We start from the raw sequence: 115343 nt of genomic DNA, 5'->3' as shown, positions 1-115343 counted from the left end.
AAAAACCTGGCTACTCATTAACATGAATAGAAGTGTAAGTAGTTTACGATTCGTTGTAAAGTGTATTTTTGAGAAATTCATTGTCTGTTAGTGTTTTTAAAAATGCTTTGATTTGTTCCTTCTCGGATGCATTTAATGGAACGCCGTTTTTCAATCTGCTATCTAAATTTCCAGCGGCTTTTACGCCAGAATTATAGTGCTCTAGAACTTCATCCAGGCTGTAAAAGCGACCATCATGCATGTAAGGACCGGTATATTCTATATTGCGGAGTGTTGGTACACGGAATGTTCCAAAATCCGTATTTACACCTGTGATGGTTGAGCGACCTTCATCGGCGCTTACCACATCCAGGCCATTACTACGGTAAGAAAAATCTGTGAATAGAGGTTCAGCATGGCACGACGCACACTTTTCCTTAAACAAATTATAACCCGCCAGTTCAACCGATGAAAAGTTAAAGCCATTTTCTTTGCGCATTACTTTATCGTATTTTGAATTGCCGGAAACCAGTACTGCCGTGAATTGTGCAATCGACTTCAAAATCTTTTGTGAAGTAATTTCATCTGAACCAAAGGCTTGCTTAAATAAATCAGGGTAGGGTGCTGTGCCTTTCAATGATGTTATAATACGTTCTATGTCCGTTCCCATTTCACAGGCATCCGTAATGGCATTTAGTGGTGAGGTTTCAATGTTCTTCACACCGCCATCCCAAAAGAAGGCTTTTTGCCATGCCAGATTAAAAAGGGGTGGTGCATTACGCTTTCCCTGGCAATTGTTTACGCCGTGACTTACCTTATGGTCGAGATTTGCAAAAGCGGCAAATTGCTGATGGCAGCTTCCGCAGGAAACACTGTTGTCGGCGGATAAGCGGGCATCGTAAAACAATTTTTTACCAAGTGCAAAACCTGCATTAGTTAATTTGTTGTCATCGAAATTATACGTAGGTACGGGGAAATTAGCCGGAATCTCAAAACTTATTGTCGTCGCTTCGGGAGCTATTGCCTTTTCATTTTTACTACAGGCATACATTATTGCCATGCTTATCGTAAGCATTGCATAAATAATTATTTTATTCCGCATTTTAGTTATGAATATGGTCTAAGCGGAATAACCCCTTTGTATAATTATCTGCTACAATTACCGAGTTGGCCCCGCCCATGGTAAAATTTAAAGCCGAAAAGCTAATATCAGTTTTGCCTGTAAAAAGCGAAGCAGCGTTTACAATGAAGTGTACATCTGGCTTTGCATCCGTTCTTACCCTCAATGGATTGGCAGCATTAATTTCAGTAGAAAAGGTTCGGATGGTATTATTCGGGTCGATTACACCACCGATGTGAAACGTTAAGGCATTATTCGCCGCCGTAGATTGTGGCGATGTTCCCTCTAATTTTACAAAGATGTACCCGCTGTTCCAGGTCCAAAACATGCCGTTAATTGGGTCAAGCGCTCCGGTTTGTGCACCTGCAAAATTCAGGGCATAATCCACACCGATGGTATATTCAATTTTTGTGTAATCGCCTGTAGGAACCTTATTTATAGTAATAAACTTTGATTCGCTTTTCGATTCATCGATTAGATAATAACTTTCAGGAACCAAATAAGCTGTTCCATCTGCTTTACTTAATCTAATGTTGCTGACGTAATATTTGAATACATTAATTTTGAAATCTTCGCCTTTTGCATTTTTGTAAGTAGTTGTATTTAATGCTAAAACAGCACCGTTAACCTGGTGTTCGAATTCGATTGTAAAGCTTGATTTTGGATTTGCTGTAATTTCATCATCGCTTTTTTTGCATGACGATAGGAGTATAATAGGGCATAACAATGCCAGTAAGTACTGAGATGTTTTCATCTGTTATATTTTGTTTTAACGGTGATGAAGCTATCATGGCCTATTTTTTTAAGGATAGTTAGCCATGATGTTTTCATTTTTTTGAAAATTTGGATAAATGAAAATTGAGTGGGTTCTAATACGGTCATCATGCTGAATTTATTTCAGCACCTTTCATGCTAAGCCAAATAGCCAAACAAGACCCTGAAGAAAATTCAGGGTGACGAACAATAAAAATGAAATTTACTTAAACCGCTTTCGGTGGATGAAAAATAGAAACAGAAAGGTCTTTAAGAGGTTTTTCGATGTAACCGCTTTCTGATTTAATAATGAAGTATGGGATTTGATGGTTGATTACAATCGACTGAAATTTCGGTTCAGCCTCTGCAACTCTTTTTAAGTTTTCCTGAACTTGTTTATTCTTGCCGTCTAAATCTTTCAATTTTTTGGCTAAAAAACATTGTCCATCGCAATGTAATTCAGGATGTTCTTTATTTATACAGAATACACTTGTGATGTATTCCTTATTCATTTTGTATCCAGAATAAACCACCAGCTGCATCGCCCCGTTAGAAACCGAGCAAATCACTAAAAGGTATATCAGGATTTTTTTGAACATTGTATTTGCTGCAAAAGTATTAAAGAAATTTGTTGCAGCAAAAGAAAAATTGAGAAAGCTGTTTTATATCCGTTGATTGAAATCTACTGCAATGCAATACCTAATAAAAATGGAATCTCTAATGTAGAATCATTCAATTACTAATAGAGTGATTATACAAGATGCTATTCCTTGCCGTCAGTTTCAACTGAGGGTTATAAAAAAATCCAGACGCATCTTATTGCATCTGGATTTTTTACATTATTTAATCTGCAAATCTGCGGTTAAAACCTAAGCCTGCAAATCAGCCATAACAGCTTTAATTTTATCGCCTAATTCTCCATTCACTTTTGCGAAATCTGCTTTATCAGCCAATGGCGCATTAACACTACAATAAAATTTAATTTTTGGTTCAGTACCACTCGGACGAGCAGAAACGATACTTCCATCTTCAGTAATAAATTGCAAAACGTCAGAAGTTGGATAATCTAATTTAGTTACCTTTCCTGTCGCTAAATCCGTTTCCTGGCTCAATTCGTAATCTTTCAATACAGAAACTTTAGAACCGCCTAAACTTGCAGGTGGATTATTTCTAAATTTTTCCATCATGGCTTTAATTTCTTCAGCACCAGATTTACCTTTTTTGGTAAGCGAAACCAAGTCTTCTTTGTACAGGCCATATTCAACATACATATCTAACAATGCATTGTACAAACTTGCGCCTTTATCTTTATAGTAAGCTGTCATTTCAGAAATGAAAGCAGCAGAAACTACAGCATCTTTATCACGAACTAAATCGCCGATTAAGTAACCATAACTTTCTTCGCCACCACCAATAAAATACTTTTTACCCTCTAATTCAGTCATTAACTGACCGATATATTTAAATCCTGTTAAGGTATTATAGTAGGTAACGTTCTTTTTCTTCGCGATTTCTTCAATCAGGTTTGAAGTAACAATTGTTTTTACAATAAACTGGTTACCATCTAGTTTACCACTTTCTTGCCAGGCGGTTAAAAGGTAATTAATTAACAAACTTCCTGTTTGGTTACCATTTAATAATACCCATTCGCCATCGTTATCCTTAACTGCAATACCAACACGGTCAGCATCAGGGTCGGTCGCTAACACTAAATCAGCATCAATTTCTTTAGCCTTATTCATGGCTAAAGTTAAAGCCTCTTTTTCCTCGGGATTAGGATAAACTACCGTAGGGAAATTTCCATCCGGTTTACTTTGCTCTTCAACAACCGTTACGTTTGTGAAGCCAAATTGCGCCAAAGCTTTTGGTACCAAAGTAATTCCCGTTCCGTGGATAGGAGAGTACACAATTTTTAAATCATGTTGTCTTTTAATCGCATCAGGAGAGATTGAAAGCGCTGTAATACCATCTAAATAAAGTTTATCAACAGCCTCGCCGATTAATTCAACATTTGCATCAACTCTATCAAACTTAACTTCATCAATACTTTTGATTTTATTTACCTCATCGATAACCAATTTATCATCAGGAGAAGTAAATTGACCGCCATCTGCACCGTAAGCCTTGTAGCCATTATATTCTTTCGGATTGTGTGATGCTGTTAACATCACACCACTTTTGCAGCCAAAATGACGAACGGCAAAAGATAATTCAGGTGTTGGTCTTAATGCCTCGAAAAAGTAAACATGAATACCGTTTGCCGAGAAAACATCAGCTGTAATTCCTGCAAAATAATCTGAGTTGTTTCTACTATCATGCGCAATTGCCACACTAATTTTTTCGCCCGGATATTTATTATTCAGGTAGTTTGCCAAACCTTGAGTTGCTGTTCCGATGGTATATTTATTAATACGGTTTGAGCCAGCCCCCATAATGCCACGTAAACCACCAGTACCAAACTCTAAGCTTTTATAAAAAGCATCCGTAAGCTCTGTTGTTGAGTTATTATCTACAAGGGCTTGAATTTCTGACTTCGTTTTTTCGTCGTAAGTTCCACTTAACCACTGATTTATCGTGGCTTGGGTTGATTGATCAATTGATTGCATTGAGCTGTATTTTAATTTTATATCTGGTGTTGAACAAATTTCATTCAATGAAGTTTGGTAAGAATCAAAATATTTCAATTCATCCAAATTTTATTTTGTTGAGGATGTTGCTTTTAAGCTCCTTTTGCTTATTTTCACGCCCCGATACAATAATAAAGAAAATCCAGTATTAAAATTGAGAGAATCACATTTTTTATATTCTGGTATACACTATATAAATTGTGTTCCTTTTATTACAGCTAAAAATAATAATTAATTAGATGAAGATTTTAAAATTTGGGGGTACTTCTGTTGGTAGTCCCGAGCGCATGACGAAATTGTTGGATATCATTAATCCAAATGAAGAGCAAATTGTTGTTTTATCAGCGGTGTCTGGTACTACAAATAGCTTAGTGGAAATTTCAAATTATTTTTTAGCTGGAGATAAGAAGAAGGGAAGCGAGTGTGTAGAAAATCTATATCAAAAATATAAAGACTTTGTTGTTGAGCTTTTGCCAGCTGCTGATTTTCAGGAGATGGGTAATGAAGTTATAGATTATCATTTCAGCTTTTTAGCTGTTTTAACCAATGATATTTTTACTTCAATTGAAGAAAAAGTAGTTTTAGCACAAGGCGAATTATTATCTACAACATTGTATCATATTTATTTAAAATCTATCGGCGTAGAATCAGTTTTGCTGCCCGCTTTGGATTTTATGAAAACGGATGAAGATAATGAACCTGATATTCCGTTTACAACCAAGCATTTAATGCCATTGTTAGAGGCGAATAAAGGAAACAAGCTCTTCATTACGCAAGGATTTATTTGCCGCAATAGCTTCGGTGAAGTGGATAATTTGCGTCGTGGTGGAAGTGATTATACCGCATCGTTATTAGGTGCTGCAATTCTAGCTGAAGAAGTTCAAATCTGGACAGATATAGATGGAATGCACAACAATGACCCTCGAATTGTAAAGGGAACTAAGCCAATCGCTCAATTATCTTTTGATGAGGCGGCAGAATTGGCTTATTTTGGCGCAAAAATTTTGCATCCGCAGTCTGTTTTTCCGGCACAAAAATATAAAATCCCTGTTCGTTTATTAAATACAATGGAACCGTCTGCCGCAGGAACGCTGATTACTCATGATAGCGAAAAAGGCAAGATTAAGTCCATTGCAGCTAAAGATGGCATTACGGCGATTCGTATTCAATCGAGCCGAATGTTATTGGCTTACGGATTTTTACGCCGTGTTTTCGAGGTTTTTGAGCGTTATAAAACGCCAATCGATATGATAACGACTTCTGAAGTAGCTGTTTCGTTAACCATTGATGAAACAGGAAATCTTCCAAAAATCATCGAGGAATTAGAAAGTTTCGGAACGGTTGAAGTAGATACCAATCACAGTATTGTTTGTGTTGTCGGCGATTTCGGTTCAGAAAAACATGGTTTTGCAAGCAGGGTTTTAGAAGGATTAAAGCACATCCCAATTCGTATGATTTCTTACGGAGGAAGTAATTATAACGTTTCTCTTTTGATTTTAAGCGAATATAAAACCGAAGCTTTAAGAAGTCTGCACAACAGGTTATTCGAATAGAAGATAGAAAGAGCCTATTACCACAAGCAAGCCTATGAGAAAATGAAAAGCCAGAAAGTTTGTTGGTAATGATCCGTTTTTATGTTTTTTAAAAGAATTAAATAATCCTAAAGAAATCACAAGAGCGATAAATATGGCTGCTATTAGCTTCATTTTTTAATAAATAAAAGGAATAATACAATCAGAAGTAAAACGATAAAAAACCGGATTTTTCCGTTGTATTGTTTGCGGGTAATTCTTCCATGCTTTAAATCGAGGTGGTTACCCCAATAAATTAGCCCAAAAAATAAAATTAAAATTATAATAAGGAATTTGAACATGTTCGCCGATAAAGATATATCAAAGTTTAACAATATAGAAACGCCTTTTTACTATTATGATACGGATTTATTGCAGAAAACTTTAAGCGTTTGTGCCGATGCTGCAAAACCATATCAGTTTCACATCCATTACGCGTTAAAGGCAAACTTCAATTCGGTTTTGCTTGAGCAAATTAAACAAATCGGCTTCGGAGCTGATTGTGTAAGCGCAGGAGAGGTGAGAAGAGCTGTTGAAGTCGGTTTCGATAATAATAAAATCGTTTTTGCTGGTGTTGGTAAATCTGATAAAGAAATCAACGAAGCTTTAGATTTGGATATTTTCTGCTTTAACGTAGAGTCTATACAGGAACTGGAAGTTTTAAATGAGCTTGCAGCTGCAAAGGGTAAAGTTGCAAAAGTGGCTATTCGAATTAATCCGAATGTTGATGCCCACACCCACCACAACATTACTACAGGTTTGGATGAGAATAAATTTGGTATTAATTCATGGGATTTACCTGAATGTGCCGAAACATTGAAGGCATCTAAAAATCTAAAGTTCATTGGAATTCACTTCCACATCGGTTCTCAAATTACCAACCTTGACGTTTATAAAAACCTATGTGTTCGTGTAAATGAATTTTGTTCTTGGTTTGAAGATAAGGGATTTACTGTTGAGATTTTGAATGTAGGTGGTGGTTTAGGTATAGACTACTACAATCCTGATTATCAAATACCTGACTTTGAATCTTACTTCAAAATATTCAATGATTTTTTAGAGGTAAAACCAAATCAGGAAGTTCATTTTGAGTTGGGTAGAGCACTAGTTGGTCAGTCTGCATCGTTAATTACCAGGGCGTTATATATTAAGAATGGCAAGAAAAAAAATTTCGTGGTTTTAGACGCGGGTATGACGGAATTAATGCGTCCTGCTTTGTATCAGGCTTACCATAAAATTGAGAATTTAACTCAATCTAAAATCGTAAATCTGAAATCTGAAATCGTAAAATACGATATTGTTGGGCCAATATGCGAGAGCACTGATTGCTTTGGGAAGGAAGTGGAACAGCCTGAATCTTTCAGGGGGGATGTTTTTGCTATTCGTAGTGCAGGTGCATACGGAGAAGTAATGGCTTCTAAATATAATTTGCGGGATGCAATAAGATCGGTCTATAGTAACGAGATATAAGTCTCAGAACGTCATTGCGAGGTACGAAGCAATCTATCTGCTAATAAGATTGTTTCGTTCCTCGCAATGACGTTTAAATTATTTCCTCTTCGACGCCACAAAAACAAAAACGCCAGCTACTAAAATTATTCCACCAACATAAGGTGGCCAGTTCACAGATTTCTCTTTATCTGCCGATATCTGGATCGGACCAGCGTCAACGATTTTTTCTTTTCTGGTATAGGTAAAGCCGGTCCACACCAACATTGCAATTCCTACGATAATTAATATTAGTCCTACGGTCTTATTCATAATTTTACATTTTGGTTAAAATCTAAACAGCAAGACCAACTTTATGTTTTATTCGTCAAAGAAATCGACTAAGCCACCGATGAAATATTCCTCAATACCTTCCGTAAAATCCTTGTAGTCTTCCTCAGGAATATTGGTTTGTTTAAATTCTAATGATGTTCCTTTTTTATCCTCGTGAAGTTTTATAGTAACAATGGAGGGTTCAGCATCTTCACCGAAATACCATTGTTGCACAATTTTTTTGTTGGGTTCAAATTCCAGATTTTTACCGACGATATCACCTTCCCAAAAAGAAAATTCGGTATCCGGCTTTTCTTCAAACTCAACCTCAGCACCAGTCCAAAGCTTAATGCTGATGTCTTTTGTAAGCGCTAAATAAACTTCTTCAGGTGAAGCGGGAATGTAAGTGTATTTTTTATAGTCCATTCTGTATCATGATTTTCAGGATTTAAGGATTTTCAAAATGATTGTTCAAGAAAACCAACCTATTAATTGCTTTAATTTTTTGTTTGATAATTTTCAGGATTTAAGGATTTTCAAAATAATTGTTCAAGAAAATCAACCTATTAATTGCTTTAATTTTTTGTTTGATAACTTAATTAAGTTCAATGCAAAAGGATTTTCAAGATTATAGTTCGAGAAACAAACCCATTAATTTATATTTTTTTGTGTTATGAATTTTTTTTTCTAATGTGTAATTTGTATTTCTAGAAAATTAAATACTATCTAATTATGATTTGAGCGCATTATCATGTAAACCCTTAAATCTTATTCAATCCTGATCTATACTTATTGATAGCAGGATTGTAAATCTTTTTAAATTGTAAACTTGTCGCACCTAAATTAATCAATAATCCGATATTGAAATTATATGCAACTACGTAATTCTTTGCCTGGGCCAAATGGTGGTTTTCCAGGTTGATGCATGCTTTGAGTTCAACAGTAATCAATTCTTCAACTACAAAATCAGCCCTACGCCTCCCTACAATTAAACCATCGTAAAAAATATCCTGTTCAACCTCTCTTTTAAATCTTATTCCAGCTTTTTCAAGTTCAATTGCGAGGCATCTTTGATAAATCACTTCCTGAAATCCATTTCCCAAAACATTATGCACTTTCATTGCGCATCCATTTACGCGATAAGTTAAATCTTCTATATCCATCATATTTAAATTAATGGAATGAAAAATACAACAACAGGGGGGATCGGGATTTAAAGATTAAAAGATTTTCAAGATAATAGTTTTGGAAAATCTAAACCAAAAGTATTTTATTTCTCCTAAAATGAACAATTTATAACATTACTATTTTAAACTTTTTGATATTACGATTTATCATAAAAATCCTTAACCCCTATAATCCATTTATTATTACTATTTTAAGCTTGGTGACAAACCTCATATCATGAAAATCCGTAAATCCCATAATCCTGCTCCTTACTTAAAAGCGTTCAATCCGGTCACATCCATACCTGTGATTAATAAATGAATATCATGAGTTCCTTCATAAGTTACTACCGATTCCAGGTTCATCATGTGGCGCATAATTGAGTATTCTCCGGTAATGCCCATTCCGCCGAGCATCTGGCGGGCATTTCTGGCAATATCCAAAGCAATTTCTACGCTATTTCTTTTGGCCATCGATATTTGTTCGGCTGTAGCCCTGTTCTCGCTTTTAAGCATACCTAACCGCCAAACCAGAAGCTGGCCTTTCGTTATCTCAGTAACCATCTCTGCTAATTTTTTCTGCTGCAATTGAAAACCTCCAATTGGCTTCCCGAATTGTATTCTTTCTTTTGAATAACGCAAGGCCGTATCATAACAATCCATTGCAGCACCTAAAGCACCCCAGGCAATCCCATAACGGGCTTGGTTTAGGCAACCCAACGGGCCTTTCAATCCACTAATTTCAGGAAAAACATTTTCTTTAGGTATCTGAACATTATCAAATACCAACTCACCTGTTGCCGACGCTCTTAAACTCCATTTGTTATGTGTTTCGGGCGTTGAAAATCCATCCATTCCGCGTTCCACAACCATCCCCCGTATTTTGCCAGCTTCATCTTTTGCCCAAACAACTGCAATATCTGCGAAAGGCGCATTGCTAATCCACATTTTAGCACCATTTAATATGTAGTGGGAGCCGTTGTCTTTTATATTTGTAACCATGCCGCCGGGATTTGAGCCATGGTCGGGTTCTGTTAATCCGAAACAGCCCATCATTTCGCCGCTTGCTAATTTTGGTAGGTATTTTTTACGTTGTTCTTCGCTTCCATAAGCATATATAGGATACATTACCAATGAGCCCTGAACAGATGCTGTTGAACGAATCCCTGAGTCGCCACGTTCGATCTCCTGCATTAAAATGCCATAAGCTGTATAATCCAAACCAGCTCCTCCATATTCCACCGGAATTGTTGGTCCGAAAGCACCAATATCTGCTAATCCTTTAATTAAGTATTTTGGAAATTCAGCCCTCTGAGCGTAATCTTCTATTATCGGACTCACTTCTTTTTTTACCCAATCCCTTGCCGTTGCACGAATTAATTTATGCTCATCGGTTAACAATTCATCTAACAAATAATAATCTGGCGCCTCGTAAAGGTCTTTTCCTGCTCGCTCGGCAGGCGGGTTTGCTGATTTGCTCATTTAAATCATCTATCTGGTTAAGAAATCGCGTTCATTTCAAAGGTAACAATTTACGGCAAGCGGCATTATATTATGAATAAAAATATAATTTTACGCCAGACAAAACAGACATGAGTCAATTCAAACAAACCGTAGCTTTAAAAGACGTAAAGTGCTTTGCCTTACACGGCTATTATCCCGAAGAACAAATACTTGGAAATCATTTTGTTATCGATTTGAAAACGGAATTTACGCCTCAAGGTTTCGATGATGAACTTGCTCAAACCGTAAATTATGAAGATTTGAACACGATTATACGCGAGGAAATGAAAAACACCCAAAAGCTTTTGGAAACGGTTTTGAGCAATATTATTTCGAAAATTATTAAGCTTTATCCTTTCGTTGAGACTGTAAATGTGAGCATGAAAAAGCTAAATCCACCAATGCCGGGACAAATCGGGCATTCGTTCGTCAAATTATCTTATACATCAGCTAAATAAAAATGAATTTCACCAAAATTAATCCGGAGATTTTAGCAGAAATTAAATCTGCTTTAGGCGAAGAAAAAGTGTTTACCGATGCCGATAGTTTGGATAATTATAGTCACGACGAAACTGAAGATTTACGTTACCAGCCTGAGGTGGTGGTGAAACCAACCACACCAGAAGAGGTTTCGGCATTGCTAAAAATATGTAATGCTCATAACATTCCTGTAACGCCTCGTGGTGGAGGAACCGGTCTGAGCGGTGCAGCTTTACCTGTTTATGGAGGGATTTCATTATCGATGGAAAAATTCAAATCGATTATTGACGTTGATACCGATAACCTGCAGGCGACCGTTGAGCCAGGTGTCATAACGGAAGAATTTATGAATGCTGTTGCCGAAAAAGGATTATTTTATCCAGTTGATCCAAGTAGTAAGGGTTCGTGCTTTATTGGCGGCAATGTGGCACATGGTTCCGGTGGACCCAGGGTAGTCAAATATGGTACAATTCGCGAGTATATTTTAAACCTTGAGGTTGTTTTGCCTAATGGTGATATCATTTGGACGGGAGCAAACACCTTGAAATACGCATCAGGATATAATTTAACACAATTGATGATTGGATCTGAGGGAACTCTGGCTGTGGTAACAAAAATCGTAACTAAGCTTTTGCCAAAACCAACACAATCTGTTTTGATGATGGGCTCATTTAGTACAAACGAGGATGCTTGTGCGGCGGTTTCAGCGATTTTCAGAGCTGGTGTAACACCTTCTGCTTTAGAATTTATGGAGCGAAAAGGAGTAGAGTGGGTAATTAAATTTGATGACATTAAATTTGATTTGAAGGATGATGTTGCGGCCTTATTGATGATTGAATTTGATGGTGATGATTTGGATGATATTTTCAAAAACTGCGAAAAAACAAACATCGTTCTAGAAGAACACAATTGTACAGAAGTTTTATTTGCTGATACCGCATCGCAAAAGGAAGAATTGTGGCGAATGCGCAGAACGATGGCCGAATCTGTAAAATCAAATTCGGTTTATAAGGAAGAGGATACAGTTGTTCCCCGAGCTGCCTTGCCGAAATTAATTAATGGTATTAAGGAAATTGGTAGTAGATATGGTTTTGAAAGTGTTTGTTATGGTCACGCAGGTGATGGTAATCTTCATGTTAACATTATTAAGGCAGGAATGAGTGATGAAGACTGGAAGGATAAGCTCAAGTTTGGTATCGCTGAAATATTCGAGCTCACGACTGCGTTGGGTGGAACTTTGTCAGGTGAGCACGGTATCGGCCTGGTGCAAAAAGAATTCATGCCAATTAAATATTCCGAAATACATTTAAACTTAATGCGGGGAATAAAAAATGTTTTTGATCCAAATGGGATTTTAAATCCCGGGAAGATAACCCCCTAGCGCCCTAAAGGGGGAATTGCCTTTCTTTCATTTTACGAGGTTTAAAAAACGCTGTATGAGATTAGTATTGTTTTTTGATGATAAGGAGCGCTTTTCCATCTCGCTTGTATTTCCCCCTTAAGGGGGTTAGGGGGTCAATTGTTCAAACCCTAACATCTTTTGCTTTTCCGCGGTTGGTATAGCTGTTGGCTTGCTCGTTGTATAATCGACAGCGATACAAACCGTTTTTCCTTTACTGCAAATTACTTCTTCATTTCCCTTAATTTTTACAATCTGATATTCCAGATCAAAGCTTGTATTTCCAATTCTTGAAGTTTTTACGTGAACGGCAATCTTATCATTCATCACAATAGGTAGAATATAGTCTAATTCTGCGTGAGCAATCACAATTCCGGTCTTTTTCCAATCCCACTTAATAATCTCTTCCCAATATTTTGTCCTTGCAATTTCCAGGTAAGTGAAGTAGACAGAATTGTTTACATGGCCCATCATATCAAAATCAATAAAACGTAAGTGAATGCTCGTTTTATAGTTAAACTGGTCCGAAAACGCTCTTATATCTGACAGTTTGTCTTTGTTTTTTGAAATAGATTGCCATAATGTCTTAAATATCATAAATATCTGGTTTGGTATATAAGTTGAATAAAGGTTAATATCAAATAAAAAACAAAAAAATTTGGATATGACACTTGTAAATTTTAACAACAGAACTCGTAACACAGCACCTTACTTTAACAATGTTTTTGATTCATTGTTTAGCGATGCAGTGACTAAAAACAAAATGGTTGACAAATCGCCAAATGTAAATATTTACGAAAACGAAACCGCCTACGTTATTGAACTGGCTGCACCGGGTTTAAAAAAAGGAGATTTTCAAATCAACTTAAAAAAAGACACACTTTCTGTGTGGGCAGAAGTTAAAAAGGATGAAACCCAACAAGCTAAAGATTTTACTCGTAAAGAATTTGACTACAGCTCATTTGCAAGGTCATTTAATTTACCTGATTCTGCTGACGGTGACAACATTACCGCTGAATATAAAGACGGTATTTTAACTATCAACATCAGCAAAAAAGATGATGCTAAATTACAACACAAAGAAATTGTAGTATCGTAATAAAAGCGTTTTTCGACAGAGGATTTTTCATAATAGTTTAGTTTTAGGAATAAGGTTATGAAGCTTGCATCAGCTCGGTAGTGTGGTTGATTTAGTTGATGGCTGCTGCAGGTTTCATAATAGTTTAAGTTTAGGTTTATAAGGTTAGCATTGGATGATGCTAACCTTATTTTTTTATATTGTTGCATTTGTCATTAAATCTTGTGTCTAAACAAATCAGTTTACGATGCCAATGAACTAATGATTTTTGTTATTTTTGCGGTATGGCAAGAGAAATTCTGGACACTAAACGTAAAGCACTTAAGATTAACCTCGACCCGAGAATTTACGGTACTTTCGCCGAAATTGGAGCCGGACAGGAAGTTTCCCGAAACTTTTTTAACGCAGGCGCGGCATCAGGAACGGTTGCAAAAACCATGTCTGCCTATGATATGACTTTCAGTGACGCAATTTACGGAGCAGAATCTAACGGACGCTATGTTTCTCAAAACCGACTTTTGCAAATGCTGGATCACGAATTCGGTTTGCTCAATGAGCGCCTATCAGGTGAGAAATATGAAAGCAGAACATTTTTCGCATTTGCTGATACAGTTACAACTTTAAATTACAAACGTACAAATGAACCCCATGGTTGGGTTGGAATTCGTTTCCAGGATGAGCCAGGGGGTTTCCCTAACGAAATATTTTTTCATGTTCGTTTACTAGACACCGATGTGAATATGCAGCAACGTGTGTTAGGGATTATTGGCGTGAATTTACTATATGCTGCTTTTTATCATTATAAAGATCCCAAATTAATGGTAGAATCTCTGGCTGATAACCTGACTATTGGTTCAGTTGAGATCGACCTAATTTCTGTTAAAGGTCCTGCGTTTCCTGAAGTCGATAATATCTTACTTAATCTTTATATGATTATGAAGGACTTTTCAGCAGCAGCGATTTTCGATTCAGATGCACATCCACGCCAGGCGAAAGATTTATTATATAAAAAGGATATCATGATTTTGAGAACCAAATATGGTCAGAAATCATTACCAAACTTCAATTTATTTAATAAAGCAACTGATCAGTTTAAACGCACAAATAGCGTTGAGGACGGAAATCTTGCTGTGATGATTGAAGTTTTATTAACCAACGTTTTGACCGATGATGATGAAACACCTGATGACATTGATTTGGAAACTGTTGCCAAACGTGCACAAGAGATGTGTGATACAGGTAATATCGTAATCGTATCTAATTTTACTCGTCATAACCGCCTGGCAAAATATTTAGCCAGGTGCAAACCAAAAAGTGTAGGTCTGGCAACCAACATTAACAATCTGAAATTTGTATTCAATTCAACAAATTTTAAAGGAGAAAATTATTCAGGTCAATTACTGAGTTACGTAAATGATATGTTTAATACAAACGTTCGATTATTTGCATATCCTTTCTTAGATAAGAAAACGAATGAGGTGGTAACAACCACAAATATGCCAGTCACTCCTGAGGCAAAGCCGCTTTTTGATTTCCTCTTGATAAATGGATACATTACTGATATTGAGGATTATGAGAATGACGAAGTAAAGACAGTTTAGATATTCGTTTTTGATGTGTCACCTTAGTTATTCCATATCCACTCAAAGCTAAGCAGAAGTTGTTAATGACTGCGGAGTTGAGTGCCGCGCTCATTTACTTCTAAGACATGCCTTAATCCACATTTCAAGGCAAAATTATTCCTTTGATGTCCAACTGGAAAATCAAAAGCGATGGGGTAGTCATATGCTGCAACCTTCTCCATAATAATTTCGTAAATGTTTTTTCCGAACTCTTCTCCTGCATCATCAGGCTTAACCTTGAAACCGCCAACAATTAATCCTTTCAGATTTTTTAGCTTCCCACTACGTTTTAAATTCCAAAGCATTCTGTCAATACTGTATAGGTATTCGCCCGTATCTTCAATAAATAGAATTTTGTTGTTAGTATCTAAATCTGAATCACTGCCCGCCAGGGTCTCAATTATGCTCAAATTTCCACCAACCAGAATTCCATCAACCTTTCCATATTTATTATTTGGATTAACAGGAGCTGTATAATTCATTCGCCCACCAATTATCGCATCCCTGATTGATAAAATAGTTTCAATTTGAATGGGTTCTGCTTTCGTCCAATCGTCAGGAAAACTATTGCACATTTTTGAATGAATGGATGCAATACCATAATTTTTTGCTAAATGGCAATGCAGCACGGTAATATCACTAAAACCAATAATCCATTTTGGATTTCTTTTAAATAATGAAAAATCCAGGTTATCTATTATCCTAATAAAACCATAACCACCACGGGCACACATAATGGCTTTTATGTTCGGATCATCAAGCATTTTTTGAAAATCAGCTAATCTTTCCTCATCGGTACCACCATAAGTGAAATCCCGTTTACCAATAGTTTCGCCGATCTTTATGTTGAAACCCCAACTCTGCATCTGCAGAACTGATGGCTGAATTTGCTCCGGTGTGATAAATCCTGCAGGGCTACTTATTCCAATCGTATCGCCTTGTTTTAAATATGGAGGAATTTTAAATAATGAATCTTCATCCTCTTTAGTGCTGGTAGCTAAAGCTTTAAAAGCAGGAAGTACACCTGCAGCAGCAATAAACGAAGAAAGAAAATGTTTTCTATTCATTTAAATAGTAGATGTTTGTTGGGTTAGCTAATATATGATTTAAAATTCTTGCATAAAAGAAAAGGGATTTATATCCATAAATCCCTTTTTTTAAACCAAACAAATTAATCTGTGAAAGATTAGTATAATGTGAATTATATAGTTAACCGATAAGTAAATAAAATGTTTTAAGATTTTTTAGAAAAATGTTCTTTCGCCGCTTTATCTTCATTTCGACTGGTGCCCAGCGGAACAGAGAAATCTTTTAAACATGTAGTATTTTATTACAAAGAGCGCTCCACCTTGAGCGAACGAACTATTTAAGTCCAAATAATACGACAGTTTATAACTGATGTTTATAGTTATTACTCGCATTTAGAATGACAGAAAATTGACGTAAAAAGTAAAGGCTATCCATCGCGAACAGCCCTTGCTAACAACAAAACAAATATAAGATAACCAAATATTACCTAATCGAGCAGAATCAGGTTTAAGTGTTATGAGTTACACTTAGCGGCCTAGTAATGGATTCGAACCATTATATGATAGTTTATGAAACCTCAACTTCCCAATCGGTCAACTGGCCGTGTAAATTAAACTGGCTTTAACGCTAAAAAATCTTTTAGTTCCTTTACCTCATCCTGATTCAGCTTATCTTTGTCTTTTAAAGCCTGTTCGCTTACAACTTCCGTTTTAATTTGATAATTTAAATTTGGATAGTCATGTATTGCTGGATATTGGAAATAGATGGACATGATTTCTGCATTTAACTGTTAACATTCTTTTTTTAATTAAGGACTGCTATTGAGGCAAATATATAAATAAGTATATAATATCTATAGAATTAATAGTATTTAATTTAAAAAACCATTTAACTTTCTTATAATCAGCAACTAATTTTATTTTTGATATTATTATTTAAAATACGGTGTATCTAAATATTAAGAATGTTACCAATTTTAATGAGAATGATGCTTTGGACACCTGAATTACCCATTGATTTGCGGCATTTATTATCAGTCCTTAAATTCAATTTCTCAAAAGCTAATTATTTTAAGGATATTTGCATTTTCAAACATTAAAAAGATAGGCGTGTCATTAGAAAAATTAAAACTGAGTAAACCACTTGTTGCAGCCATGACTGATGCAGGATTTTTAACTCCAAAGGAAATCCAAACCAAAACCATGTCTCGGATTTTAGGTGGCCAGGATGTTATTGCAGTGGGTCCGGAGGGGTCGGGTAAAACAACAACTTATGTTTTAGCTACTTTAATGAAATTAAAATATGCATTTGAAGAAGCACCAAGGGCTTTAATCCTGGTTCCTGATGCAGAACATGTTGATCATGTCCTGGAGCAATTTGCGCTATTAAACCGCAACAGCACATTCAGGATTTTGGGAATCGATAGTCGTGGCACTATTGAAACACAAATGAATGAGATTACTGATGGCTGCGATATTATCGTAGCTGTTCCGGATAGGGCGCGTGCGTTATATTTAAAACTTGCTTTAAATACGAATAAAATCCAGTTGTTTATTGTTGATAATGCGGAGCTTATTGTGAAAAAGGGCTTACAATTGCCGGTTGTAGAATTGGCAAATAGTGCATATAAATCTCAACACGTCGTATTTACGGAAGTAATGCACGAAAAACTTAACCACATGATTTCGCCTTTCATTAAAGATTCTGCTACGACCATCGAAGTTGAAGAAATAGGCGAAAAGCAAGCAGAGGTGTATCCGCAAATGTTATATCAGGTTCCAAATTTCAGAACCAAATTAAATTTATTAACCTTACTGTTAAACGATACTGAATTTTTTGAAAAAGTAGTCGTGTTCGTAAACACGCGGCTAACTGCTCAAACTGTTTTTAAAAATTTTAATAATCCTAAAGAAGGAGAAATAAGTATTTATCGTTCCTTATTTTTTGATGATAAAGGTTATGATGATATTGAGGATTTCAAATCAAATCCTGATGCCAGGGTTTTGATTGTTGCCAATGAAAACCTGGTTGATTTAGATATTCATGGCATACCGTTTATTCTTCATTTTGAATTGCCTGAACAAAAAGAAACTTTGATTCAGCGTATTGTTAAACATGAAGATGAAGAAGTCGTTGCCATTACGTTCTCTACAGATATTGAATTAATTGAGGTAAAGAAAATTGAGCAAGCTATTGGTCAGCGAATGGAAGTAATGGACTTGCCAGAGGATTTGAAAATTGTGGATGCTGCCGCAAAACCTAAGAAAAAGAAAAAAGAGGAAGATGAGGAAACATCTGAACGTGGTGCCGCTTTTCACGAAAAAAAAGCCAGTAATTTAAAGAACTATAATTACAGCGCCGGCACTAAGGCAAAAATGACTTATAAGAATAAAAAAGGTTTGTCTTAATAATAGGTTGTCATTGCAAGGCAGGAAGCACTTAAAACAGATATTTGTAAACGCAAAAGCCCCGATTATAATCGGGGCTTTTGCGTTTCATTATATGATCAATTAATATAATGTAAATTCTACACGACGGTTTGCCTGACGTCCAGATGCACTTTTGTTAGTTGCAATTGGTTGATCTGGTCCGTAACCTGTAGCTTCAATTCTGGATGCATTAGCACCTTGCGAAACTAAATAAGCTTTAACGGATTCTGCTCTATCTTTAGATAAACGTAAGTTTAATTCTCTACCACCAGTATTATCTGTGTGACCGGCTAATTTTAAACTAAAGTTTTTCTCCATTAATAAAGTAGCAACTCTGTTTAAAGTAGTATAAGATTTAGAACGAATAGTTGATTTACCTAAATCGAATTCTAAATTAGAAATCGCATCTCTCACCACTTTACGGTCAGCTTCTGTAATTACAGTTGTTTCTTTAATCACTTTGGTAGTTGGAGCAGCTAAAGGGCATCCTGAACCATCAACAACTGTTCCTGAAGGAGTTCCAGGGCATTTGTCAAATTTGTTTGCTACGCCATCGTTATCGTCATCAGCTAAATCTTTAGCATATTGCTCTCTGTCTCTTGCCGCATTTTGCTCTGCTGTAGATAATGCTCTTCTAAGTTCAGCACTTTCTTCCGCACTTTGTTTACGCAAGTCCGCAATTGCGCTGTAATTTTGCAGCTGAGGGTTTTCCTTATTACCCAAAGCAAATTCTAAACCTGCATGAGCATAAGAGAATCTACTTTCGTTGTAAGCACTTTTAACAGTCGCAGAAGATTTAATGAAATTGATGTCGTAGCCTAAATCAATATTGATGCCTTTAGATACACCCAATTTGAATCCAACACCAGTTGGAATGAACCATCCTTCTCTATCAGTAAAAGCTTGAACCGTCCCAACCTGAGAATCAGAGGACATGTAGCCGGCACCAGCCTTGATATAAGGGATTAAAACTGCATTCTCTGTATTTAAACTGAAGTTCGCAATGTTTAAAACGGCTGTTAATGACCCTGACCAATTAATTTTGTTTATTTGCTCAATGGTGCTCGTTGCATTCAATGTTTTAATTTCACCACGTAAAAAGTCAGCTTGTAAGCCTAAGGCAGGTAAAATCTGTTTTTTAACAAATGCACCATAGCCGATACTTTTAAATTCTTCAGCTTTTACACTTCCGCCTCCTAAAAATGTATTCTGGCTAAGAATACCACCGTGTGCACCAATGCTCCACGTTCTTAATGACTGCTTGCCAAATCTACCAGATGTAGTTGGAGTTTCTTGTGCAAATAGCTGTGATGATAGTCCCAATAAAGCAACCAACATTGTTGATTTTGTAATTCTCGAATTCATATTATTTCTATATTCTAATTTCAACTTAAACAGCTTTTTTGTGATACTGTTTTGAGTCAGTAGAGAAAAAAATCTGTCAAATAAAAAAAATATAAGGCAAAAATTTGTTAATCAATAAATTAGCGGCTTAAAATTTATTTCAAAAAAGTTACACAAATACAGAAAAAATGGATTAAAATGATTGTTGCAAGTAAATTTTAATCCATTTATAGTTGGTATATTAAGCAATTTTTTTAACAGCTTGTATTTTTTAAATGTCCTTCATCTTGAGAAAGGAATTTATAAATGATATTAGCTATTTTAATCAGGTTTATAAGCTTTTAATCACAAAATAATTTAGAACCTAGTTGACGAGATAACTAAAAATCAGACCTTCAGTTTAGCAAAGAAATCCCAAAAAACGATGCCTGCGGCGACCGTGATATTAAATGAATGTTTAGTACCAAACTGCGGAATTTCAATACAATTGTCAATCTTTGCCATCACTTCTTCACTAACGCCGTCAACTTCATTTCCAAAAATTAATGCATATTTTTTTGCTTTCTCCGGTGTGAAAGTATTCAGCATGGTACTATCCCTGGCTTGTTCAATTGCAATAATTTCATATCCTGAAGCGCTTAATTCATCGACAGCATGGACAGTTTCCGGATAATAAACCCAATCAACCGATTGTGTGGCACCTAAAGCTGTTTTTTCTATTTCCCGGTGTGGCGGTTGTGCAGTGATTCCGCATAAAACAATTTTCTCCAATGCAAATCCATCCGCGGTCCTGAAAATTGATCCAATGTTATGCATGCTTCTTACGTTATCTAAAACCACCACAACGGACAATTTTTCCTGTGCCTTAAATTCTTCTATATCCGGTCGATCTAACTCGTCTAATTTTAATTTTTTCATTTCAAGAAAATACGCTCTTCCCAATAAGGGATTCGATTAATGTATTTAACACTATAATTTTACGGGACCGTTACCAATTTCACTAATGTAGATTTCAGCTGGATAGCCGATTCGTTCTACGTAATAATCAGTCAGGTATTTGGCAAAATCTTCTTCAAAGCCTTTTTCTAACAATGCAATTGCACATCCACCAAAACCGGCACCTGTCATCCTTGCACCAATTACGTGTTCGTAGCCTGCACAAAAATCAACAACCGTATCTAATTCTTTGCCACTAACTTCATAAAGCTCTCTTAAAGATTTATGTGAAGCGTACATTAATCGGCCAAACTCATCTAGCTCACCAGCATTCAAAGCCTTTGCTGCTAAATGAACGCGATCATTTTCTTTAACAATATGAGTAGCCCGGTTTAAAATTGTCTCATCTTTGATCAAATGCTTATGTAAGGCAAATTTTTCAGCGCTCAGTTCACAAAGATTATTGAGCTTAACCTCCTCATTTAATAATTTCAAGGCCGTTTGGCATTCTTCAACACGCTCATTGTATTTGGAATCTGCCAATTCGCGAGGTTTTTTAGTATTTATAATGGCAAGCACATAATTACCTAAATTGACATCGACCATTTTATATTTAAGTGATTCACAATCCAAAACAATGGCCTTATCTTTTTCACCAAAGGCTACTGCAAATTGATCCATAATTCCAGAATTAAGTCCTATAAAGTCGTTCTCAACTCTTTTTGCAATTTTCACCAATGCAAGATTATCGTAGCCTAAATTGAAATAATTATTTAAAGCAAATGCAGTTGCAATTTCAATAGAAGCAGAGGAGGAAAGTCCTGAACCGATTGGAATATTTCCGAAATAGAGGAAATCCAGACCTGGGATTTCTTTGCCATCATTCAGAAATTCATTGATAACGCCAATCGGATAATTGGCCCAAAGGCTGCCATTTTTTTGGTGACTTTTATTACTTTCTACTTCAGTTTGCGCTTCAAAATTTAAACTTTTAAATCTGAATTTATTGTCGGAGTTTGGTGCAATCGCGATCCAGGTTCCCAGCGTGATTGCACAAGGCATAACTAAGCCACCATTGTAATCGATGTGCTCACCAATAAGGTTCACCCGGCCCGGTGTAAAATAAACTGCATCGGCATTGTTGTGGTATTGCTCGGCAAATTTTTCCTCAAGTTTGATTTTCATTTGTTAGAAAATATTTAAATATTGGTATGTTTGTTCAGTAAACAAAAGCCCTAAGTTACAATTTATGAGCATTCAGCAAACATCTACCGGAAAATTTATTGATGGAGAGGAAGTTATCGCAATAGAACTTACCAATAGCAAAGGAACCTGCGTTGAGGTACTTAATTACGGTGCAATAATTAATAAATTCACCGTTAAAAATGCCAAAGGCAGTTTGCAGGATATCGTTTTAGGTTTTGACGATCTGGAGCAGTATGTTAATGCCGCATATCTTGAAAACAATCCTCACATCGGAGCGGTGATTGGGAGGTATGCAAATCGCATAAAAGACGGTAAATTTAGTATTGGTAACGAGGATTATCAATTAATTAAAAATACAGGTACAGATTCAATTCATGGAGGAGTTATTGGTTTTGACAGGAAATTCTGGACTATAGTCGACTCAGAAGCGGACAATCAATCCATCGTAACGCTCGAATATGAAAGCGTAGATGGCGAAGAAGGCTTTCCTGGAAATTTGATAGTCGCTTTAACTTTCGAATTAACTGAAAATGACGAACTGATTTTAACTTACGAAGCCGAAACAGATAAAGCTACTGCTGTAAATTTGACACATCATGACTACTTTAACTTAGCACCAGGTGGCGGACGCATTGACAAACATAAACTGCAGATTTTTGCATCCAATTATTTAGAGCAAGATGAAAATTACTGTGTGACTGGAAAAATAATCCCGGTGGAAAACACGCCCTTTGATTTCCGAACAGAAAAAGAGGTTTCAAGAGACTGGAATCCAGAAGAAGGATATGACCAAACTTTTGTCCTGGACAAAATTTACGGGGATCTGACCTTGGCTTCCAAAACATTTGAGGATGAGAGTGGTTTAGTTTTAAGTGTATATACGACTGAGCCCGTTGCTCATGTATATACTTCCAAATATTTAAGAGTAAAAAATGGAAAGGGTGGAAGAGACTATGACGCATTTGATGCAATTTGTATTGAAACCCAGCACCACCCGAATGCTGTCAATATTGAGAAATTTCCGTCTACGGTTTTGCAGCCTGAAGATTTGTATACGCAAACAACGATTTTTAAGATATCAAATTACAAATAAATATGTTTAGCATCGAAGAAATTAAGGCATCGGAATCGAGAATAAAAACGGGAGCCGATTTTCCAAAATTCATCAAAAAGATTAAGGAAATGGGTGTTGTTAGAAATGATGTATATGTTTCGACCGGACTATCAGTTTATTTTGATAATGATGACTATTCAGTTCAAACGAGCCCTGATGAGTATCCACCGTCTTTAGTCATTAATGACGAATCTTCAGCAGATAAATTACAGCATGCTCTACAAGTTCACCAAAGAGGCGAAACGGATTATTATACATTTTGCAAGCAGGCTGCAGATGCCGGTGTAGAAAAATGGATTATTGATTTAATCGAAATGACCTGCACTTATTTAGATACCTCACAAAACGAGTTGGTGAAGGAAAAAATTCAATTAGCCTGATTTAGAAAATTTAAGAAATAACAAATACTAAATCCGTTCGAGAACCAATTTAATTGCATTTTCAACCACTTTATCTGGCTCTTTACTAAATTCGTACTTAACGCGACTGGCTAAAATAGCATTCACCGATAGTGCTTTATGTCCTAAAGCCTTAGCTAGTGCATATATTCCTGCAGTTTCCATTTCTAAATTGGTAATCCGATGTTGATTACTTTTAAAACTGCTAACCAATTCCACGAAATCTGGCACTGCGTTCTTAGCACGAACCCGACGTCCTTGTGGCGCATAAAAGCCTGGTGCAGTAACCGTGATTCCCCGTGGTAGGTCTTTCCCGATTGTATCTAACAAAACTTCAGAAGCGGCAATTAAGTACGGATGTATATTTGTTAAGTGATTGAAATGAGATTCAATATCACCAAGTAAGCTTTGCTCATCATCAGCTAAATCAATTAAATAATAATTCATCAGAGCATCCAGGCCTAAACCATAAGATGAAGCCAAAATAGTTCCGATAGGGATATCGCATTGTACAGCACCCGAAGTTCCGATACGGATAATATTCAAAGAGGTAAGCTGTTTTTTCACTTCCCTTTTTGCAAAATCGATATTTGCAAGCGCATCCAACTCGTTAAAAACAATATCGATGTTGTCCGTTCCGATTCCCGTAGAAAGTACGGTAACTCGTTTTTTTCCGACGAAACCAGTATGGGTTAAGAATTCGCGTTTGCCTTTTTTTAATTCTACATTATCAAAATACTTGCTCACTTCGCCCACACGGTCAGGATCACCAACTGTAATTATTGTTTCGGCTACATCTTCGGGTAAAAGTTTTAAATGATAAATACTTCCATCAGGATTAATGATTAAATCACTTTCCGCTATTTTCATATGTCTGCTAATTTGTATGAAGGTATTTGAGCCGAACACCATCAATTTTATCAAACTTAGTTAAAACTGGATTCAATTGTGCTTTTCTTACTTCAAATTTTAGAATACAGTTCGTATCGAAATGCTGACCAAGTACCTCCAACTGTTCATCTTTCACCAGTTTCATAACATCATTCATGTGCAAATATTCGAAATAAGCTTCGTAGATATCATTTACAGTTTTAGTAATAACATCTGATGTTTTAATAGCTTCCAAACTGGCCGATTTATATGCATTGATTAATCCGGGCACGCCAAGCAGGGTTCCGCCAAAATAGCGCACAACGACTATGAGTATATTTGTTAAATCTTCTGATAACAAACAATTTAAGATTGGCCTGCCGGCTGTTCCTGATGGCTCCCCATCATCACTCACTCTGAAAACGGATCTGTCAGGGGTTAATCGATAAGCATAACAAAAATGATTGGCCTTATTATGTTCATATTTAAGGCTTGTGATAATCGGCTTTACTTCCTCCTCAGAGCGAATTGGGTAGGCATAGGCAATAAACTTGCTACCTTTATCCCGAAAAATTCCTTCTGTCTTTCCAGAAATGGTTTTATAAGAATCGTCAAATAGCATTTAACTGAGATAATGTGATTAAAATAACGGCACAGATGGCAAGTGCTATTCCAAAATAATTGAGTTTAGACAATTTTTCTTTGAAAACGAATATGCCAACTAAAGTACCAACAACAATAACGCCTAAATTCATGGCGGCAAAAACAGTAGACGGGTTCGAGGATAACGCCTTATGAGCTTTTAAATAAAATAGAATATTGCCAAAATTAAACAATCCAAGTATCAGGCCACAGCCAATATTAACAAGCTGGAGTTTTGTTTTCTTTGTAATCACCATTATTGATACTATAATAAGCGAAACCAGGAAAGCAAGACAAAAAACAATAAACAACGATGTTGTATAAGGCAATTCTTTATACAGAGCAACTTGCTTGAAAAGCACATCGATAATGCCGAAACCTAAAAATACCATTATTGGATACAGCCAATCATTCAGGTTTGAACTACCTTCAGTTTTGCGAAAAAATGTTAAAACAATAGCAGTAAACCCCACGCCGAGTCCAATAAATTTCAGCTGGCTAAAATCTTCTTTAAAAATGAAATATGCAGCTAAAATTGGAATAAAAAGCGAAAGTCTTTGGGCGATATCTGTTTTAACAATACCCAGTTTTTTAACTGAAGCTGCGAGGAAAAGAAATATTGTGGGTAATAGCACGGCCAGACCCGAATAAATTGACCATGGCGCCGAATAACCTGCAAGTTTAATATCCGAATTGAAAAAGAGAAAGCAAAGTATTAACGCAGTTAAATAGTTAACTGTTACAGCTTGAATAATACTGATTCGGTATCTTTTGGCAAGCTTGAGCAAAACGGCAACAGTTACACTGCAACAAACACTTAAAATTATGTAAATCATTATGTTGTTTGATTTATATATATGGAAAGTTTATCTGATCCGAGTTGGATTTCTTCAGTTAAATTACCATTTATAACAGGTGAGGGGACGCCATTTATCCAACTGGTTGCAGACGTGAAAATACGTGCCTCGTCCCAGAGATTAGCAACTAAAAACTGCTTTAAAATATTTGCTCCGCCTTCAATAATTACAGACTGAATATCCATTAAATAAAGTTGGAATGCAATTTTCTGTGGTAGATAAAATCGCATGTCCTCCATTTGTATGTAATGTATATTCCCAACCACATCCGTCTTAATTTCGTTAAGGATAATGGTTTTCGCTTCTCCATTAAAAATATGACTGTTGTGAGGAACTTGCAATTCCCTGTCGATTACTAAACGAACTGGATTGTTACCCGGCCATTCGCGTGAAGTAAGCTGGGGGTTATCTATTATTGCGGTTTGCTTGCCAATCAATATGGCATCTTCCTCCGTACGCCACCTGTGTGCAATACGTTTTGCCAAACCGCCACTAATCCATTTCTGGTGACCATCTGCAGTTGCAAAATATCCGTTTGCCGTCTGGGCCCATTTTAAAATGATAAAAGGCCTTTGCTGTTGAATCCTGGTAAAAAAACGTCGGTTAAAAAACTTACATGTTTCATCCAAAACGCCACTTATCACATTAATTCCTGCATTTTTCAATTTCACAATGCCTTTACCATCTACACCTGAAAAAGGGTCCCTGTTGCCAATTACAACTTTTTTAAGTTGGTATTTAACAAACAAATCAGCGCATGGTGGTGTTTTCCCAAAATGGGCACAAGGCTCTAAGTTTACATAGGCTGTCGCTTTTTTGAGTAAAGTTTCGGCCTCTAAGCCATATTTATCAAATACAGATTTAATTGCATTCGGCTCAGCATGTGCTTGGCCAAATTTTTGATGATAACCTTCACCTATGATTTTATCACCAACAACAATAACGCAACCAACCATTGGATTCGGGCTAACACTCCCAATAGCTATAGCCGCCAATTCTAAACAACGCTTAATGTAAAATTCATCATTCATTAACGCAAAAGTAGTTAAATTATGACAAGGATGCCCGACCGAATTATTAGTTTTGTAACCAATGAATATTAAAGAATTAGAAAAAGAGTATATACAGAGTTTAAACCAATTTTACAATACGGAGGAGTCTAAGTCGATATTTTACCTGTCTGCTACCTCCATTTTAAAGGTTACTCAAAGTGAATTATTAATCAAAAAAGACAGGATATTAACCGAAAAAGATTCTGATGATCTTACAAGGGTATTGGACGTTTTAAAAACCGGGAAACCAGTACAACAGGTTCTAGGAGAAACTGTCTTTTATGGTTTACCTTTAAAAATAAATGAACACGTGTTAATTCCCCGTCCCGAAACTGAAGAGCTTGTTGATTGGGTGATTAAGGAAATTAAAGAAAAAAAAGAGACCATTCTAGACATTGGTACCGGTTCTGGATGCATTTCGATTGCAATAAAGAAGTATTTGCCTGCCCTTAGTGTCTCGGCTTTAGATATTTCGGATGAAGCCCTGAAGGTGGCATCAGCGAATGCGATATTAAACGGAACGAACATTGATTTTATTGAAGCAGATATACTTTCTTATTCAAGTGATAAAAGCTATGACGTTGTCGTGAGCAATCCGCCGTATATCCGTCAGCTCGAAAAAGCAGATATGCACAAAAACGTAATCGCATATGAACCTCATTCTGCGTTATTTGTAAGTGATGACGATCCCTTGATTTTCTATAAGACTATTTCTGATTTTGCTTATACTAATCTGAATCCAAACGGTTATTTATTCTTCGAAATAAATGAATTTTTATGGGAAGAAACACTTCAAATTTTAATAGATAAGGGATTCAAAAACATTGAATTAAAAAAAGATATGCAGGGGAAGGACAGGATGATAATGGCTCGTACAAATCCCTAAGAACGTGGGTGGAACTGGGTAACCACTTCTCTTAAATAATCTCTGTCGATATGGGTGTAAATTTCGGTTGTGGTAATACTGGAATGGCCAAGCATTTCTTGAACGGCGCGTAAATCGGCACCGCCTTCGATTAAATGTGTCGCAAAAGAATGTCGCAAAGTGTGAGGACTAATTGTTTTATTTATTCCAGCCTGAACCGCCAGGGTTTTTATCAGGTTAAAAATTGTTATTCTTGATAACTTTGCGCCGAACCTGTTTAAAAAAATAAAATCCTCATTTCCTTTCTTAATTTTCAGATGTACACGAATCTGATTTATATAAATATCTAGTAATTTCAAAGCAATACCTCCAATTGGAACCAAGCGCTCTTTATTTCCTTTTCCAATTACTTTTATGAACTCGATTTGAGGGTAAAGATTTGATAGTCTCAATTCTGTTAGTTCACTAACCCTCAGGCCACAACCATACAGAACTTCAATTATTGCCTTATTTCTCATGCCTTCCGGTTTAGATGCATCAATTGCGTCAATCAGGCTATTAATTTCATCTATATTTAAGGTGTCTGGCAATCTCCGGATTAATTTAGGCGACTCGGTGTGTACCATTGGATTGCTTTGAATGATGTCCTCCAGCATCAGATAAGAAAAAAAAGCCTTCAATCCTGAAATAACCCTCGCTTGCGTACTGCCCAGCATGCCGAGATTGTTCAGCCAGCTAATAAACAGCTTGATATCGTTTGGGCTTATTGCTGTTAATTTCGGCTGATTATCGACCGATTGAAAATACTGTCTCAACTTATCGATATCGTTCAGGTAAGCATCAATAGAATTGCCAGAAAGCGAACGTTCAAGTTTTAGATATGCGGTAAAACCCTTGATATATGATTGCCAAAGCATGTTTTTATTATTTTTTTTTATAACATTGCAACATTAAGGATTTAAACGTCGTAACGCATCACAAAATTAACATGATTTTTAATTATATCAGGCTTAAAAGCCATAACAGTTTCATCAATAACTAAAGTAATTTTATAAAGATGAAAATTCAAATCATAAATGGACCTAACCTCAACCTTCTAGGCATCAGAGAACCATCAATATATGGAAATATAAGCATTGAAGACTATATAAAAGATTTGAGGGAAATTTACTCAATCGTAGACATAGACTATTTTCAAAGTAATGTCGAAGGTGAGTTGATCAATAAACTTCATGAAGTGGGCTTTACTTACGATGGAATTATACTCAATGCTGGTGGTTATACACATACTTCTGTTGCTATTGCAGATGCAATAGCAGCGATAAAAACACCGGTCGTTGAAGTACATATCTCAAACATCTATGCCCGAGAGGACTATCGACATGTTTCATTAACTGGAAAAAACTGCAAGGGTGTTTTAACTGGTTTTGGTGTAAAGGGTTATCGATTGGCTTTAGAAAGTTTATTGATAAATTCATAGAACGACACAAACGCCGAGTTAAAACTAGAATCAACAAGCGGCGTTAATTGAGATTTGAAAAATATTTGATTTTCCTGATAAAAAAAGCCCATACAACACTGCTTTTATAAACCCCAGTGTGTTCGGCATAAGGTTTTAGGGATTGTTGTCTTTTACGGGCAGTTTTTGTTAAATCTCTGATAAAATGCCAGTGCCCTTTACTCACAGCTCGTGTAAATGCAGGTTTTCCTGATAATAAAAAATGTAACCAGGCTACAAAATCAATACACATCCTAATAGCAATACGAAAAACAGCATCACCAAGAGGCAGGTTTTTTTGCATTATTATCAGGTTGTTCCTAAAGTTTAAGTAAGTTTTAAACGGGTTTTCGGATTGTAAGGTACCACCGCCAACATGAAATACTTCAGCATCAGGACAATAAACTACCTTATAATTAAGGTTTTTCAACCTCCAACATAAATCAATTTCTTCCATATGGGCAAATAGGTCAGCATCCAATCCACCCGTTTCTTTCCAACATTTGCTTTTTATAAAAAATGCAGCACCGCTAGCCCAGAAAATTTCTTTCATTTCATTATATTGACCACGGTCTGTTTCATAAACATTGAATAATCGCCCACGGCAGAAAGGGTAGGCATATAGGTCTAAAAATCCTCCTGCGGCGCCAGCATATTCAAATTGATTTTTATCTAATTGCCATTTAATCTTCGGCTGTGCAGCAGCAATTTTATCATCGCTCTGCATTAGATCGATAACAGGTTGTATCCAGTTCGGAGTTACTTCGACGTCAGAATTTAACAATATAAAATAATCGGCCTCCACTCTTTCTAAAACTTTATTGTAGCCACCCGCAAAACCGTAGTTCTGGTCATTTTTCAAAATGTTAACCTTTGGGAAATGTGATTCAATAAACGATATAGAATCATCGGTAGAAGCATTGTCGCCTACAAAAACTTGCAAATTATCATACTCAGAGCGTAAAACCCCCGGCAAAAATTGTTCGAGAAATGCTCTACCATTCCAGTTTAAAATTACGACCGCTACGGATGGGTTCATGTATTGTGTTATTCAGGTTTAAATTTCCAGCGCTTATGGCTCCAAAGCCAATACTGAGGCTTTTCGTTGATTATATTTTCTAAAAAATGAAAATGCAAATTAGTAATTTCTCCATCATGTGTTTCAGCCGGATTTAAACACATTGGCAGGACCTCGACATTGTAATAACCCATTTTAACAGGGCTTACTTTGAAATAATAAATTGGCCGGTTGGTAGATTTGGCAATTTTTTCAACACCGAGTAATGCTGCAGTTGGTTGATGTAGAAAATTAAGAAAATATTTACTCTCCTCACGTGTAGGCGATTGGTCGCTGGCAAAACAAAGTAAACTTGGTTCATTTTTATAAGTTGCCATGCAGCGCAATGTTTGCCTCATTGCTACGAAAACATTACCGAATTTAGTACGCAGTTCGTTAAACCAGGCTTCAAATACCTTGTTATTAATCGGTTTAAAAATAACGAGTGTTTTTGCTGAAATATTTAAACCAAGCGCTAACGTACCTAACTCCCAGTTGCCATAATGCCCGGTACAGGCAAGCACGCTCTCACCTTTTTTGAAATGGCTTTCCAGCTGTTCAAGTCCGGTAAACCTGACCCGTTTTAATGTTTCTGCTTTCGAAATTGTCGTTAATTCAATAATTTCAAAAATGAGTTTAGCGAGGTATTTAAAATATTTTTTTTCAATTGCAATTATATCCTGAGCCGGCTTTTCGGGAAATGAGTTCGTAAGATTGCTTCTCACTACTTTTTTTCTATAACCTATTAAGTAATAAAGCAGATAATATAGTAATCTTGCAAAAAATAACAATACCGGAAGAGGTAGTAACGATATCAGGCATAAAAAAAATACGCCAAGGTGCGCAATCCCTCTTTTAATCATTAATTTTAAAACGTTTGAACTACAAACATATATTTTCAAATGCAGAATACAGCTATACTTCCTTTATTTTATCTACCCCCGGTAGGCTACTTCTCTAAAATACAAGAGCTTAACCCTGATTTTTTACTGGAGCAATTTGAACATTTCCCTAAACAAACCTACAGGAACAGGGCTAGTATATATTCCCCGAATGGAAAATTAGATATAACTGTTCCTGTGGTACGCGGTTCAAAAATGCGTACCCCGCTAAAGGACGTAAAAATCAGTTACGATTTTAACTGGCAACGTTTGCATTGGATGAGCCTGGAAAGTTGCTACCGAAGTTCGGCTTATTTCGAGTTTTACGAAGACGAATTTGTACATTTTTATAAAAAACGCTTTGATTTTCTATTTGATTATAATCTTGAACTTTTGCAATGGCTTACAAAAAAAATGAAGTTCAGCACTGAGTACAAGTTAACGACTGAATATATCGATGATCTAGAGCCATCATTGGATTATCGGGAAATGATGAGTCCGAAGAAAATAAGCGACGATGTAAACAATAAACCATATTATCAGGTTTTTGAAGACAAACATCATTTCATACCCAATTTAAGTATCGTTGACTTACTTTTTAATCAAGGGCCGCAAACCCGGTTATACATTTAATTATGGCTAAAAACAAAACCCGTAGTCGTCATAAACATTATAAAGTTCCTGAGCCTGGTACAAGTCCTGGATTATACGCAATTGATGAAAATGCATTAAAGCCAAAAATAACATTTCATACTTATAACGAAAAAACGTATAAAAAGGAAGAACTGCAGAATATCAATGATATTGACAAACTTACTGAAAACAAAGATTTTTATTACTGGTTTGACATCAAAGGGCTGGGTGATCCCAGTATTTTCGAAACACTTTATTCAAAATTAAATGTAAGCAGGCTGGTGCTTGAAGACATTACCAGTTCTTATCAGAGGCCAAAACTTGATGAGTACGATAATGATAAGTATGTATTTGCCGTAAGCAGACATTTATTTTTAAGTGATGAGGGTGATCTGTGCAATGAGCAGATTTCATTTATACTAACCAATAAATATTTAATTACGTTTCAGGAAGATTACCAGGATTGTTTTAATCCGGTTAGAAAACGATTGGAAGTTGGCAAAGGTAACATCCGAATCGGTGGATCCAGCTACCTGATGTATGCCATAATGGATGTAATTGTCGATAATTATTTTACGTTATTAAATCACTGGGGGGAGGAACTTGACGCCATTGAAGATAGGTTATTTGACAATCCTGACAAGCGTATTATGTACGATACGCAGGCGATAAAACGCTCTTTAATTACCATAAGAAAGGTTGCCTGGCCAGAACGTGATAAACTAAATGACATTCTGAGAAGTGATAGTGACTTAATTAATGATGTAACCAAGACTTATATCAAGGATGCATATGATCATTGCATACAGATCATCGATTTTATAGAAAGTTTAAAGGAGATTGCGTCGGCCAACATTGACATGAATTTGTCCATCATAAGCAACAGGATGAATGAAATTATGAAGGTTTTAACCATTATATCATCAATATTTATTCCCTTGACTTTTATTGCTGGAATTTATGGGATGAATTTCAGTAGGGAAGACCCGGTAACGGGCAAAATCTTAAAAGACAATATGCCTGAGTTATATGCTGAACATGGTTACTTATACACCTGGCTGGTGATGCTCGTAATCGCTGTGATCCAAATCATTTATTTTTGGAGACGGGGTTGGTTTAAATAAAAACCTGAAATTCTTTTCTGTTTGAAGAAAAAATAAAATTTAACATTTAATCAATCTAGATTAACTATTTTAGGGGCTCGAGCCCTATGCAATCATCATTCGAAATAGATAAAAGCGACGTACTCAAGGTTAAAAATGCAATTTTAGCTGGCGATGAAACTTTAAAAATAGTTTTAGAGGAATACCATGCCTCAGAAATCGCAATTTTGTTCGAACGTTTGGACAAATCCGAACAACGGCATATCATAAACCTCCTTCCAGCGGAGATCGCTTCTGAGATTATTTCGGAAATGGATGAAGAATCCCATCCGGAAGATTTACTTTTTGAACTTCACCCCGATAAACGTACCGAGATTGTTGAGGAATTAGACTATGACGATGCAACAGATATCATTTCTCAGCTGGAAGATCATGAGCAGAAAGAGATTCTTGAAGACCTTAATGAAGAAGATGCGTCAGAAATCAGGAACCTTTTAACTTACAACGAAAAAACTGCAGGGGGCTTGATGAACACAGAACTGATCTGTGTAAACATTAACCTTACTAAAAAAGATGCAATTGACGAGATTATCCGTCAAAGTGAGGAAATGGAGGAGTTTTATACCATTTATGTAGTTGATGACGCCGAAATTTTTAAAGGTATTGTTTCGTTAAAAGATATTATTAAAGCCAAACACAATGCAAAAATAACGGAACTGGTTAAAATTGATGCTGTTTTTGTGCATCCCGATACAGACCAGGAAGAAGTTGCAAACCTGATTTCACAATATAATTTGACAAGTATTCCGGTTATTGACCAGCATCAGAAACTACTCGGTCGGGTAACATTCGATGATGTAATTGACGTTATGGAAGCGGAGAGCACCGAAGATATTTTAAAAATATCAGGTGTATCAGAAGATGAGGAACTAAGTGGTAATTGGGTGGAAGCTGTCAAATCACGTTTGCCATGGCTAATTATTAATTTGGGTACGGCATTTCTCGCCTCCTCTGTGGTTCGTTATTTCGACCCCACAATTAAGTTAATTCCTTCCTTGGCAGCGTACATGACCATCATAGCGGGAATGGGAGGGAACGCTGCTACTCAAGCGCTGGCAGTTACGGTACGACGTATATCGCTGTATGATTTAACGGATAAACAGGCTTACCGAACCGTATTAAAAGAGTTTACTGTCGGCTTAATTAATGGTGCTTCAAATGGGCTGATTGTATTTATTTTTGCCTATTTTTTTGACGGAAATCCAATGCTAGGACTGGTTATCTTCCTGGCAATGACTGGTAATCTTGTGATCGCAGGAATTACCGGAGCCGGAATTCCATTGATTCTAAAGCGTGTTGGCATCGATCCAGCCATTGCATCCTCTATAATTATTACTACTTTTACCGACGTTTTTGGCTTCCTGCTGATTTTAGGTCTGGCCAGTAAACTTTTACTATAACAATCAGGATTTGATTGATTTAAGAACTTAAGATAACCAAATTTTGTACGTTATCTCCAAAACTTAAGTTAGCTACCTGTACAAATTAAAATATCATCATGTTAATCCTTAAATCCAAAAAATCCTGATCCCACAATGCAAACAACAAGACACGATTGGAATAAAGACGAAATATCGGCAATTTACAACAAACCATTTTTAGATTTGGTTTATGAAGCGGCTACTATACATAGGGCAAACAAAGATTATAATGAAGTTCAGGTTAGCTCTCTGATCTCCATTAAAACCGGTGGTTGCGCTGAAGATTGTTCTTATTGCCCACAGGCAGCGAGATACCATACTGACTTACAAGTACAACCATTAATGCAGCTTGGGCAGGTTATCAGCGCTGCTGTGAAAGCAAAAGAAGGAGGCGCATCGCGTCTTTGCATGGGTGCTGCCTGGCGTGAGGTTCGTGATAACCGCGACTTTGACCGGGTAATTGACATGGTTAAAGCAGTTAATGATATGGATATGGAAGTTTGCTGTACCCTGGGTATGCTTACTGAAAACCAGGCGCAACGTCTAGCTGATGCCGGCTTATATGCCTACAATCATAATATCGATACATCAGAAGATGACTACAAACGCATCATTTCTACCCGCACATACGATGATCGCTTAAACACGATTAAGAATGTAAGAAAAGCCAAATTAACAGTTTGTAGCGGAGGAATTATTGGCTTAGGAGAAACAGTAGAAGATCGGGTTTCTATGTTGCAAACGTTAGCCAATATGGAAAAACACCCGGAATCTGTTCCGGTTAATGCGCTGGTTCCTGTAAAAGGTACACCACTTGCCGATCAACCTCGTGTACCTATATGGGATATGGTTAGAATGATTGCTACGGCTCGTATTGTAATGCCAAATTCTGTGGTACGTTTATCTGCCGGCAGGAATGAAATGAGCACACTGGAACAGGCGTTTTGCTTTATGGCGGGTGCAAGTTCAATTTTTGCAGGAGACAAACTATTAACAACACCTAATCCCGCTTTTGTCGACGATATGGCGATGTTTGAATTATTAGGCCTAAAAACCCGTGAAGCCTTTAAAAACGGAAGGCCTGCCAATACGATGGCGGAACAGGTAGAAGCTGTCTAGTCTAAAGTTTCATCAATAAAAAATGGGGCGGATAAATAATCCGCCCCATTTTTATTTCAATGATTTTATATTGCTGTAACCCGTACCTCAATATTTCCACGCGTCGCTTTAGAGTAAGGACAAGCTCTATGCGCCTTATCAGCAAGTTGTTGCGCCTCTTCGAGAGAAATACCCGGAATATGTACATCTAAATCTGCTGAGAGTACAAAAGCATTTCCATCTTTATTGAAAGAAATCAGAACATTTACGGTGGCCTCACTGGTATCTACACCATCGCGCTCTGCCACTGAGCCTAAAGCCCCAAGATAACAAGGTCCCCATGCTGCTGCAAACAATTGTTCGGGATTTGTTGCACCGCCTTGCCCGCCTAGTTCTTTTGGCTTTTTTAACTCAAAATCCAATTGCCCATCGCTCGATTTTATATGACCGTCTCTTCCTCCTGTAGCTGTAACTTCAGCTGTATATAACTTTTCCATAATTTTATTAATTGATTATATACCTAACAGCAAGGGATCATCATTGTTTCATATATGCAATTAATTGGGAGATTAGATTTTAACTTTCAACGATAGCTTATACAAATCGTAAGCGACTTTTTGGATCAAATCGAACTGCTCGGGTATTAAGTCCTCACCCGATTTAATATGGATAGCGTCATTGTTCATTCTGATTAAAGGTACATTCTCGACTGTATTCTGACCTTTCTCCAGGTTTTCGATACTGGTATCCAACAAATATGTTGTGTTATTTGCTATTGGTTTTAGGCCTTCGAAATTTTCGAAATGAAAATCGTGCTCTTTATTATAAAGTGAAAGTGTAGCAATATACGATGAAATCAAATGACTTAATGCTGTGAACTGGTGCACTTCTTTGATAAACAGTTGTTTGCTTTTCGGCTCGGAAAACATTCTTTGAAATAAAGAAGCTAAATTGGCGGTGCTTACATAAACTTCTTTCCTTGCCAGCTTATAATCGGTTCTATTGTAATTTTTTTCGAAGTAAAGCTTTACAACCTGTTCAAAATAAGCTTTATTTGCCCGAAGGATATTAACCATTGCTTCTTTAAGTTTTTCGTGCTCCCAGGTTGGGAATAGAGAATAGCTAGCCAGAAGTGCAATTCCAGAACCTATAAATGTGTCATAGATTCTTTCTCTCGCCAATGCCATTGAGCCCATGCCTAAAAAATCAAATAGAATAAGAATATAAGGGGTCATAAAAAGAACACTCACAACATAATTTTTCCTTTGAAAGCTATAACAGCCAATCATACAAATAAGCAGAATTATAAATAAGGCATTTCTATCATGAACATACATTAATACACCCATTCCAACAAAAGCACCTATGGTGGTTCCAATAAGGCGTTGATAATTTCTTTCCTTCGTTAAACTGAACCCCGGTTTTGAAATGACCAGAATGGTTAGTAATATCCAATAGCTATGAGAAAAATTCAACAATTGTGACACTACAAAGCCTAGAACCATTACTACTGTAACCCTTAGCGAATGCTTGAAAGTTGAAGAACTGTAAGTTAGGTTTTCTGTAAATAAGCTATAATCAAATTTTTGTCGCGTAATAAATTTTTCGGTATCCACTTCTGCCTTACGGATATCTTTACTATTTCGAAGCTTGAAATAACTGATGATGGTTTTTACTCTTCCCAGGATATTCTCAATGTTTACCTCAATATTTTTTAAAGCGATAATACCCGAAGTGCTGAATTGCTTTTTATCATTATTTTTTTCAAAATTGTTGATTTTAATCTTTAATCTCTCGATTTCAATAAGTAAACGTTTCGAAACAACAGGCGTTCCACCGCTTTTTAATGCAAAAGCGATGTCGTCCAGGGCATAGGAAATACGCTTAATTGCCATTTCGTAGTCAGATAAAATACCTGCCGTATCGAACTGTTCGTGAAGCTGCTTGTAATTGTAATAAGTAGACATTACCTGCTCAAATAAATCGACCATATCTACAAATACAAGCATCAAAAACCGTCCTTCAGGTGTAGAATCCCTAATGATTTCACGCGTTCTGAATAAAAGCTCTCTTACAGCATCCTGCTTTTCGTGAACTGAAACCTGGAGCTGAAGCAAATCCGCGTAAGTTTTATCGTAATTGTTATTCCTGTGATAGAATTTAGCTTTCTCCCTTAAGAATTCAGCAACTTCAATTATAGAATCGCTTAAGGATTGCTGAACCAGACGAAAGGGGCGTAGCCGGTAAACAAAATAACTCAGCCCCGTATACCATAAACTGCCAGCTAAAATCATTAAAGAATAGATTATTACTTCATCCCACGGACGCACATCATCTATACTTAAAACCATAATTAACAAGGTGGCAGTACCGATAGATGCCGCTCTGATTCCATAAATGTAAAACATGGAAAATACAAAACTAGATGCCGCAAGCAGTACCCCGATGAAATAATGGTTTCTATTGGTGAGTCCGGTTAGTATGGAAAAGACAAATATTAAACCTGTCGTAACCAGCATTGCATTTCTTCTGTGAACCATAGGCCCCGGACTATCCACAACGCTAACGCATAATGCACCCAGGGAAAGCGTCATTCCGTACTTGAGCATTCCGTAATGCGCAAATATTAAAGACGGTAAAAGAACACCAATAGTAATGCGCAAGCCATCTGCAAAGTATGTACTAAGTAAAAAATCCTGAACATTTCTAATCGGTTGTCTGATTTGCATACTTACAAAAATAACATAATAAGCAGGTTTTTGTTGAACGTTTTTATCTAACTTTTCTTAGAAAGCTATGCTTTTAAGGCGAAAATAAAAGAATCATCTTACATTTAAGCGCAAGTAATTGTTTATAAGTAAGATACCTAAAAATGTTAATAACATCTCTAAAGATGCTATAGGCTATTGGAAAAGTAATTTCTAGATAAAATAAATGTTAAAAACCTTGATTTTCAGGTGGATAAATGTGTCAATAAAAATTTTTAATTTTTATTGACACCGCCGTGTTTATGCCGTATATTAGTTTATATCAAATACGGAGTAATTTGAAAGTCTGATAGAAAATTCAAAAGAAATACTGAACTGAAAAGGGATTATTTCGAATTATCTTTAAAAGGATTTGATTATTTCTTGAACGGGTTAAACCAATTAAAGAATATGAATGTAGCGATCGAAAGATGAAACATCAGAAAATCAAAAGACTTAACAGACATTATTGAAAATAGTATTGTTTTACGGAACATTGCTATCGGAAATGAATCTAAACGGGTTACAAAAGTCGCAAGGCTAAGTAAAGACGAAGAAATTCAAATTACAGATTTATTAGATGCCTGTTTAACGACTACGGTTGTTATCAAGGGAAAAACGGGGAACTGAATCGAAAGAAGAAGGACCCCGTTTTTGTTTTGTTATATTAGATCAGCCTTATTTTTTTCATCCCAAACAATTAATTCAAGTTTTATGGATGAAAATCAAATTTCTTATCTCGTAAGAGGATATATTTTTTTAGCGTTTATAAAGCGCTCGGACCGGGTCTTTTAGAATCAGCATATCATGCGGCTCTTTTGCACGTCCTAAGAGAAGAGGGCTTGAAAGTTCAATCAGAAGTTTTCTTACCGGTAATTTATGATGGGATTATTTTTGATACTGGCTACAGACTAGATTTATTGATAGAAAATTTAGTGCTGATAGAAACCAAATCGGTAGAGCATCTCTTGCCTGTCCACCATAAACAGGTACTTACATATTTGAGATTATCGGATTTAAAGTTAGGTTTATTGGTTAATTTTAATTGTTCAGATATTTCAACTGCAATTGTGAGAAAAGTAAATGGGTTTTAATTGTTTCAACAACAGGTATTTTCGTGTTCTCGCTGATTATAATTATTTATTCATAAATGGATATAAAGTTATCCAAAGACTTCGCAAACTTGTAATCAGCAGTAAAATTTTTATCTGGTATTCGCTATTAATCTCCCGCAGAAAACGCTGATCTACGCAGAAACAGAAAAATAGAATATCTGCGTATTCTGTGAGTTCAGTGGGAGAATCTTTTTATCTGCTATTCGCTATTAATCTCCCGCATAAACGCTGATCTACGCTGAAACAGAAAAATAGAATATCTGCGTATTCTGTGAGTTCAGCAGTAAAATTTTTTATCTGCTATTCGCTATTAATCTCCCGCTGAAAACGCCGATCTACGCAGAAAAATTGAAAATAGAATGTCTGCGTATTCTGTGAATGCAGCGGGAGAATCTTTTTATCTGCTATTCGCTATTAATCTCCCGCTGAAAACGCCGATCTACGCAGAAAAATTGAAAATAGAATATCTGCGTATTCTGTGAGTTCAGTGGGAGAATCTTTTTATCTGCTATTCGCTATTAATCTCCCGCATAAACGCTGATCTACGCAGAAACAGAAAAATAGAATATCTGCGTATTCTGTGAGTTCAGTGGGAGAATCTTTTTATCTGCTATTCGCTATTAATCTCCCGCATAAACGCTGATCTACGCAGAAACAGAAAAATAGAATGTCTGCGTATTCTGTGAATGCAGCGGGAGAATCTGTTTATCTGCTATTCGCTATTAATCTCCCGCATAAAACGCTGATCTACACAGAAAGATAAAAATAAATTCTCTTAGTTTAGCGGTAGAAATTTTAAGATGGTGATTTACTAAAGATATCTTAAATTTACAGAATGGCTAAAAAAGGTAAATCAGTCTCAAATCCACCAAAAAAGATTTTTGTTTTAGATACTTCCGTTATTCTATATGACCATGATGCGATTAATAACTTCCATGAGCACGACGTAGCCATTCCAATCCAGGTACTGGAAGAGCTGGATAATTTTAAAAGCGGAAATGAAACCAGGAATTTTGAAGCCAGAAGTTTTATCAGGTTAATTGATTTGGCCTCACAGCATAGATTAGTAAGTGATTGGATTGCGCTAACGCCGCCAAATTCCGGTAAATTTAAAGTTGTTTTGAACGAAGGGTCGTTAAAAACAGATGCCGAAGAAATATATGGAAAAGGTAAAACCGACCATAAGATATTAAATGCAGCTTTAAGTTTAAAGGAAGATAATCCCGATAAAAAAATCGTACTGGTATCAAAGGATATTTGTCTCCGCTTAAAAGCTAAAGCACTTAATTTAAACGCAGAAGATTATGAAACGGGAAAAATAAAAAATGTAGAAGCGCTTTATGCAGGTAAAACCGAGATCCAAAATTTTTCAGAAACCATTATTGATGCTGTTAAGAAAGAAAAATTTTTGGATGTTGAAAATCTTAATCTTCCGGCAAAAGAAGGTAACCATTTTTTTATATTGAGGAATAAGCGAAAGACTGCAAATGTATTTTATAATCACAGCTTAAAAACAATTTCTTCTGTTTCAACAGAGGCAATTTTCAAAATAAAGCCTAAAAACATTGAACAGGCATTTGCTATTAATGCGCTCTTAAATCCTGCTGTTAAATTGGTGAGCATACAAGGTAATGCGGGAACAGGAAAGACACTTTTGGCATTAGCAAGTGCACTGGAGCAAAGAAGAGATTTCAGGCAGATATACATTACCCGGCCCATAGTTTCATTAAGTAATAAAGATATCGGATTTCTGCCAGGGGATGCAAAATCAAAAACCGACCCATTTATGGCACCTATTTGGGATAACCTTCGTTTTATTAAAGAACAGTTTATCGGAGACAATAAAATGTCAGCAAAAATCGATGAGTTAATTACCACCGAAAAAATAGCCATTGCACCTTTAGCATTTATACGCGGTAGAACGCTGACGAAAATTTTCTTCATTATTGATGAAGCACAAAATCTTACACCTCATGAGGTAAAGACCATCATATCCAGGGCAGGAGAGCATACAAAAATTGTGTTTACAGGTGATATCCATCAAATTGACACCCCATATTTGGATTCCGAAAGCAACGGCTTATCTTATCTGATAGCCCATGCTAAAAATCACCCACTTTATGCACACATCACTTTACAAAAAGGTGAAAGAAGCGAGCTGGCTAACCTGGCTAATGCTTTTCTTTAATGGTATTTTCTAAGTGACTTAACTGCAATGAACAAACCTATCAAAGTTAAAAAAGCACTCAAAATAAACGGTGCTCCGGGAAAATAATAGGGAGTACCTTCACGAATAAAGTAAGCAAAGATGTGGCTGGCCGAAAAAGGCCCAATAATAGCAGCTAAACTTTGTAAACTTGTCGTTATACCCTGAATTTCGCCCTGCGCGTTCTCTGGCACCTGATTGGAAATAATGCTTTGCATGGCTGGTCCGCCAATTCCAGCCAGGCAATAAGGAATGATAAATAACATCATCATTAAACCGTTGGCTGCAAAAGCAAAACATATAAAACCAATAACGTAAAGCGTCAATCCCAGGTAGATGGCTTTTCTATTACCAATCTTAGGAATGATTACCCGAATCAGCCCACCTTGCACAATTGCAACTGTTATACCAACAACGGCCAGTGAATAACCAATCATAGTCGGGTCCCATTGAAATTTTTCAATTACATAGTATGACCAGTTTGATTGTACCGAATGACTTGCAACATATAAAAGTAGCAGCGTTACCAGCAAGCCTAAGATGGCAGGATATTTAGTGGCGTTTACAAAAGCGCCAATAGGGTTCGCGCGTTTCCATGAGAAATCCCGCCGTTGGGCCTTTGATAGTGATTCAGGTAATATAAAATAGCCATACAGCCAATTAATCAGCGACAGACCAGCGGCAACCATAAAAGGCACTCGTAATCCGAAATGGCTTAATAAGCCTCCACCAACCGACCCTAATATAAAACCCAACCCAAAAGCGGCACCAACCAATCCGAAGTTCTGGGCTTTTTTTTCTGGCGTTGATACATCAGCAATGTAGGCCATACCTGTTGTGAAACTCGCACCAGAAACACCCGCTATAATTCTTCCAATAAAAAACCAGAAAATGGAAGGCGCAAAAGATAAAAACAGATAATCCATGCCTAAACCGAATAGTGAAAATAGTAAAATAGGACGCCTGCCATATTTATCACTTAAACCGCCCAGAATTGGAGAAAATATAAATTGAGGTAAAGCGAAAGCCACCATTAAATAGCCACCATAATCTGCAGCAACACTGTTATCGCCTCCGGTAAATTCTTTAATTAAATCGGGTAAAACAGGGATGATGATTCCGAAACCAGTACAATCGATCAACAACGTAATCATAATAAAAATCATTGCCGATTGTTTTTGCTTTGCCATATATTTGGATTTACAACAAAAATAGAATTTTAAGTTAGATTATAATTTAACACAAACCTTGAAGTAGTCATTTACAATTTAATTTTTCAGTAACGATAATTGTTTACGTCTATTGATAATAACAATTGAAATTCTGCTTGCATAAAAATTCATTAAAAGGTGTTTAAGCATGTAAAAAAAATGGGATACCAGAAACCATAAGTAAAGGCCAAACTTTTCCACAATGCCTTATTTCGGCATAAATTTGCTAAATTCGCAAGGTTATAATCATACCCTTTTAAATATCGTTTTAATAACGAGAATAATAATTTATGGCAGAAGATTTAGAAAATCAACAAAACGACAAAATCATCCAGATTAACATAGAGGAGCAGATGAAATCGGCCTACATTGACTATTCAATGTCGGTAATTGTATCAAGGGCTTTGCCTGATGTACGCGATGGATTAAAACCCGTTCACCGCCGGGTTTTATACGGAATGCTCGATCTTGGCGTAACAAGTAATAAACCACATAAAAAATCCGCCCGTATTGTGGGTGAGGTTTTAGGTAAATATCACCCTCACGGTGATGCATCAGTATATTTCACCATGGTTCGTATGGCTCAGGATTGGAGTTTGCGTTATCCCATGGTTGATGGCCAGGGAAACTTTGGACACATCGATGGTGACTCACCTGCTGCGATGCGTTATACAGAAGCACGCTTTTCAAAAATTGCCGAAGAAATGCTTGCTGATATCAATAAAGATACAGTAGATTTTCAGTTAAACTTTGATGATACCTTACAGGAGCCAACAGTTTTACCCGCAAAAATTCCCAACCTTTTAGTAAATGGTTCATCTGGTATCGCAGTGGGTATGGCAACTAACATGGCGCCACATAACTTAACTGAATGTATTGACGGTATTGTAAATTACATTGATAATCGTGACATTACCATTGAGGAATTAATGAAGTTTGTAAAAGCTCCGGATTTTCCTACAGGTGGTATTATTTATGGTTATACAGGTGTAAAAGAAGCTTTTGAGACGGGGCGCGGGCGTATCGTAATGCGTGCTAAGGCTGAAATTGAAAACTTAAAGGACCGAGAAGTAATTATTGTAACTGAAATTCCTTATCAGGTTAATAAAGCCCAGATGATTGAGCGTACAGCTGAATTGGTTGGTGAGAAAAAACTGGAAGGCATCTCAAATATCAAAGATGAATCGAATAAAGATGGCATTCGTATCGTTTACGAAATCAAACGTGATGCAAATGCATCTATCGTTTTAAACAACCTATATAAGTATACTGCGTTACAAACGTCTTTCAGTGTAAATAATATTGCATTGGTAAAAGGTCGTCCGCAAATGTTAAATCTTAAGGATTTGATTGTACATTTCGTAGACCACCGTCACGATGTTGTTATTCGCCGTACAAAATATGAATTGGCGGAAGCTGAAAAACGTGCTCATATATTAGAAGGATATTTAATTGCTTTAGATCACTTAGATGAGGTAATTAAGTTAATCCGTGCCTCAGAAACCCCGGAAGAAGCCCGTGTTGGTTTGATGGAAAAATTCGGTTTAAGCGATATTCAGGCACGTGCAATTCTGGATATGACGCTTCGTCGTTTGACAGGACTAGAGCGTGATAAGATTAAAGAAGAATATGCTGAATTGATGAAAACCATCGACTATTTAAAATCTATTTTAGCTGATGAAGGTTTGCGCATGCAGATTATCAAAGATGAGCTGGAAGAGGTTAAGCAGAAATTCGGAGATGAGCGTAAAACGACGATTGTCCACTCTGCTGAAGACATGAGTATGGAAGATTTCATAGACGATGAAGAAGTTGTAATCACCATTTCACATGAAGGTTATGTAAAAAGAACCCCTGCAACGGAATTCAGGGCACAGGGCAGAGGCGGAAAGGGATCGAAAGGAAGTAACTCCAGAAATGAAGATTTTATTGAGCATATGCTGGTTGCAACCAACCACAATTACATGCTGTTCTTCACCGAAGCCGGAAGATGTTTCTGGCTTAGGGTTTACGAAATCCCTGAGGGAACGCGAACCAGTAAAGGAAGGGCAATTCAGAACATTATCAATATCCCTAAAGAGGAAAAAATTAAGGCTTACATCAAAGTTAAGAATCTTAAAGATCAAGAATATTTAGAGAACAACTTCATCATAATGTGTACCAAACAAGGTACAATTAAGAAAACTTCTCTTGAAGCTTATTCTCGTCCAAGGGTTAACGGTATCAATGCAATTAACATTAATGAGGGTGATGTACTTCTTGAAGCCTGCTTAACCAACGGACAAAGTGAAATTGTAATGGCTTTACGTTCAGGAAGGGCAATTCGTTTTAACGAAAATACAGTTCGTCCGATGGGAAGAACGGCAACCGGCGTGCGCGGTGTTCGTCTTGCACATGACAAAGATGAAGTTGTTGGCATGATTGCTGTAAACAATCCTGAGGTTACCGTGTTAGTAGTATCAGAAAAAGGATATGGAAAGCGTACCGATATTGAAGACTATCGTGTAACAAACCGAGGTGGTAAGGGTGTTAAAACTATAAATGTTACAGAGAAAACCGGACAATTAGTTTCAATTAAAGACGTTACTGATAGCGAAGATTTAATGATTATTAATCGTTCTGGCATCGTAATAAGAATTCCAGTATCTGCTTTAAGGGTAATGGGTCGTGCAACGCAAGGTGTACGTTTGATTTCTTTAAAGGGCGATGATGAAATTGCATCTGTAACGAAAATAGATCACGAAGAAGATGAGGTAGAAACTGTAGATTTGGAAAGTGTTGTAGTTGATGGAGAGGAATTAGAAGCCGACCCAGCTGCCGAATCTGACGATGCAGAAACAGAGGATGAATCGAGCGACGATAAGGAAGAGGAAAATTAATCCAATAAATAAGAATAGAATAAAAATTTTATGAAAAGAGTAATTCTAAGTATAATTTTGGCAGGTGTAACAAGCTTTGCATTTGCTCAGAAAGGTGAAGTAGCCGAGGCAAAAAAAGCCTGGGGAATATTCCAGATAACAGGGCAGAGCGCTTCCGTACCATTGGCAAAGAAACTGGAAACATTATCAGGTGCTTTGGCTCATACAGACAAAGCCATTGCAGATGAAAAATCTAAAATTATGCCAGAGGCATGGTCTTACAGAGCATTATTTTCATCGGCCATTGCGCTTGTTGATACCGTAAATGCACAAAATGCAGATGCTAATTTAAAAATCGCAATGGATGCTGTTGAGCAGGCAAAGAAACTGGATACCAAAGGCGCAGAGAAAGACAATATTGCGTTAGCAGAAACAAATATCTCTAATGCTGTTAGAAATGCCGGTGTTTTTGCATATAATAAAAAGGATTTTAAAACTGCCTACAGTAAGTTTGTTCAAGCGACAACAATCAATCCTGGCGACACATCTATGTACCTGAACGCCGGTATTGCCGCAAGAACCCTTGGCGATTACCCTAATACGGTACAGCAGTTTAAGAAAGTAATTTCCTTAAATTCGCCTCAATCTAAAGATCTGTATGCTGAGATTATCGACATCACTTTAAAACAGCAAAAAGATACGACTGCCGGTCTAGCTCTAATCAAAGAAGCAGCAGCAAAGTTTCCTGAAGAACCAAGTTTCATTAAAACTGAAACTCAAATTTATATTGACAGGGGCGATGCATCGAAATCTGAACAGATGTTGAACACCTTAGCAACGAAAGAACCAAATAACGCAACATACCAGGTTCTTTTAGGAAATATTTATTTTTCGCAGGCATTAAAACTTCAGAACGACCGCAATAAAATAGATGCTAAAAAAGTTAAAGAATTTAACGAAGTAACCACAAAAATGACGGGTTTGCTTGATAAAGCTTTGCCTTACTACAAAAAAGCTTTAGATATTGATGCAAAAAATGCTGGCGCATTGGAAACATTGAAAACGATTTATGCTTTCAAAAACGACACAAAAAACTATGATGAGATAAAAAAACGTTTAGACGCATTACCTAAACAATAAATAATCGATTTAAAAAAGAGCCCTGAAATTTTCAGGGCTTTTTTTTTATGTTTATTTTTACGGGATTACATTATATGACCATTATGCAAAGCATTTCAAGACTCCTTTTAACTTTCTTTATTACGCTATCTCTTAATTCATATGCCCAAAAGAGCCAGATATTGATTGCACGCAATGCAGTTGGTAAGTTACAGGCATCATTTGCAGGAAAAGAAGATGCAAAAAAACAATTGGGAATAATAGCTGAGGGCTTAAAATCTATAGAATCTGCAGAAAAAGATAATAAAACCAAAAACTGGCCGGAAACCTGGGCGATTAAATCCTACCTAACCTCTTACGCATCAATTATAGAAGCGGATGCCACAACCTCTTTTAAGTATTTCGACACGGCTGTTGTTGCGATAAAAAAAGCAAAAAGTTTAGATAAATATGAAGATCCGTCTGGGTTAATTAAAGCGTCGGATCACAACATTTTAATAAAGAAGCAGGAGCGGGGCAGTCTTGCTTATTTTAACAATGAGTTTAAGGAAGCGTTTGACGATTTAAAGGAAGTAAGTGACAATTTCCCTGCAGATACTACTTTAGCCCTGAATACCGCAATTTGTGCTCAAAATATTCAGCAATACGAAGAGTCTATGAAGTATTTTAAAAGAGCAAAAGAAGATAGCATCCGAAATCCTGCAGTGTTTCAAAAAATGGCGCAGCTGTACATTGCAAAATCCGATTATGCAGGTGCGATCAAAACATTGGAAGACGGTTTAGCTTTAAATGCTTATAATCATACACTTACGAATGACTACATAAATCTTTTGCTGGATACAGAAAACTATAGTAAAGCTCAAGGTCTTATCGAAAATAATCTAAAAGTAGAAAAAGGAAGTAAATTATTATTCTTTCTCTACGGGTATTTACAACAAATTGGTGGAAATAATGCGACCGCAATATTAGCGTACAACAGGGCTTTATCAACCGATCAAAACTATTTTGATGCACTTTATCAGCTTGGCCTGGCCTATGTTAATACAGCAAATGAAACCTTAAAAAAAACTGATGCAGAAAAGAACAATCAATATAAGTCGTTAATCAACCGGGCACAATTCGCATTATTGCGTGCAAATGAAATTAATCCTAACGACAAGCAAACCGTTCAATTGCTTATCGAAATATATGACCGCAAAAACGAACCGGGTAAAGTTCAGGATCTAAAAAGAAAATTACAGGAACTCTAGATTTAAATAGGAGATAATAAAATTCAACTTAACATAATATTAATTATAAGACATATTACATTTGAGTTATTTTACGGTTCTTAATGGACGACGTGTTGGCACCATTTAATTTCATTCAATATTAGCTAATCATTATATGTATGATACACTTTCTTTTGAGGACGCTACCAACTTACAAATTGAACTTGCGAAACAGTTAAAGTTTTCACCGTTAAAACAAATCGAAACCATCGCTGGCGCAGATATCTCATTCAACAAAGATAGTACAACAATGTATGCCGGAATTGTGCTGCTCACTTACCCGCAAATGGCCTTAAAAGCTTATGCATTAGAAACTTTTGAAACCTCATTTCCGTATAAAGCCGGCTTTTTAGGATTTAAAGAGGTGCCGGCGCTGCTAAAAGTATGGAACTTAATTCCGAGTAAACCCGACGTTCTGATTTTGGATGGAAATGGCATTCTACATCCTCGCCGTATGGGCGTTGCATCTCATTTTGGTATACTGGCTAATCAGCCTACCATCGGATGTGCAAAACGTATTTTATATGGAGAAAACCATGTTCCTGGAAATTTGAAATACAGTACATCAATGATTACCAATGGTGCCGAAACTTTAGGTTACGCCTTAAGAACCAAGGTGAACTGTGCTCCTGTTTATATTTCTGCAGGTCATTTAATTACCCAGGATCAAAGTTTATCCATCATGAAAAAATGTGTGGGGAATTATAGAATTCCGGAGCCTACCCGCTTAATTCATAATCTGGTTAATGATTTTAGAATAGGAAAATTAAAGTCAGGTTATCACGCAGTCAATCAACCCCTAAGCCTGTTTTAAATCCAGTTGATGCCTTTTTTAAGAAATTGCTGTGTTTTAAATTCTTCAGAAGCGGCTTCAGGCTGAACATTATATCCCCAATTTGCCTGTGGAGGCAAGCTCATCAAAATCGATTCAATTCTGCCATTGGTCTCCAAACCAAATTTTGTTCCCGAATCGTAAACCAGGTTAAACTCTACATAACGGCTGCGTCGCTGGTATTGCCATTCTTTTTGAATGTCGTTAAAATCTTTATCACGGTTTCTATCGATTAACTCGGTATAAATGGGGAGAAAGGTTTCACCGACATTGGCCGAAAAATCCAGAATTTCTTCCCATGTCAAGCTTGTATTTTCAGGTTTCAACCTATCGTAGAAAATACCTCCGATACCACGTGTTTCCTCACGATGTTTGATGTAAAAATAATCATCTGCCTGGGCTTTAAATTTCGGATAAAAATCCATATTGAAATCATCACAAGCTTGTTTCAATTTATGATGAAAAAAACGGGCGTCGTTCTCAAAAACATAGTGAGGTGTTAAATCAATTCCGCCGCCAAACCAGCGTGTTTCATCATTTAATTCAAAATAACGAATGTTCATGTGAATGATGGGAACCAGCGGGTGATTCGGATGTATAACGATAGAAACGCCGGTTGCAAAAAAATCATCTTCGGTAACGTTGAATGCTTTTTTTACCGCTTCAGGTAATTTCCCGTGTACTGCTGAAAAGTTTACGCCACCTTTTTCAATTATTGCTCCCTTTTGCATAATCCGGGTACGGCCGCCTCCCCCGCCATGTCGCTCCCAAAGTTCTTCTTCAAATGTTCCTTTGCCGTCAGCAATTTCTAATCCTTTGCAAATTTCATCCTGTATTTGCCTATAACGCTCGGCTACTTCTTCTCTAAACATGGCGGTGTGATTTAATCCATAGCAAATTTAAGGCTATTAAAACAGCTATAATGATTTATGTTTAGATAGTACATTTTATTGACACTGGGGAAAACCTTGAAATTGATTTATTCTTCCAGATAATCCAAATCTTTATTGAAGCTTTCTTTCAATTGGCTTAAGCCGAAAACTGCAATCACGGTTAATAAGCCCATTACAATATATCCGGCAGGAATTAAGCCATATTTTTGGGCAAAAAATTCGAATATAAATGTAATTGGAATCAAAGCACCACGAACAAAATTTGGTGCTGTCGTTGTTACTGTAGCGCGGATGTTGGTGCCAAATTGTTCTGATGCGATAGTAACAAATGTTGCCCAATAGCCAACAGAGAATCCCATAAACAAACAAATCCATATAAATAAATCACTGTTTAGTCCGTAACTGGTCAAATAAACAACAACACTAATTACAGATAGCAAATGGAAAATAAATACGGTTTTCCTTCTTGACTTCAGAAACTGGGCCAAAAGGCCTGTCACCACATCCCCTATGGCAATCCCGAAATAGGTAAACATAATGCCTGTTCCGGCTTTTAAAGGTTCTGTAGCACCCAATGCCTTACCAAATTCAGGTGCTAAGGTGACCAGAATGCCCACAACAAACCAAAGTGGTATGCCGATTAAGATGCAATACAGATATTTTAAAAAGCGTTTTCTGTTATTAAAAAGCATGAAAATATTGCCTTTTGCAACTTCTGTTTGTGCTGCATGCTTAAACATACCCGATTCGAAGGTGCCAACCCTGAGCAGTAGCAAAACCAAGCCCATTCCGCCCCCAACAAAATAGGATGTTTGCCAGGAGTACTTTGACGCAACTGTTGCGGCAACTGCAGCGCCCAACAAGCCAATTGCACCGACAATCATGGTTCCATAGCCACGTTTTTCTTTATCCATCGTTTCCGCAACAAGGGTTATACCAGCACCCAATTCGCCGGCAAGTCCAATACCTGCAATAAACCTGATTATCGCATAACTATGAACTGATGTAACAAAGCCGTTTGCAATATTAGCTAAAGAATATAATAGTATCGAACCAAAGAGGACTTTAATCCTTCCAAGCTTATCGCCCAAAATTCCCCATATAATTCCACCCAACAATAACCCAAACATTTGAGAATTTATGATTAGGAAGCCATCGCTACGCATATTTTCGGCTGAAACACCAATTTCAGTCAAGCTTTGAACCCTCACAACGGAGAATAAGACCAAATCGTAAATATCTACAAAATAGCCTAATGCGGCTACGATAACCAGGAAAATAATGTTGCGTTTGTTTGCTTTTGATTGGGGATCCATTTTAACTATTTGGTTTAATTGTCTGAAAGTACAAATAAGTGCAAATATTTAAAATAGAGAATGAAATTTTAAAACAAAAAAATGCCCCCGGATTTCGAATAAAGCCGGGGGCATTGCATTTAAAACGTCTTTCAATTTTCTACATTGGAGGCATTTTCTTTGCCGTATCAGGTGGCATTGTTGTTTTTGTAGTATCCGGAGGAGTTGTAGTTGTTTTAGTCGTATCCATCGGAGCTGTCGTTGTTGATGTAGAATCCGTCATAGTGCTGTCTGATGAGCCAGCCATGTTTTTAGACGAATTGCATGCTGAGGTGGCAACCATTAATGTGCCAGCGAAAGCAAGACTTAAGATTATTTTTTTCATAGTTTTTTTATTGTTATCTGTAATCTTAACAACTCTTCAGTCATTTGGTTTTAGATTTCTGGTTTTACAGCTAAAAAAAAGAACATAATCATCAGGATTACAGTTTTTTATGAAAATATTTTACTACAAATTTAACATCATTCGAGTTTAGAACCTGTGTTTTTCAAAATTAAAGGCTATAGTTTTCGGGATTTATAAAAATGAGTATACATAATCATACGAAATAATTTATTGTAGACGATTGACTATTTAAATATAAAAATGCACATTTGAGCACTCTAAAATATTTTTCTCCAATGAGGGATTATTACCACAATACCATTGCTACCGCAATAAAATCTCCACATTTTAACACAACAACCACCTGTGGCACAGATTGCAAAAATACAGGTATCCACGAAGTACAAACAGGCAGTTTATGGCAGCAAATCAAAAATTTCTCAGGTGGGATTTTGGACACTACAAACTGGCCGCCGCGCTGGCAATGTGGAAACTGGTCTGATTTTCATGGCTGGCTTTATATTGTATCCGATGTTGTAATATGGGCATCTTATTTCGTTATTCCATTTATATTGATTGTAATGTTACGCAAGCGACCAGATCTTCCTTTTCCCAGGTTGATTTGGCTGTTTGTAGGATTCATCGTGTTATGTGGACTCACACATTTAATTGATGCGGTTATTTTTTGGTGGCCGGCATATCGGTTAAGTGCGGTACTACGTTTTGCGACCGCAATTGTTTCTGCTATAACTGTATTTGCACTTTACAAAATTATACCATCGATACTCAGCCTCCGCTCTGTAAAAGAACTGGAATATGAGATTGAAGCCCGGAAGCAGGCTGAAGAAAAGTTGGCTGCGAGTGAATTTCTCCTATCTGAAGCTGGCCGGTTAGGGAAAGTAGGCGGTTGGGAAATTGATATTAATTCCAGGAAAGTGTACTGGTCAAAGGTGATTTACGATATACATGAACTTCCATATAATCATAAGATTACATTTGAAAATGCATCCGATTATGTTATGCCAACATCCAGGAATAAGATTGTAACAGCTATAAAAGAATGTATCGAAAATGGAACTGGATATGATTTTGAACTACAGATACAAACGGCCAAAGGTGCAATCGTTTGGGTAAGAACATATGGCGAGGCCTTTTACGATGAAGACGGGAATATTACCAAATTAAGAGGTGTTTTAATGGATATTGATAAATATAAGGCAAATGAGATTTCATTGTATAAATCAATGGAAATGGTTAACCAGAATAATAAGCAATTAAAGGGTTTTACGCATATACTTTCACACAACATCCGCAACCATGCCAGCAACCTTTCACTTTTGATAAGTATGTTGGATACGACCACATTAAATAGTCATAATGCGGAGCGCGTGGAAAAATTAAACATTGTATCCGGGGGACTCAACAAAACGCTTGATGATCTTAACGACGCGATTAAAATCAGGGAAAGCAAAGTCCATGCAGAAGTACTTTCCTTAGCCGATATGATGAATGATGTGGTGGCGATAATGCAGCCGGAAATCATGAGCAGCTCTGTATCCATAGAAAAAGACTTTGGCGAAAAAACAATTTTGTTTCCGAAGTTGTATATGGAGAGTATTTTAATGAATTTGTTATCTAACGCAATAAAATATAAGAGAGATGATGAAAATTTACTTGTAAGTCTGAAAACGTACAAAAATGGGAATGGACAAACCGTACTCGAATTTAAAGATAATGGCCTTGGAATTAACCTTGAACTGCACGGACAGAAGATTTTTGGACTTTACAAAACATTTCATAATCATAAAAATGCACATGGCGTAGGATTATTCCTGGTGAAAACTCAAGTTGAATCTCAAGGTGGACTAATTTCTGTTGAAAGCGCAGAAGGGAAAGGTTCCACATTCAGAATCATTTTTGGAAATGGAAATTACAGTTAATTTAAATAATGGGAAAAATAAAAACTGCTTGCGTAATAGATGATGACGACATTTATTCTTATTCAGTAGATTGGATTATACAAACAAATGATATTGCGGAAAAAACATTGTTTTTTTCTAATGGAAGGTTGGCCTTAGATTTTTTTCTAGAAAATCTTCAACAATCTGAAAATTTACCTGACGTGGTTTTACTTGATATAAACATGCCTGTTTTAGATGGATGGCAGTTCATGGATGCTTATGTTAAATTGAAAGCATCCATAAGCAAAAACATAATTTTTTATATGGTAAGTTCCACCATAGACGAAGATGATTATAAAAAATCGCGGATGTATCCGGAAATTGTAGATTTCATAGTGAAACCCATAACCATTTCTGCACTTACAAATATTGCCCTTCAATTTGGATGATTGACTATTCACTAGTAGAGATCTTATCAAGTTGTTTAAATTTGCCTATTTTTGGATATGAACTTTACCAATAATTTTCCTATCCTTGAGAATTATACTTATTTAAATACGGCTTATTCAGGCTTGTTGTCGACTGAAATTGCGAGTTGGCGCAAAAAACATGATGAAGATTTTATTCAGAATGGAAGTGTTTTCAGGGCAGACAGCCTGAAAGTATTGGATGAACTGAGATATAACCTTTCCAGTAGTTTTTCAGTAAATATTGAAAATACATTTTTAAGTCCGAACTTTTCTATAGGTTTTAATGCCATTTTAAATGGAATGAATAAAAATCAACGGTTTTTATTATTGCAGGAAGACTACCCTTCTGTAAGTTATCCAGTTACAAGCATCGGCTTTGAGTATTTAGAGATCCCAATTAATGCAGATTTAGAGCAAAATATTCTTAATGCAATTGAAAAATTTAAACCCACAATTTTTGCGTTTAGCATGGTGCAATACATCAGTGGGCTTCAAATGCAAAGCGATTTTATAAAAAGCCTCAAAGCCAATTTCCCCGACTTGATTTTAATTGCAGATGGCACCCAGTTCTTAGGCACTACCGTTTTCAACTTTGAGCAATCCGGATTGGATGTGTTGATTGGCAGCGGCTATAAGTGGCTTTTAGGTGGCTATGGAAATGGCTATATTTTCCTGTCTGATGCAGTTAAAAACGAGCTATATAAACATCGAAAAAAATTAAATTTGCCAAATGCACCGTTTTTGAGCGGACGCGACCATTTATCCCTTAGCTTAGAACCCGGCCACCTCGATAGTTTAAATTTCGGTACACTAAACCAGGGCATAAACTATTTAAATGAGGTTGGTTTTAGTTATATTGAAAAAGCAAATCAGAATTTGGCACAAAAAGCCAGGGTTGCTCTACATGCTAAGGGCTTGCTTACAGACTGGATGGTCGAGCGGGCAGAACAATCACCCATTTTTAGTTTGCCCTTAGGGAAGGCCGTTGCTGACCGGTTAAATGAAGAAAAAATTCTATGCTCACCACGCGGTACGGGCACCAGGATTTCCTTTAATTTTTACAATACGGAGGAAGATTTATATCGCTTATTAGCTGCAATTGAATAATCTAAGCAAATTTCCATACTGCATCTACAAAGTATTGTCGCCGGTCTGAGAAGTATTGAACGACTTTAAAACCCGATGAATCGGCAAGATCTTCAATTTCAGATAAAGAATATTTCTGCGAAATCTCCATATAGATATATTCATCTTTTGAAAACGACACTTCTGCATCATCTATATGCACAAGTTGATTCTTCAAGCTAATCAGGTAGCTTTTGCAGGACCCAGTTTCAGGATCATAACTTGCATAATGGTCAAAAGCGTCTAAGTCAAAGGTTCCATTAAGTTCACGGTTAATTCTGTTTAACAGGTTTAAGTTGAAAGAGCGGGTGATGCCGGATTTATCATTATAAGCATCTAATATCTGTTTTGGATTTTTCTTTAGGTCGAATCCTATAATCAGGATGTCTTCCGGTGATAAAATATCTTTTAAATTAATACAAAATTGCTGCGCTTCACCAACACTCATATTGCCAATGTTTGCACCCATGAAAAGAACCACTTTTTTTCGGTCTGAAATTTCACAGGCTTTTCTTAACATATCAAAATAATCGCCGTTAAGCCCCTGGAAGTTCAACAAAGGTAATTTTACAGGCAGGCCTGCACTTAACTCTTCAATTACATGTTCCGAAATATCTATAGGATAATATTTAAAATCGTGTTTTTTTTCCAATAGCTTTCGTAACAGATGAATGGATTTTGTGGCATCGCCTGCACCCAGTTCGATTAAATCGAAGCCGGTCCCATCGGTTGAAATTGCATCCGCAATTCCATCTGCCTGGTCCTTCATAATTTCCATTTCAGCATCTGTAAGGTAATATTCCTCCATAGCCATAATCTGCTGAAAAATCTGGTCTCCGGTTTCATCGTAAAAATATTTCGAATACATGCGTTTAGGTTCGGCATGTAATCCTTCCAGAGTTTCCTGAAGAAACTGAGTGCTGCTTATTGCTGTTTTTTCTGTAGAAAGCATCATAAAATACTATCTGGCCAGGCGTATGCCTGTGTATTGCCATCTTAAATGTGGATGAAAGAAATTTCTGTATGTAATGCGGCTATGCCCTTCTGGTGTTGCAACAGATGCGCCACGCAGTACCTTCTGGTTAACCATAAATTTACCATTGTATTCGCCAATGGCACCCGGTGCTTTACTAAAACCAGGATAAGGCAGGTAGGCACTCTCCGTCCACTCCCACCGTTCGCCCCAATTAAACTGTTGCGCGGCTACCTCCCATTCAGATTCTGTAGGCAAACGCATGCCTTTCCAACAGGAAAAAGCGTAAGCCTCGTAATAACTTACATGGGTCAGAGTAGCATTTAAGTCAATTGCTTTTAGTCCCTGAAGCGTATAGTTAAACCATTTGCCGTCAATCTTATGCCAATACATCGGGGAAACGATGTGATTGCTGTTTACCCAATCCCAGCCTTCCGCATGCCAGTAATTAAAATTCTGGTAACCGCCATCATCCATAAAAGCCATAAACTCCTGATTGGTTACCAATGTCTGGCTTATGGAAAACTGATTCAGGTATACCTTATGGCGGTTCAGCTCATTATCAAAGCAAAAATCCGATCCGCTGTAGCCAATTTCATAAATTCCTTCTGAAATGGTTAAAAATCCTTCGTTTTCTGATGACGCAGCGCCACTTTCTGTTTTTTCAGCATGGTAGGCAGGAAATAGCGGGTTATTGCCCAGGATAAATTTAATGTCTGTTAATAGCAGTTCCTGGTGTTGTTGTTCATGGTTGAAGCCGAGTATAATTAATTCATATACCTCTGCGTCCAGTTCCTGCGTTAAAAACTCCGCCATGGCTTCATCTACATATTTTCTGTACTGGTAAACCTCACTTACGCCCGGCCTGCTCAGGTTACCACGATCGGTGCGGATTACCCGGTTGCCAATGGTTTCATAATAGCTGTTGAATACAAAATTGTAGTCTTCATTATAAACCTGGTAACCAGGTGCAAAAGCCTTTAAAATAAAAGTTTCAAAAAACCATGTAGTATGTCCTAAATGCCACTTCGGCGGACTTACGTCAACAACTGGCTGAACCACATAGTCTTCTGTCTGTAAAGGCTCACAAATTTGTTCGGAATATTTTCTGATGCTCAGGTATTTTTCAGCAAGATTCATTAATTATTATCGAGATGGTGCTTAAGATCTGTTATGCTATAAACATTGAGTTCTGCCGATTGTTTTTGCCGCATCATTAAAGCATAAGAATTATTAAAGCCAATTGGCTTCAACCATTTAATCTTATATTTTTTTACAAATTCTGTGCGAACATAGGCATATGTTTTGTCTTTGTTGGTTATAACCGCTGCGACCAAGCGCTTATCAGGCTTTAATATGGCAAGCAGTCCTGTACCGGTATATTCAGGATAAAGATCAATTTGATTATTTAGTAGAGCATCAAAACAAATTTTTGTGCCGCCAAGGCCTGTTTTGGTTTCAACCTGGTAATCAGTATTGCCCCTGATGAGCATGCTGTAGATTTCTGCAAGGATGTATTGTTCACCAAAAATTTTCGAGCCTATCTTAACCGTTCCTGACTGCCCCTTTCCAGGCACTTTATACAGCTTGTTTTTTACCAGGAAATCCTTTGCAACACGTTCGGGCGATTGGTGTAGATAATCCGTTCGATAATTTAAGTCGGTCATGATTGAATCGCTAATCTTCCCGGAAAGTAAATTCAGCGTATTTTCCAGACCAGGGAATTTTGCCAGGGAAGACTGCAACACGATGGGCGCTGCATAATAAGGCGGAAATATGCCCTTGTCATCTTTTAATATCTTCAGGTCAAAAGCTTTTAAGCGGCCATCTGTAGAATAACCGCTAATTACGTCGAGTTCCTTTGTATAAGCCGCCTTATACATCACAGCATCGCTGATAACGACCGTGTTTATTTTTAAGCCATAGGCCGTTTTCAAACCTAAATCCCCATCCTGCCGGCCCATAAATTCGGGGGTAAAACCCGCCTTCAGGCCTGAGCCATAAGCTGATGGTAAAATGTAAAATGCACTTAGCACTATCAAAAGAATGGGCAAAATCGTTAAGGTTTTACGAAGGTTTTTAAAATTCATCTTTTGAACCAGTGCCAGTAAGGCATCCAATACTATGGCCAGCAAGGCCGCCGGAATTGCGCCGGCCAAAATCATGTTGGTATTGTTCAGCGAAATTCCACCAAAAATAAACTCACCTAAACCGCCTGCTGCAATGTACGAAGCCAAAGTTGCCACGCCCACATTTATAACTGTTGCCGTTCGGATACCAGCTAAAATAACCGGCATAGCAAGGCGAAATTCTATTTTAAATAAAATCTGAGCTTTATCCATCCCCAGGGCTTTGGCAGCTTCGATGATGTGTTTATCTATACCTATAATTCCCGTGTAAGTATTTCGGATAATTGGTAGCAAGGCATAGATAAGTAGTGCAACTATGGCCGGTTTGGCGCCGATGCCCAAAACAGGTATCATAAAACCCAGCAAGGCAATGCTCGGTACAGTTTGTAAAATGCCGGCTATACCCAATACCGTACCTGATAAAGCACGTTTTCTGGCAATTAAGATGCCTAATGGCAATCCTATCGCAATTGCAAATAGTAAAGAAATGAAAGTTAGGCCAATATGCTGTAAAGTCTGGTTAAGTAATTTATCCGATTCCATCAACATGAATTGCCATAGCGTTTGTTGTTGCTCATCCATGTTGATTGGTATTTTTGTATTGGTTAAATGCCCTCATTAAAATATCAAAGCTTATCTTTTTAAAAACGCCTTTTTCATCCTCAAAAATCAGCTCACTTAAATTTCCTGAACGTAACTTTTCCATCGCGTCCCAAACACTAAGTTCAGGACTAAACCTGTTCTCGGATACATAGGAGGCTTCATGCAAATTTGCCCAAACATCTGAAATGCGTATCATTTTAAATTCGAGCGCCAACCTCTCCCCGTCTAAAAACTTCCTTGAAAAATCGTTTAAAGGATTAAGCAGCAGTTCTTTTGGCGTGCCAACCTGCATTATTTCCCCTTTGTCCATCAAGCAAATCCGGTCTGCCAGTTCAAAAGCTTCCTGCACATCATGCGTAACCATCACAATGGTTTTCCTTTTTAATTCCTCTAAATCTTTAAATTCTTTGCGAATACTGCCTCTGGTAACGTTGTCTAACGCGCCAAAAGGTTCGTCCATAAGCAATAAAGAGGGGTCTGCAACTAAAGCCCTGGCTAAACCGACACGTTGCTGCTGGCCGCCACTTAGCTCATTAGGGTAAAGTTTTAAACTGTCTTTTGGTAAATGAAGTTTATCGACTAACTCAATAATTCTTCTATCCGTTTTATCTTTTTCCCAGTTTAATAATTTCGGAATGACAGAAATATTTTCTTCGATGGTATAATGCGGAAATAAGCCGATATTTTGCATAACGTAACCAATCCCCCTTCTTAACTTTTCGGGATTTTGTTGCTTAATATCTTTCCCATCTATTAAAACCTGCCCACCATCTGGTTCTATCAGGCGGTTTATCATTTTAAGGGTGGTTGTTTTTCCACAGCCGCTTGTACCGAGCAACACCAGGTTCTCCCCCTCATTAACTTTAAATGAAACCTGGTTTACCGCAATAGTGGCGCCATACTTTTTACTTACACCTATCAGTTCGATCATATTTAATCGTCTAGCTTCATAAAAAGGTTGTTCAGTGATTCTGAATAAGTTGGATGTGCAAAAACACAATACCTGATTCTATCATAAGTAATTTCGCCCTCCATAGCCATTTGTAGAACCGACATAATTTCTCCACCCTCTGACGCCAGAATAGCGGCGCCTAATATTTTTTTTGATTTTACATCTACTATTGCCTTCATCAGGCCTTTTGTTTCTCCGGTTTCAATTCCCCGGGCAACAGAAGACATTGGTAATATGGCAACTTTATAGTTCATTTTCTTTTCTCTTGCTTCAGTTTCCGATATTCCAATCCGCCCCAACTGCGGGTCGGTGAACATGCAATATGGAACCGGACGGTCTGCAATAGTGTAATTTGTTCCCTCAATCAGATTTCGATAAACAATGGTATAATCGTTGTATGCAATGTGGGTAAAGGCGGGTCCGCCTTTTACATCGCCCAATGCAAAAATTCCTTCTACATTCGTTTCCAGCTTTTGGTTAACAAGAATATGACCCCTATCATCCATTTTTACACCACAAAATTCTAAACCCAAATTCTTTGTTTGCGGTGCTCTACCCACGGCAATTAAAATATGGCTTGCCTGTAATATTTGCTTTTCTTTTTTACCAAGCTGAATTTCAACGCTTATTTCATTTTGGCTAATAGACCTTACCTTAGTTACTTGGGAGTCAGTTAGTATTTTTATTTTTTCGTCCTGAAGAATTTCAGTAAGCGATGTCGAAATATCCTCGTCTTCTTTAGCAATAATTGAATTTGACTTCTCTATAATGGTTACTTTGCTGCCGAATCTGCTGAACATTTGGCCAAACTCCAAACCAATATAATTGCCCCCGACAACCACCAAATGTTCGGGAATTTCATCCAAATCTAAAATACTTGTTGAAGTTAAAAAATTTGTTTCGCTTAGTCCTTCAATATCCGGGATTATAGTTTTTGCACCTGTATTTATAAAAACCCAATCAGCGGTTAAGACTTCCACTTTACCATTTTCCAGTGAAATTGTAATTTCTTTTTTGCCGGTAAATTTCGCCTCGCCCATGTACAGTTTTAAACCTTTTGTCGATTCAATGCCTTTTTCGGCAGAACCTCTAAACTGGTCTACAATTTTATTCTTGCGCCCGATTACTTTTTTGAAATCTACTTTTACATGCCCTGTTTCCACACCGAGGCTTTCTGAATTTCTAGCCAGGTAAGCTAACTTTGCAGAAGCAACCATGGCTTTAGTAGGTGTACAGCCATCATTTATACAAGTGCCTCCAACAAATCTTTTTTCGATAATGGCCGTTTTTTTTCCTGCTTTAGCTAGGTTTTTTGCCAGTGGTACTCCTGCCTGGCCGGCACCAATAATGACTGCGTCGTAATGTTTCATTGTTTTATAATTTTGGTCGTAAATAAAAAAGCAAACCGTCAGATGATAACCAAAATCTCAATCCAATGTTTCATCTTATATACAACCAGCTTAATATTAAGCCTAAAATTGACTAGCTTTAATTTTAAATATAATGATATGAGTCAGCAAAAACAAGACCTCAAACACTGCTTCTTGAAAACAATGATGTTTGTTTGTTTTTTATTTACCTCAAGCCTGCTGTTTGCGCAGAACGAATTAAGTCCGAGGGCAACCTACTCTGATTTATTTGAGCGGGTACAATGGGGTAGAATTTATCCTGACAGTAAATCTTTCGCCGATGCGATTCCTAAAATGCAGCCTTCAGAAATAATGGCGGCTTATAAAGCACAAAAAGATTTCAAGGAATTTAGTTTAAAAGCGTTTATTAACAAATATTTCTCTTTGCCCGAAAATCATAACGCTGTTTACCAATCTGATGTCAATGCAGGTATCGAAAAGCATTTGGATACGTTATGGACGGTTCTGAAGCGAAATCCGGATACCGCTACAAAATTTCCAACGTCATTGTTACCTCTGCCAAAACCCTATATTGTTCCTGGCGGTCGTTTCAGAGAAATTTATTATTGGGACTCGTATTTTACCATGTTAGGTTTACAAAAGGCGGGTAAGACAGAAATCATGAAAGATATGATTGATAATTTCGCTTATCTGATAAATAAATATGGCTTTATTCCAAACGGGAACAGAAGTTATTATTTAACTCGATCCCAACCACCGTTTTTTGCAGCAATGGTTCAGCTGCTCACCCAACATAATTCAGCTAATAAAATAAGCGATTATAAAGAAGTGCTGGAAAAGGAATATAATTTCTGGATGAAAGGTGCCTCACAATTAAACAATGGTCAGGCAGCAAATCATGTTGTAAAACTAATTGATGGAACGATTTTAAACCGTTATTATGATGCTGGCGATCAACCTCGTGAAGAATCTTATAGAGAAGATTATGAGGCTGCGAAGTTGACTAAGCAACAACCATCTGTATTTCTTCGTAATGTGCGTTCGGCGGCAGAGTCCGGATGGGATTTCAGCAGCAGGTGGTTTGCCGATGGAAAAAGCTATAGCCGAATTATTACAACAGATATATTGCCAGTGGACTTGAATACCTTACTCTACAACCTTGAAATCGCAATAGCTGAAGCAAATAAACAATCCGGAAATCTGGCTAAAACAGCCTTGTTTAGGGCAAAAGCCAAGGGAAGAAAAGCCGCTATTTTAAAATACTTTTGGAATCCAGAACAAAATTTCTTTACAGATTATAATTGGAAAAGTAGGCGTCTATCCAACCAGATTACCCTAGCGGCTTCTTTTCCACTTTACTTTAAAATTGCAACGCCTCAACAGGCAAAATCTGTTTCAGAAAGAATTGAGAAAGATTTTCTGAAAACCGGTGGTCTGATTACCACGCTAACGACAACTAAAGAGCAATGGGATGCACCAAATGCATGGGCGCCTTTACAATATATAAGTATCCAGGGCTTACACAATTACGGTTTTAATAAGCTTGCCAATACGATAACAAACAGATGGGTAAACCAAAATATTGCTGTTTTTAAAGAAACCGGAAAATTAATGGAAAAATATAATGTGGTCGAACCTTCAAGCAAAGGTGGTGGCGGTGAATACCCCTTACAGGATGGATTCGGGTGGACAAATGGTGTCCTTTTAAAACTCATGAAAAAGTAAAATCCTTACAGTTATCTAATTGAGCTTTGCTGGAAAAAACTATTTTTCGACAAGTTCAACGCGACAATTTTAGAGTTTTTATTCGTCATAAAAAAGGTGTTCTTCTCCATGCCTACACGAATAATTTCAATCGATTTAAAACAAAAACCAGAGGCTGAACTGTTGTGGGATAAAAAATCTTTCATCAATTACAGCCTCCGGCTTCACGTTTAAGAATTAATAACCCGGGTTTTGAACCAGGTTTGGATTACCAAGCTGATTATCAGGAATTGGGAATACCAAATATTTAGCTTCACTGGCTGGTTTTTCCTGCCAGGCCGCAAGGTATTTCCCGAAACGGATTAAATCCTGTCGTCTGAAACTTTCCCAGTAAAGTTCACGACCGCGTTCATCTAATAAAACATCCAAAGTTAAGGCAGTTAAAACGGATGCACCCCTAACCGTTCTTAATGAATTTACCAATGTTAGTGCCTGAGCTGTTTGCGATGTTCTTAGCTGGGCTTCAGCTTTCATTAACAAAACATCCGAGTAACGGAAATAAACCCAGTCGTTATCCGGTTTCCTCGACCCCGTATTGGCATAATCAATCGGATATTTAATTACACGAATACCTGCAACTTCAAGGTGGTTTGGATCGCGCTCGATGATGGCAACCTCTGGTGTAAATGCCAAGGGGTTACCTTTTCTGTCTTTTAAAGCCACGCCATTCTGGTCAAACTGCTGGCCAACAAGAAAACCCACCCTGATGCCCGAAATATTTGTTTGTCCGGTATAAGCCACGCTCCTTCTTTTATCGCCCGCTTCGAATTTGTCATAGAAGTTGGAAAGTGAAGAAAAACCATTATAACCATTAGGATTTTGATTATAGTGCGTGGTGCATTTCCATTGACCATCTAAGTCGCTGCCCGATGCGCCTCCTATATTTTGAGCCGTAAAAATGTTTTCTTTTGAAATCACATCATTTGTAGGCGCAAAATTATCGAAGTAGTTTGCGCTCAACACATAGCCACTGGTCGAAATCTCATCAGCCAAGCTAATTACTTTAGCCATATCTGCAGCATCGAAAGTTGGCGCAGCACGGTTTAAAAAAGCCCCCTTGTTTAGGTAAACTTTCATTAAAAGTGTTTTAGCAGCATTTTTATTCGCCACATTTGCCGGACCAGCAGGTAAATCAGGAATAATTGCCGTCAGTTCAGCGATTAAATAAGCTACTTCATCGGCCGCATTTCTAACACGCGATGGTTTGGTAACGTCTTCTCCAGCATCTCTATAAGGAACCTGTCCCCAACCATCTAAAATTGAAAACTGCGCAAAAGCACGTAAAAATCTGGCCTGGGCAGCCTGAGCTGGCGTCGGGCTAGCGCCTAAAACGCTGGTAGCAACATAAGAAATACTATTTAAATCTCTGAAAACATCAGAAATTCGCGAATGATCAGGCGCCCATTTGTGCAGGTGCAACGAACGCCAGGCTCCGTTATCATCCCAGTCTCCCGCACGTGTCGGAACAATTAATTCATCTGTTGTTACTTCCTGCAACGCCGACCAGTTCCATGGCGCCTGATAAGGGCCTATCATTGCGGCATAAGTTGCGCCTAATAAACTCGAAACATTTCCGCCACTCACACCCGCGCTGCTCACCTGGCCGTTTAGGTCTTCATCCAGCTTGGTACAAGCCGAAAAACTTAAGGCCACCACAGCAAAACCGATAATATATTTATTTTTCATGTTTGTATTTTTTAAATATTAAAGAGAAAAATTAACACCAAAATTGAACGTTCTCGCAGTTGGATAAGCTGTATAATCTATCCCTGCAGACGGTACACCGCTTACCCCTTTGTTTACATTAACCTCAGGATCGAAACCAGTATAATTCGTAATTACAAATAGATTTTGACCGTTAACATAAATGTTTAACGATTTTATTGATTTGCCAATGTTACCGATGTTGTAATTTAATGTTGCATTAGCCAGTTTCAGGTAATCGCCTTTTTCAATGTATCTCGACGAAGCGGCAATCGGGTTTGCCAATGATTCAGCAACAGGCAGATTCATTAAAGCAGAAGAAATATTTCTTGTACCCAGGTTGGAAATTGCCAGAACAGAGTTTGCCGTATTGTTGTAAATGTCTTGCCCGAAAGCACCATTAAAGTTTGCGGTAAATGACAGTTTTTTGTACCTCAAGTTTGTACTCAAGCCCATAATCACTTTTGGATTTGGATTACCAACATAGTAATTTGTAAAGCCATCATCCGTATAAATAGAGAATCCATTCGCATCCAATCCTTTATATTCCCTGGTCACCATAGCGAATAATGGCAATCCGTTTTGAATTACTTCGGTTGTAACACCACTTAAACCCTGCCCATTTAATGAACCTGTTTTAATTATACCAGTAATGTTTTGAACTTTGTTTTTTATAAAAGTTGCATTACCGCCTAAAGACCAGGAAATGTTATCAGTCTCTATAATGTTTCCGTTTATGGTTAATTCCAAACCTTTATTGATGATCTGGCCAGGTAAATTCACCCAGGTTGGCACATTTCCGCCAACTGCCGGTACAAATGAAATTTGTGGAAACAATAAATCATTTGTTTTTTTATGGAAATAATCCACAGAACCTGTAAGTCTGTTTTTAAAGAATCCAAAATCAACACCTACGTTAGTTTGCTCATCCGACTGCCATTTAAGGTTAGGATTTGCATTGTTAATGGCCACTAAAGTAGGTGCACCATTTGAGTTTCCGAAATCATAACGTTGTTGAGCAGAGCCTGATGGAAAATCCTGATTACCTGTTTTTCCATAACCTACCCTTAGTTTCAACTGGTCGATCCATTCCGTGCTTGCCATAAAACCTTCTTTTTTAATATCCCATGCGGCTGCAAATGAAGGGAAATAACCATAACGGCTGGATTTACCAAATTTGGTAGAACCATCCGCTCTGAAAGTTGCGGTTAATATGTACCTGTTATCATAATTAAAAATCGCTCTTGCGAAATAAGACTGCAATTCGGTTGTTGGGTTGTTAAAGGCTGAAAAAGTACGGTTAGCCGGAGCAGTAGTTTGAAAAGCGTCCGTATAATCAGCATCAATATTGCCAAAACCGGTTGCTGTATTCACGGTTCCCTTGTTTATGAAATTTGAATATTCGTAACCAATAATAGCGTTCAAATTTAATTTACCTATAATTTCCTTGTTAAAATTTAAAGTATTAGTAAACTGTTGAGTTATTAATTCCGAGTTCGAATAACTGGCATATCCACCTAAGAAATTACCATCTGGCTGTATGCCCTGAAGATTTAAAGTGCTCCTTGTTGAAGCTCTTCTTATGCCCGTGCTGTAATTAACACTGGCCAGCATACGATATTCTAACCATGGCGTAATTTTATAATAAGGAGAAACGCTTCCCAAAATTGTTGAAACTTTAGTTTTATCGTTATTGGCCGCCAGTGCAGCTAAAGGATTTATGGTGGTTGAACCGTAATCTATAAATAAGCTGCCATCTGGGTTATAGAAGGATTGTGTTGGGTTCCATGATAAAGCCTGGCTAATTAAACTTCCTGTAAAACCCGCATCAGTTGTAATTGGTGCAATTTTTTCAAGATACTGGTTGCTAATCATATTAACATCCAAACCCAGTTTTTTACTTTCCAAAAATTTGAAGTTTCCATTAAAGCCGGCAGAATATTTTTTGAAGTCGGTTGTTTTGATAATACCCTGTTGATCCTGGTAACCCAACGAAGCACGGAACGTATTTCCGTTTGCGCCACCACTTATGCCGACAGAATAATTTTGATTATAGGCTGTTCTCGTTATCGCATCAAGTGCATCCACGCTGGTACCAAAATTTCCGGCGGTTAGGCCATATTTTGATAGGGCCGCACGATACTCATCGCCTGAAAGAACGTCAACTCTCCTGGCAATGTTACTCACACCCGCGGAAGCGCTGAAGTCTATTTTCGTATCGCCGGATTTACCGCGTTTCGTTGTGATTAAAACCACACCATAAGCCGCACGAGAACCATATATAGCCGTTGCAGAGGCATCTTTCAGAATCTCCATCGATTCGATATCTGCAGGATTAATAAAGTTTAACGGATTCCCGTCTGGTGCAGTTCCGATACCAGCACTGGTTGATGGCCTTGCTGAACGACCATCCAAAGCCACTCCATCCACAACATATAGAGGTTGCCCGGTTCCTGTAATGGCCGAATTACCCCTAATTCTAACAGTGGAAGCCCCTCCTGGCTGGCCACTGTTGTTAATCATTTGTACACCGGCAACTTTACCCTGAATTAACTGGTCGGGGGCATTCAACGGACCTTTATTAAAATCTTTTGCCGATACCGTAGTAGCGGCACCGGTTAAATCGTTTTTCCTCACCGAAGCGTACCCCACCACCACCACTGCATCCAGGTCGTTTAGCGAAGCCATTGTTATATTAATCTGGGCTTGATTGTTCACGTTTACCGTTTGTGTTTCAAAACCCACGAAACTTACAATTAACCTTGATGTTGGTGATGGTACCGTAATTTGATATTTACCCTCCGCATCACTTTGCGTTTTAGTATTTGTTCCTGCGACCTGAAGGGTTGCACCGGCCAGGGGTAGTTTATCACTATCGAATATTATACCTTTTACCACGGTTTGCGCAAATGCAGCCGTGCTCAAAAAGACCATAAAGAAACTAAAAAATGCAAGTTTCTTCAGTGCATACAAATTCTGTTTCATAGGCAAAACAGACCAATTGCCTGGTAGAGTCATGTTCATAATGGATTTATTTAATTGGTTAGAAAATTTAGTTTTATTCAGGTGATCGCGCTGAATCTTAAGGTGGCTGGTATTTCATGAATTTCGTTTTAGTTTTTTATGATTATTTTAAAAAGAATATGGTCCATACCGGCGGCTTCCTGCGGTGCATAATTTAATGCAAGGCCTAAAATACAAGCTATAGCAATAAATACCATAGCCGAAGTTCGGCATCAACTTACTACCCATTAATATTTGGTTAAAAGAAGGTGCAAAAGGCAAAAATCATCCGCACAAATACGCCATTCTTAATATGAAGATAAGATATAATTTATTAAAAACATAAATAGGCCTGTTATATAACTACAAATATTTTAGAATGCGATTGTAGTAGGAAACTGATACCTGAGTAATCAGACGTTGAACCTTCGAATAGACAATCATCCTCAAAATGGAGCGCTAATCTTCTTAAAGAAAAAAAATCAGGTAAAGCCGGCCCGCCAGGTCTGTTTTCTTAACCTGACCTCAATTTGAGATGGTGAAATTCTGCCTCTGTTCAACAAATCGCCACACGTGAGGCTGTACTTTAAAAAAGCGGAAGCTAAATAGCTTTAGAAAATGATTTAAGCTTTAATTATCTATCCGTTAAAATAATGTTATTTTAACTTTAAATAACACATTTAAAAGCACTTAAAATTTAGACAGAATATTTTTATAAAAAACATTGTCACGAATAAAATTAATTTCTATATTTGCACCTCCTTAAACAAAAGGAAATGATTCCGTAGCTCAGCTGGTAGAGCATTACACTTTTAATGTAGTGGTCCTGGGTTCGAATCCCAGCGGGATCACAAAAAACCTCACAGAAATGTGAGGTTTTTTTGTTTTTATTCCTGCTGGAAGCTTTAGAAAGCTGGCTAGTTGTGCTGCCGTTCCCATTACGAATTACTGATTCAAAATTGCCTGCTCAGTATTTGCTTTGTCAACCATTCATTTCATTTCTATCCTACCAGCAAACCATATTCTGATGTTCCCCAATTAGCTGTCAGCAGAAACGATTTCAATTTGGGTATATGAATTTCGTAGTGCATTAAACCTGCTGATGGCAGCCATATATTTTTTAGTACTAATTCGAGTGTACAATTACATTTACAACAGGCCGGGCTTTGCCCTTATTTTTTACTTAAATATGGACTGAACCCCTACCATTTTCGAAACAAAAAAGTTCGAAACATTTTTTTGTTTCGGGAAAATTTGTTTCGAAATCTTGAAACGTTTTTCTCTGAAACATTTTTTTGTTTCGAATAAAAATGTTTCAAAATGCGCTTAAAAAAGCCATAAATCCACTTTTTTCTCCAAATCAATTTTGGCCAGTATCAATTAAAACGAAGATTTTTCGCGAGAAAGATTTTTAGAATTTCAATTTGTATTCGTAATCATACGAGCGCAATTAATAATTAAATACACGAAAATATTGGATGCATTGGGCATAATGGTACCAATGACGTTGACTTATCTGTTCGTAGCATTCTGCGGGAACTGTGCAATAGCTATAGAAAACAGCGGCTGTGACTCTTTTATTTAGCTTATAAGTTGTTATATATCTTTATTGACGCTGCGCTAAACTTTACGGCCAGTATAGGAGGACTTTTGATAATTGAGACGGAGAGAGTCGTAGCGAGACGCTACGACTAGTAAGGGTTGTAGCGAGACGCTACGACTAGCAAGTATCCCTACACAGGCCTCTTTAGATTATAAAGCGCCATTATCGACGCTTTTTAACTATAAAAAATGCGAAGACAATAAAAGCAAGAAAAACAGGAAATACCACCATGAGAATCTAAGGGTAAATTCAAATCCCGAATAAGCCAGGAGGCGGGGTATTCTAAGAAATTGATTTTCCATTATCAGTCTTTTTTCACAGCTCCCTTTTCATCCTGCAACACCACAAGTGGTTTCCCCTTTTGTACGATGTAGGTTGCTAGTTCGGATGCTTTTTTATTCCCTGCATTCCTTGCGGAATGATACTTTCCTGCTGGAATGAACAGTACATCGCCGGCTTTAAGGACAAGGGCTTTGCTTCCCTCAATTACATACTCAAATGTCCCTTCCAAAACATTAATGATTTCCTCTCCCGGGTGTTGGTGCATTGCAAAAGCGGCACCAGGTTCAAAATCAACGCGCACCTGCACGACCTCCTGGCCAGAAGTGCTGAGGTTATGCCTTTGAAGTTCGGTTCTTTTTATTCCAACTTGTTGTGCAACTGACTGGTTTGGTACCAGACAAAAAATGACACCTGAAATTGCAATTGTTTTTAATAAGCAGTTTTTAAATGTTTTCATATTCGTTTTTTTTAGAATTCCTATCAATCAACCAGCATCCCCCTGCCCGGCTGCGATTTATTATGGAGCGGTAATAAACTTTAATATATCATTATTTATTGTTTCAGCATTTATGGTAGGCATGCCATGCGATAACCCCGGGTAAATGATCAGCTGTCCGTTTTTCAAAAGATGAATGGCTCTTTGGGCCGTGGTGGCATAGGGCACGATTTGATCATCTTCACCGTGAAGTATCAATACCGGTACATCGACAGCTTTAAGATCATGGGTGAAATCGGTTTCAGAAAACACTTCGATGCAGTCGTACTGTGCTTTTATTCCACCCATCATGCCTTGTCTCCACCAGTTATCCTGAATTCCTTTTTTTATAACGGCATTTTCCCTATTGAACCCGTAAAATGGAATAGTGAGATCCTGATAAAACTGTTGTCTGTTGTGCAGTGTGTTGTAGCGGATCTCATCAAATACCTGTTTCGGAACGCCATCTGGATTATCTTCTTTCATTATCATGCAGGGGGTTATGGCGCTGATCAATACCACCTTAGCTACCCGATCTTTACCGTATTTGGCTGCGTAACGTATGGCTTCGCCCCCACCCGTAGAATGGCCAATGTGAATGGCGTCTTCAAGATTTAAGAAGGCCGATAATTCCGCTACGTCTGCAGCATAAGTGTCCATATTGTTGCCGAGGTAGGTTTGGGTTGATCTTCCGTGCCCACGCCTATCATGAGCAATAACCCTAAATCCCTTCTCTAAAAAATACATCAGTTGCGCATCCCAATCATCAGAAGACAATGGCCAGCCATGATGAAAAAAGATTGGCTGCCCTTTTCCTAAATCCTTAAAATATATTTCTGTTCCGTCTTTTACTTTAAACTTGTTCATCTTTCTTCGTTAAATTGAATTGTTGTTGGCCTTAATTGATGAGGTATGACAGGATTCCCCTTCTTTCCATACGCCCACTATATTCAGCGAATCAGAGATGTTGGTGGTGGGGTCACCTTTAACTAAGATAAGGTCAGCCCGCATGCCTGCCTCAATTATTCCTCTGTCTGATAATCCAAATCTTCTCGCAGTTACGGATGTAGCAGATTTTAATGCATCTATTGGTTTCAAACCAGCCTCCACAAGCAGCTGCATTTCATGATGAACGCTAACACCATGGGCAAGGCCACCTAAATGAGGCATTGGCACAGAGACGTCGGTACCCACAAGTATGTCTACACCAGCATCAAATAATTCTTTAACATTATCGAAATTATCTTGCATATTGCCAGCAGGAAAGGTATTGAAACACGAACACATGGTCATTTTCCAATCTTCATTCAGTTTGGGTGCTACCCTTTTGTCATGTGCTAATTCACATGCCGGATTGCCAATAATAGAAGAATTTAACACCAGACAAGGGGTAACAAAAATCCCTTTTTCTACAATAGAATTGATGAGCTTGCCGGTCCAGGTCGGGCGGTCAATAAATAGATGTGCCAGACCATCGACGCCAATGTTTACCGCAGTTTTTGCAGCTTCGGCCGTTAAAACATGTGCAATTGCTATCTTACCTAGTTTGTGGGCTTCATCTACGGCAACTTTTAGCACCGCCTCATCGATCATCGGTAAACCCGGAGCATTCATCACCGTTCCTTCTTCGATCATGATTTTAATATAATCGGCACCGTTTTCCACCTGCTCACGGACAAATGTGATGGCTCCTGCTGCTGTGGTTACGTCAGGCCCGGTTTCTTCAGCTAACTTTTGTGCTTCATGAGCAGCAAAGAAAGCTGTCCGCTCCTCCTCGCTCATTGTTTCCATTTCCTTAAGCACAAAATCCGGGATTCCATCGCCTTTAGGTATCAACTCATCAGGATGACCGCCTGGTGCAGTTAAGCCCATTCCAGCAGATCGAACATCGGCAATGTCGTTAATGCCAATCAATTGTGCATTCCTGCCTTTTTTAGTGAATCCGCCCATCATCTCAAGCTCTGTAGTTATGCCAAATTTCAGGGCATCCCTTAAAAATTGAACGGATGTATGCACATGGGCATCAATGAGGCCGGGCATTAATGTTGTTCCTGTTCCGTCGGTTATCTCTGCGTCTTTGGGCTGTTGCTTGCAGATTTCTATGATCCTGCCATTTTCGAAAACAACAGTTCCCAATCCTAAGATCTTTCTGCCGTCGAAAATAGTCGTATTTATAATGGCTTTTTTCGTGTGTTTTGTCATTAGTTGTGTTTTGAATTACAACACAAACCTATTGCTTAGCCAACACTGATAATTGTATAAATCGGTCGTTTTTGTTTTTAGAGAGCTCGGTTGGCACCACCCCTGAAAATTTCTTAACATGTTTAATAAAATGTGCCTGGTCAGAAAAATTTTCTTCTGGATATAAATGCCCGTCCTTTAAATGACTGAGCGAGGCTTTGAAGCGAAGAATATTACAATATGTTTTTAAAGGCATACCGAACTGCTGGGTAAAATATCGGTTGATTTGTCGGCTGCTCCAACATACGGCTTCGGATATATCTCTAACAGAAAAGCTTCCACGTGAAGCGTTCAACATCTCAAACAGCTTTCTTTTCCTTTCGTCGATCTTAAGGTTTATATGTTTTTTTATGATGGCAGTAGCTTTGTCACAAAATGAATCAAAATCGTTTAAGTCTTCTTCGGCAATCCCCCAAAAACCAACCGGTAATGGTTTCGACTTGTTTACATAACCGGAAATTGACTCATTAAGCAAATATTCGATAGCCAAAAGATTGAGGCTTATTGCAAAAAACTTCGTTTTCGGCTTCAGGATTCTTATTGCAGGATGTATTTCTAACCCCATTAGAACGACCTGAAATTGCTCAAAAATGGAATGGCAGAAAAAGATATCCACTCTTCCATCGGGAATTACGACAAATTCTTTCTCTTCATCGGAAGTGTTCTCCAAAAGCCAAAAACTTTCCACAAACTCAGCAATTCCCTTGTCAGGCTTTACTGTTTTATATTCTATGGACATAGATTGATTTCATAATGAGTGTACATAACACCTTATACCGATTTATACCGCATTCTTGGGCGCCTTTGTAAATATAAAATTTTCATTTTAATGTTTTAACAAGATGTTAGGGCATCATAAACACCTTTAATTAACGCACATTTAATTGTTTTCAAAAGGGATTGACGGAAACCTAAATGTTGGTTTCAAATTAAAATATAAATGTTGATTGGACGTTTTTCCGACAGCGCATCAATTGCAGATTACAGACAAGCAGTTTCCGACCGATCGGCTGTTCAGATACGGGATGGCTAATGTAAATTCCATTTAGCAAACGGATACCTGTTATTCCTTAAGAAATGCTTATAAAACTCTATATTGTGCGAAATACTAAGTCTCCTCATGAATTATAAAAGAATTGTATCCCTTGTTGCCGTTATATCGAGTGTCATTTTTGATTACGCCCAGGCTCAGCAGCTTAATACCGTCAAACTGGATAGCTTTTTCAATGCAGTTTCTTCTAATAATCAGGTAATGGGCAGCGTAATGATTGCGAAGGATGGTAAATCTATATATCGGAAAGTTATCGGCTATAGCCAGGTAGACGGTGACAAAAAGGTTGCTTCCACGTTACAGACACAATATCGTATTGGTTCTATTACCAAAAGTTTTACTGCGGCGATGATCTTTCAATTGATTGAGGAAAAAAAAATCGCTCTGGAGAGCAAGCTTTCCATGTTTTTTCCACAGATGCCGAATGCAGATAAAATTACCATAGCGCACTTGCTTAGCCATTCAAGTGGCCTATCTGACCATGTAAATGAGAATCGGGAATGGATTATAGCGCCACATACAAAGGCAGAATTGCTGAATAAAATCGCGCAGGTTAAACCGCATTTCGAACCAGGAGCAAAACAGCAATATTCTAACGGCGGTTTTTTGTTGCTTGGATACATAATAGAAATGGTAAGCGGCAAAACCTATCAGGCAGCTTTGAAGCAAAGGATCATTGACAAGATTGGACTGAAAAGTACCATAGCAGCAACGACAAACTCCAGCCAAACCCTTGAGGCCAGACCTTATTCTTTTAATGGAACCTGGGTTCCTGTTGAAGATATTTATTTCCCAAATGTTGTTGGCGTAGGAGATATCTTGTCTACACCACAAGATTTGTCATTGTTTATTAACTCACTGGTTGCAGGTAAGTTAGTTAGCATGCAGAGCTACAATCTCATGAAAACTTTCACTGGTAATAATTTCTTCGGAATGGGCCTCTTAAGATCCCCTTTTTACAAAAAAGTCCTGCTAGGCCATAACGGTGCCTCTTATGGGAGTTACAGCGCAATGTACATCGTTCCTGAAGATGGCACTACATTTATCATCACAACGAACGGCATGAATTACGCGCTAAACGACGTTTTACTCGCCTTACTTAAAGCATATTATAAATATCCTTATCAAATACCTATACAACTTAAAAGTAGTGATTTGGATGAGTTGCTTGGCAATTATCAAAGTGAAGACCATGCTTTAAAGATCCAGATCACAAAGTCGGGTAATGCGTTGATTGCTCAGGCTAGCGGCCAGCCGGCTTTTTCGCTAGACGTCGTAAACAGGAATGATTTTAAACGTGAAAAATACGACGTTTTACTAAAGTTTGATCGTATAAAGCATGAAATGATTTTAGTTCAGGGAGGTAAGAATTTTATATATGAGATGGTGAAATAGTAATTCGCGTGAGCCGATCATCAATAGTAATTATGAGGCTATATTTGAGGCTTAGTGCAAAACTTAATAGCTGAAATATTTCTGGTCTTTAGCAAGCAGGTTAGTCGCTCATTTTAACGTGCAAGCCAAAGGGAACGGGCTGCCATTCGAAAACCATCCCCAATGCCATTTGAAACTAACATTGGCATTGGGGAATGGCGGCTCTTGAATTTCAAAAACGCTATTAATCAATAAATTAATCTGAACGTTAACTATTTTACAGAGGTCAGATTAAATTTTCGGGTATTGTTCCCCTATTTATTTATTCATATGTGTTGACTAATCTAAGCATAGGCTACTGCGTCTCTGGATGCCAGTTTAGTCGTTCCCATTAAATATTCGTCAACTTTACGGGCTGCTTCCCTGCCTTCAGAAATTGCCCAAACCACAAGCGACTGGCCACGACGAACATCTCCTGCTGCAAAAATCTTTGCAATATTGGTTTGATAAGTATGCTCCGAAGCCTTTACATTTCCCCGGTTATCAAGCTCGATGCCTAATTTTTCAATTAAACCCTCTTTTTGCGGATGTAAAAAGCCCATTGCTAAAAGAACGAGTTCACATGGTAAATCTCTTTCAGTTCCGGCAATTTCCTTAAAGTTTACCGGTCTTCCGTTGGCATCAACTTCCCATTCCACATCAACAACTTTCAGTGCCTTTAAATTCCCGTCTTCATCAGAGATAAAGTTTTTCGTATTTACTGACCATGCCCGCTGCGCCCCCTCTTCATGTGAGGAAGTATTCTTTAACAACATCGGGTAATTCGGCCAGGGCATGTGCTCATCACGAACCTGCGGTGGCATAGGCATAATTTCAAACTGAGTCACCGATTTTGCCCCATGGCGGTTCGACGTTCCAATACAATCCGAACCTGTATCACCGCCACCAATTACAATTACATTTTTACCGCTTGCTAAAATATCTTCAACATCAAATTTTCTATCCGCAACACGTTTGTTTTGTTGTTTAAGAAAATCCATTGCGAAATGAACGCCTTTTGATGCCCTTCCTGGAATCGTCAGGTCTCTCGGAATTGTTGAACCGCCGGCTAAAACAATAGCATTAAAATCTCTTAATAAAGTGCTGATTTCAATATTTTCACCAACATTGGCATTGCACCTAAAAATAATTCCTTCTTCTTTCATCAAATCAATCCGCCTGTCGACAACATTTTTTTGAAGTTTAAAATCCGGAATACCATACCTTAACAAGCCACCCGGAGCGTCGTCACGTTCGAAAACTGTAACTTCATGTCCAACCTTATTTAATTGAGCAGCAGCAGCTAAGCCCGCCGGACCTGAACCAATTACAGCAACTTTTTTACCTGTTCTGATTAGCGGTGCTTTCGCTTTAATATAGCCTTTCTCAAAAGCAATTTCGATGATGTGCTTTTCAATTTCCTCAATAGAAACCGGAGGCCGGTTAATGCCCAATACACATGCCGATTCGCATGGCGCCGGACAAATCCTTCCCGTAAATTCCGGGAAGTTATTGGTACTTAATAAAATATTTGCTGCCAGCTCCCATTTGGCCTGGTAAACAGCTTCGTTAAACTCCGGTATTACATTGCCTAAAGGACAACCCGACTGGCAAAATGGAACACCACAGTCCATACAACGTGCAGCTTGTCTGTTTAATTCGTCTGAAGGTAATTCATTTAAGAATTCCCCATAATGTTTTACTCTGGTTGCGGCCGCTTCTCTGGTTGGCGCAACTCTATCATATTCCTGAAAACCTGTTACTTTTCCCATGGCCTAGTGTGTTTTTACTTGTGATGCTCTTCTGCTTAAAACTGCTTTGTATTCTTTAGGGAATACTTTTACGAAATGGTTTGACTGTGTTTTCCAATCGCTTAAGATAAACTCAGCAACTTTACTATCTGTCAAACGAATATGGGTTTTAAGCAGGGCCAGAATCCTTTCCTCATCTTCCACCTGTAAGGGATCCAAATCGACCATTTCTTTATTGCATTTACGCTCAAAAGTTCTGTTCGGATCGTATATCCAGGCTATACCGCCACTCATTCCGGCAGCAAAATTACTTCCCGTATCTCCTAAAATCAAAACCTCCCCACCGGTCATGTACTCACAACCATGGTCACCAACGCCTTCAACAACTGCAGTTGCACCAGAATTGCGTACAGCGAAACGTTCGCCGGCTTTCCCACGTGCAAATAGTTCACCGGATGTTGCACCGTAAAGTGCCACGTTTCCGATTATAATGTTCTGTTCAGGTACAAAAGTTGAATTTGCAAAAGGATATATCGCAAGTCTTGCACCTGATAAGCCTTTTCCAACATAGTCATTGGCTTCCCCCTCAAGTGATAAGGTTACACCACGGGTGTTAAATGCACCGAAGCTTTGACCTGCCGAACCAACAAATTTAAAATTGATCGTATCCGGAGGTAAACCTGCACCCAAATGTACTTTTGATATTTCATTTGATAACATGGTTCCCAAAGCGCGATCAGTGTTCTTAACCTCAAAACTCGCAAAAACGGGTTCGTTATGGTCAATCGCCGGTTGTGCAGCAGCGATAAGCTGGTGGTCCAAAACATGGGCCAAGCCGTGATCCTGATTTTCTGTATTAAATAATGGCAATCCGTTTTCTTCTGCTTTGAATAAGATCGGTGTTAAATCTAAATGCTTTAGCTTCCAGTCTTCAGCAGGCAATTCGCGCACTTTTAAAATATCGGCCTGACCTACCATTTCATGAATCGTCCTGAACCCGAGTTCAGCCATGATTTCGCGTAATTCTTCTGCAAGGAAATGGAACAAATTTACCACATGGTCTGCATTACCTGTAAAAAGTTTTCTCAATTCAGGATCTTGTGTTGCAACACCAACCGGACAGGTATTCAAGTGGCATTTACGCATCATAATACAGCCTGCAGTAACCAACGCCGCGGTAGCCACACCAAATTCTTCTGCGCCTAGTAAAGCCGCTATGGCAATGTCCCTACCCGTTTTTAGCTGGCCATCCGTTTGCAACACTATCCGGTTGCGTAATTTATTTTTAACCAACGTTTGATGAGCTTCCGCTAATCCAAGCTCCCATGGTAAACCTGCGTGTTGAATCGAAGTAAGTGGCGATGCACCTGTTCCACCGTCGAATCCGGAAACCAATATCACATCAGCATGTGCTTTCGCAACCCCTGCTGCAATGGTGCCCACTCCCGCTTTTGAAACCAGTTTGACATTGATTCTGGCCGCACGGTTGGCATTTTTTAAATCAAAAATTAACTGCGCTAAATCCTCAATAGAATAAATATCATGGTGTGGAGGAGGAGAAATTAAGCCAACTCCAGGTGTAGAATGACGAACTTTCGCAATCCAGTCATCCACCTTGTGGCCAGGCAGCTGTCCACCTTCACCAGGTTTTGCACCCTGAGCCATCTTAATCTGCAACTCATCGGCATTCGTTAAATAGTAACTGGTTACACCGAACCGGGCGGATGCAACCTGCTTAATCGCCGATCGCATGCTATCGCCATTTGGCAATTTGGTATAACGCATTTCATCTTCACCACCCTCACCGGTATTGCTTTTCCCGCCAATGCGGTTCATGGCAATGGCTAAAGTGGAATGTGCTTCGTGAGATATTGAACCAAAAGACATGGCGCCTGTAGCAAACCTTTTTAAAATAGCTTCTGTCGATTCAACTTCATGCAATGGAACCGATGGACGGCTATAATTAAACTCAAACAGACCGCGTATGGTATAAGCTTGTTGTGTTTGCTCATTTACCAGTTTGGAATACTGTTTGAAAATATTGTAGTCATTTTTCCGGGTCGCGTTTTGCAACAAATGAATTGTTTGCGGGTTAAACAAGTGTGCTTCCCCCCTGCGCCGGAATTTGTAGGTACCTCCGGCAGGTAATAAATTTTCGGTTTGCGTTGCCGGACCGAAACTGCGGTGGTGCTTAATTAATGTTTCCTTTGCGATTTCATCCAGACCTAATCCACCGATACGGGAAACCGCTCCGGTGAAATAAGTATTAACAACTTGTTTATTCAAACCCAGAATTTCGAAAATCTGTGCACCCTGGTAAGATTGCAGGGTTGAAATACCCATTTTCGAAAATATTTTAAGCAAACCGCTATTTACCGCATATATGTAATTTTTAGTAAGTTGTTCCGCTGATAAGCCAGATTCACTTTGGAAACCATTAATCGTTTCCAGGGCCAGGTAAGGGTTAATAGCAGTAACGCCAAAGCCCAATAAAGTTGCAAAATGATGCACTTCCCAGATGTCGCCGGCTTCGATAACAATACCAACCGCACCACGATAACCTTTACGGATTAAATGGTGGTGTACTGCTGAAACCGCTAACAGCGATGGCATAGCCGCGTGCTCAGAATCGATGGCCCTGTCGGTTAAAACAATCACCTGGAAACCATCTTCAACAGCATCAACCGCATACCTGCATAAACGATCCAAAGCTTTAGCCATAGCACCAGGTTTCCCGTCCGCCCTGAAATAGGTTTGTAAAGTTTTCGCCTGAAAAACACCAGTATCGATACTTCTTAATTTTTCCAGCTCCTGATTCGTTAATATCGGGTGTTTAATGGCTACGCAATGCGATTGTAATGGATTTTCTTCCAATAAATTTCCATTGCTACCCATAAAACTAGCCAGACTCATAACCACTTTTTCCCTTATCGGGTCGATTGGCGGGTTAGTTACCTGTGCAAAAAGCTGTTTGAAGTAATTCGACAGGTGTTGCGGACGTTTCGATAAAATGGCTAATGGCGTATCTGTACCCATCGATCCAATCGGTTCTTTGGCTTCGATGGCCATTGGTTTCAGCAATAAGTCGATGTCTTCCCTGCTGTAGCCAAAAACCTGCTGGTATTTAAAAATAGATTCTTCGGAAAGCCCGGTAAACATTACACGCGGTTCAGGCAATTCTTCAAGGCGAATCTGGTATTGGTTAATCCAGTCTGCATAAGGACTCTTGCCACAAACCTGCGTTTTTATTTCTTCGTCACTAATAATCCGGCCTTGCTCCATATCCACCACAAACATTTTTCCTGGTGTTAAACGGCCTTTCTCAATGATTGTACTTTGGTCTATGGCTAATGCACCTGCTTCAGAACCCATAATCACCCGGTCATCGGAAGTAATGGCATACCTCGAAGGACGAAGTCCGTTGCGATCTAATGTAGCACCAATCAGTTTACCATCCGTAAAGGCAATGGCTGCAGGTCCGTCCCACGGTTCCATCAAGGTGGCATGAAATTCATAGAAAGCCTTTTTAACGGGATCCATATCTTCATTACCATCCCAGGCCTCCGGAACAAGCATCATTAAAACATGCGGGAGTGTTCTTCCAGCATGCAGTAACAATTCAATCACGTTATCTAAACAACCTGAATCTGAATTCGTTTCATCAATTACAGGCAGCAGCATATCAAGTTCTTCAGGCGTAAAATAAGCCGAAGCAAAAGACTTAACGCTCGCCCTGAACCAGTTTAAATTCCCCTGTAGGGTATTAATTTCACCATTGTGGGCGATAAAACGGAAAGGTTGAGCCAGTCTCCATGAAGGGAATGTATTTGTAGCAAAGCGCGAATGCACCAGGCCTAATGCCGAAACCATTCGTTTATCACTTAAATCCGTAAAATAAGTTCGAACCTGGAGCGATGTTAACTGCCCTTTATAGATGATGGTCTGTGCGGAAAGCGAAACGATATAAAAGTCTTTACCCCCGTGAACCGTGTTAACAATTAGTTTTATCAGGTAATTTTTAAAAATGTACAGTTTTCGTTCAAAATCGGCACCCGCATTTACTGCGTAAGGGCGCGCGATAAAAACCTGCTCGATTTCAGGTTCAACTGAAAGCGCCATATTGCCGATGTCGGTGGTGTCGGTAGCCACTTTCCTGAAGCCAAGAATTTCTAGTCCAAGCTTTTCGGCAGCGCGGTAGATAAGTTCCCTGCATTCTTCCCTCGAGCGGATGTCTTTAGGCATAAACAGCATGCCTACCCCATAATTATTCGTAGCGGGTAGACTGAAACCAGCCTTTAAACATTCATCGTAAAAAAATTCGTGGGGAATCTGAATCATGATACCGGCACCATCGCCTGTATTTGGTTCTGCTCCACATGCCCCTCTATGATCTAGATTTTCTAAAATAGTAAGTGCATCGGAGATGATTTGATGCGATTTTCGCCCTTTCACGTGCGCAACAAAACCGATGCCGCAGGCATCGTGTTCAAATTGCGCATCATACAATCCACTGTTTGGTTCCATTCTTTGCTCGTTAGTTGTTAGTGTATAGGAAACACTAAGATAGTAAAAAAAGCTTGAAATTACAGACTTGATACGATTTTTAGAATAATTTTACCTGATAAGTAATTTTAAAGGTTTAAATTAAAAGATTAATAAATAAGCACAATAATAATTAGCAATTCAATAATAACGATTTTAACTAAATATGCCGTTAATTATCGCTCGATAGCTTTTCAAAAGCAAAACGCGTGGTTGGTCGCTTGCGTCAAAACGGCTCATTATCGGTTTATGCCTTAAGCAGCAGCAAAATGATTTTATTAAATTACTAATCAGCTATATAGACACAATGACTAAAAAATTAGAAAAATGAATTTTGTGTAACCACATCTTTTTCTACCTTTGTGCCGGGCAAGTCTTTTACGACCAGCTCCCTTTGAACTCCCCCAGGGCGGGAACGCAGCAAGGGTAGAAGGTTGTAGCGGTGCGATAGAAGGTGCTTGCCCTTTTTTTTCTTTTTTTCCCTTAATCCCCTGAAGGGGGAATTAAATTCTTCAGGGTTCAATTCATAAACTCAAATACTTAAGAATTTATAACCATGAAATTTTTTATTGACACAGCAAATCTCGATCAAATCAGAGAGGCACAGGATCTTGGCGTCTTAGACGGTGTAACCACCAATCCAAGTTTAATGGCCAAAGAGGGCATTACCGGCGAAGAGAATGTAATTAACCATTATAAAGCAATCTGCGATATTGTTGATGATAACGTGAGTGCTGAAGTAATTTCCACCACATTTGATGAGATTGTTAAAGAAGGCGAAGCATTAGCCGCCCTTAATCCAAAGATTGTAGTTAAAGTTCCGATGATTAAAGATGGTGTTAAAGCCATAAAATATTTTTCTTCGAAAGGAATTAAAACCAATTGTACCTTAATTTTCTCTGCAGGACAAGCATTATTAGCCGCTAAAGCGGGTGCAACTTATGTATCTCCGTTTTTAGGCCGTTTGGATGATATTTCCAGCGATGGTTTGGTTTTAATTGAAGACATCAGGACCATATTTGATAACTACGGTTATGAAACTCAAATCCTGGCCGCATCCATCCGTGGGCCCTTACACATTGTAAACTGTGCTAAATTAGGCGCCGATGTAATTACAGCACCATTAGCTGCAATTGTTGGTTTATTGAAACATCCGTTAACGGATAGCGGTTTGGCTACATTCTTAGCTGACCACGCAAAAGCAGCAGGCAAATAACCTGAAGCAATAATTATAATTAAACAGAAAGTCCTGAATGTCGAATCATTTGATTCAATATTCAGGACTTTTTTTTGTGCAAAGATTATCAGTTGCCAGTTGTCGGTTACCCGTTACCGGTTACCTATTCCCTATTACCTATTACCTATTACCAATTACCTATTACCAATTACCAATAAACAATTGCCTAACGACCAATGCTCAATAAACAATTTTCAATAACCAATTGAACAAGGAACAATGAACAAGGAACATTGAACCAATCATCTTTAAACCAACGTTTCCCGGTTCAGAACATCCTTCACGAGATCATATTTGATTTGCTCATCCGGTTCGATTAATATCCCCTTCACACCTGCCCCATTCGCTGCTTCCACATCCCTTGGCTTGTCGCCTATCATCACCGATAAGGCAGGGTCAATATCGTAAAGGTCAATCGCATCCAACAGCATACCCGATTTTGGTTTACGGCATTTACACTCCCCGCCTACCGTTGGGTGGTGCGGGCAATAAAAGAAACCTGCGATATCAGCGCCTTTTGCTAGAAATGCATTCCTCAACAACTGGTGCATAACAGCCAATTCCTGCTCCGTATACCGCTTTAATGCAATACCACCCTGATTGGTAATCACAATTAACAGGTAGCCCTCATCAAAGAACTTTTTCAGCACCGGAATTTGGTAGTCCAGAATTTTAAAATCTTCAACGCGACAGATGTAATCATATATCTCGTGATTCAAAACGCCATCACGATCGAGAAAAATAGCTTTGTTCATTTGAAATTTAAATATTGAAGCTTACCCTTCAGAAGATAAGCCCGGCATAAAAAATAAAACATCAAATTAAGGCAAAATTAATGGCATCAGAAAACATAACAAATGTTACCTTGCTCACTCAGTTATACGCTCCTATCTTATTGAACTGGCAAATTACTTTTTCCCAGGCGGTAGCCACTTACGGCAAAGTATAAGATAAATAAGTAAGCAGGAATCATCATAAGATAGGCCGTTTGCCCATTACCTGTAGTTTCAGAGATGTAACCATAAACCGGTGGCAGAACTGCACCGCCAACAATCGCCATAATTAATAAGGCTGAACCTGTCTTTGTGAATTTCCCGAGTCCATCTATCGCCATCGGGAAGATAGCAGGCCACATTACGGAGTTTGAAAAACCCAAAAGGGCGAAAATCCAAATAGCCGGATGAGTTGGCAAATTCAATTCGATACCCAATAGATGTAGCGTTGTCAAACCTGGATTGGCTTTAATAAATACAACCAAAATGACTAATAACATACTCAACAAACAAGAAACAATTAAGGCATTTCTTTGAGAAATAAAGCGGGGAATGGATATGATGCCAATCGTGTAACCAAGCAATAAACCGTAGCCTGTGTAAGTAGCGAAGCTTTTAGAAATATCCAGTTTATAACCAAGATGCGTACCCAAACCGGCAAATGTATCATAACTGATGACTTCCATGCCCACGTAGAAAAATAGTGCGAACACACCAATGATTAGATGAGGAAAATTAAGTACATTCTTATCAGCGCTGGCTAATTGCGCATTTCCAGGTAAGGCATTAAGTTCTAAAATATCTTGCTCCGCTTCAACTTCAGGCAACTGAACAAAAAATAATAGAACTCCAATAAGTGCGAATGATGTCGCTATAAATACGTATGGCATCACTACTTTACGGGCAAGGGCGTCTAAAGCCGTATTCTTTGCTACTTCATTCATCGTCCTGAGGCTGGCCTCGAAGGCATCGCTGTCTTTAAGAATAATGCCGCCTAAGACATAGACCGCCAGGATGCCGGCAATTTTATTACAAATCCCTAAAATGCTAATGCGTTTTGCAGCGCTTTCTTTCGGTCCTAATGCCGCAGCATAAGGATTAGACGCCGTTTGCAGTAAAGGTAAACCGCTGCCAATCACAAATAATCCAATCAAGAATGTTGGAAAACTTCGTGTATAAGCCGCAGGTATAAAAATTGCAGCCCCTATTGCCATCGCAAATAAACCGATTGACATGCCTTTCTTAAATCCCGTGAATTTCAATACCAATGAAGAAGGAATTGACATTACAAAATAGGCAGCAAAAAATGCAGAAGCAACATAATATGATTCAGTGCTCGAAAGTTGACAAGCAATTTTCAGATATGGAATAAGTTGACTATTTGCCCAGGTAATAAAGCCGAAAATAAAAAAAAGGACACCGATAACGAATAATGCAAAAGAATAATTTTGCGATTTTTGGGGATCTGACATGATATGATTAGGTATTTTGAATGGTTTCGCCAAAATAACCAATAATTTTCCTCAATTAGAAATGATTTATTTGTAAAATCCTTTTACCAGATAGATTTAAAATTTATTTTAAGCAAAAAACCATGACTTCTAAACTATATTACTCAGAAATACGAATAGAAAAGAGCAAAGTAAGTCTTTTCATTCTTAGAAACGGCAATACCGCTATAATCAACTGGCATTACACATCAAAAAAATGCTGTTTAGTTTTCAACGGTATTGGGCAAACGATCAATTTGAATTAAAATAAAAAGAAAAGCTAATTTACTTATAAGTGGTCAACATCGCGTTTGGTTTGCTTAGCTCCTGCTCTTTTGATTGTTACGCTTTGCATTAATGCAATACAGGAGTTTGCAGAAGGTTTAAAATAAAGGTATGGCAGTTGCTGGCCGAATTCAATTAGAATCCAAAAAAATAGTGCTTCATAATTAATCACCTTAGAAATCAATACAGTAGCACTTTTCCATTTATTTTATTTGCATTAAATCTCATTGAATCCTATATTTGCATCACTTTAAAAAAACGGCGACGTTTTAGATTCCGTAGCTCAGCTGGTAGAGCATTACACTTTTAATGTAGTGGTCCTGGGTTCGAATCCCAGCGGGATCACAAGAAACCTCACAGAAATGTGAGGTTTTTTTGTTTAAAAGGGATTCGAACCCGGGTTCGAACTTTTCTCTTGAGCGGGTTTGTGTTCAGCTTGCGGGTGCGAAAAATCCCAGCGGGATCACAGAAATCCTCCAACGAATTTGGGGGATTTTTTATTTATTATCCGCTTGGATTCGAACAGAAGCGCCGGCCTGGGTTCGATTTGTAAAAGGCTCAGAGCCTAATTCGGCGAATTGTGGGGCTGAGCCAATCCCAGCGGGATCACAAAAAACCTCACAGAAATATGAGTTTTTTTTGTTTAAAAGGGGTTCGAACCCGGGTTTGAACTTTTCTCTTGAGCGGGTTTGTGTTCAGGCTTGCGGGTGCGAAAAATCCCAGCGGGATCACACCAAAGACTATCAAAATGTATAAAACCCTGCAATCGCACGATTAGCAGGGTTTTTGCTTTTAGGGAATTGGTAATGCAAGAGTATTATATGTATTCTATTCTAACTGGCATTAAACCCGTTTAACGATCCTGGTAAGCTAAAGGTAAATGTAGTACCTTTGCCTAGTTCACTTTCAACCGCCAGAGTTCCGTTATTGGCATCAACAAATTCCTTACAGATCAATAGCCCCAGACTTGTACCTACCTCTTCGGATGTACCCTTTGTACTAACAGCAGCCAGTTTGAACAGCGTATCGATCCTGTCCTTACTGATACCCACACCATTATCAGATACCTTGAAATCCAGGAAACCTTCCCGCATCATTTGCGCACCCAAACTAATATGGCCATTTTCAGGGGTAAACTTTATAGCGTTAGCCAGAAGGTTTCTTACCAGAAAATCAAAGTGATCTGAATCTGCCCTGACCAACAAATTATCCGGTACCTCAAAGGTTACATTTATGTTTTTGTTATCCGCGGCAGCGCTCAGCAAGGCCATATTGGCAATTATGTTATTTTTTGGATTAAACTCAGTTATGCTTAGCTGCACGCCCTTAATCTGCATCTGACCCCACCTTAATAGCTTATCCAATACCCCCAAACTACTTTCGCAGTGTAAAATCAACTTGTTTACCATTACCTCCTGCACATCCTCTTTTAATCTCTTGTTGGCGATAAACTTTAAAACGGTTACGGAAGAAGCCAAAGGGGATCTGATATCATGTGCCAGAATAGAAAAAAACCTGTCCTTTTGCAGATTACTCCCCTCCAGTTTATAATTGGCCTGCCTGAGTAATTTATTCAGGTGCCTGGATCTGGAATAATAGACCAGCGTGATGATAAAAAGGACGGTAATGGCAACGGCAATCGCTATGATGAAATTTTTAAAGCTGGCCTCTTCGTTAGCCTCTACTTTGAGCTGATTTAGCTGCGCTTTAGATTTTTCAAGCTCGTAGGCCCGTTCCAGACTTAATATCTGTTTATTCATATCCCTGTAATAAACATCTTCTGAAATCTGATAACTCCGTTCTACCAGAGCGAGCGCTTTCTGGAAATCACCTTTCTTCTTGAACAGCGTACCCAGTTTATTCAGGATATAGGTTTCCTGAAGGTATACTTTGTGGCTTCCTGCGATTTTCAGAGCCTCATTCAGATATTTTATGGCGGTATCGGGTTGGTCTTTCTCATAAACATCTGCCAGTTCCTGCAATACGGTCATTTGCCTCATTACATTTTTAATTTTCCTTGATAAACTAAGTGCAAGTTTGAGGGTTTTAACAGCCCTGTCAACTTCGCCCTTTTCAAAATATGCGGTACCCAGCTGCTTTAACAAACTGACTTTTGAACCATTGTATTCAATTTTGTTGCTTTTAGATAGCCCGGTATTTATGTAGTCGATTGCCTTATCATATTGCTTTAGACTCATATAGAGGTATCCATAACTGATATACATGTTAAGGGAAAAGCTTGATGTTGGCAGCTGTCGATCTATCTTCTCGGCAATCACAAGATTTTCGAGACAGCTTTTGAAATCGTTGAGACTGAAATAGTTTTCCGAAATCGCAACGCGCGCCTCCAGAATACCCAATTTATCGCCATTTTTTGTACTCAGCGCCAGGGCCTCCATGAAATAGGCCAGAGACCTGTCGTAATTGGCTTTTCGCTTTTCTACTACGCCTAGCCTGATTAAAGTGGAGGCAAGTCCTTTTTGATTTTTGTTTCTTCTATAGATAGCTTCTGCCTCCAGGTAGCATTGCCTTGAATCCCTGTACATGGCAGCATTATCCAGTATCATTCCATATTGGTGCAACAAACCCGCGTAACCTGATTCATCCTTGTTGCGTAAAGCTTTTTTTAAACCTGCTTTTACAAACAGCGTAGCGGAATCTGGATCCAGGTAGCGATAATGCTTAATAACTTTAATAAACTCACCGGCAGTTTTTAAGTCTTCCGGCCTTTTCTGAGCATGGGTAATACTAACATTGTAAACAAGCCCGATCAGGGTAAATACAAAAAATAAATAAACACTATAAGCTTTTAATCGTATGATCATTTTACTCAGCTTTACTCTTTTCAATCCAATTTTTTTTGCGAAAATAACCTTAATAAATTAACATTTCCCACAATAATAAAAAGCGCTTAAATAAGTGTACGGTTCAGAGTTCCGAATTCCGGTAGATTTTATCACGTTATCAGGCTCACGGTTGGTGTTGTTTGAAGCTTGTAACGATATAACTTGCAATTATATTAGATTCTAACATGTCATTTTTCAGAAAAATTTTATTGCACCCCTCTTCCAATGTTAATTTTTTGCTCTTAAGCCTACTCAGGAGGATTGGCAAAAACTTTAGGATTGAGGTAAGCTATAGCACGACCTGATTCTTACCGCCCGGATTTGATTGGAAGCCGAGCATCGGATTTCGATGTCTTCATAACCAGTTTGGTTTGTACCCGTCCCACCCCTATCGTTGCGAACAACTTTTTCATAAGTACTTCATGGTATTCATGCTGATCTTTAGCAACTATTTTTAGCATGAAGTCGTAATCTCCCGTCATATAATGGCACTCCATCACTTCAGGAATTTTAACAATCTCCCTTTCGAAACTATTAAGTAAATCTTCACTATGGTCTTTTAGTTGGATACTGGTAAATGTCATAAACCCAAAATCGAGCTTATCATAGTCGAGCACAACAGTGTATTTTTTAATGAATCCCTCATCCCGTAAACGCTGTATACGGCTTTGAATGGAACTGTGTGACTTATTTAATTTGAGTCCTATTTCACGGGTGGGTAGGCGAGCATCCTCCTGTAAAATATCAAGAATCGATAAATCAAGCGAATCTAGTTTTTGCATATTTTGATTTGTCCAATAATCAGAAGATAAAAAAGCAAATTTAATACATTTGTTCAAAATTTATGTACTATTTAATCCATTTAACTCGATTTCAATAAATTATTGTTAATCTGTACAAAATAAATGAATTTTGCAGAACATAATAATCATTTCCTTTTTTTAGCTGTTATGATTCTTCTCACTTTCCAATGTAAAATTTGATCGGTAACTGATGTTACAAAAAAGGTGTCCAAAAGTAATTCATGTAACAAAATATGTTTCAACAGATTTTTAATCACCTTTCCCGGTTTGTTTATAATGAACATTTTATTCATTCCCTACGCATAACAATAGCCATTATATTACCAACTTTTTTGGGGTTTTACCTGGGGTTTCCTTCCCAAGCAATATATATAGGACTTGGAACACTTCTTATTGGATTAAGTGATGTCCCCTCTGACATGTTCAAAAAAAATCTATTGATGTTATTCAGTTCATTTATCCTTGCCGCAGTTGCTTTAATTACCGCTTTGTCTTTTGCCAATGAACTACTCTTGTTGATGCTGATTTTATTTTTCTGTTTCAGCTTTACTATGCTGGGGATTTACGGTGGTACAATCAGCGCTATAGGTTCAATGGCGTTGATGATGATGGTATTAACCATTGGCTTCAAACCACCTAACGCCCTCGAATTCAGCGCGTGCATTTTTATAGGTGGGATATGGAACTTTATTATTTCAGCATTCGTTCGCCGCCTTGTTCCCTATCAACAAATAAAGCTGGCGCTGAGCAGTTGTACGATTGAAATATCAGCATTTCTTAGAAAAAAGGCGCTGTTTTATGACGTCAATGTCCCACTCGATGTTTGCTTTAAAAACATCATCGCTGATCATAACAAGGTAAGTGAAAAACAAGAGAAAATGAGGTCGATTCTATTGCATGAAAAAGGCTTTATTAATAGCAAACTAAAGAACGTTAACCGTTACATTCACATCGCCGCCGAAGTTATCGACCTCTATGAAGATGTACTTGCTATTCATGACGACTACCAGAATCTCCGGTTATTGCTAACTGATATGCGGCTACTTCAACCGATCAACCAGCTCATCAATCTTATGGCAGATGACCTGGAAGTGATCGGTCGGTTAATTATTAAAAACCGTTCTGAGGATTATTCCATTAGTGACACCGCATTAAGGTTAGAACAGCTAAAAACGGTGTCAGATAATTCATTTGGTCAAAAAGGAAAATTGCTAAAAAAGATCGTAGATAATTTAGATCGTATTTCCACAAAAATAACGACTATCGGGCTATTGATGAATGCGCCGTTTGTAGAGCGTATTTCAAAAAATGATGCGTTTCTTTTCTCCGCCAATCAATCTATTACCTTCAGGCAGATGTACGAACATCTTAATTTCCGATCGCCAGTTTTCAGGTTTGCGCTCCGCTTGACATTTTGCTGTCTATTCGCACATATAAGCAGTTTGTTCTTTTTATCGGCCAAATATGACTATTGGTTAGTATTAACCGTACTAGTGGTTTCAAGACCTGGCTTCAACAACACTAAACGCCGGAATATTCAACGTGTAAAAGGGACGCTGTTTGGTATCGCGGTTGCTTTTGCAATATTGCTTATAACACCAGATACTAATGTACAGGTAATTTTTATTATACTGTTTCTATGGGCATATATTGGTTTCTTGCATATTGATTACCAGGTAAGCGTTTTTTTTATTACGCTGGTGGCAATACTAGGGATTGAAATTCTTGGAAATTCCCAGCATGACATATTATGGCAACGTGGCCTCGACACCATAATTGGTTGTGCAGCGTCACTGTTATCCACGCTGTTATTTCCATTATGGGAAAGACAGAAAATTAAGAACCTACTAACCAGTATACTCGTTGCTGACTTAGCTTACCTTGACCAGTTGCTTACGTTAATGTCGGGCGAAAAACTAAACGTTATAAATTATAAACTGGCAAGGAAACAGGTTTTTATATCTTCAGCCAATTTTTCAAGCGCATATGAACTGATGCTTGCAGAACCAAATTCCGAAAAGGAAACTGAAGGGATATTTATTCAGGTGCAGATTCTGAACCATCAGTTGTACGCATATGTTGCTTCGCTTTTCCATGAAATGGTTAGGAATTCGCCCGCAACCAACGTTGAGCCATATCGTACATTGATTAAAAAAGCAGTAAAATATTTAAGTGACAGTATAAAGCTGTTAAATATTGAAACATCATTAGATGCTGCGTCAATCCAACGGATTGAAAATGATACCTCCGCAAATTATTCTGATGGTAATGTTCCCAGCGCACAGTCCATGCAGATTGTAGCATTAGCCAGGCGGATGTTTATGGAATTAAACAAACTGCCTGTAAACAACAGCATTAAGAAGTCAAAAAAGCATTGAATTATTTAATAAGGAATTCATGCTACTAGCCTTTTTATTTGGATGAGGCGTCTATTTGAATGACCGACAGAATGTTGCCGGCGGGATCCTTAAACCAGGCAATGCTTGGTCCGCCGTTATCTTTCGAAATTCCTTTTTCATCGGTTTTAAGATATTCTTCATCATATTGTTCAAAAGAGATGCCCTTATTAGTTAAGTCATCAACGGTCGCCTCAATGTCATCAACCGGAAAGTTCAGCACGGTGAAAGTTGCCGGCTCGTGATTAGGTTTTGGATAGACAAGAACGTTCGAAGAACCCGGTATTTCCAGTTCGATTAAGCCCATCGGGTTATCTTTAACGGTTAATCCAAGGCTGTTCTGGTAAAAATCTTTTGCTTTTGGAACGTCGTTTACCGAAAACGAACTAAACCCTTTTGAATTTTTTAACATAGCGATTTACATTTTATGATTTCCAGGCACCGAGCAGACGACGGATGACAACGATTTCTGCAACATGATAAGCATTGTGATCAGCGATTTGCAAAGCTTCACGTAAAATATTTTGTCCGTCGCCATGGGGAATTTTCCCAAACAAATCTTCCGATTCAATAAGTCTAATAAATTCCTGGAGGTTATCATCTATCTGCTTTAATGATTCTAACCATTTTCCCTCCTCTGATGGGGCAAGCGCTTCAACCCAGTATTCATCGGGCCATTTTGGCGATTTATGGTTTCCATCTTTACTAAATTCCAACATATCCCATTGGGCAATTCGGATGTGTTCTACCAATTGCCAGATGCTGTATGGCAAATTTTCGGGTATTTTACCCAGTAATTCGAAAGGTAAACCTTTAACTGCATCTTTAAAACCCACATGCGCGGAACCCCCGTTTAATAACTTTTTAAGTTCGGCAATTAATATTTCTTTGTTTTCCATATTCGATTTTATTATCGCTTAACTACAACAATTAAAAAGAAATTCAGTTTTTATTCAAATCAATAGGCCACCGGACAAAACCCCAGTCTGGTGCGAACTTGTAGCTCGTATCCGAATTAGCTTAAATTATATCATTTCTGACTTATATGTTTAGAAATAAAAATCAGTTGAATAATTCAATCTACATAATCTCGCGCAAGCGACCCGCTTGTGACTAATATGCTTTCCTACCAAAGCAACTTTATATTTTCCATCACTATAGTTTTTGTTTACGGTTTTCCGTAATAAAATGGAAATGCATTAATCTATTTTTAACAAATTATAAAAAAGCTAAGGGCGAATCATGGAAATTGCTTTTAAAACATTTGCAAAAATTAATTAGCCACGGAAACACAGAAATCACGGAGGAGATTAAAGTTTTTCGTGTTTTTTGTGCTTCCGTGGCAAACATAATGCTTAGGCATGCGCAAAAAGAGGAAGAATTATCGGAAAAAAGTTAAAAGCGATTTCGCTGAAGGGAGAATAATAAATAATAGTATTTAATCTACAAATCTTTAATTTATTGCTTATACTTGCTTTGAATTAACCAACTCGATCTCAATGAAATACCAACCATTTAAGCGCTATTTCCCTTAGCATATAATTTAATTTTAACGAAAGATACTCAGTGATATCAGTATCTAACTACCAGCTGTCTTATTTGCGATAGCCATATTTATATTGCCTGAAAATGGAAGAATAAATGCCTGAATCCTTCTTTTAAGAGGAATCATATTTATCTTCTGAAATAAAATTGCCAAATGAAAATCCTCCATACTGCAGACTGGCACATAGGCCAGTTATTTCACGAATACGATCGTAGCTATGAACACCAACAGTTCCTTTACTGGCTGATACAAACGTTACAAACAAAACAAATCGATGTCCTGCTTATCAGCGGCGATGTTTTCGATATATCCAATCCCTCGGCTCAATCGATCCGGATGTTCTATACCTTCCTGAAGCAGGCTACAACCAACAATCCAGCCCTACAGGTTATAATCACGGCAGGCAATCACGATTCAGCTTCCCGTTTAGAAGCTCCAAAGCCTTTACTGGAATCTTCTAATGTGCACATCATTGGCCTGGTTGAAAAGGATGCGGATGGAAATATCGATTATGAAAAACTCACCATTCCGCTCCATGATAAAGATGGCAACATAAAAGTGTGGTGCTTAGCCATACCCTTTTTGCGTATGGGCGACTACCCTACTATTGCTGACTGCGCCAATCCTTATAGTGAAGGCGTTACCGCATTATATAAAGAGGCTTTTGAATATGCAGCGCAGAAAAAGCAAGACGGGCAAAGCATTATTGCGATGGGACATTTACATACACAACATGCCGAAATTACTGAACTGGACAAAACCGAAAGGCTCATTATGGGTGGTGTGGAGTGCGTTTCGGCCGCAGCTTTTCACCCCGACATCAAATACGTAGCACTAGGCCACATCCATAAAGCGCAACGCATTGGCGGAAAAGAGCATATTCGCTATTCGGGCAGTCCATTGCCTATGTCTTTTTCAGAATTAAATTACAAACATCAGGTTATCATTTTTGAACTCGATCAGGAAATCAGCAACCTCGAAGCTATAGAAATTCCGGTATTTGTACCACTTCAAAGAGTTCCATTAAAACATCAGCCACTGCATGAGGTTATAGCCCTGTTAGATCAATTGCCAACGAAGGATTTAGCTGTAGAAACATCCCCTTATCTTGAAGTAAGGGTATTACTAAGGACCCGAACCTGCCCTGCGCTATAAAATAGAAACCGCACTGACAGGCAAAAGAGTAAAACTTGCCAAAATAGATGTGAAATACCCAGCTACCACAAAAGAAGCGCAAGAATTTATCACGCCCGAAAAACTAAACGAATTGCAACCGATCGACGTATTTGGCAAAATATACCAATCCAGATACAATAGTGATGTGCCAACCGAAATCCTGCAACTCTTCCAAAAAGTAGCGCAGGAAGTAAATCAAACAGCCGAATAAGATGAAGATATTAGCAATACGCATCAAAAACCTGACCTCATTAGAAGGAACGACTGAAATCGACTTTACAGCAGAACCCCTATGTTCGGCTGGTATATTTGCCATTACCGGAGCAACCGGAGCCGGAAAATCGACCATATTAGATGCCCTTTGCCTTGCCCTCTATGGCAAAACACCAAGATACCTGCAAGCGAGAGAAACAGGAATTGAAATTAAAGATGTACAGGGCAGCACACTTAGCCAGGGAGATGTACGCAGTATTTTGCGGGACGGAACGGCCGATGGTTTTGCAGAAGTCGATTTTAAAGGTATAGACGGGCAATACTACCGGGCCACCTGGAGTGTGCGACGGGCAAGAAATAAGGCGGAAGGCAGCATGCAATCTGACTCAGTTACGCTGAAAAACATCACTTCCAATGTCAACATTCCAGGCAAAAAGCAAGAAACCTTAAATGAAATTGTACGGCTTGTGGGCTTAAACTTTGAGCAATTTACCCGATCGGTATTATTGGCACAAGGTGATTTTACCGCTTTTATGAAAGCCAATAGAGACGAAAAATCTTCTTTGCTCGAAAAACTGACCGGAACACACATCTATTCTGAAATCTCTAAAAAGATTTATGAAAAATATAAACTGGAAGAACAACTGCTCCGTGAAATCGAACTCAGAAAAGAAGGCATCATAACGCTAACAGCGGAAGAGTTAGAAGCCCTATCAGCCAATCAGGAGACCTTAACCTCGCAGATTACTAAGCTGGAAAAAGATATCGAGCAACTAAATGCAGCAATTGCCTGGCACGAGCAGCTTGCCAGGTTTAAAAGTGCCTACTATGCGGCCGAAACTTCAATACAGGTGGCTACAGCAGCGAAAGAGACGGCTTTGCCACGCCAACAAAAATTGCTACTCACCGAACATGCCCAACAAACCAGAAGCTGGGCAGATGCTTTAAAACACGCTCAAGATCAGCACACCAACAAAACAACTGTTGTTGAAGCACTAAAAGAAACCATTAACAAACTGCTTGCTCAAAAAGAAGCGGTAGTAATCAAACTCCAGGCGGCAGAAAATAACCTCAGCGCAAAAAACAAAACCCTAAGCGATGCGCTGCCCCTGTTGGAACAGGCGAAAAAGTTGGATACACTAATAGGCGAGAAAAAAGAACAGCTTGAACAACTTCAGCAGGAAGCTGAAAAGGCCGCTACAATCAATGCTCAACATTTTACAGCACTGGTTGCAAAGCAAAAAGAACACAAAAATCTTGAAACAAACATTAAAACAATTACCGATTGGCAAAAAGCAAACCTCGACCGCAGCGCAATTGCCGAAAATAAAGACCTGATACTATCGAAACTGCAGGATGCACAAAAGTTTTTAGACACTTTACATGCTGCTGAGTTGGCGCTGACCAAATTAAAGGAAACCGTAAAAACAGCCGAAGATGAAAAGACAGCCATTGAACTTAATTGGAACGAGCAGTTAGCAGGTTTGGAAAAGCTAAAGAAAAACCATGAAGCCCAGGCTAAGGAACTGCTATTGATCCCTATCGAAAAATTAAACCTCGCGAAAATCGAAACCGAACAGCAGGTAGAAAATGTGATAAAAGCACAGGTTAACTGGCAACTGTTTGATCACGCTTTTACTGAATTAGAAAGTCTGAACCGCAAGCAACAACAAGACCTCACTAATGAGCAGACCAAAAAAGAAGCATTAGCTACATTGACCGAACAGCTTCCAGTTATAAAAACGCAGAAAGAAACCGCCTACCAAATGCTACAGCAAGCTCGTTTGGCATCTACCGAAAATGTGGAAACACTTAGAGCTGCTTTGATTGAAGAAGAGCCATGCCCCGTGTGTGGTAGCATCAGCCATCCTTACGTAATACGAAATCCACAATTGGAAAACGTGTTGGCCCAATTGGAAAAATCCTACCAAGAAAAAGAGCATAATTACCTGCTTTGCCATAGCCAACATGATATTTTAATTAAAGAGTGCACCACGCTAAAGCAAGTAATCAAAGAACAAAACGAAGCTATTGCAACAAAAAAATTAGCATTGGCCGATAAAAAGCAAGCCTGGGAACAATTCGATATTGCCAAAGAAAGCCATAACATCGCCGCTGCAAACAAAGCAGAATGGCTCGAAGAAAATTTACAGGTGCTAAAGGTTAAACAAAGTGATTTATTAGCGCAAATCAAAGCACATAATGATAAAAAGCAGCAACTTGAGACGGCCAAAACCCAGATAGACCAGCTAAAGGAACAAACAGACAAGCTTGCCAATCAAATAAAGGATCTTCAAAACAGGGTGGCGGTTTATAAAGAGCAACAAAGTAGCAAAACAACTGACCAAGCTAAAGCAAATACCGACCTTAATGCTGTAGAACAATTGCTTTCGCCTTATTTTACGGCCGAAGACTGGATGGCAAATTGGAAAACTGCCCCATTACCTTTTCTAGAACGCATTGACAGTTTCGCCCGTAATTGGAAAGAAAACGATGAAAAACTAGCGCAATATACCCCTCAGCTAGCAGCGTTAGCTGCCACATTAAAAGAATTGGAAAACCAGGCTAAAAACCTTTCTGCAGAAGCAGATAAAAAAACCGAAACCCACCTGGCGCAACACAAAATCTATCTCGGCCTGGTGGAGCAACGCAAAGCGATATTTAACGGACAACCTGTAACCATAACTGAAAACGCCCTTAAACAAGCCATTGAAGAGGCGCAACAAAAATTAGAGCAGCTTAAAACCAAGCAACAACAACTCAATATTGAGCATACAAAGGCGCATACCCAAAGAGAAGAATTAACGGCTACCTTAAGTGCCTTGGAAATTGAGGCCCAAAAGTCAGCACAAAAAATACAGGACTGGATTAACAATTACAATCAGCAAAACAATCAATCACTCAGCATTGCAACACTTCATGAGTTGTTGGCATTAAGTAACGATTGGATCCATAAAGAGCGGGCAGCGCTACAAACCATTGCGGAAGAGGTAAACAAAGCGAACACCATTCTTAGCGAACGAAAACAAGCGATGGACAACCATTTGCAACATGCTGCCACCGACCAAACGCTTGAAGAACTTTTGGCCCTCAATGGTACTGCCAAAACAGAATTAGAACAAAAGAAACATCAAAAAGGGGAAAATAGTTTCCGCCTACAGCAAGATAAAGCCAATAAGAACAAAATCGGCGACCTACTTAAAGAAATCACAGCGCAAGCCGCCATTACAGAAAACTGGAGTAAACTGAATGAAATCATCGGTTCCGCCGACGGTAAAAAATTCCGCCAGATTGCCCAGGAATATACACTTGATGTTCTGCTGGGTTATGCCAATACACACTTAAAGGCACTAACCACCCGATACAAAATCGAGCGTATTCCATCATCACTTGGCCTACAGGTGGTCGATCAGGATATGGGCGATGAAGTGCGTACCGTTTATTCGCTTTCCGGCGGCGAATCATTCCTGGTATCACTTGCCTTAGCTCTGGGCCTCGCCTCTTTATCATCCAGCCGAATGAAAGTAGAATCCTTATTTATTGACGAAGGTTTTGGCTCCTTAGATCCTACCACGCTCAATATCGCAATGGATGCTTTGGAAAGATTGCATAATCAGGGTCGCAAAGTAGGTGTCATTTCGCATGTACAGGAAATGACGGAAAGGATTCCGGTCCAGATTAAAGTGAGTAAGCAGCAGAGCGGGAAGAGTAAGGTGGAGGTTTTGGGAAACTAAATATAAAAAAGTATAGACATGAAAATAAGCGCTTTAAAAATTAAAGGATTTAGGTCATTCGGGCCAGATGAAGTCAAAATTCCAATCGATGAAAAACTAGTTGGCTTTATTGGACTTAATAGTGCCGGTAAAACCACTTCTCTCGAAGCATTGAGGAAGTTGTTCGGGCAATCCTTAGCCGACCGAGAAATTTTTCGTCAAGATTTTCATGTTGGCAAAGAAGAAAAACCTGATGAAATAACGGAAAGATTCCTGTCCATTGAGGTTATAATTGATTTTGCTGAAGATGAGAAAGAAGCAATCCCGCATTTCTTCAGTGATATGGTAGTGGATGAAGAAAATGAAAATCCATATCTCCGTTTGCGACTTGAAGCTACTTGGAAAAGATCTGAATACGAACCTGAAGGTGAGGTTGATTATAAAATTTATTTTATAAAAGTTGCTGAAGGTACTTCCGAAGAAGAGCAAAGCAAGCAAATATTTCCAAATCATTTTAGGCGTCTGATACAGATACTTTATGTGCCAGCTATTCGGCGGCCTGCAGAACAATTAAAGTACGTATCAGGGAGTATTTTATTTCGTGTATTAAAAAAGATAAAATGGGATGATTCTTTTAAAACAGAATTTGATGGAAAAATAGAGCAAATAAATGATGCTTTTAGAGGCTTGTCAGAATTTAGTACTGTTCAAACTTCTATTACAGAATTCTGGCAGCAATTTCATAAGGATGAGCGCTATAAAGATACCACTCTTGGCTTTGGCGGGAGTGATTTCGATTCTATCTTAAAAAAACTAGAAATATCGTTTAGCCCTACTGGTACACACAAAACCTATAAGATTGATGAACTAGGGGAAGGTTATCGTTCACTATTTTATTTAACACTAGTATGTGCATTATTAGATATAGAAGAAAAATTATCCGAAAATGAAGATGAAGAAAATATAGGTATAAATCGTCCCTTACTTACTATATTAGCAATAGAGGAACCAGAGAACCATATTGCTCCGCAACTCTTAGGTAGGGTAATAAAAATACTAAAAACAATTGCTGGTAAAGATAACTCACAAGTCTTACTTTCTTCACATACACCCGCAATTGTAAAAAGATTAAATCCTGAAAGCATTCTGCACTTTAGAATTACCGAAAAATATGAAACTGAAGTAAATAAAATATTACTCCCTAAAAAAACAGATGAGGCATATAAATACGTAAAAGAGGCTGTACACAATTATCCGGAACTATATTTTGCAAGACTTGTTGTAATTGGTGAAGGTGATAGCGAAGAGGTTATTTTTAATCGGCTTATGGAGGTGATGGAAGTTGATTTTGATGACAACATTATCACTTTTGCTCCGCTCGGGCACCGATTCGTAAATCATATTTGGAAGTTATTAGAAACACTACATATTCCTTACGTAACGCTTTTAGATTTGGACGTAGAAAGAGAAGGTGGCGGTTGGGGGAGAATAAAATATGCTCTTAAACAATTAATTAAGGTAGGTATTAATAAGGAAGACATCTTAAAAACTACAACTGGTATATTGTCTGATGAGGAACTTGAAAAAATGCATACCTGGAGTTTAATAGAAGAGAATGCTATTGAAAACATGAATAGCTGGGTGGATTTTTTGATGAAGCATAATATTTTTTATTCTAATCCACTTGATTTAGATTTCCTAATGCTTACCCATTATCCGGAATTTTATAAAAAAGCTATTCCAACTAGTGGTGGACCAAGAATTCCTGATGAAATAGAAAAACCTGATGAGTTTAATGATAAAGTAAACGTTGCAATTCAAGCAACTTTAAAGTCGGAAAATGCAACGGCGGAAACCTACTCTGAAGATGGAAAAAAACTAATGATTTGGTATAATTATCATTTTTTGGGACGAGGAAAACCGACAACTCACATTCAAGTTTTGTCATCTATGACCGATGAAGAAACAAAGGGTAATTTACCTCAAGTATTTACAGAGATTTTTGATTGCATATCCTCTCTTCTAAAACCAAATAGAGCAGATGAAGCCAATTAAAACTCAAGAATGGATTCCAACAGATGGAATGAATCTTGAAGAAAATGCCCTTAAGGTTGCGACCAGCGTTGAAAACAATCTTGTTGTTGCCGGTCCAGGTGCAGGAAAAACAGAACTTTTAGCGCAAAAAGCTTGCTTTCTTTTGCAAACGAATACTTGCAAATTTCCTCATAAAATATTGGCAATAAGTTTTAAAAGAGATGCCGCGTACAATCTGAAAGACAGAGTAAGGCTTCGTTGCGGAGATGAATTATCCAATCGTTTTGACTCTTTAACCTTCGATTCGTTTGCAAAACAGTTATTAGACCGCTTCAAACAAGCCCTCCCTACTGAATACAAAATAGGTTCAGAATATGATGTCTTAATAAGAGATCAATCCATTTTAGATTTATATGAAGCTGAAGACATTAATTATTATAATACAACAAACAGAGACACCATCCTTAGACTTCATAATACGCAATTACCGCACTCCGCTAACAATGTTGGCGAAAATATAAGAAATAAGGTTTGGCAGAAAATGATTCATCAATCAAAATTATCGTTCACTATGATAATGCGATTAGCTGATTACATCATTAATAAAAATCCAAAAATTAGAAGATTTCTCCAGCAAACCTATCATTTCGTTTTTCTAGACGAGTTTCAAGATACCACAGAAATTCAGTACGATTTCTATAAAAGTTGTTTTCTAGACAGCGAAACAGCCTACACCGCTGTTGGCGATGATAAACAGCGTATTATGATGTGGGCAGGTGCCAGAGAAACCGTGTTTGAAGACTTTATTACTGACGTAAATGCAACACGAATTCCTCTTAACATGAACTTCCGATGCGCACCTAGATTAGTTACTTTATTAAACCATCTTACTCAGCATTTATTAGGAAAAAATGATTTCGCTACACCATCTCCGAAATGGCAAGCTGAACAAGGAGAATGTTATGTTTGGGTTTTCGAAAATCCAGAATCTGAAATGCAAATATTGCTCCAAGAAGTTAAGAAGTGGATTACTACAGATGGAATTAATCCTAGAGAGATCTGTATTTTGGTTAAGCAGCAACTGGAACAATATACAGGCGACTTAATTGCATATTTTAACCAAAACGGCACTAAAGCAAGAGATGAAAATAAATTGCAGGATATGTTGACACAAGAAATCTCTATTTATATCATTAATATTTTATACTCCATTTTTCAGAACAAATCTCATGAGACCAAGCAAACAGCATTCAGTTTCTTGACCAATCTTCATACAGAATTAGAAGACGGGCAATTATTAAAACTAGAGGTTGCCCTTGCAAGTTTCATTAAGAAAATGAAAGATAAGTGCAAAAACACAACTTGTAACAAAGAACAAATCAACACACTGATTGATGAGATAATTGATTTTGCTGACAAAGATCGCATTATAGCCAGTTTTTCCTCATATAGAAACCCTACTGAACTTAATAGAATAACAACCTTACTAAAAGAAGAACTTATTAAATATTATAATACAGTAAATAATATGATTCTAGCTTTAGATATGCTGGTTGGTAAAGATACAATCCCTGTTATGACAATTCACAAAAGCAAAGGATTAGAATATCATACTGTAATTTTTATTGGTCTAGAAGATGGCGCTTTTTGGTCATTTGAACGCCAACCAGATGAGGACAAATGTGCATTTTTTGTTGCATTATCAAGAGCAAAGGAGCGAGTTGTATTCACGTTTAGTAAACAAAGAGTTGGTCGTTTTGGACTGCAGAATCAATCTATAACAAAAATTAAAGTTATTCTGGAGGAATTACAGAAATCAGGTATAGTTACAATGATTGAAAGAAAAAATTAACTAAATATACATACCAGCAAATCTGCATCAACACATTATGTAAGAAATCAATCTCTATTCCGAAGCAAAACCACGCTAACATCAGCTCATCCTAAATCTAAAGAATGGGATGATACTAACTCAATTATTTAAAGATAAACTTATACATTTAGGTGGTAGCTTCGAAATTTACGTCTTGGCTAAAATTTTCCAGATGATCCCAAGCGATATCTAAATACTTATCTAAAAAAAGTGTTCGCTTTCTTTCAGACCAATTTTTTATTCTATTAATGGCTTCTTCTTTTGAAATATTCGGATTTTGCTTTTTAATAAAATCAACAGAAGCTAAAATTTCAATGGATAAAGCAGATTGAAAACCATCAATCAGTTTGGTTAGCTGCTTTATAATACCTCTTTGTTTACTGCTTAATTCCTTTTTAACGTAATCACTTACTTCCTGCAATTTGTCGTACTGCAATTCCAGGGGTTCAAACGCTCTAGCTTACATTTGCTCCAGCCCTTTGATATATTTCCCATTAAGCGCATGGACCAGATGATCTACTTGCACAGTATATGGCCCATAATGATGAGCAGTAAATTTCAGACTTTTCAAACTTGGATCACCAAGACGTTGTAAAAAATAGGCTAACTTGTTTGCTATGAAAAGACTAGTATCCTCTCCTAAAGAGTCATAATAGTACATTGCATAAAGCAACATTGCCTTAGCAGGAGTTAATCTAACTTCTTTCTTAGCATCCTGAGCTTTTAGAATGTCTTTTACTTGTTCATTTGGCTCATAAACAACAATTTCAACACCTTCAATACCCCCTAGATATTTTTCGATCATAGGCTTAACCTTTTCCCATTTTAGCCCACCATTTCCACAACCTAGTGGTGGAACAGCAACACTTTGAATATTTTGCTCTTTTATGATTTTTGCTAAATCCTGTAGCCCACTTTCAATATAATCGTATTGAGATTTTTTGAACCACTCTGTTTTAGTTGGAAAATTTATGATTAACTTCTCCCCTTCTAAAGTATAGTCTTTAACTGCCAACAATTTTCCAGGTTGTAATGTACCACTCTTACATGCGGCAAGATATACTTTAAAATTATGTGGGAAAGTTTCCTTGAACTGCAATGCGATGCCTTTACCCATAACACCAACAGTATTAACCGTATTAACGAGTGCTTGCGTTCCAGCCTCTAAAAGATTGCCTTTAATATATCGCATTAATAATAAAAATCTTTGAGCGTACGTACTTTGATTTGTTTTCCTGAATTTGCTACTAATAATCCTAAAAAGCCAGATTTTATTTAAGTCAAGAGCAACCATGTTTTAACAATACAATAATATACATAAAATATTCGTGCATCAAGATGATTTGATAAAACACTAAGCAAAACTTAGTTATTCTAAATTAACGTTAGCTCAATTCCATAATAATTATAGCGGAGACACTCCCTCCTGCTCACGCAACAGTAGTTGAGTTATTTCCATATATTCCACTAACAAAGTTTACCTCAATAAAGCCGCTCTGCTTCCAGTTCTGTAAACAAAATACGAATGACCATCTGATAGAAAATTTAACAACGAAGAGACAATCCTTATACACTTATAATCAACCCATCTCCATAATAGTCTTAATTTTGAATGGATGAAGATTATATTCTTTTTTATTGCACTTGAAAGCCTTTTGATATTTAATTCATCAGCGCAAGATTTTCAGCTGGATAATAATACTTCAATGCAGGCATTATACAGTACCGCCAAAAAACAGTATTCTACCTTTGAAAAAACACACGGCAGGTTTATACAGACGAAGAATGTGAATATGCATTACCTTACATGGGGGAATTCATCAAACCCCTGTTTAATCTGGGCACATGGCAGCATGAATAATGGTTATGAATTACTGGACATTGCAAACGATCTCGTTAAGGCTGGTTTTTACGTAATCGCCATTGATTATTACGGACACGGTAAAACGGCTATTCCGAATCATGCAGTATCTCTTTATCACGTTGCCGATGATATTAAATTTTTGATCGATAAATTGTTTATAAAGAGAGCTTTTGTTGGCGGATTTTCGAGAGGTGGATATATTGCTACGGCTTTTTATGATGCATATCCGAAAAGTGTATCAGGACTGATTCTTGAATGGCGGCTCTGTTTCTTCAAATACATATTATCACAAACTTACTTCTGCGGAATTGAATGCTAAGGCAAAAAACTTTGATATAAAAACAAACAGCCCTGGGATACTACATACAATAGTGAATTTGAAGCCTATAAAAGCTTATACGACAAAAATGAAAAGGGGAACCAGTTTCCTATTTTGGCGCTGATTAAAAAAAATAAGTCAGAAAGGTGGTCTATTATATATTCAGAAATGATGTCGATCTTTCATTTAGAAAATAGTCAACAGTTTTTAAACCTAACTTTGCGCCCTACCAAAGTTCCGCTCTTCGCCGAATCCATGATGATGATGGAACCGAAAATCATTTTTAGAAATTTAGATGTACCGGTATTAATTCTTGATCCTGTTAGCAAACATGATCCTATGCCTTTTGAAAAGGAAAATCAAGCATTAAAGAAACAACACCCGGATTATATAGAGTATATAGCTTATCAGGATACAGAACATAACATACACTACGCGCATCCCAAACGATTCACATCTGACATGATTAGCTTTTTAAAAAAGTCATTGAAGTGATCCATTTCCTGTTAAACAGCTCATGGTCAGTAATTACCAGCTCTGTAAATTCAGCTTTTCAATTTCTTTAAAGTGCTTGTCTTTGGTGTGTAACTTTAGGTTAAATTGCCTGGATACTGCGGCTATCCAAATGTCATTCTCCGGTATTGGCTTTCCTTTTTGCAACAATGCTGTTTTGATTAGGGCGTAATGATTGGCTGTCTCATCATCAGCAATAAGTACATTACACCTTTCCAAAAAAGAGTTGATCTGTTTAATGTGCTTTTTTGGGTTGGCTGATCTGTAAGCACCCAGGTATAGTTCTCCTAATACAGCAAAAGGAATGTTTATTTCCTCATCTAAGGTTTCAAGAAACGCTGTAATTGTGGGATTGCCTTTAAATAACTCAATAACAATATTGGTGTCCAATAAATTATTTCCAATCATCAGGGTGGATTGTTTCACAGGACTCCGCAATATTACGCTCCATTTCTGCTGCCTCCTCCTTAGACCATATTCCGGAAAAATCTTTCAATGCCGGTGCTTTCTTATTCGTTTTAGAATTTGTACGCTTTAACAGGTTCTCCAAAGCAGATAAAGTAGCCTCACTTTTTACTTTGAGCATTTCTTCTATCAAATGTAATTTGCGCGTTTCTATGTGCATGGATGTTTATTAAGTATTAATACAAAAATAAAGAATAATTTCTACAATAACCATACCCCTAAATTTCAGGGGCATAAGCACAATCTGGCGCAAGCGTCCCGCTTGTGACTATGCTTTCCTACCTAAACAACTTTATAATAATCTGTATAACATTTAAATTTTGGTATTTAAGAATAAGTTCAGGTCTCTCGAACCCTGAATTATTCTTAAAAAGCGTTGTTCAGGTTACCAATATTTGCTATTTCACATAAACAATTCAGCAACAAACCATTATCTATCAAAACCGACTAAAATAAACAAACCATCCCGATGAAAAATGCCTATTTTCTAATTTGTGGACTACTGTTCCTTTCTTTAACTCAATGTTCCAAGATCCAATCTTCTGAATCTATTGCTTTGGAAAAATGTAACCTAACGGGTAAATTCACTGGTATCGAAAACCAACGGGGTACCGTTTATTTCACCAATGAAATCAGTGGCACTACGCTTACGGAATATAGGTATATAATTATTACCGGCAGTCAAAAGCTTCCCCTGCTGCTTTGCAATTATCCTGCTGCAACATATCCGCTGAAAGAAAAGGAATCGAAAACATTAACTTTTAGCGCAAAAGTTGAAGTGTTGCCAGCTGAAACAGATGCGCTTTCCATCAACGCAGAACTTACAGCTATTCGTTTTTAAAGAGCTTTCTTAAAGCTAATATCTGGTCGTCGGCTCTCCTGTTGTCCGTGTTGCTTCGACACAGCTGTATACTAAAATACCCTAAGGTAACCGTGTCTGTCCGTAAAGTTCCGAAGGGCTCTACGGATTAGTTAATAGAAAAGAGTCTGCGATTCGCTTTTATTTGAGTTATAAACTCAATGTTGTTCTTGTGTCCGTAGAGACGCTTCGCTTAACGCTAACGGACAGGCTTATCATGTTACAGCGTTGGAAATCCTGATTTATTAAATAGTTCTTGGTTTGCTACCCTAAAATTATGAATAGCAGCTTTCCATATTATCTATCTTATTATTTTGCTTTAATGTACTTTATCGTTTGCTTTATCCAGTCTTCACCAAAGGCGTCAAGGCTTATATCTGGTTTGATGCCGGTGTTTTCGTAAGCGAGGTCTTTTGAACGACCCTTCATATCGGTCGGGTAGAATAGAAAACGTTTACTGGGCAGATCAATTGTCTTGCCATAATTACTTCCATAAGTTATGGTTCCGCGCGTAAGCTCCCCTAGCGTCGTTATTTTTTTTGCGCTTTTTATATTGATGATAAACTGTTCAGCATTGCTTACGGTGTTGCTATTTTGTAAAATAAAAATCTCGCCATCATATTTTTTCAGGAACTTATAAAATTGCCCCGATGTTTTATCTCCGCCACCGCCATTGTTTCTTAAATCGACAATGAGGTACCTGGTATTGATGGTTGGACTGGCTTTAGTAAAAAAATCAGTAGCAATTTTAATATTCTCATTGCCCGAACTGAATGTACTCAATCTTAGATAACCTGTTTCATGCTCAAGCACCTTGTATTCATATTTTCCATCACCGAAATTTATGGGGGCATAGGTTTGTGGCAAAAGTTTTTGAAAGTTTAGCCCCGTCAGTTTTCCGTTGGTTAATTTAACATTTCTGTACAGTACATAAGGAACCGGAGGCCCCATAAATCGAATGGCATCAAAGGTTTGATTATTTGACTGGTTTAAAATTAATTCCACTATGCCTGTTTTAAAATTCAGCAGGTAATAAACGTTTTCCATCTTTCGAAATAAAACGTACCTGTCAGCGTTTCCGGGTCTTATATAAATGCCTTCAAGACTATCAACCGGATACATTTCATATTTTGACATGACTTCTTTCTCATCCACCCTTTCCTTTAAATACTTAAACCGGAAGCTTGAATCTGGCTTTCTCCATAAACCCAGGTGGTTGTCTTTTATAGGGTATATCAACTGGAGTAATCTGAGATAAATTTCGAACTCATCGCTGGACTTTAAATCCTTGCGCATGTTCTCATAAAGCTGATGATAGGCTTTATCGTTCTTCAGCTGATCTTTGTAAGATGGCAACTTAAGAATGGAATTGTACAAAAAATCGAGATCTGCTCTGTTCTGAGCTTCCTGTGCAGGGAGGCTGGTTCCAATTAGGAAGAAGACTATAACGGAAAAAAGTTTTTTTAATTTCATATGAATGTGGTTTTCAATATAATTGAATGCAATTCTTAAACAGATATCAATTATTTAACAGCAAGTGATGAACCTGTTATGTGCTCAGCCTTGAGCACCTATCCGGAACTCAATTATATTGATAAAAATTAAACTAAAGCATTCCGTTATCCCAAAGCCTTATAATTTTATCCCAACTTCTGACTTGTCTATCCGTAGGTTTCCTAAGCTCCATGGATTAGTTGCTGAAATAGAGCCTATGAATTCATTCTTTGCGCTAAAATCGCGAACATCGAGCATGGGACATCCTTGCATATGCACTCCACATAGCGTTCTTAAATTAACATAGATTTATCTTTAAGCACACACTTTGATTGATTATTTATAAATACCTTCGCATCCTAAACCAACAATCATTACGCTAAATGATTTCCAAATATTCATTTAAAATACTTTCAGTTTTTGCAATCCTGGTTGGTTTATACCCGCTTATCTATTTTTTCATCGACAGAAGATTTGGCTTGCTACAATCGAAAAGTAATATTTTGCTGCTCGATTTAGCCTGGAATGCTGGCTTTTACCTGCACATCATTCTTGGCGGCATCGCGCTATTGATTGGATGGTCTCAATTTGTCGACAGCTGGCGAAATAAATTTCCAAAATGGCATCGGAATATTGGCAAATTATATATTACTTCCTGCCTGCTTAGCGCACTTGCAGGAATTTAAATTGCATTTTATGCCACAGGAGGCATAATCGCTTCCTCTGGCTTCATGTTACTGGGGATTATTTGGTTTTATGCCACCTTGAAAGCGTATTTATACATCAGGAACGGGCTGGTTGTTAAACATCAGCAGATGATGATCTACAGTTATGCCACCTGTTGTTCCGCCATAACCCTGCGCATTTATTTACCCATGCTTATCGCATTTTTCCACGACTTTAATACGGCGTACCTTATTGTGGCCTGGCTTTGTTGGATACCTAATCTCTTGGTTGCTTACCTGATTACAAAACGGCTTCGAAGCGTGGTAGTGAAATCCGCTGTCGGGCCGGTTTTACCAGGATACAACTAGAATAAACGATTCATAACAGGGCATGTGCAGCTGATAATTTATTTGATGGCCCCTGAAAGTTTGTCTAGGTTATCTCTTATTTCGCCTATGCGGTATTCATTTGGCATTACAATTTCATTTTTTGAGTTCAGGAGAAATACGGCCGGTAAATGCAGGTATTGTTTGTCAATGACTGATTTATTGAACGATTAAAAAACATAATCTTTAAACTTTAAAAGACGGCAAATCTTTCGGATATTAGTATTAATATGATAGTTTCTCAAAACACCCTTAAATGGGCAATGCGGCTGTATCCTCCTCTGTTTTTCCAGCGCATTTGGGTTCAGAAATTTGAAAATGATTTTAAAAGCTGCACCGTAAAACTGAATAAAAGCTTTTTGAACAAAAATTACAATGGCTCTATATTCGGTGGCACCATATATGCGGCGACTGATCCTTTTTATGCATTGTTATTCGATCAGCTGATGCAGCGAAGGGGTTTCAAAGTAAGGGTTTGGCTGAAAAGCGCTTCAATACAATACTTGAAACCGGGGCGTTCTCATTTATATTTTACCATTACGGTTACCGATGAAATGATTGCAGAAGCCGAAGAAGCTTTGAAAACCATCGGAAAATTTGTTAAAGCCTATCCAATGGAAATTACCAATAAAGATGGCGAACTGTGTGCTACCGTAATGAATGAAGTTTACATCAGAAACTTACACCAGGGCGAAACACCTCGGGTGGCTTATTAATATGCTGATATGCCAAGTATTAAAAGTTTGATTTTACAGGGTGAAGGTGTGCGGCTCGATTTTAAGAAGACCATTACCAGCACCGAAAAAATTGCGAAGAGCCTGGTTGCGTTTGCCAATAATAAAGGAGGTAAACTATTAATTGGTGTGGCCGACGATGGTACAATTAAAGGTGTAAAATCTGAAGAGGAAGAAAAATACATGATCCTGACTTCTGCACATCAGTTTTGCAGACCGGCGATTGAACCCGGTTTCGAAGAAATTTATGTAGATGATAAATTGGTCCTGGTTGTTAACATTCCGGAAAGCGATACTAAGCCACATTATGCCCTGGATGATCAGAAAAAATGGTGGGCCTACATCCGAATTGATGACAAGAGCGTTTTAGCCAGTAAAATAATTGTGGAAGTTTTAAAAAATGACCACCGGGATAAGGGCGTACTCATCTCCTATTCTGATAATGAAAAAAAACTACTCGAATACCTTGAGGAACAAGGACAAATAACGCTTAAAGGGCTCAGCAAATTGCTTCGTTGTTCTTATAGAAAAGCACAAAAAATATTGGTTAATTTAATCTTAACCAATGTAATCAGAACCCATACCTCGGAAAAGGAAGAGTATTTTACAGCGGTGAAATAAGGTATATTCTTCATTTCGGGGGATAATTTATTTATAAAAAACAATATGAGTGAGTCGCAATGATCATTGCCACATCACGGTCTTTCCTCGGCTCGCCGCCGCCGAAGAGCTCTTTCTTTTTGGCATCAAAAAGAAACAAAAAATGCCGGCTTAAAATTTTCCTTTTGAAGCCAGCTGTGCGGCCGTAGCAGTGCAACCCGAAAAATTTGTTAGGCCGGTTTAAGTAGAACGGGGATACTGTGCGATGGCCTAGCTAGATGGAAATGCAGAAATCGACAAATACCGAGTTATAATTATTTGTAGAAATCGCTAGATTAACTTTTCACAAGCCTTTCTTTTTAACGGCCAAAAAGCCGACCTTTGCAAACCTATGCTTTCTAAAATCTACACCAAATATAAACCTTACTACAAAGAAAATCTTCACCTGGCCCTGCCCATTGTTGGTTCACAGGTTGGCCATACCCTGGTACACATGGCAGACAGCATCATTGTGGGTCATTTTACCGATACTACCCAGCTGGCGGCCGTTTCGCTTGTGAACAGCATTTTTATCTTAATCATGGTGATTGGCCTGGGCATTTCTTACGGATTAACACCGCTTATCGCCCAGGAAAACGGCCGGGGGAATTATGAAGCTTGCGGAAAACTTTTATCCAATAGCCTCATCATTAATATCCTTGTGGGTATCTTCCTATATATCGTTGTGCACTTTGGTGTTTTGCTGATTATTAATAACTTAAACCAGACACCAGCTGTAGTCTTTTACGCGAAACCATATTTGGGCTTACTGTCTGTTTCAATTATCCCATTATTAATTTTTCAAACCTTTAAACAATTTGCCGAAGGTTTAGGCTTTACAAAACAGGCTATGTTTATTTCTATTTGGGGTAATGCGCTAAATATAATTCTGGGAATCGTATTCGTAAAAGGTATGTTTGGCATAAACTCGATGGGCGTAAGCGGCGTAGGCTTAAGTACACTTATCGATCGGATTTTAATGGCTAGCGTTATGGCAATTTACGTTTTACGTTCCCAAAATTTCAAAAAGTACCTGGTTAATTTTAAAGTAACATTGATTGACAAGGTGACCGCAATAAAAATTATCAAAATTGGCGCGCCCGTTGCCATGCAGTACTCTTTTGAAATAAGTGCATTTAGCGGTGCTGCTGTGCTTGCGGGAACTATTGGTGCTGTTGAACAGGCGGCGCATCAGATTGCCATCAGCTTAGCCTCGATGACCTATATGATCGCAAGTGGCGTAGCCTCAGCAGCGACGATTAAAACGGGAAATAACTTTGGTCAGAATAATTTCAACGATTTACGCAAATCAGCCATTGCCAGTTACCATGTTATTTTATTATTCATGTGCTGTACAGCTGTTTTATTTATTCTGGCGCATAACCTGATGCCCTTTATCTATACGGATGATTTAAAAGTGGTCGCAATTGCCTCCCAGTTATTGATAATAGCCGGTTTTTTTCAATTGTTTGACGGAACACAGGTAGTTGGACTCGGTGTACTCAGAGGCCTAGGCGACGTTAACATACCAACCTTTATTACTTTTTTGGCTTATTGGGTGGTTGGAATACCTGTTGGCTATTTATTGGGTTTTAAACTCGGCCTGGGTGTAAACGGGATTTGGTACGGTTTAACCTTTGGCCTGTTAACTGCCTCCATCCTGCTGTTCTTAAGGTTCCAGAATAAAACCAAAGCGCTTAATTTAAAATTATAGATTTATTTTACCGGCCATTTCACAGTCTATATCTACTGCAATGAGGTTGTATCAAAAGTAAAATTTGGCATTGAAGCTCAGGATTCTATTTCGTTTTCCCGTCATTCCCGCGCAGGCGGGAATATTAAAGCGCTTTGCAATAGCATTAGGATTCCCAATTAAATTGGGAATGACGACGTATTAAAATATAATTTGCTTTGAGCCAGCGTAAATCTTTTTAATACAGCCTCACCATTGTTTTCGGTTCGTGGAGACACGAACCGAGGCCTTGAAAGACTAATTTATAATCCTTCGACAAAATCAGGATGACAATAATTATTTCTTATTTCCCACCTACATTTACTACAACCCCTACTGTAAAGATTGAATTTCCGGCAGACATGTATTTCCTGCTTTTCAAGCCGATGTTGCTGCTTGTGGTATATTGAAGCTGGATGTTTTTACTTAAACCCATTCTCGTAAAGAAAATTGGCTCAAAGAAAATATTATCCTCTTTCGGCTGAACCACACCATTCAGAAAAAACCTGTCCATCTTTACATGGCTTATTCTTAAAGCGGTGCCATAATTAATCGGGAATTCTGCACCGAAAAGCTTCAGTGTGTTTTTACGTTTAGAACTGTAGTTAACCTGGAGAAATGACTTACGATAATCGACTTCCTGTACCTCACTGCTGATCAGCACATCATTCTTATAATCGCGGAAGGTGATGTCGCTCCAGCCCTTTCCAACGCCCCCATAAATTTCTATAATCCGGTTATTGTCTGGTCCGAAGGTATCGAAATAGCCACCCCCGATTTCGATTAGTTTATGACCGAAGTCTTTACTTTTTCTCTCATTGCTCATGGTTGAACCGCTGAAAAGTACGCCAATATGATTCGATACGGCATAAGCACCATTGATACTCGCATTACCTTTAAGTGAGATGTGCCCGCCTCCGCTAAACTCCCCTTGCTTACTCAGCATTGGTGTGTTTGGAACATTCGGCATGTAAACAGAAGAACAACTGCTGGCAAAAAGCGCTAAAACTGGGAAAGCTAAACGTAAGTATTTATTCATAGATGATTTATAAACAGATTTTCAAGTCAAAAATTGTGCTACAGTTTCATTTTCATAAAATCCATTACCCTTTTAAACTCCTCATGAAGTGTGGCTTTCAGGTGAATTTTCTCAGCAGTTTTAGGATGGATAAAACTCAATTCTGAGGCATGCAAAAGCATTGTAGTCATATTCCACTGCTCTAAAAAGAATTTATTTTGTTTGTTGCAACCATGGGTTCTGTCGCCGATGATGGGATGGTGAATGTGACTGAAATGTCTTCTCAGCTGATGCATCCGACCGGTTTTAGGAGTTGCTTCTACTAAGGAATACCTTGATGTGCTGTGTTTTCCAAAAGCAACATCAACCTCTGCCTTTTGAAGGGTTCTAAAAGAGGTAAAGGCATCCTGTATGGTTCCGTTTTCCTTTACTAAAGGATAGTCGATATCCATTTCATCAGGCGCAAATCCCCTTAATATCGCGAGGTATTTCTTTTCAGTTTCTGCATTCATAAATTGCTGATGCATAACAATTTCAGATTCCTTATCAAAAGCAAAAAGTAAAATACCACTGGTCTTCCTGTCGAGCCGGTGAACGGGGCTGACATGCTTATCCACCTGGTTACGCAGCATTTGTAGGGCAAACTCGGTGGCATCCCTTGCGATAGATGATTGATGTACCAGTAATCCGTGTGGTTTATTAATGGCAATCAGATGCTCATCCTGATAAATTATCTCCAGCATGCCGCGAAGATAAGGATATTTTTATTTTGCCGGTTTGATTCTATACTTTGAGCAATAATAGTATATCACAGGTGTGAAAATAACTGTTGGTAAGAGCCAGGCAATGTAACCAGGAAGTATTTGGTTATTTACGACCAAAAAAGCGGTTAATGCAGCAATATAGCCGGCAATCATTCTTTGGATGTGCACCATCAGCCAGGTATTGGCAGCAGCAGCTTTGCCCTTGAAGTTTTTGAAATCTGTAAGCACCATTTTTAAACCAATACCGCCGAAAACAATAAACACCACCCCAAACGTATTTTTATTGACTAAATGATAGAGACCGAAAAAGATAAAAGCTAAACCGAAAGCCAACATAAAATAAGTTAACAACCAATCAATCCATTTCGGTTGTTGACCATTAATTAATTGTTTGAGACGAAGGTACCTCGTTGCAGAAGAAACCAAATACAAGGTGAAAACCCCGACTATAAAAAGGAAATAATTAGGATGAATTATCGATAGAACAAATGCGGACGCACTTACTGTTAACATACTATAAAAGAAAATACGACCTACTATAAAATGTATTTTCCCACCCTTTTTGCCGATGATATTGATCGTTCCCGTAATTAAGCCCAGGGTTCCCGCAATGATGTGCAGCGCTAAAAATGTTTTAAACAAGATTTCCATATTGCTGTGTTTTTATTTACTGAACAATATTAAATCAGAAAATTAACATAAAATACCCACTGGGATGAATTGCATGTTTTGGGATGAAATGCAATGATTAGAGACTACAACGATCCTAAAGATTCTTTCAGGCGTTTTGTATATTGCCTGGAAACATAAACCTCATGGTCAGAGTTTTTAATTTTCAGACGATAACCTTGCGCATTGCCGATAACATTATCTACAAAATCAAGATTTACAATAAATGCCCGATGACATTTAAGTAATGATTTGTGATGCTCAATTTCACTTTCTGCTTTTGAAATGCTGCTTCGCAAAGTTTTTTTAGTAATTGAACTTCCTGACTGCATGTAAACGTGAATGTAATTGCCAACAGATTCAATAAACGCAAGCTCTGAGGCATTTAATTCGATTTGTATCTTACCGTTTTCGGAATAAAGAACTATTTTTCTACTTATTGCGGGCTTGGAAATGGGGTGATGCAAATCCTCGGTAATGGCTTTTGCTGCTGCCTTATTAGCTTTGAGTAGCTTATTTTGCCTGAGCAGCACAAGGAAAGTAATTGGTACAATGGATATAAAAGAGGTGTAAACTTGAAATGACAACAATGAATTTATATTGAAGGTTAAATCGTCTATAAAAGCAAACGTATAAGCATAATTTGCCAGACCCAGCTCAAATACGACCACAGCCGACCACAAAATGTGTTTCTTTATAGTCCAGCGATATTCAGAAAATAACCTGATTATAAAAAACAAATTGATCCCCAACACCAAAGCGGTAACCAATCCATAGCCGGCTAAAAAAAAATATTTGTGGTGCACCCTCACCGATGACAAGCCGAAAGGCTGCATCAAAAGCATAAGCAGGCTTAATCCAAAACCGATGAACAAAACTGTTTTCCAATTTTGATTGGGAATTGGATAAGGTTGTTTTAAGAAGGCTATCCATTTCATTTCACTAATCAAATAAATTAAAAGCCAATCGGTACGTATTGCAGTGCGCGTCGACGATATCTTTAATATCAGCTGAATAGCCTCCACCCATGCTCACCTGGACAGGAATATTTTTAGTCTTACATAATTGAAATACAATACCATCCCGTTCTTTACATGCATTTTTTGTTAAGGAAATTTTTCCTAGTTTATCGGTGGCCAGTACGTCAACACCGGCAAGGTAAAAAATGAAATCCGGCCTGGAACGCTCAAAGGCTTTCTTTATATTAAGTTCCAGTAACGACAAATATATTTCGTCTGAAATACCGTCACTTAAGGGAACATCAAGGCTGGAAGCCTCTTTTTTAAATGGAAAATTCTTATCGCCATGCATGGAAAACGTAAAGACGTCTGGTTCATTCCTGAAGATTTCTGCCGTTCCATTTCCCTGGTGTACATCTAAATCAATTATTAATATTCGACTTGCTAATTTTTTATTTAGCAGGCAATTAGCAGCAATCGCCTGGTCGTTCAGCAAACAAAATCCTTCACCCCAATTACTTCCCGAATGGTGTGTGCCACCTGCCACGTTAAAGGCAATTCCGTTTTGCATAGCAAACTGCGTCCCGTCTATTGTACCTTGAGTTATTCTCAATTCACGCTCGAGCAGTTGTGCGTTTAAGGGAAAACCAATTTTACGCTGCGCTTTTGCCGGTAAGGTTAAATCCTTTAATTGTGTCCAGTAACCTAAATCATGCGTTAGAAGGATCATATCCTCATCTACCGGCTCTGGGCTGAACAAATTTTCCTGCATTATCGTTCCTTCGTGCAGCAATTGCCCGGGTATTAACTCATATTTCAGCATCGGAAAACGGTGTCCTTCCGGAAGCGGATGAGCATATAAGGGATGCCAGGCAATTTTTATCATTAGCTCAAAATCTCTTCTACGTGTTTCTCAATGTTATCACAAATCTGATCTACCGGCAAATCATTTGCATCCTCCCCAAATGGGTTCTCTATTTCTTCGGCTATCAGTTCCAAACTTGCTAATACATATAGTATAAAGGGAACAATTAAAACCAG

The 115343-nt window shown here is 38.0% G+C and carries 97 protein-coding genes, 2 tRNA genes, 1 other RNA gene and 1 pseudogene (2 of these 101 cut by a window edge); 43 read left to right on the top strand and 58 right to left on the bottom strand.

Going from position 1 to position 115343, the window contains the following annotated elements:
* The 5 genes from ASF92_RS17065 to ASF92_RS17045 all read right to left on the bottom strand — a co-directional run.
* Nucleotides 1-81, bottom strand: partial view of a transporter gene (locus ASF92_RS17065; RefSeq protein ID WP_082489600.1) — the 5' end (the start) only. 897 nt of this gene lie to the left of the window's left edge; the window shows 81 of its 978 coding nt (coding positions 1-81); its start codon is at nt 79-81; its stop codon lies off the left edge, out of view.
* A complete protein-coding gene (locus tag ASF92_RS17060; RefSeq protein ID WP_231729849.1) occupies nt 44-1081 on the bottom strand; it encodes a cytochrome-c peroxidase in 1038 nt (345 codons plus the stop codon). The genes ASF92_RS17065 and ASF92_RS17060 overlap by 38 nt, the downstream gene beginning before the upstream one ends.
* Before the next feature lies 1 nt (nt 1082).
* Entirely contained in the window at nt 1083-1853 is a 771-nt protein-coding gene (locus ASF92_RS17055; RefSeq protein ID WP_056096021.1) for an MbnP family protein, read from the bottom strand.
* Between the two features lie 226 nt (nt 1854-2079).
* Entirely contained in the window at nt 2080-2451 is a 372-nt protein-coding gene (locus ASF92_RS17050) for a hypothetical protein (RefSeq protein WP_056096018.1), read from the bottom strand.
* Nucleotides 2452-2721: 270 nt separating this feature from the next.
* Entirely contained in the window at nt 2722-4458 is a 1737-nt protein-coding gene (locus ASF92_RS17045; protein WP_056096015.1) for a phospho-sugar mutase, read from the bottom strand.
* Nucleotides 4459-4718: 260 nt separating this feature from the next.
* Between ASF92_RS17045 and ASF92_RS17040 the strand changes: the two genes are divergently transcribed.
* Entirely contained in the window at nt 4719-6032 is a 1314-nt protein-coding gene (locus ASF92_RS17040; RefSeq protein ID WP_056096011.1) for an aspartate kinase, read from the top strand.
* A gap of 318 nt (nt 6033-6350) precedes the next feature.
* Nucleotides 6351-7520 carry a diaminopimelate decarboxylase gene (gene lysA, locus ASF92_RS17035; RefSeq protein ID WP_056096009.1) on the top strand — a complete coding sequence of 390 codons (1170 nt, stop codon included), beginning with the start codon at nt 6351-6353 and terminating at the stop codon, nt 7518-7520.
* A gap of 78 nt (nt 7521-7598) precedes the next feature.
* Here lysA and ASF92_RS17030 read toward each other — a convergent pair whose 3' ends face one another.
* The 4 genes from ASF92_RS17030 to ASF92_RS17015 all read right to left on the bottom strand — a co-directional run bounded on the left by ASF92_RS17030 (nt 7599) and on the right by ASF92_RS17015 (nt 10459).
* Nucleotides 7599-7811 carry a hypothetical protein gene (locus ASF92_RS17030; RefSeq protein WP_056096005.1) on the bottom strand — a complete coding sequence of 71 codons (213 nt, stop codon included), beginning with the start codon at nt 7809-7811 and terminating at the stop codon, nt 7599-7601.
* A 48-nt stretch (nt 7812-7859) separates the two neighbouring features.
* Nucleotides 7860-8237 carry an SRPBCC domain-containing protein gene (locus ASF92_RS17025; protein WP_056096002.1) on the bottom strand — a complete coding sequence of 126 codons (378 nt, stop codon included), beginning with the start codon at nt 8235-8237 and terminating at the stop codon, nt 7860-7862.
* A 335-nt stretch (nt 8238-8572) separates the two neighbouring features.
* Nucleotides 8573-8977 carry a GxxExxY protein gene (locus ASF92_RS17020; protein ID WP_197413322.1) on the bottom strand — a complete coding sequence of 135 codons (405 nt, stop codon included), beginning with the start codon at nt 8975-8977 and terminating at the stop codon, nt 8573-8575.
* Nucleotides 8978-9247: 270 nt separating this feature from the next.
* Nucleotides 9248-10459, bottom strand: coding sequence for an acyl-CoA dehydrogenase family protein (locus tag ASF92_RS17015; protein ID WP_056095999.1), 1212 nt, complete (start codon nt 10457-10459; stop codon nt 9248-9250).
* A 110-nt stretch (nt 10460-10569) separates the two neighbouring features.
* On the opposite strand from ASF92_RS17015, the gene folB reads away from it, so the two are divergent.
* Both folB and ASF92_RS17005 read left to right on the top strand, forming a co-directional pair.
* Complete coding sequence (gene folB / locus ASF92_RS17010; RefSeq protein WP_056095996.1) at nt 10570-10938, top strand: dihydroneopterin aldolase; 369 nt, start codon at nt 10570-10572, stop codon at nt 10936-10938.
* 2 nt (nt 10939-10940) lie between these two features.
* Nucleotides 10941-12341 carry an FAD-binding oxidoreductase gene (locus tag ASF92_RS17005; RefSeq protein ID WP_056095993.1) on the top strand — a complete coding sequence of 467 codons (1401 nt, stop codon included), beginning with the start codon at nt 10941-10943 and terminating at the stop codon, nt 12339-12341.
* Nucleotides 12342-12467: 126 nt separating this feature from the next.
* On the opposite strand, the gene ASF92_RS17000 is transcribed toward ASF92_RS17005, so the two are convergent.
* Nucleotides 12468-12956, bottom strand: a complete 489-nt coding sequence (locus ASF92_RS17000) for a thioesterase family protein (protein ID WP_056095988.1) — start codon at nt 12954-12956, stop codon at nt 12468-12470.
* 67 nt (nt 12957-13023) lie between these two features.
* On the opposite strand from ASF92_RS17000, the gene ASF92_RS16995 reads away from it, so the two are divergent.
* Nucleotides 13024-13458, top strand: a complete 435-nt coding sequence (locus ASF92_RS16995) for an Hsp20/alpha crystallin family protein (protein ID WP_056095987.1) — start codon at nt 13024-13026, stop codon at nt 13456-13458.
* 263 nt (nt 13459-13721) lie between these two features.
* Nucleotides 13722-15038: a hypothetical protein gene (locus ASF92_RS16990; protein ID WP_056095984.1), complete on the top strand. Its 1317-nt coding sequence runs from the start codon at nt 13722-13724 to the stop codon at nt 15036-15038.
* 62 nt (nt 15039-15100) lie between these two features.
* On the opposite strand, the gene ASF92_RS16985 is transcribed toward ASF92_RS16990, so the two are convergent.
* Complete coding sequence (locus ASF92_RS16985) at nt 15101-16126, bottom strand: LD-carboxypeptidase (protein WP_056095983.1); 1026 nt, start codon at nt 16124-16126, stop codon at nt 15101-15103.
* A 572-nt stretch (nt 16127-16698) separates the two neighbouring features.
* Entirely contained in the window at nt 16699-16860 is a 162-nt protein-coding gene (locus ASF92_RS21090; protein WP_157263956.1) for a hypothetical protein, read from the bottom strand.
* Between the two features lie 337 nt (nt 16861-17197).
* On the opposite strand from ASF92_RS21090, the gene ASF92_RS16980 reads away from it, so the two are divergent.
* Entirely contained in the window at nt 17198-18496 is a 1299-nt protein-coding gene (locus ASF92_RS16980) for a DEAD/DEAH box helicase (RefSeq protein ID WP_056097095.1), read from the top strand.
* Nucleotides 18497-18598: 102 nt separating this feature from the next.
* Here ASF92_RS16980 and ASF92_RS16975 read toward each other — a convergent pair whose 3' ends face one another.
* From ASF92_RS16975 to ASF92_RS16965, 3 genes are all read right to left on the bottom strand, one after another.
* Nucleotides 18599-19882, bottom strand: coding sequence for an OmpA family protein (locus tag ASF92_RS16975; protein ID WP_056095980.1), 1284 nt, complete (start codon nt 19880-19882; stop codon nt 18599-18601).
* A 366-nt stretch (nt 19883-20248) separates the two neighbouring features.
* Nucleotides 20249-20779 carry an RNA methyltransferase gene (locus tag ASF92_RS16970; RefSeq protein WP_056095977.1) on the bottom strand — a complete coding sequence of 177 codons (531 nt, stop codon included), beginning with the start codon at nt 20777-20779 and terminating at the stop codon, nt 20249-20251.
* 51 nt (nt 20780-20830) lie between these two features.
* A complete protein-coding gene (locus ASF92_RS16965; protein ID WP_056095974.1) occupies nt 20831-21982 on the bottom strand; it encodes a galactokinase in 1152 nt (383 codons plus the stop codon).
* A gap of 64 nt (nt 21983-22046) precedes the next feature.
* Here ASF92_RS16965 and ASF92_RS16960 point away from each other — a divergent pair, with 64 nt between their 5' ends.
* Nucleotides 22047-23096 carry an aldose epimerase family protein gene (locus tag ASF92_RS16960; RefSeq protein ID WP_056095969.1) on the top strand — a complete coding sequence of 350 codons (1050 nt, stop codon included), beginning with the start codon at nt 22047-22049 and terminating at the stop codon, nt 23094-23096.
* Between the two features lie 2 nt (nt 23097-23098).
* The gene (locus ASF92_RS16955) at nt 23099-23497 is read left to right on the top strand and encodes a DUF1398 domain-containing protein (protein ID WP_056095967.1); all 399 of its coding nucleotides are present in this window, start codon (nt 23099-23101) and stop codon (nt 23495-23497) included.
* A 27-nt stretch (nt 23498-23524) separates the two neighbouring features.
* On the opposite strand, the gene ASF92_RS16950 is transcribed toward ASF92_RS16955, so the two are convergent.
* From ASF92_RS16950 to ribD, 4 genes are read right to left on the bottom strand one after another with little or no spacing between them, the layout of a single operon-like run.
* Nucleotides 23525-24385 carry a nucleoside phosphorylase gene (locus ASF92_RS16950; protein WP_056097093.1) on the bottom strand — a complete coding sequence of 287 codons (861 nt, stop codon included), beginning with the start codon at nt 24383-24385 and terminating at the stop codon, nt 23525-23527.
* Nucleotides 24386-24392: 7 nt separating this feature from the next.
* Nucleotides 24393-25007 carry a YigZ family protein gene (locus tag ASF92_RS16945; RefSeq protein ID WP_056095964.1) on the bottom strand — a complete coding sequence of 205 codons (615 nt, stop codon included), beginning with the start codon at nt 25005-25007 and terminating at the stop codon, nt 24393-24395.
* Nucleotides 24997-25863, bottom strand: a complete 867-nt coding sequence (locus tag ASF92_RS16940) for a DMT family transporter (protein WP_056095962.1) — start codon at nt 25861-25863, stop codon at nt 24997-24999. Before ASF92_RS16940 ends, ASF92_RS16945 begins: the two co-directional genes overlap by 11 nt.
* Nucleotides 25863-26915 (bottom strand): bifunctional diaminohydroxyphosphoribosylaminopyrimidine deaminase/5-amino-6-(5-phosphoribosylamino)uracil reductase RibD, encoded by a 1053-nt coding sequence (gene ribD / locus ASF92_RS16935; protein ID WP_056095959.1) that lies wholly within the window; start codon nt 26913-26915, stop codon nt 25863-25865. The genes ASF92_RS16940 and ribD overlap by 1 nt, the downstream gene beginning before the upstream one ends.
* A 61-nt stretch (nt 26916-26976) precedes the next feature.
* Between ribD and prmC the strand changes: the two genes are divergently transcribed.
* Nucleotides 26977-27822 carry a peptide chain release factor N(5)-glutamine methyltransferase gene (gene prmC / locus ASF92_RS16930; protein WP_056095956.1) on the top strand — a complete coding sequence of 282 codons (846 nt, stop codon included), beginning with the start codon at nt 26977-26979 and terminating at the stop codon, nt 27820-27822.
* Here the strand turns inward: prmC and xerD are convergent.
* The gene (gene xerD, locus ASF92_RS16925; protein ID WP_056095953.1) at nt 27819-28718 is read right to left on the bottom strand and encodes a site-specific tyrosine recombinase XerD; all 900 of its coding nucleotides are present in this window, start codon (nt 28716-28718) and stop codon (nt 27819-27821) included. The two genes, prmC and xerD, sit on opposite strands and share 4 nt — an antisense overlap.
* A gap of 140 nt (nt 28719-28858) precedes the next feature.
* Here xerD and aroQ point away from each other — a divergent pair, with 140 nt between their 5' ends.
* On the top strand, nt 28859-29281 hold the full coding sequence (gene aroQ / locus ASF92_RS16920) for a type II 3-dehydroquinate dehydratase (RefSeq protein ID WP_056095951.1): 423 nt from the start codon (nt 28859-28861) through the stop codon (nt 29279-29281).
* A gap of 43 nt (nt 29282-29324) precedes the next feature.
* Here aroQ and ASF92_RS16915 read toward each other — a convergent pair whose 3' ends face one another.
* Nucleotides 29325-30338, bottom strand: a complete 1014-nt coding sequence (locus ASF92_RS16915) for a glycosyltransferase family 2 protein (RefSeq protein WP_056095948.1) — start codon at nt 30336-30338, stop codon at nt 29325-29327.
* A gap of 8 nt (nt 30339-30346) precedes the next feature.
* Complete coding sequence (locus ASF92_RS16910; protein WP_056095946.1) at nt 30347-31219, bottom strand: lysophospholipid acyltransferase family protein; 873 nt, start codon at nt 31217-31219, stop codon at nt 30347-30349.
* 39 nt (nt 31220-31258) lie between these two features.
* Between ASF92_RS16910 and ASF92_RS16905 the strand changes: the two genes are divergently transcribed.
* From ASF92_RS16905 to bioB, 4 genes are all read left to right on the top strand, one after another.
* Nucleotides 31259-31870: a WbqC family protein gene (locus tag ASF92_RS16905; protein WP_056095943.1), complete on the top strand. Its 612-nt coding sequence runs from the start codon at nt 31259-31261 to the stop codon at nt 31868-31870.
* A gap of 2 nt (nt 31871-31872) precedes the next feature.
* Entirely contained in the window at nt 31873-32994 is a 1122-nt protein-coding gene (corA, locus tag ASF92_RS16900) for a magnesium/cobalt transporter CorA (RefSeq protein WP_056095939.1), read from the top strand.
* A gap of 86 nt (nt 32995-33080) precedes the next feature.
* Nucleotides 33081-34433, top strand: a complete 1353-nt coding sequence (mgtE, locus tag ASF92_RS16895; protein ID WP_056095937.1) for a magnesium transporter — start codon at nt 33081-33083, stop codon at nt 34431-34433.
* A 135-nt stretch (nt 34434-34568) separates the two neighbouring features.
* On the top strand, nt 34569-35573 hold the full coding sequence (gene bioB / locus ASF92_RS16890; RefSeq protein WP_056095934.1) for a biotin synthase BioB: 1005 nt from the start codon (nt 34569-34571) through the stop codon (nt 35571-35573).
* A 65-nt stretch (nt 35574-35638) separates the two neighbouring features.
* Here bioB and ASF92_RS16885 read toward each other — a convergent pair whose 3' ends face one another.
* Both ASF92_RS16885 and ASF92_RS16880 read right to left on the bottom strand, forming a co-directional pair.
* Entirely contained in the window at nt 35639-36049 is a 411-nt protein-coding gene (locus ASF92_RS16885; protein ID WP_056095932.1) for an organic hydroperoxide resistance protein, read from the bottom strand.
* 72 nt (nt 36050-36121) lie between these two features.
* Nucleotides 36122-38281, bottom strand: coding sequence for an FUSC family membrane protein (locus ASF92_RS16880; RefSeq protein WP_056095928.1), 2160 nt, complete (start codon nt 38279-38281; stop codon nt 36122-36124).
* 767 nt (nt 38282-39048) lie between these two features.
* On the opposite strand from ASF92_RS16880, the gene ASF92_RS21630 reads away from it, so the two are divergent.
* A complete protein-coding gene (locus ASF92_RS21630; protein WP_056095926.1) occupies nt 39049-39393 on the top strand; it encodes a GxxExxY protein in 345 nt (114 codons plus the stop codon).
* 856 nt (nt 39394-40249) lie between these two features.
* Nucleotides 40250-41602 (top strand): PhoH family protein, encoded by a 1353-nt coding sequence (locus ASF92_RS16870; RefSeq protein ID WP_056095923.1) that lies wholly within the window; start codon nt 40250-40252, stop codon nt 41600-41602.
* Here ASF92_RS16870 and ASF92_RS16865 read toward each other — a convergent pair.
* The gene (locus ASF92_RS16865) at nt 41599-42810 is read right to left on the bottom strand and encodes a TCR/Tet family MFS transporter (RefSeq protein ID WP_056095920.1); all 1212 of its coding nucleotides are present in this window, start codon (nt 42808-42810) and stop codon (nt 41599-41601) included. The genes ASF92_RS16870 and ASF92_RS16865 overlap by 4 nt on opposite strands.
* A gap of 311 nt (nt 42811-43121) precedes the next feature.
* Here ASF92_RS16865 and gyrA point away from each other — a divergent pair, with 311 nt between their 5' ends.
* The 4 genes from gyrA (at nt 43122) to ASF92_RS16845 (ending at nt 48893) form a co-directional block, all read left to right on the top strand.
* Complete coding sequence (gene gyrA / locus ASF92_RS16860; protein ID WP_056095917.1) at nt 43122-45710, top strand: DNA gyrase subunit A; 2589 nt, start codon at nt 43122-43124, stop codon at nt 45708-45710.
* 30 nt (nt 45711-45740) lie between these two features.
* Nucleotides 45741-46829: a lipopolysaccharide assembly protein LapB gene (locus ASF92_RS16855; protein WP_056095914.1), complete on the top strand. Its 1089-nt coding sequence runs from the start codon at nt 45741-45743 to the stop codon at nt 46827-46829.
* Between the two features lie 83 nt (nt 46830-46912).
* Nucleotides 46913-48058, top strand: coding sequence for a lipopolysaccharide assembly protein LapB (locus tag ASF92_RS16850; RefSeq protein WP_082489628.1), 1146 nt, complete (start codon nt 46913-46915; stop codon nt 48056-48058).
* A 136-nt stretch (nt 48059-48194) separates the two neighbouring features.
* A complete protein-coding gene (locus ASF92_RS16845) occupies nt 48195-48893 on the top strand; it encodes an endonuclease V (RefSeq protein ID WP_056095908.1) in 699 nt (232 codons plus the stop codon).
* On the opposite strand, the gene hemF is transcribed toward ASF92_RS16845, so the two are convergent.
* The 3 genes from hemF to ASF92_RS20860 form a co-directional block, all read right to left on the bottom strand.
* A complete protein-coding gene (hemF, locus tag ASF92_RS16840) occupies nt 48890-49783 on the bottom strand; it encodes an oxygen-dependent coproporphyrinogen oxidase (protein WP_056095907.1) in 894 nt (297 codons plus the stop codon). The genes ASF92_RS16845 and hemF overlap by 4 nt on opposite strands.
* A gap of 107 nt (nt 49784-49890) precedes the next feature.
* Nucleotides 49891-51120: an MFS transporter gene (locus tag ASF92_RS16835; protein ID WP_056095903.1), complete on the bottom strand. Its 1230-nt coding sequence runs from the start codon at nt 51118-51120 to the stop codon at nt 49891-49893.
* Nucleotides 51121-51259: 139 nt separating this feature from the next.
* Nucleotides 51260-51484: a hypothetical protein gene (locus tag ASF92_RS20860; protein ID WP_082489599.1), complete on the bottom strand. Its 225-nt coding sequence runs from the start codon at nt 51482-51484 to the stop codon at nt 51260-51262.
* Between the two features lie 269 nt (nt 51485-51753).
* Here ASF92_RS20860 and ASF92_RS16825 point away from each other — a divergent pair, with 269 nt between their 5' ends.
* The 3 genes from ASF92_RS16825 to ASF92_RS16815 are packed head-to-tail and all read left to right on the top strand — an operon-like array spanning nt 51754 to nt 54962.
* Nucleotides 51754-53424 carry an ATP-binding protein gene (locus ASF92_RS16825; RefSeq protein WP_157263954.1) on the top strand — a complete coding sequence of 557 codons (1671 nt, stop codon included), beginning with the start codon at nt 51754-51756 and terminating at the stop codon, nt 53422-53424.
* An 8-nt stretch (nt 53425-53432) separates the two neighbouring features.
* Nucleotides 53433-53834, top strand: a complete 402-nt coding sequence (locus ASF92_RS16820; RefSeq protein ID WP_056095892.1) for a two-component system response regulator — start codon at nt 53433-53435, stop codon at nt 53832-53834.
* A 57-nt stretch (nt 53835-53891) separates the two neighbouring features.
* Complete coding sequence (locus ASF92_RS16815; protein ID WP_056095889.1) at nt 53892-54962, top strand: aminotransferase class V-fold PLP-dependent enzyme; 1071 nt, start codon at nt 53892-53894, stop codon at nt 54960-54962.
* Between the two features lies 1 nt (nt 54963).
* On the opposite strand, the gene ASF92_RS16810 is transcribed toward ASF92_RS16815, so the two are convergent.
* From ASF92_RS16810 to ASF92_RS16790, 5 genes are read right to left on the bottom strand one after another with little or no spacing between them, the layout of a single operon-like run.
* On the bottom strand, nt 54964-55935 hold the full coding sequence (locus tag ASF92_RS16810) for an L-histidine N(alpha)-methyltransferase (RefSeq protein ID WP_056095886.1): 972 nt from the start codon (nt 55933-55935) through the stop codon (nt 54964-54966).
* A gap of 6 nt (nt 55936-55941) precedes the next feature.
* Entirely contained in the window at nt 55942-57093 is a 1152-nt protein-coding gene (egtB, locus tag ASF92_RS16805; RefSeq protein WP_056095883.1) for an ergothioneine biosynthesis protein EgtB, read from the bottom strand.
* Nucleotides 57093-58664, bottom strand: coding sequence for an ABC transporter permease/substrate-binding protein (locus tag ASF92_RS16800; RefSeq protein WP_056095880.1), 1572 nt, complete (start codon nt 58662-58664; stop codon nt 57093-57095). Before ASF92_RS16800 ends, egtB begins: the two co-directional genes overlap by 1 nt.
* Nucleotides 58657-59616, bottom strand: coding sequence for an ABC transporter ATP-binding protein (locus ASF92_RS16795; protein ID WP_056095877.1), 960 nt, complete (start codon nt 59614-59616; stop codon nt 58657-58659). The genes ASF92_RS16800 and ASF92_RS16795 overlap by 8 nt, the downstream gene beginning before the upstream one ends.
* A 2-nt stretch (nt 59617-59618) precedes the next feature.
* Nucleotides 59619-61007: a mercuric reductase gene (locus ASF92_RS16790; RefSeq protein WP_056095874.1), complete on the bottom strand. Its 1389-nt coding sequence runs from the start codon at nt 61005-61007 to the stop codon at nt 59619-59621.
* Nucleotides 61008-61145: 138 nt separating this feature from the next.
* Here ASF92_RS16790 and treF point away from each other — a divergent pair, with 138 nt between their 5' ends.
* Complete coding sequence (treF, locus tag ASF92_RS16785; protein ID WP_056097090.1) at nt 61146-62732, top strand: alpha,alpha-trehalase TreF; 1587 nt, start codon at nt 61146-61148, stop codon at nt 62730-62732.
* A 216-nt stretch (nt 62733-62948) separates the two neighbouring features.
* Here treF and ASF92_RS16780 read toward each other — a convergent pair whose 3' ends face one another.
* Both ASF92_RS16780 and ASF92_RS16775 read right to left on the bottom strand, forming a co-directional pair.
* Nucleotides 62949-64457: a RagB/SusD family nutrient uptake outer membrane protein gene (locus ASF92_RS16780; RefSeq protein ID WP_056095871.1), complete on the bottom strand. Its 1509-nt coding sequence runs from the start codon at nt 64455-64457 to the stop codon at nt 62949-62951.
* An 18-nt stretch (nt 64458-64475) separates the two neighbouring features.
* Nucleotides 64476-67499: a SusC/RagA family TonB-linked outer membrane protein gene (locus tag ASF92_RS16775; RefSeq protein WP_231729848.1), complete on the bottom strand. Its 3024-nt coding sequence runs from the start codon at nt 67497-67499 to the stop codon at nt 64476-64478.
* A 757-nt stretch (nt 67500-68256) separates the two neighbouring features.
* On the opposite strand from ASF92_RS16775, the gene ASF92_RS16770 reads away from it, so the two are divergent.
* Nucleotides 68257-68329: transfer RNA gene (locus ASF92_RS16770), tRNA-Lys, on the top strand.
* 1056 nt (nt 68330-69385) lie between these two features.
* Here ASF92_RS16770 and ASF92_RS16765 read toward each other — a convergent pair.
* The 4 genes from ASF92_RS16765 to ASF92_RS16750 are packed head-to-tail and all read right to left on the bottom strand — an operon-like array spanning nt 69386 to nt 72818.
* Complete coding sequence (locus ASF92_RS16765) at nt 69386-69820, bottom strand: cupin domain-containing protein (protein ID WP_056095867.1); 435 nt, start codon at nt 69818-69820, stop codon at nt 69386-69388.
* Between the two features lie 60 nt (nt 69821-69880).
* Nucleotides 69881-70705, bottom strand: a complete 825-nt coding sequence (locus ASF92_RS16760; RefSeq protein ID WP_056095864.1) for an alpha/beta fold hydrolase — start codon at nt 70703-70705, stop codon at nt 69881-69883.
* Nucleotides 70706-70714: 9 nt separating this feature from the next.
* On the bottom strand, nt 70715-72040 hold the full coding sequence (locus ASF92_RS16755; protein WP_056095862.1) for an amidohydrolase family protein: 1326 nt from the start codon (nt 72038-72040) through the stop codon (nt 70715-70717).
* A 28-nt stretch (nt 72041-72068) separates the two neighbouring features.
* Nucleotides 72069-72818 carry an AraC family transcriptional regulator gene (locus ASF92_RS16750; RefSeq protein WP_056095859.1) on the bottom strand — a complete coding sequence of 250 codons (750 nt, stop codon included), beginning with the start codon at nt 72816-72818 and terminating at the stop codon, nt 72069-72071.
* 381 nt (nt 72819-73199) lie between these two features.
* Here ASF92_RS16750 and ASF92_RS16745 point away from each other — a divergent pair, with 381 nt between their 5' ends.
* A complete protein-coding gene (locus ASF92_RS16745; RefSeq protein WP_056095856.1) occupies nt 73200-74525 on the top strand; it encodes a serine hydrolase in 1326 nt (441 codons plus the stop codon).
* Between the two features lie 323 nt (nt 74526-74848).
* Here the strand turns inward: ASF92_RS16745 and ASF92_RS16740 are convergent, their stop codons facing one another.
* Complete coding sequence (locus tag ASF92_RS16740; protein ID WP_056095853.1) at nt 74849-76315, bottom strand: glutamate synthase subunit beta; 1467 nt, start codon at nt 76313-76315, stop codon at nt 74849-74851.
* A 3-nt stretch (nt 76316-76318) separates the two neighbouring features.
* Complete coding sequence (gltB, locus tag ASF92_RS16735) at nt 76319-80818, bottom strand: glutamate synthase large subunit (protein WP_056095851.1); 4500 nt, start codon at nt 80816-80818, stop codon at nt 76319-76321.
* Between the two features lie 385 nt (nt 80819-81203).
* Between gltB and ffs the strand changes: the two genes are divergently transcribed.
* Both ffs and fsa read left to right on the top strand, forming a co-directional pair.
* An RNA gene (gene ffs, locus ASF92_RS20855) (signal recognition particle sRNA small type) lies at nt 81204-81303 on the top strand.
* Between the two features lie 89 nt (nt 81304-81392).
* Nucleotides 81393-82052, top strand: a complete 660-nt coding sequence (gene fsa, locus ASF92_RS16725; RefSeq protein WP_056095845.1) for a fructose-6-phosphate aldolase — start codon at nt 81393-81395, stop codon at nt 82050-82052.
* A 269-nt stretch (nt 82053-82321) separates the two neighbouring features.
* Here the strand turns inward: fsa and ASF92_RS16720 are convergent, their stop codons facing one another.
* Both ASF92_RS16720 and ASF92_RS16715 read right to left on the bottom strand, forming a co-directional pair.
* The gene (locus ASF92_RS16720) at nt 82322-82828 is read right to left on the bottom strand and encodes an HAD-IIIA family hydrolase (protein WP_056095842.1); all 507 of its coding nucleotides are present in this window, start codon (nt 82826-82828) and stop codon (nt 82322-82324) included.
* Nucleotides 82829-82965: 137 nt separating this feature from the next.
* Nucleotides 82966-84318: a sugar MFS transporter gene (locus ASF92_RS16715; RefSeq protein ID WP_056095839.1), complete on the bottom strand. Its 1353-nt coding sequence runs from the start codon at nt 84316-84318 to the stop codon at nt 82966-82968.
* Between the two features lie 575 nt (nt 84319-84893).
* On the opposite strand from ASF92_RS16715, the gene ASF92_RS16705 reads away from it, so the two are divergent.
* Nucleotides 84894-84966 (top strand) — tRNA-Lys (locus tag ASF92_RS16705).
* Between the two features lie 488 nt (nt 84967-85454).
* On the opposite strand, the gene ASF92_RS16700 is transcribed toward ASF92_RS16705, so the two are convergent.
* Complete coding sequence (locus ASF92_RS16700; protein ID WP_056095832.1) at nt 85455-87446, bottom strand: tetratricopeptide repeat protein; 1992 nt, start codon at nt 87444-87446, stop codon at nt 85455-85457.
* Between the two features lie 329 nt (nt 87447-87775).
* Nucleotides 87776-88249, bottom strand: coding sequence for an Lrp/AsnC family transcriptional regulator (locus ASF92_RS16695; protein ID WP_056095828.1), 474 nt, complete (start codon nt 88247-88249; stop codon nt 87776-87778).
* Nucleotides 88250-88710: 461 nt separating this feature from the next.
* Between ASF92_RS16695 and ASF92_RS16690 the strand changes: the two genes are divergently transcribed.
* The gene (locus ASF92_RS16690) at nt 88711-90648 is read left to right on the top strand and encodes an FUSC family membrane protein (RefSeq protein WP_197413321.1); all 1938 of its coding nucleotides are present in this window, start codon (nt 88711-88713) and stop codon (nt 90646-90648) included.
* Nucleotides 90649-90682: 34 nt separating this feature from the next.
* Here the strand turns inward: ASF92_RS16690 and ASF92_RS16685 are convergent, their stop codons facing one another.
* The gene (locus tag ASF92_RS16685) at nt 90683-91078 is read right to left on the bottom strand and encodes a VOC family protein (RefSeq protein ID WP_056095822.1); all 396 of its coding nucleotides are present in this window, start codon (nt 91076-91078) and stop codon (nt 90683-90685) included.
* Between the two features lie 13 nt (nt 91079-91091).
* Entirely contained in the window at nt 91092-91565 is a 474-nt protein-coding gene (locus tag ASF92_RS16680) for a DinB family protein (RefSeq protein ID WP_056095818.1), read from the bottom strand.
* An 800-nt stretch (nt 91566-92365) separates the two neighbouring features.
* On the opposite strand from ASF92_RS16680, the gene ASF92_RS16675 reads away from it, so the two are divergent.
* From ASF92_RS16675 to ASF92_RS16660, 5 genes are read left to right on the top strand one after another with little or no spacing between them, the layout of a single operon-like run.
* Nucleotides 92366-93367, top strand: coding sequence for an exonuclease subunit SbcD (locus ASF92_RS16675; RefSeq protein WP_197413320.1), 1002 nt, complete (start codon nt 92366-92368; stop codon nt 93365-93367).
* A 49-nt stretch (nt 93368-93416) separates the two neighbouring features.
* The gene (locus ASF92_RS21285) at nt 93417-93599 is read left to right on the top strand and encodes a hypothetical protein (RefSeq protein ID WP_369817111.1); all 183 of its coding nucleotides are present in this window, start codon (nt 93417-93419) and stop codon (nt 93597-93599) included.
* Nucleotide 93600: 1 nt separating this feature from the next.
* Nucleotides 93601-97335, top strand: coding sequence for an AAA family ATPase (locus tag ASF92_RS16670; protein WP_056095815.1), 3735 nt, complete (start codon nt 93601-93603; stop codon nt 97333-97335).
* A gap of 18 nt (nt 97336-97353) precedes the next feature.
* On the top strand, nt 97354-99369 hold the full coding sequence (locus ASF92_RS16665) for an ATP-dependent endonuclease (protein ID WP_056095811.1): 2016 nt from the start codon (nt 97354-97356) through the stop codon (nt 99367-99369).
* Nucleotides 99356-101200 carry a UvrD-helicase domain-containing protein gene (locus ASF92_RS16660; RefSeq protein WP_056095808.1) on the top strand — a complete coding sequence of 615 codons (1845 nt, stop codon included), beginning with the start codon at nt 99356-99358 and terminating at the stop codon, nt 101198-101200. Before ASF92_RS16665 ends, ASF92_RS16660 begins: the two co-directional genes overlap by 14 nt.
* A 148-nt stretch (nt 101201-101348) precedes the next feature.
* Here the strand turns inward: ASF92_RS16660 and ASF92_RS21280 are convergent, their stop codons facing one another.
* Nucleotides 101349-101642, bottom strand: a complete 294-nt coding sequence (locus ASF92_RS21280; RefSeq protein WP_197413319.1) for a hypothetical protein — start codon at nt 101640-101642, stop codon at nt 101349-101351.
* Between the two features lie 39 nt (nt 101643-101681).
* Nucleotides 101682-102515, bottom strand: a complete 834-nt coding sequence (locus ASF92_RS16655; protein WP_197413318.1) for a macro domain-containing protein — start codon at nt 102513-102515, stop codon at nt 101682-101684.
* 322 nt (nt 102516-102837) lie between these two features.
* Between ASF92_RS16655 and ASF92_RS16650 the strand changes: the two genes are divergently transcribed.
* Both ASF92_RS16650 and ASF92_RS16645 read left to right on the top strand, forming a co-directional pair.
* Complete coding sequence (locus tag ASF92_RS16650) at nt 102838-103404, top strand: alpha/beta fold hydrolase (RefSeq protein ID WP_056095804.1); 567 nt, start codon at nt 102838-102840, stop codon at nt 103402-103404.
* 168 nt (nt 103405-103572) lie between these two features.
* Complete coding sequence (locus ASF92_RS16645; protein ID WP_157263952.1) at nt 103573-103899, top strand: alpha/beta fold hydrolase; 327 nt, start codon at nt 103573-103575, stop codon at nt 103897-103899.
* A 33-nt stretch (nt 103900-103932) separates the two neighbouring features.
* Here ASF92_RS16645 and ASF92_RS16640 read toward each other — a convergent pair whose 3' ends face one another.
* Nucleotides 103933-104325 carry a type II toxin-antitoxin system VapC family toxin gene (locus ASF92_RS16640; RefSeq protein ID WP_056095795.1) on the bottom strand — a complete coding sequence of 131 codons (393 nt, stop codon included), beginning with the start codon at nt 104323-104325 and terminating at the stop codon, nt 103933-103935.
* On the bottom strand, nt 104312-104542 hold the full coding sequence (locus tag ASF92_RS16635) for a hypothetical protein (protein ID WP_056095792.1): 231 nt from the start codon (nt 104540-104542) through the stop codon (nt 104312-104314). The genes ASF92_RS16640 and ASF92_RS16635 overlap by 14 nt, the downstream gene beginning before the upstream one ends.
* A gap of 396 nt (nt 104543-104938) precedes the next feature.
* Between ASF92_RS16635 and ASF92_RS16630 the strand changes: the two genes are divergently transcribed.
* Nucleotides 104939-105223, top strand: a complete 285-nt coding sequence (locus ASF92_RS16630; protein WP_157263950.1) for a hypothetical protein — start codon at nt 104939-104941, stop codon at nt 105221-105223.
* Between the two features lie 327 nt (nt 105224-105550).
* Here the strand turns inward: ASF92_RS16630 and ASF92_RS16625 are convergent, their stop codons facing one another.
* On the bottom strand, nt 105551-106714 hold the full coding sequence (locus ASF92_RS16625) for a S41 family peptidase (protein ID WP_056095784.1): 1164 nt from the start codon (nt 106712-106714) through the stop codon (nt 105551-105553).
* A gap of 404 nt (nt 106715-107118) precedes the next feature.
* Here ASF92_RS16625 and ASF92_RS21460 point away from each other — a divergent pair.
* The 4 genes and pseudogenes from ASF92_RS21460 to ASF92_RS16605 all read left to right on the top strand — a co-directional run bounded on the left by ASF92_RS21460 (nt 107119) and on the right by ASF92_RS16605 (nt 110874).
* Nucleotides 107119-107769, top strand: a pseudogene (locus ASF92_RS21460) (DUF2306 domain-containing protein).
* A gap of 248 nt (nt 107770-108017) precedes the next feature.
* A complete protein-coding gene (locus ASF92_RS16615) occupies nt 108018-108503 on the top strand; it encodes a PaaI family thioesterase (protein WP_056095781.1) in 486 nt (161 codons plus the stop codon).
* A gap of 9 nt (nt 108504-108512) precedes the next feature.
* On the top strand, nt 108513-109142 hold the full coding sequence (locus ASF92_RS16610) for a helix-turn-helix domain-containing protein (RefSeq protein ID WP_056095777.1): 630 nt from the start codon (nt 108513-108515) through the stop codon (nt 109140-109142).
* A 370-nt stretch (nt 109143-109512) separates the two neighbouring features.
* A complete protein-coding gene (locus ASF92_RS16605; RefSeq protein ID WP_056095774.1) occupies nt 109513-110874 on the top strand; it encodes an MATE family efflux transporter in 1362 nt (453 codons plus the stop codon).
* Between the two features lie 322 nt (nt 110875-111196).
* Here the strand turns inward: ASF92_RS16605 and ASF92_RS16600 are convergent, their stop codons facing one another.
* The 6 genes from ASF92_RS16600 to ASF92_RS16575 all read right to left on the bottom strand — a co-directional run.
* A complete protein-coding gene (locus ASF92_RS16600; protein ID WP_056095771.1) occupies nt 111197-111931 on the bottom strand; it encodes a hypothetical protein in 735 nt (244 codons plus the stop codon).
* Nucleotides 111932-111969: 38 nt separating this feature from the next.
* Nucleotides 111970-112653, bottom strand: coding sequence for a pseudouridine synthase (locus tag ASF92_RS16595; RefSeq protein ID WP_056095768.1), 684 nt, complete (start codon nt 112651-112653; stop codon nt 111970-111972).
* Nucleotides 112654-112674: 21 nt separating this feature from the next.
* Nucleotides 112675-113325, bottom strand: coding sequence for a hypothetical protein (locus tag ASF92_RS16590; RefSeq protein WP_056095765.1), 651 nt, complete (start codon nt 113323-113325; stop codon nt 112675-112677).
* Between the two features lie 104 nt (nt 113326-113429).
* Nucleotides 113430-114281, bottom strand: coding sequence for a LytTR family DNA-binding domain-containing protein (locus ASF92_RS16585; RefSeq protein WP_056095762.1), 852 nt, complete (start codon nt 114279-114281; stop codon nt 113430-113432).
* A gap of 4 nt (nt 114282-114285) precedes the next feature.
* The gene (locus ASF92_RS16580) at nt 114286-115188 is read right to left on the bottom strand and encodes a histone deacetylase (RefSeq protein ID WP_056095759.1); all 903 of its coding nucleotides are present in this window, start codon (nt 115186-115188) and stop codon (nt 114286-114288) included.
* A protein-coding gene (locus ASF92_RS16575; RefSeq protein ID WP_056095756.1) for a bestrophin family protein crosses the window boundary here: on the bottom strand, nt 115188-115343 show its final stretch. It continues 705 nt past the right edge of the window; only the last 156 of its 861 coding nucleotides appear in the window; the start codon falls outside the window, past its right edge; the stop codon is at nt 115188-115190. The genes ASF92_RS16580 and ASF92_RS16575 overlap by 1 nt, the downstream gene beginning before the upstream one ends.

Origin of the sequence: Pedobacter sp. Leaf176, assembly GCF_001424305.1 — a bacterium.
Taxonomy (GTDB): Bacteria; Bacteroidota; Bacteroidia; order Sphingobacteriales; family Sphingobacteriaceae; genus Pedobacter.
Note: the sequence above shows the minus strand (reverse complement) of the source record. Positions and strands in the feature narration are given on the sequence as shown.

Excerpts from the sequence above, each read along its gene's own strand:
- ASF92_RS17060 (WP_231729849.1), bottom strand. The coding sequence starts at position 1,081 with ATGCGGAATAAAATAATTATTTATGCAATGCTTACGATAAGCATGGCA.
- ASF92_RS17055 (WP_056096021.1), bottom strand. The coding sequence starts at position 1,853 with ATGAAAACATCTCAGTACTTACTGGCATTGTTATGCCCTATTATACTC.
- ASF92_RS17050 (WP_056096018.1), bottom strand. The coding sequence starts at position 2,451 with ATGTTCAAAAAAATCCTGATATACCTTTTAGTGATTTGCTCGGTTTCT.
- ASF92_RS17045 (WP_056096015.1), bottom strand. The coding sequence starts at position 4,458 with ATGCAATCAATTGATCAATCAACCCAAGCCACGATAAATCAGTGGTTA.
- ASF92_RS17040 (WP_056096011.1), top strand. The coding sequence starts at position 4,719 with ATGAAGATTTTAAAATTTGGGGGTACTTCTGTTGGTAGTCCCGAGCGC.
- lysA (WP_056096009.1), top strand. The coding sequence starts at position 6,351 with ATGTTCGCCGATAAAGATATATCAAAGTTTAACAATATAGAAACGCCT.
- ASF92_RS17030 (WP_056096005.1), bottom strand. The coding sequence starts at position 7,811 with ATGAATAAGACCGTAGGACTAATATTAATTATCGTAGGAATTGCAATG.
- ASF92_RS17025 (WP_056096002.1), bottom strand. The coding sequence starts at position 8,237 with ATGGACTATAAAAAATACACTTACATTCCCGCTTCACCTGAAGAAGTT.
- ASF92_RS17020 (WP_197413322.1), bottom strand. The coding sequence starts at position 8,977 with ATGATGGATATAGAAGATTTAACTTATCGCGTAAATGGATGCGCAATG.
- ASF92_RS17015 (WP_056095999.1), bottom strand. The coding sequence starts at position 10,459 with ATGAGCAAATCAGCAAACCCGCCTGCCGAGCGAGCAGGAAAAGACCTT.
- folB (WP_056095996.1), top strand. The coding sequence starts at position 10,570 with ATGAGTCAATTCAAACAAACCGTAGCTTTAAAAGACGTAAAGTGCTTT.
- ASF92_RS17005 (WP_056095993.1), top strand. The coding sequence starts at position 10,941 with ATGAATTTCACCAAAATTAATCCGGAGATTTTAGCAGAAATTAAATCT.
- ASF92_RS17000 (WP_056095988.1), bottom strand. The coding sequence starts at position 12,956 with ATGATATTTAAGACATTATGGCAATCTATTTCAAAAAACAAAGACAAA.
- ASF92_RS16995 (WP_056095987.1), top strand. The coding sequence starts at position 13,024 with ATGACACTTGTAAATTTTAACAACAGAACTCGTAACACAGCACCTTAC.
- ASF92_RS16990 (WP_056095984.1), top strand. The coding sequence starts at position 13,722 with ATGGCAAGAGAAATTCTGGACACTAAACGTAAAGCACTTAAGATTAAC.
- ASF92_RS16985 (WP_056095983.1), bottom strand. The coding sequence starts at position 16,126 with ATGAATAGAAAACATTTTCTTTCTTCGTTTATTGCTGCTGCAGGTGTA.
- ASF92_RS21090 (WP_157263956.1), bottom strand. The coding sequence starts at position 16,860 with ATGTCCATCTATTTCCAATATCCAGCAATACATGACTATCCAAATTTA.
- ASF92_RS16975 (WP_056095980.1), bottom strand. The coding sequence starts at position 19,882 with ATGAATTCGAGAATTACAAAATCAACAATGTTGGTTGCTTTATTGGGA.
- ASF92_RS16970 (WP_056095977.1), bottom strand. The coding sequence starts at position 20,779 with ATGAAAAAATTAAAATTAGACGAGTTAGATCGACCGGATATAGAAGAA.
- ASF92_RS16965 (WP_056095974.1), bottom strand. The coding sequence starts at position 21,982 with ATGAAAATCAAACTTGAGGAAAAATTTGCCGAGCAATACCACAACAAT.
- ASF92_RS16960 (WP_056095969.1), top strand. The coding sequence starts at position 22,047 with ATGAGCATTCAGCAAACATCTACCGGAAAATTTATTGATGGAGAGGAA.
- ASF92_RS16955 (WP_056095967.1), top strand. The coding sequence starts at position 23,099 with ATGTTTAGCATCGAAGAAATTAAGGCATCGGAATCGAGAATAAAAACG.
- ASF92_RS16950 (WP_056097093.1), bottom strand. The coding sequence starts at position 24,385 with ATGAAAATAGCGGAAAGTGATTTAATCATTAATCCTGATGGAAGTATT.
- ASF92_RS16945 (WP_056095964.1), bottom strand. The coding sequence starts at position 25,007 with ATGCTATTTGACGATTCTTATAAAACCATTTCTGGAAAGACAGAAGGA.
- ASF92_RS16940 (WP_056095962.1), bottom strand. The coding sequence starts at position 25,863 with ATGATTTACATAATTTTAAGTGTTTGTTGCAGTGTAACTGTTGCCGTT.
- ribD (WP_056095959.1), bottom strand. The coding sequence starts at position 26,915 with ATGAATGATGAATTTTACATTAAGCGTTGTTTAGAATTGGCGGCTATA.
- prmC (WP_056095956.1), top strand. The coding sequence starts at position 26,977 with ATGAATATTAAAGAATTAGAAAAAGAGTATATACAGAGTTTAAACCAA.
- xerD (WP_056095953.1), bottom strand. The coding sequence starts at position 28,718 with ATGCTTTGGCAATCATATATCAAGGGTTTTACCGCATATCTAAAACTT.
- aroQ (WP_056095951.1), top strand. The coding sequence starts at position 28,859 with ATGAAAATTCAAATCATAAATGGACCTAACCTCAACCTTCTAGGCATC.
- ASF92_RS16915 (WP_056095948.1), bottom strand. The coding sequence starts at position 30,338 with ATGAACCCATCCGTAGCGGTCGTAATTTTAAACTGGAATGGTAGAGCA.
- ASF92_RS16910 (WP_056095946.1), bottom strand. The coding sequence starts at position 31,219 with ATGATTAAAAGAGGGATTGCGCACCTTGGCGTATTTTTTTTATGCCTG.
- ASF92_RS16905 (WP_056095943.1), top strand. The coding sequence starts at position 31,259 with ATGCAGAATACAGCTATACTTCCTTTATTTTATCTACCCCCGGTAGGC.
- corA (WP_056095939.1), top strand. The coding sequence starts at position 31,873 with ATGGCTAAAAACAAAACCCGTAGTCGTCATAAACATTATAAAGTTCCT.
- mgtE (WP_056095937.1), top strand. The coding sequence starts at position 33,081 with ATGCAATCATCATTCGAAATAGATAAAAGCGACGTACTCAAGGTTAAA.
- bioB (WP_056095934.1), top strand. The coding sequence starts at position 34,569 with ATGCAAACAACAAGACACGATTGGAATAAAGACGAAATATCGGCAATT.
- ASF92_RS16885 (WP_056095932.1), bottom strand. The coding sequence starts at position 36,049 with ATGGAAAAGTTATATACAGCTGAAGTTACAGCTACAGGAGGAAGAGAC.
- ASF92_RS16880 (WP_056095928.1), bottom strand. The coding sequence starts at position 38,281 with ATGCAAATCAGACAACCGATTAGAAATGTTCAGGATTTTTTACTTAGT.
- ASF92_RS16870 (WP_056095923.1), top strand. The coding sequence starts at position 40,250 with ATGGCTAAAAAAGGTAAATCAGTCTCAAATCCACCAAAAAAGATTTTT.
- ASF92_RS16865 (WP_056095920.1), bottom strand. The coding sequence starts at position 42,810 with ATGGCAAAGCAAAAACAATCGGCAATGATTTTTATTATGATTACGTTG.
- gyrA (WP_056095917.1), top strand. The coding sequence starts at position 43,122 with ATGGCAGAAGATTTAGAAAATCAACAAAACGACAAAATCATCCAGATT.
- ASF92_RS16855 (WP_056095914.1), top strand. The coding sequence starts at position 45,741 with ATGAAAAGAGTAATTCTAAGTATAATTTTGGCAGGTGTAACAAGCTTT.
- ASF92_RS16850 (WP_082489628.1), top strand. The coding sequence starts at position 46,913 with ATGCAAAGCATTTCAAGACTCCTTTTAACTTTCTTTATTACGCTATCT.
- ASF92_RS16845 (WP_056095908.1), top strand. The coding sequence starts at position 48,195 with ATGTATGATACACTTTCTTTTGAGGACGCTACCAACTTACAAATTGAA.
- hemF (WP_056095907.1), bottom strand. The coding sequence starts at position 49,783 with ATGTTTAGAGAAGAAGTAGCCGAGCGTTATAGGCAAATACAGGATGAA.
- ASF92_RS16835 (WP_056095903.1), bottom strand. The coding sequence starts at position 51,120 with ATGGATCCCCAATCAAAAGCAAACAAACGCAACATTATTTTCCTGGTT.
- ASF92_RS20860 (WP_082489599.1), bottom strand. The coding sequence starts at position 51,484 with ATGAAAAAAATAATCTTAAGTCTTGCTTTCGCTGGCACATTAATGGTT.
- ASF92_RS16820 (WP_056095892.1), top strand. The coding sequence starts at position 53,433 with ATGGGAAAAATAAAAACTGCTTGCGTAATAGATGATGACGACATTTAT.
- ASF92_RS16815 (WP_056095889.1), top strand. The coding sequence starts at position 53,892 with ATGAACTTTACCAATAATTTTCCTATCCTTGAGAATTATACTTATTTA.
- ASF92_RS16810 (WP_056095886.1), bottom strand. The coding sequence starts at position 55,935 with ATGATGCTTTCTACAGAAAAAACAGCAATAAGCAGCACTCAGTTTCTT.
- egtB (WP_056095883.1), bottom strand. The coding sequence starts at position 57,093 with ATGAATCTTGCTGAAAAATACCTGAGCATCAGAAAATATTCCGAACAA.
- ASF92_RS16800 (WP_056095880.1), bottom strand. The coding sequence starts at position 58,664 with ATGGATGAGCAACAACAAACGCTATGGCAATTCATGTTGATGGAATCG.
- ASF92_RS16795 (WP_056095877.1), bottom strand. The coding sequence starts at position 59,616 with ATGATCGAACTGATAGGTGTAAGTAAAAAGTATGGCGCCACTATTGCG.
- ASF92_RS16790 (WP_056095874.1), bottom strand. The coding sequence starts at position 61,007 with ATGAAACATTACGACGCAGTCATTATTGGTGCCGGCCAGGCAGGAGTA.
- treF (WP_056097090.1), top strand. The coding sequence starts at position 61,146 with ATGAGTCAGCAAAAACAAGACCTCAAACACTGCTTCTTGAAAACAATG.
- ASF92_RS16780 (WP_056095871.1), bottom strand. The coding sequence starts at position 64,457 with ATGAAAAATAAATATATTATCGGTTTTGCTGTGGTGGCCTTAAGTTTT.
- ASF92_RS16775 (WP_231729848.1), bottom strand. The coding sequence starts at position 67,499 with ATGAACATGACTCTACCAGGCAATTGGTCTGTTTTGCCTATGAAACAG.
- ASF92_RS16765 (WP_056095867.1), bottom strand. The coding sequence starts at position 69,820 with ATGAAAACATTTAAAAACTGCTTATTAAAAACAATTGCAATTTCAGGT.
- ASF92_RS16760 (WP_056095864.1), bottom strand. The coding sequence starts at position 70,705 with ATGAACAAGTTTAAAGTAAAAGACGGAACAGAAATATATTTTAAGGAT.
- ASF92_RS16755 (WP_056095862.1), bottom strand. The coding sequence starts at position 72,040 with ATGACAAAACACACGAAAAAAGCCATTATAAATACGACTATTTTCGAC.
- ASF92_RS16750 (WP_056095859.1), bottom strand. The coding sequence starts at position 72,818 with ATGTCCATAGAATATAAAACAGTAAAGCCTGACAAGGGAATTGCTGAG.
- ASF92_RS16745 (WP_056095856.1), top strand. The coding sequence starts at position 73,200 with ATGAATTATAAAAGAATTGTATCCCTTGTTGCCGTTATATCGAGTGTC.
- ASF92_RS16740 (WP_056095853.1), bottom strand. The coding sequence starts at position 76,315 with ATGGGAAAAGTAACAGGTTTTCAGGAATATGATAGAGTTGCGCCAACC.
- gltB (WP_056095851.1), bottom strand. The coding sequence starts at position 80,818 with ATGGAACCAAACAGTGGATTGTATGATGCGCAATTTGAACACGATGCC.
- fsa (WP_056095845.1), top strand. The coding sequence starts at position 81,393 with ATGAAATTTTTTATTGACACAGCAAATCTCGATCAAATCAGAGAGGCA.
- ASF92_RS16720 (WP_056095842.1), bottom strand. The coding sequence starts at position 82,828 with ATGAACAAAGCTATTTTTCTCGATCGTGATGGCGTTTTGAATCACGAG.
- ASF92_RS16715 (WP_056095839.1), bottom strand. The coding sequence starts at position 84,318 with ATGTCAGATCCCCAAAAATCGCAAAATTATTCTTTTGCATTATTCGTT.
- ASF92_RS16700 (WP_056095832.1), bottom strand. The coding sequence starts at position 87,446 with ATGATCATACGATTAAAAGCTTATAGTGTTTATTTATTTTTTGTATTT.
- ASF92_RS16695 (WP_056095828.1), bottom strand. The coding sequence starts at position 88,249 with ATGCAAAAACTAGATTCGCTTGATTTATCGATTCTTGATATTTTACAG.
- ASF92_RS16690 (WP_197413321.1), top strand. The coding sequence starts at position 88,711 with ATGTTATTCAGTTCATTTATCCTTGCCGCAGTTGCTTTAATTACCGCT.
- ASF92_RS16685 (WP_056095822.1), bottom strand. The coding sequence starts at position 91,078 with ATGTTAAAAAATTCAAAAGGGTTTAGTTCGTTTTCGGTAAACGACGTT.
- ASF92_RS16680 (WP_056095818.1), bottom strand. The coding sequence starts at position 91,565 with ATGGAAAACAAAGAAATATTAATTGCCGAACTTAAAAAGTTATTAAAC.
- ASF92_RS16675 (WP_197413320.1), top strand. The coding sequence starts at position 92,366 with ATGAAAATCCTCCATACTGCAGACTGGCACATAGGCCAGTTATTTCAC.
- ASF92_RS16670 (WP_056095815.1), top strand. The coding sequence starts at position 93,601 with ATGAAGATATTAGCAATACGCATCAAAAACCTGACCTCATTAGAAGGA.
- ASF92_RS16665 (WP_056095811.1), top strand. The coding sequence starts at position 97,354 with ATGAAAATAAGCGCTTTAAAAATTAAAGGATTTAGGTCATTCGGGCCA.
- ASF92_RS16660 (WP_056095808.1), top strand. The coding sequence starts at position 99,356 with ATGAAGCCAATTAAAACTCAAGAATGGATTCCAACAGATGGAATGAAT.
- ASF92_RS16655 (WP_197413318.1), bottom strand. The coding sequence starts at position 102,515 with ATGGTTGCTCTTGACTTAAATAAAATCTGGCTTTTTAGGATTATTAGT.
- ASF92_RS16650 (WP_056095804.1), top strand. The coding sequence starts at position 102,838 with ATGAAGATTATATTCTTTTTTATTGCACTTGAAAGCCTTTTGATATTT.
- ASF92_RS16645 (WP_157263952.1), top strand. The coding sequence starts at position 103,573 with ATGATGTCGATCTTTCATTTAGAAAATAGTCAACAGTTTTTAAACCTA.
- ASF92_RS16640 (WP_056095795.1), bottom strand. The coding sequence starts at position 104,325 with ATGATTGGAAATAATTTATTGGACACCAATATTGTTATTGAGTTATTT.
- ASF92_RS16635 (WP_056095792.1), bottom strand. The coding sequence starts at position 104,542 with ATGCACATAGAAACGCGCAAATTACATTTGATAGAAGAAATGCTCAAA.
- ASF92_RS16625 (WP_056095784.1), bottom strand. The coding sequence starts at position 106,714 with ATGAAATTAAAAAAACTTTTTTCCGTTATAGTCTTCTTCCTAATTGGA.
- ASF92_RS16615 (WP_056095781.1), top strand. The coding sequence starts at position 108,018 with ATGATAGTTTCTCAAAACACCCTTAAATGGGCAATGCGGCTGTATCCT.
- ASF92_RS16610 (WP_056095777.1), top strand. The coding sequence starts at position 108,513 with ATGCCAAGTATTAAAAGTTTGATTTTACAGGGTGAAGGTGTGCGGCTC.
- ASF92_RS16605 (WP_056095774.1), top strand. The coding sequence starts at position 109,513 with ATGCTTTCTAAAATCTACACCAAATATAAACCTTACTACAAAGAAAAT.
- ASF92_RS16600 (WP_056095771.1), bottom strand. The coding sequence starts at position 111,931 with ATGAATAAATACTTACGTTTAGCTTTCCCAGTTTTAGCGCTTTTTGCC.
- ASF92_RS16595 (WP_056095768.1), bottom strand. The coding sequence starts at position 112,653 with ATGCTGGAGATAATTTATCAGGATGAGCATCTGATTGCCATTAATAAA.
- ASF92_RS16590 (WP_056095765.1), bottom strand. The coding sequence starts at position 113,325 with ATGGAAATCTTGTTTAAAACATTTTTAGCGCTGCACATCATTGCGGGA.
- ASF92_RS16585 (WP_056095762.1), bottom strand. The coding sequence starts at position 114,281 with ATGAAATGGATAGCCTTCTTAAAACAACCTTATCCAATTCCCAATCAA.
- ASF92_RS16580 (WP_056095759.1), bottom strand. The coding sequence starts at position 115,188 with ATGATAAAAATTGCCTGGCATCCCTTATATGCTCATCCGCTTCCGGAA.